107 protein-coding genes, 1 tRNA gene and 4 pseudogenes (1 of these 112 running past the window's edge) are annotated in these 110,939 nt (G+C 60.7%); 50 read left to right on the top strand and 62 right to left on the bottom strand.

Annotated elements, in window-relative coordinates; translation table 11 throughout:
- From KQ661_RS19615 to KQ661_RS19590, 6 genes are all read right to left on the bottom strand, one after another.
- Positions 1-343: the 5' portion of a hypothetical protein gene (locus tag KQ661_RS19615; RefSeq protein ID WP_216690123.1), read on the bottom strand. 257 nt of this gene lie to the left of the window's left edge; only the first 343 of its 600 coding nucleotides appear in the window; it begins with the start codon at positions 341-343; its stop codon lies off the left edge, out of view.
- Positions 344-565: 222 nt separating this feature from the next.
- Positions 566-1,252: a spondin domain-containing protein gene (locus tag KQ661_RS19610; protein ID WP_216727817.1), complete on the bottom strand. Its 687-nt coding sequence runs from the start codon at positions 1,250-1,252 to the stop codon at positions 566-568.
- Positions 1,253-1,283: 31 nt separating this feature from the next.
- Entirely contained in the window at positions 1,284-1,889 is a 606-nt protein-coding gene (locus KQ661_RS19605) for a peroxiredoxin-like family protein (protein WP_216690121.1), read from the bottom strand.
- A gap of 256 nt (positions 1,890-2,145) precedes the next feature.
- Positions 2,146-2,796: an NAD-dependent epimerase/dehydratase family protein gene (locus tag KQ661_RS19600; RefSeq protein WP_216690120.1), complete on the bottom strand. Its 651-nt coding sequence runs from the start codon at positions 2,794-2,796 to the stop codon at positions 2,146-2,148.
- A 94-nt stretch (positions 2,797-2,890) separates the two neighbouring features.
- Entirely contained in the window at positions 2,891-3,355 is a 465-nt protein-coding gene (locus tag KQ661_RS19595) for a transposase (protein WP_216727816.1), read from the bottom strand.
- 111 nt (positions 3,356-3,466) lie between these two features.
- On the bottom strand, positions 3,467-4,303 hold the full coding sequence (locus KQ661_RS19590; protein WP_216690117.1) for a CvfB family protein: 837 nt from the start codon (positions 4,301-4,303) through the stop codon (positions 3,467-3,469).
- Between the two features lie 950 nt (positions 4,304-5,253).
- Between KQ661_RS19590 and KQ661_RS22930 the strand changes: the two genes are divergently transcribed.
- On the top strand, positions 5,254-6,051 hold the full coding sequence (locus KQ661_RS22930) for an OmpA family protein (RefSeq protein WP_216727815.1): 798 nt from the start codon (positions 5,254-5,256) through the stop codon (positions 6,049-6,051).
- 298 nt (positions 6,052-6,349) lie between these two features.
- Here the strand turns inward: KQ661_RS22930 and KQ661_RS19580 are convergent, their stop codons facing one another.
- Genes KQ661_RS19580 through KQ661_RS19565 form a run of 4 tightly spaced genes read right to left on the bottom strand, consistent with a single transcriptional unit; the run spans position 6,350 to position 8,551 of the window.
- Positions 6,350-7,060 carry an MIP/aquaporin family protein gene (locus KQ661_RS19580; RefSeq protein WP_216690115.1) on the bottom strand — a complete coding sequence of 237 codons (711 nt, stop codon included), beginning with the start codon at positions 7,058-7,060 and terminating at the stop codon, positions 6,350-6,352.
- Positions 7,060-7,569 carry a GNAT family N-acetyltransferase gene (locus KQ661_RS19575; protein ID WP_216727814.1) on the bottom strand — a complete coding sequence of 170 codons (510 nt, stop codon included), beginning with the start codon at positions 7,567-7,569 and terminating at the stop codon, positions 7,060-7,062. The genes KQ661_RS19580 and KQ661_RS19575 overlap by 1 nt, the downstream gene beginning before the upstream one ends.
- Positions 7,570-7,617: 48 nt before the next feature.
- Positions 7,618-8,046 (bottom strand): arsenate reductase ArsC, encoded by a 429-nt coding sequence (locus KQ661_RS19570; protein ID WP_216690113.1) that lies wholly within the window; start codon positions 8,044-8,046, stop codon positions 7,618-7,620.
- Between the two features lie 43 nt (positions 8,047-8,089).
- Positions 8,090-8,551 (bottom strand): DUF6428 family protein, encoded by a 462-nt coding sequence (locus KQ661_RS19565; RefSeq protein WP_216690112.1) that lies wholly within the window; start codon positions 8,549-8,551, stop codon positions 8,090-8,092.
- Between the two features lie 110 nt (positions 8,552-8,661).
- On the opposite strand from KQ661_RS19565, the gene KQ661_RS19560 reads away from it, so the two are divergent.
- Complete coding sequence (locus KQ661_RS19560) at positions 8,662-9,492, top strand: IS5 family transposase (RefSeq protein WP_216678791.1); 831 nt, start codon at positions 8,662-8,664, stop codon at positions 9,490-9,492.
- A 38-nt stretch (positions 9,493-9,530) separates the two neighbouring features.
- Here KQ661_RS19560 and KQ661_RS19555 read toward each other — a convergent pair whose 3' ends face one another.
- On the bottom strand, positions 9,531-9,881 hold the full coding sequence (locus KQ661_RS19555; protein ID WP_216727813.1) for an ArsR/SmtB family transcription factor: 351 nt from the start codon (positions 9,879-9,881) through the stop codon (positions 9,531-9,533).
- Positions 9,882-10,247: 366 nt separating this feature from the next.
- On the opposite strand from KQ661_RS19555, the gene KQ661_RS19550 reads away from it, so the two are divergent.
- Positions 10,248-10,700, top strand: coding sequence for an energy transducer TonB (locus KQ661_RS19550; protein ID WP_216690110.1), 453 nt, complete (start codon positions 10,248-10,250; stop codon positions 10,698-10,700).
- A 53-nt stretch (positions 10,701-10,753) separates the two neighbouring features.
- On the opposite strand, the gene KQ661_RS19545 is transcribed toward KQ661_RS19550, so the two are convergent.
- Entirely contained in the window at positions 10,754-12,685 is a 1,932-nt protein-coding gene (locus KQ661_RS19545; protein WP_216727812.1) for a BamA/TamA family outer membrane protein, read from the bottom strand.
- Positions 12,686-13,126: 441 nt separating this feature from the next.
- Between KQ661_RS19545 and KQ661_RS19540 the strand changes: the two genes are divergently transcribed.
- From KQ661_RS19540 to rfbD, 5 genes are all read left to right on the top strand, one after another.
- Positions 13,127-14,395: a putative DNA modification/repair radical SAM protein gene (locus tag KQ661_RS19540; protein ID WP_216727811.1), complete on the top strand. Its 1,269-nt coding sequence runs from the start codon at positions 13,127-13,129 to the stop codon at positions 14,393-14,395.
- Between the two features lie 7 nt (positions 14,396-14,402).
- Positions 14,403-14,678, top strand: coding sequence for a hypothetical protein (locus KQ661_RS19535; RefSeq protein WP_216690107.1), 276 nt, complete (start codon positions 14,403-14,405; stop codon positions 14,676-14,678).
- Between the two features lie 589 nt (positions 14,679-15,267).
- Positions 15,268-16,614 (top strand): Ig-like domain-containing protein, encoded by a 1,347-nt coding sequence (locus KQ661_RS19530; RefSeq protein WP_216727810.1) that lies wholly within the window; start codon positions 15,268-15,270, stop codon positions 16,612-16,614.
- A 106-nt stretch (positions 16,615-16,720) separates the two neighbouring features.
- Positions 16,721-17,653: a TIGR03915 family putative DNA repair protein gene (locus tag KQ661_RS19525; protein WP_216727809.1), complete on the top strand. Its 933-nt coding sequence runs from the start codon at positions 16,721-16,723 to the stop codon at positions 17,651-17,653.
- A gap of 120 nt (positions 17,654-17,773) precedes the next feature.
- Positions 17,774-18,640 carry a dTDP-4-dehydrorhamnose reductase gene (gene rfbD, locus KQ661_RS19520; protein WP_216727808.1) on the top strand — a complete coding sequence of 289 codons (867 nt, stop codon included), beginning with the start codon at positions 17,774-17,776 and terminating at the stop codon, positions 18,638-18,640.
- On the opposite strand, the gene KQ661_RS19515 is transcribed toward rfbD, so the two are convergent.
- Positions 18,637-19,890 carry an MFS transporter gene (locus KQ661_RS19515; protein ID WP_216690103.1) on the bottom strand — a complete coding sequence of 418 codons (1,254 nt, stop codon included), beginning with the start codon at positions 19,888-19,890 and terminating at the stop codon, positions 18,637-18,639. The genes rfbD and KQ661_RS19515 overlap by 4 nt on opposite strands.
- Positions 19,891-20,011: 121 nt before the next feature.
- Here KQ661_RS19515 and KQ661_RS19510 point away from each other — a divergent pair, with 121 nt between their 5' ends.
- Positions 20,012-20,527, top strand: coding sequence for a GreA/GreB family elongation factor (locus KQ661_RS19510; protein WP_216690102.1), 516 nt, complete (start codon positions 20,012-20,014; stop codon positions 20,525-20,527).
- Between the two features lie 41 nt (positions 20,528-20,568).
- Complete coding sequence (locus KQ661_RS19505; protein ID WP_216727807.1) at positions 20,569-21,495, top strand: bestrophin family protein; 927 nt, start codon at positions 20,569-20,571, stop codon at positions 21,493-21,495.
- A gap of 87 nt (positions 21,496-21,582) precedes the next feature.
- Here KQ661_RS19505 and KQ661_RS19500 read toward each other — a convergent pair whose 3' ends face one another.
- Positions 21,583-22,512: a helix-turn-helix transcriptional regulator gene (locus KQ661_RS19500; protein ID WP_216690100.1), complete on the bottom strand. Its 930-nt coding sequence runs from the start codon at positions 22,510-22,512 to the stop codon at positions 21,583-21,585.
- 164 nt (positions 22,513-22,676) lie between these two features.
- Here KQ661_RS19500 and KQ661_RS19495 point away from each other — a divergent pair, with 164 nt between their 5' ends.
- From KQ661_RS19495 to KQ661_RS19485, 3 genes are all read left to right on the top strand, one after another.
- The gene (locus tag KQ661_RS19495; RefSeq protein ID WP_216690099.1) at positions 22,677-24,206 is read left to right on the top strand and encodes an aldehyde dehydrogenase family protein; all 1,530 of its coding nucleotides are present in this window, start codon (positions 22,677-22,679) and stop codon (positions 24,204-24,206) included.
- Positions 24,207-24,581: 375 nt separating this feature from the next.
- Positions 24,582-24,764 (top strand): hypothetical protein, encoded by a 183-nt coding sequence (locus tag KQ661_RS19490; RefSeq protein WP_216690098.1) that lies wholly within the window; start codon positions 24,582-24,584, stop codon positions 24,762-24,764.
- A 65-nt stretch (positions 24,765-24,829) separates the two neighbouring features.
- The gene (locus KQ661_RS19485) at positions 24,830-25,225 is read left to right on the top strand and encodes a DUF779 domain-containing protein (RefSeq protein WP_216690097.1); all 396 of its coding nucleotides are present in this window, start codon (positions 24,830-24,832) and stop codon (positions 25,223-25,225) included.
- Positions 25,226-25,279: 54 nt separating this feature from the next.
- Here KQ661_RS19485 and KQ661_RS19480 read toward each other — a convergent pair whose 3' ends face one another.
- Together KQ661_RS19480 and KQ661_RS19475 are read right to left on the bottom strand one after the other, a co-directional pair.
- Complete coding sequence (locus tag KQ661_RS19480) at positions 25,280-27,322, bottom strand: S9 family peptidase (RefSeq protein ID WP_216727806.1); 2,043 nt, start codon at positions 27,320-27,322, stop codon at positions 25,280-25,282.
- 119 nt (positions 27,323-27,441) lie between these two features.
- Positions 27,442-27,912, bottom strand: coding sequence for a MaoC family dehydratase (locus KQ661_RS19475; RefSeq protein WP_216727805.1), 471 nt, complete (start codon positions 27,910-27,912; stop codon positions 27,442-27,444).
- 163 nt (positions 27,913-28,075) lie between these two features.
- On the opposite strand from KQ661_RS19475, the pseudogene KQ661_RS23160 reads away from it, so the two are divergent.
- Positions 28,076-28,800: pseudogene (locus tag KQ661_RS23160) on the top strand (IS5 family transposase); the annotation flags it as partial.
- A gap of 124 nt (positions 28,801-28,924) precedes the next feature.
- Here the strand turns inward: KQ661_RS23160 and KQ661_RS19465 are convergent.
- From KQ661_RS19465 to KQ661_RS19450, 4 genes are all read right to left on the bottom strand, one after another.
- On the bottom strand, positions 28,925-29,704 hold the full coding sequence (locus KQ661_RS19465) for a DUF4197 domain-containing protein (protein ID WP_216727804.1): 780 nt from the start codon (positions 29,702-29,704) through the stop codon (positions 28,925-28,927).
- A gap of 61 nt (positions 29,705-29,765) precedes the next feature.
- Positions 29,766-30,509, bottom strand: coding sequence for an SDR family NAD(P)-dependent oxidoreductase (locus KQ661_RS19460; RefSeq protein WP_216690094.1), 744 nt, complete (start codon positions 30,507-30,509; stop codon positions 29,766-29,768).
- 71 nt (positions 30,510-30,580) lie between these two features.
- Positions 30,581-31,900, bottom strand: coding sequence for a family 1 glycosylhydrolase (locus KQ661_RS19455; RefSeq protein ID WP_216727803.1), 1,320 nt, complete (start codon positions 31,898-31,900; stop codon positions 30,581-30,583).
- A 112-nt stretch (positions 31,901-32,012) separates the two neighbouring features.
- The gene (locus tag KQ661_RS19450; RefSeq protein WP_216690092.1) at positions 32,013-32,618 is read right to left on the bottom strand and encodes a 2,3-bisphosphoglycerate-dependent phosphoglycerate mutase; all 606 of its coding nucleotides are present in this window, start codon (positions 32,616-32,618) and stop codon (positions 32,013-32,015) included.
- Between the two features lie 106 nt (positions 32,619-32,724).
- Here KQ661_RS19450 and KQ661_RS19445 point away from each other — a divergent pair, with 106 nt between their 5' ends.
- From KQ661_RS19445 to KQ661_RS19430, 4 genes are all read left to right on the top strand, one after another.
- Positions 32,725-33,354 carry a bifunctional 4-hydroxy-2-oxoglutarate aldolase/2-dehydro-3-deoxy-phosphogluconate aldolase gene (locus KQ661_RS19445; RefSeq protein WP_216690091.1) on the top strand — a complete coding sequence of 210 codons (630 nt, stop codon included), beginning with the start codon at positions 32,725-32,727 and terminating at the stop codon, positions 33,352-33,354.
- 120 nt (positions 33,355-33,474) lie between these two features.
- Positions 33,475-34,623 (top strand): galactonate dehydratase, encoded by a 1,149-nt coding sequence (gene dgoD / locus KQ661_RS19440; RefSeq protein WP_216727802.1) that lies wholly within the window; start codon positions 33,475-33,477, stop codon positions 34,621-34,623.
- Positions 34,624-34,822: 199 nt separating this feature from the next.
- Entirely contained in the window at positions 34,823-35,815 is a 993-nt protein-coding gene (locus KQ661_RS19435; protein ID WP_216726785.1) for a 2-dehydro-3-deoxygalactonokinase, read from the top strand.
- A 10-nt stretch (positions 35,816-35,825) separates the two neighbouring features.
- The gene (locus tag KQ661_RS19430; protein WP_216690088.1) at positions 35,826-36,695 is read left to right on the top strand and encodes an SMP-30/gluconolactonase/LRE family protein; all 870 of its coding nucleotides are present in this window, start codon (positions 35,826-35,828) and stop codon (positions 36,693-36,695) included.
- A gap of 55 nt (positions 36,696-36,750) precedes the next feature.
- On the opposite strand, the gene KQ661_RS19425 is transcribed toward KQ661_RS19430, so the two are convergent.
- Positions 36,751-37,641 (bottom strand): penicillin-binding protein 1C, encoded by an 891-nt coding sequence (locus KQ661_RS19425; protein ID WP_216690087.1) that lies wholly within the window; start codon positions 37,639-37,641, stop codon positions 36,751-36,753.
- 77 nt (positions 37,642-37,718) lie between these two features.
- A complete protein-coding gene (locus KQ661_RS22630; protein WP_262898305.1) occupies positions 37,719-37,853 on the bottom strand; it encodes a hypothetical protein in 135 nt (44 codons plus the stop codon).
- Positions 37,854-38,021: 168 nt separating this feature from the next.
- Between KQ661_RS22630 and KQ661_RS23155 the strand changes: the two are divergent.
- A pseudogene (locus KQ661_RS23155) lies at positions 38,022-38,756 on the top strand (IS5 family transposase); the annotation flags it as partial.
- Between the two features lie 53 nt (positions 38,757-38,809).
- Here KQ661_RS23155 and KQ661_RS19415 read toward each other — a convergent pair.
- From KQ661_RS19415 to KQ661_RS19405, 4 genes and pseudogenes are all read right to left on the bottom strand, one after another.
- A pseudogene (locus KQ661_RS19415) lies at positions 38,810-39,477 on the bottom strand (IS5 family transposase); the annotation flags it as partial.
- A gap of 14 nt (positions 39,478-39,491) precedes the next feature.
- Complete coding sequence (locus tag KQ661_RS22625) at positions 39,492-40,013, bottom strand: penicillin-binding transpeptidase domain-containing protein (RefSeq protein ID WP_262898356.1); 522 nt, start codon at positions 40,011-40,013, stop codon at positions 39,492-39,494.
- Positions 40,014-40,190: 177 nt separating this feature from the next.
- A pseudogene (locus KQ661_RS22620) lies at positions 40,191-40,565 on the bottom strand (transglycosylase domain-containing protein); the annotation flags it as partial.
- A gap of 15 nt (positions 40,566-40,580) precedes the next feature.
- Positions 40,581-40,781, bottom strand: coding sequence for a hypothetical protein (locus tag KQ661_RS19405; protein ID WP_216727799.1), 201 nt, complete (start codon positions 40,779-40,781; stop codon positions 40,581-40,583).
- A gap of 445 nt (positions 40,782-41,226) precedes the next feature.
- Between KQ661_RS19405 and KQ661_RS19400 the strand changes: the two genes are divergently transcribed.
- Together KQ661_RS19400 and KQ661_RS19395 are read left to right on the top strand one after the other, a co-directional pair.
- Positions 41,227-43,959 (top strand): S8 family serine peptidase, encoded by a 2,733-nt coding sequence (locus tag KQ661_RS19400; protein WP_216726783.1) that lies wholly within the window; start codon positions 41,227-41,229, stop codon positions 43,957-43,959.
- Between the two features lie 783 nt (positions 43,960-44,742).
- On the top strand, positions 44,743-45,819 hold the full coding sequence (locus tag KQ661_RS19395; RefSeq protein ID WP_216690083.1) for a sodium:calcium antiporter: 1,077 nt from the start codon (positions 44,743-44,745) through the stop codon (positions 45,817-45,819).
- Positions 45,820-45,882: 63 nt separating this feature from the next.
- Here the strand turns inward: KQ661_RS19395 and KQ661_RS19390 are convergent, their stop codons facing one another.
- The 4 genes from KQ661_RS19390 to KQ661_RS19375 form a co-directional block, all read right to left on the bottom strand.
- Entirely contained in the window at positions 45,883-46,521 is a 639-nt protein-coding gene (locus KQ661_RS19390) for an IS630 family transposase (RefSeq protein WP_216727798.1), read from the bottom strand.
- A complete protein-coding gene (locus KQ661_RS19385) occupies positions 46,518-47,537 on the bottom strand; it encodes a helix-turn-helix domain-containing protein (RefSeq protein ID WP_216727797.1) in 1,020 nt (339 codons plus the stop codon). The genes KQ661_RS19390 and KQ661_RS19385 overlap by 4 nt, the downstream gene beginning before the upstream one ends.
- 261 nt (positions 47,538-47,798) lie before the next feature.
- A complete protein-coding gene (locus KQ661_RS19380) occupies positions 47,799-48,674 on the bottom strand; it encodes a hypothetical protein (RefSeq protein WP_216727796.1) in 876 nt (291 codons plus the stop codon).
- Positions 48,644-48,976, bottom strand: coding sequence for a hypothetical protein (locus tag KQ661_RS19375; RefSeq protein WP_216727795.1), 333 nt, complete (start codon positions 48,974-48,976; stop codon positions 48,644-48,646). The genes KQ661_RS19380 and KQ661_RS19375 overlap by 31 nt, the downstream gene beginning before the upstream one ends.
- Before the next feature lie 273 nt (positions 48,977-49,249).
- On the opposite strand from KQ661_RS19375, the gene KQ661_RS19370 reads away from it, so the two are divergent.
- Positions 49,250-50,377: a PAS domain-containing sensor histidine kinase gene (locus KQ661_RS19370; RefSeq protein WP_216690078.1), complete on the top strand. Its 1,128-nt coding sequence runs from the start codon at positions 49,250-49,252 to the stop codon at positions 50,375-50,377.
- Between the two features lie 154 nt (positions 50,378-50,531).
- On the opposite strand, the gene KQ661_RS19365 is transcribed toward KQ661_RS19370, so the two are convergent.
- Positions 50,532-51,227 carry an HAD family hydrolase gene (locus tag KQ661_RS19365; RefSeq protein WP_216727794.1) on the bottom strand — a complete coding sequence of 232 codons (696 nt, stop codon included), beginning with the start codon at positions 51,225-51,227 and terminating at the stop codon, positions 50,532-50,534.
- Between the two features lie 169 nt (positions 51,228-51,396).
- Here KQ661_RS19365 and KQ661_RS19360 point away from each other — a divergent pair, with 169 nt between their 5' ends.
- From KQ661_RS19360 to KQ661_RS19345, 4 genes are all read left to right on the top strand, one after another.
- Complete coding sequence (locus tag KQ661_RS19360) at positions 51,397-52,026, top strand: CatA-like O-acetyltransferase (protein ID WP_216727793.1); 630 nt, start codon at positions 51,397-51,399, stop codon at positions 52,024-52,026.
- A 79-nt stretch (positions 52,027-52,105) separates the two neighbouring features.
- A complete protein-coding gene (locus tag KQ661_RS19355) occupies positions 52,106-53,011 on the top strand; it encodes a LysR family transcriptional regulator (RefSeq protein ID WP_216726775.1) in 906 nt (301 codons plus the stop codon).
- Between the two features lie 63 nt (positions 53,012-53,074).
- Positions 53,075-54,277, top strand: coding sequence for a threonine synthase (locus KQ661_RS19350; RefSeq protein WP_216726774.1), 1,203 nt, complete (start codon positions 53,075-53,077; stop codon positions 54,275-54,277).
- Positions 54,278-54,445: 168 nt separating this feature from the next.
- Positions 54,446-56,332 carry a polysaccharide deacetylase family protein gene (locus tag KQ661_RS19345; protein ID WP_216726773.1) on the top strand — a complete coding sequence of 629 codons (1,887 nt, stop codon included), beginning with the start codon at positions 54,446-54,448 and terminating at the stop codon, positions 56,330-56,332.
- A gap of 26 nt (positions 56,333-56,358) precedes the next feature.
- Here the strand turns inward: KQ661_RS19345 and KQ661_RS19340 are convergent, their stop codons facing one another.
- From KQ661_RS19340 to KQ661_RS19315, 6 genes are all read right to left on the bottom strand, one after another.
- Positions 56,359-56,625 carry a DUF167 domain-containing protein gene (locus KQ661_RS19340; RefSeq protein WP_216727792.1) on the bottom strand — a complete coding sequence of 89 codons (267 nt, stop codon included), beginning with the start codon at positions 56,623-56,625 and terminating at the stop codon, positions 56,359-56,361.
- A gap of 456 nt (positions 56,626-57,081) precedes the next feature.
- Positions 57,082-57,264 (bottom strand): hypothetical protein, encoded by a 183-nt coding sequence (locus tag KQ661_RS19335; protein WP_216690071.1) that lies wholly within the window; start codon positions 57,262-57,264, stop codon positions 57,082-57,084.
- 18 nt (positions 57,265-57,282) lie between these two features.
- The gene (locus KQ661_RS19330; protein WP_216690070.1) at positions 57,283-57,561 is read right to left on the bottom strand and encodes an endonuclease III domain-containing protein; all 279 of its coding nucleotides are present in this window, start codon (positions 57,559-57,561) and stop codon (positions 57,283-57,285) included.
- A 113-nt stretch (positions 57,562-57,674) separates the two neighbouring features.
- Complete coding sequence (locus KQ661_RS19325; protein WP_216727791.1) at positions 57,675-58,655, bottom strand: hypothetical protein; 981 nt, start codon at positions 58,653-58,655, stop codon at positions 57,675-57,677.
- 193 nt (positions 58,656-58,848) lie between these two features.
- The gene (locus tag KQ661_RS19320) at positions 58,849-59,259 is read right to left on the bottom strand and encodes a response regulator (protein WP_216727790.1); all 411 of its coding nucleotides are present in this window, start codon (positions 59,257-59,259) and stop codon (positions 58,849-58,851) included.
- A gap of 119 nt (positions 59,260-59,378) precedes the next feature.
- The gene (locus KQ661_RS19315) at positions 59,379-60,881 is read right to left on the bottom strand and encodes a sensor histidine kinase (protein WP_216727789.1); all 1,503 of its coding nucleotides are present in this window, start codon (positions 60,879-60,881) and stop codon (positions 59,379-59,381) included.
- Positions 60,882-60,962: 81 nt separating this feature from the next.
- On the opposite strand from KQ661_RS19315, the gene KQ661_RS19310 reads away from it, so the two are divergent.
- Entirely contained in the window at positions 60,963-61,790 is an 828-nt protein-coding gene (locus tag KQ661_RS19310) for a TrmH family RNA methyltransferase (RefSeq protein ID WP_216690066.1), read from the top strand.
- Here KQ661_RS19310 and KQ661_RS19305 read toward each other — a convergent pair.
- From KQ661_RS19305 to typA, 5 genes are all read right to left on the bottom strand, one after another.
- Positions 61,787-62,122 (bottom strand): hypothetical protein, encoded by a 336-nt coding sequence (locus KQ661_RS19305; protein WP_216690065.1) that lies wholly within the window; start codon positions 62,120-62,122, stop codon positions 61,787-61,789. The two genes, KQ661_RS19310 and KQ661_RS19305, sit on opposite strands and share 4 nt — an antisense overlap.
- Before the next feature lie 81 nt (positions 62,123-62,203).
- Positions 62,204-64,657 (bottom strand): beta-galactosidase GalB, encoded by a 2,454-nt coding sequence (gene galB / locus KQ661_RS19300; RefSeq protein ID WP_216727788.1) that lies wholly within the window; start codon positions 64,655-64,657, stop codon positions 62,204-62,206.
- A gap of 83 nt (positions 64,658-64,740) precedes the next feature.
- Entirely contained in the window at positions 64,741-65,268 is a 528-nt protein-coding gene (locus KQ661_RS19295; protein ID WP_216727787.1) for a DUF6630 family protein, read from the bottom strand.
- 10 nt (positions 65,269-65,278) lie between these two features.
- Complete coding sequence (locus KQ661_RS19290; protein WP_216727786.1) at positions 65,279-65,806, bottom strand: hypothetical protein; 528 nt, start codon at positions 65,804-65,806, stop codon at positions 65,279-65,281.
- 148 nt (positions 65,807-65,954) lie between these two features.
- Positions 65,955-67,766: a translational GTPase TypA gene (typA, locus tag KQ661_RS19285; protein ID WP_216690061.1), complete on the bottom strand. Its 1,812-nt coding sequence runs from the start codon at positions 67,764-67,766 to the stop codon at positions 65,955-65,957.
- 229 nt (positions 67,767-67,995) lie between these two features.
- Here typA and msrB point away from each other — a divergent pair, with 229 nt between their 5' ends.
- From msrB to KQ661_RS19270, 3 genes are all read left to right on the top strand, one after another.
- On the top strand, positions 67,996-68,544 hold the full coding sequence (msrB, locus tag KQ661_RS19280) for a peptide-methionine (R)-S-oxide reductase MsrB (RefSeq protein WP_216690060.1): 549 nt from the start codon (positions 67,996-67,998) through the stop codon (positions 68,542-68,544).
- Between the two features lie 156 nt (positions 68,545-68,700).
- Positions 68,701-69,492, top strand: coding sequence for a DUF3050 domain-containing protein (locus KQ661_RS19275; RefSeq protein ID WP_216727785.1), 792 nt, complete (start codon positions 68,701-68,703; stop codon positions 69,490-69,492).
- A gap of 75 nt (positions 69,493-69,567) precedes the next feature.
- On the top strand, positions 69,568-69,939 hold the full coding sequence (locus KQ661_RS19270; RefSeq protein WP_216690058.1) for a hypothetical protein: 372 nt from the start codon (positions 69,568-69,570) through the stop codon (positions 69,937-69,939).
- A 153-nt stretch (positions 69,940-70,092) separates the two neighbouring features.
- Here KQ661_RS19270 and KQ661_RS19265 read toward each other — a convergent pair whose 3' ends face one another.
- Complete coding sequence (locus tag KQ661_RS19265; RefSeq protein WP_216690057.1) at positions 70,093-70,716, bottom strand: hypothetical protein; 624 nt, start codon at positions 70,714-70,716, stop codon at positions 70,093-70,095.
- Between the two features lie 345 nt (positions 70,717-71,061).
- Here KQ661_RS19265 and metG point away from each other — a divergent pair, with 345 nt between their 5' ends.
- A complete protein-coding gene (metG, locus tag KQ661_RS19260) occupies positions 71,062-73,104 on the top strand; it encodes a methionine--tRNA ligase (RefSeq protein ID WP_216690056.1) in 2,043 nt (680 codons plus the stop codon).
- A 64-nt stretch (positions 73,105-73,168) separates the two neighbouring features.
- Here the strand turns inward: metG and pth are convergent, their stop codons facing one another.
- From pth to KQ661_RS19235, 5 genes are all read right to left on the bottom strand, one after another.
- Entirely contained in the window at positions 73,169-73,735 is a 567-nt protein-coding gene (gene pth / locus KQ661_RS19255; protein ID WP_216690055.1) for an aminoacyl-tRNA hydrolase, read from the bottom strand.
- Positions 73,736-73,947: 212 nt separating this feature from the next.
- The gene (locus tag KQ661_RS19250) at positions 73,948-74,520 is read right to left on the bottom strand and encodes a 50S ribosomal protein L25/general stress protein Ctc (protein ID WP_216690054.1); all 573 of its coding nucleotides are present in this window, start codon (positions 74,518-74,520) and stop codon (positions 73,948-73,950) included.
- A 92-nt stretch (positions 74,521-74,612) separates the two neighbouring features.
- A complete protein-coding gene (locus KQ661_RS19245; protein ID WP_216726768.1) occupies positions 74,613-74,876 on the bottom strand; it encodes a hypothetical protein in 264 nt (87 codons plus the stop codon).
- A gap of 268 nt (positions 74,877-75,144) precedes the next feature.
- Positions 75,145-76,074, bottom strand: coding sequence for a ribose-phosphate pyrophosphokinase (locus KQ661_RS19240; RefSeq protein WP_216690052.1), 930 nt, complete (start codon positions 76,072-76,074; stop codon positions 75,145-75,147).
- A gap of 153 nt (positions 76,075-76,227) precedes the next feature.
- Positions 76,228-76,300: transfer RNA gene (locus KQ661_RS19235), tRNA-Gln, on the bottom strand.
- A gap of 275 nt (positions 76,301-76,575) precedes the next feature.
- On the opposite strand from KQ661_RS19235, the gene atpD reads away from it, so the two are divergent.
- From atpD to KQ661_RS19215, 4 genes are all read left to right on the top strand, one after another.
- Positions 76,576-78,081 (top strand): F0F1 ATP synthase subunit beta, encoded by a 1,506-nt coding sequence (atpD, locus tag KQ661_RS19230; protein ID WP_216690051.1) that lies wholly within the window; start codon positions 76,576-76,578, stop codon positions 78,079-78,081.
- A gap of 117 nt (positions 78,082-78,198) precedes the next feature.
- Positions 78,199-78,447 (top strand): ATP synthase F1 subunit epsilon, encoded by a 249-nt coding sequence (gene atpC, locus KQ661_RS19225; RefSeq protein ID WP_216690050.1) that lies wholly within the window; start codon positions 78,199-78,201, stop codon positions 78,445-78,447.
- Between the two features lie 135 nt (positions 78,448-78,582).
- Positions 78,583-79,686, top strand: coding sequence for an AI-2E family transporter (locus KQ661_RS19220; RefSeq protein ID WP_216690049.1), 1,104 nt, complete (start codon positions 78,583-78,585; stop codon positions 79,684-79,686).
- A gap of 123 nt (positions 79,687-79,809) precedes the next feature.
- Positions 79,810-80,940, top strand: a complete 1,131-nt coding sequence (locus tag KQ661_RS19215) for a trans-sulfuration enzyme family protein (protein WP_216727784.1) — start codon at positions 79,810-79,812, stop codon at positions 80,938-80,940.
- Between the two features lie 133 nt (positions 80,941-81,073).
- Here KQ661_RS19215 and KQ661_RS19210 read toward each other — a convergent pair whose 3' ends face one another.
- From KQ661_RS19210 to KQ661_RS19190, 5 genes are all read right to left on the bottom strand, one after another.
- Positions 81,074-81,667 (bottom strand): hypothetical protein, encoded by a 594-nt coding sequence (locus KQ661_RS19210; protein WP_216690047.1) that lies wholly within the window; start codon positions 81,665-81,667, stop codon positions 81,074-81,076.
- 227 nt (positions 81,668-81,894) lie between these two features.
- Positions 81,895-83,055, bottom strand: a complete 1,161-nt coding sequence (locus KQ661_RS19205; protein WP_216690046.1) for a DegT/DnrJ/EryC1/StrS family aminotransferase — start codon at positions 83,053-83,055, stop codon at positions 81,895-81,897.
- A 20-nt stretch (positions 83,056-83,075) separates the two neighbouring features.
- On the bottom strand, positions 83,076-83,432 hold the full coding sequence (locus tag KQ661_RS19200; protein WP_216727783.1) for a four helix bundle protein: 357 nt from the start codon (positions 83,430-83,432) through the stop codon (positions 83,076-83,078).
- Positions 83,433-83,437: 5 nt separating this feature from the next.
- Positions 83,438-84,121, bottom strand: a complete 684-nt coding sequence (locus KQ661_RS19195) for an acetyltransferase (protein ID WP_216690044.1) — start codon at positions 84,119-84,121, stop codon at positions 83,438-83,440.
- Between the two features lie 146 nt (positions 84,122-84,267).
- The gene (locus tag KQ661_RS19190; RefSeq protein ID WP_216727782.1) at positions 84,268-84,909 is read right to left on the bottom strand and encodes a sugar transferase; all 642 of its coding nucleotides are present in this window, start codon (positions 84,907-84,909) and stop codon (positions 84,268-84,270) included.
- A gap of 95 nt (positions 84,910-85,004) precedes the next feature.
- On the opposite strand from KQ661_RS19190, the gene ispE reads away from it, so the two are divergent.
- Positions 85,005-85,826, top strand: coding sequence for a 4-(cytidine 5'-diphospho)-2-C-methyl-D-erythritol kinase (gene ispE / locus KQ661_RS19185; protein WP_216690042.1), 822 nt, complete (start codon positions 85,005-85,007; stop codon positions 85,824-85,826).
- Positions 85,827-85,895: 69 nt separating this feature from the next.
- Here ispE and KQ661_RS19180 read toward each other — a convergent pair whose 3' ends face one another.
- The 3 genes from KQ661_RS19180 to tgt all read right to left on the bottom strand — a co-directional run bounded on the left by KQ661_RS19180 (position 85,896) and on the right by tgt (position 89,318).
- Entirely contained in the window at positions 85,896-86,843 is a 948-nt protein-coding gene (locus tag KQ661_RS19180) for a DMT family transporter (RefSeq protein ID WP_216690041.1), read from the bottom strand.
- 126 nt (positions 86,844-86,969) lie between these two features.
- Positions 86,970-88,049, bottom strand: coding sequence for an LptF/LptG family permease (locus KQ661_RS19175; protein WP_216727781.1), 1,080 nt, complete (start codon positions 88,047-88,049; stop codon positions 86,970-86,972).
- 138 nt (positions 88,050-88,187) lie between these two features.
- Positions 88,188-89,318 carry a tRNA guanosine(34) transglycosylase Tgt gene (gene tgt, locus KQ661_RS19170; RefSeq protein WP_168674780.1) on the bottom strand — a complete coding sequence of 377 codons (1,131 nt, stop codon included), beginning with the start codon at positions 89,316-89,318 and terminating at the stop codon, positions 88,188-88,190.
- Between the two features lie 270 nt (positions 89,319-89,588).
- Between tgt and KQ661_RS19165 the strand changes: the two genes are divergently transcribed.
- From KQ661_RS19165 to rsmG, 3 genes are all read left to right on the top strand, one after another.
- On the top strand, positions 89,589-90,695 hold the full coding sequence (locus KQ661_RS19165) for a glycosyltransferase (protein WP_216727780.1): 1,107 nt from the start codon (positions 89,589-89,591) through the stop codon (positions 90,693-90,695).
- A complete protein-coding gene (locus tag KQ661_RS19160; protein ID WP_216690038.1) occupies positions 90,686-91,309 on the top strand; it encodes an RNA polymerase sigma factor in 624 nt (207 codons plus the stop codon). Before KQ661_RS19165 ends, KQ661_RS19160 begins: the two co-directional genes overlap by 10 nt.
- Before the next feature lie 149 nt (positions 91,310-91,458).
- Positions 91,459-92,076 carry a 16S rRNA (guanine(527)-N(7))-methyltransferase RsmG gene (gene rsmG, locus KQ661_RS19155; RefSeq protein WP_216690037.1) on the top strand — a complete coding sequence of 206 codons (618 nt, stop codon included), beginning with the start codon at positions 91,459-91,461 and terminating at the stop codon, positions 92,074-92,076.
- A gap of 215 nt (positions 92,077-92,291) precedes the next feature.
- On the opposite strand, the gene KQ661_RS19150 is transcribed toward rsmG, so the two are convergent.
- Complete coding sequence (locus KQ661_RS19150; RefSeq protein ID WP_216727779.1) at positions 92,292-93,272, bottom strand: YheT family hydrolase; 981 nt, start codon at positions 93,270-93,272, stop codon at positions 92,292-92,294.
- A 276-nt stretch (positions 93,273-93,548) separates the two neighbouring features.
- Here KQ661_RS19150 and rpsT point away from each other — a divergent pair, with 276 nt between their 5' ends.
- Positions 93,549-93,800, top strand: coding sequence for a 30S ribosomal protein S20 (gene rpsT / locus KQ661_RS19145; RefSeq protein WP_168674786.1), 252 nt, complete (start codon positions 93,549-93,551; stop codon positions 93,798-93,800).
- Between the two features lie 558 nt (positions 93,801-94,358).
- Positions 94,359-95,558, top strand: coding sequence for a T9SS type A sorting domain-containing protein (locus KQ661_RS22925; protein ID WP_216727778.1), 1,200 nt, complete (start codon positions 94,359-94,361; stop codon positions 95,556-95,558).
- A gap of 81 nt (positions 95,559-95,639) precedes the next feature.
- Here KQ661_RS22925 and pyk read toward each other — a convergent pair whose 3' ends face one another.
- Positions 95,640-97,079 carry a pyruvate kinase gene (gene pyk, locus KQ661_RS19135; protein ID WP_216690032.1) on the bottom strand — a complete coding sequence of 480 codons (1,440 nt, stop codon included), beginning with the start codon at positions 97,077-97,079 and terminating at the stop codon, positions 95,640-95,642.
- A gap of 267 nt (positions 97,080-97,346) precedes the next feature.
- Positions 97,347-97,775 (bottom strand): IPExxxVDY family protein, encoded by a 429-nt coding sequence (locus tag KQ661_RS19130; protein ID WP_216727777.1) that lies wholly within the window; start codon positions 97,773-97,775, stop codon positions 97,347-97,349.
- Between the two features lie 162 nt (positions 97,776-97,937).
- Here KQ661_RS19130 and KQ661_RS19125 point away from each other — a divergent pair, with 162 nt between their 5' ends.
- The 7 genes from KQ661_RS19125 to lgt all read left to right on the top strand — a co-directional run bounded on the left by KQ661_RS19125 (position 97,938) and on the right by lgt (position 104,830).
- Positions 97,938-98,174, top strand: coding sequence for an acyl carrier protein (locus KQ661_RS19125; protein WP_019948606.1), 237 nt, complete (start codon positions 97,938-97,940; stop codon positions 98,172-98,174).
- A 167-nt stretch (positions 98,175-98,341) separates the two neighbouring features.
- On the top strand, positions 98,342-99,592 hold the full coding sequence (gene fabF, locus KQ661_RS19120) for a beta-ketoacyl-ACP synthase II (RefSeq protein WP_216690030.1): 1,251 nt from the start codon (positions 98,342-98,344) through the stop codon (positions 99,590-99,592).
- Positions 99,593-99,778: 186 nt separating this feature from the next.
- Complete coding sequence (rnc, locus tag KQ661_RS19115; protein WP_235727021.1) at positions 99,779-100,483, top strand: ribonuclease III; 705 nt, start codon at positions 99,779-99,781, stop codon at positions 100,481-100,483.
- 171 nt (positions 100,484-100,654) lie between these two features.
- Entirely contained in the window at positions 100,655-102,577 is a 1,923-nt protein-coding gene (gene nadE, locus KQ661_RS19110; protein ID WP_216690029.1) for an NAD(+) synthase, read from the top strand.
- A gap of 260 nt (positions 102,578-102,837) precedes the next feature.
- Positions 102,838-103,425, top strand: coding sequence for an RNA polymerase sigma factor (locus tag KQ661_RS19105; protein WP_235727020.1), 588 nt, complete (start codon positions 102,838-102,840; stop codon positions 103,423-103,425).
- Positions 103,418-103,720 (top strand): hypothetical protein, encoded by a 303-nt coding sequence (locus KQ661_RS19100; RefSeq protein ID WP_216690027.1) that lies wholly within the window; start codon positions 103,418-103,420, stop codon positions 103,718-103,720. The genes KQ661_RS19105 and KQ661_RS19100 overlap by 8 nt, the downstream gene beginning before the upstream one ends.
- A 99-nt stretch (positions 103,721-103,819) precedes the next feature.
- A complete protein-coding gene (gene lgt, locus KQ661_RS19095; RefSeq protein ID WP_216690026.1) occupies positions 103,820-104,830 on the top strand; it encodes a prolipoprotein diacylglyceryl transferase in 1,011 nt (336 codons plus the stop codon).
- A 94-nt stretch (positions 104,831-104,924) separates the two neighbouring features.
- On the opposite strand, the gene KQ661_RS19090 is transcribed toward lgt, so the two are convergent.
- Genes KQ661_RS19090 through KQ661_RS19080 form a run of 3 tightly spaced genes read right to left on the bottom strand, consistent with a single transcriptional unit; the run spans position 104,925 to position 106,857 of the window.
- A complete protein-coding gene (locus KQ661_RS19090; RefSeq protein WP_216726756.1) occupies positions 104,925-105,830 on the bottom strand; it encodes an SdiA-regulated/phytase-like domain-containing protein in 906 nt (301 codons plus the stop codon).
- A gap of 45 nt (positions 105,831-105,875) precedes the next feature.
- The gene (gene yidD, locus KQ661_RS19085) at positions 105,876-106,100 is read right to left on the bottom strand and encodes a membrane protein insertion efficiency factor YidD (protein WP_216727775.1); all 225 of its coding nucleotides are present in this window, start codon (positions 106,098-106,100) and stop codon (positions 105,876-105,878) included.
- A gap of 22 nt (positions 106,101-106,122) precedes the next feature.
- Positions 106,123-106,857 (bottom strand): M48 family metallopeptidase, encoded by a 735-nt coding sequence (locus KQ661_RS19080; protein WP_216726755.1) that lies wholly within the window; start codon positions 106,855-106,857, stop codon positions 106,123-106,125.
- A 106-nt stretch (positions 106,858-106,963) separates the two neighbouring features.
- On the opposite strand from KQ661_RS19080, the gene KQ661_RS19075 reads away from it, so the two are divergent.
- Positions 106,964-107,908 (top strand): PorV/PorQ family protein, encoded by a 945-nt coding sequence (locus KQ661_RS19075; RefSeq protein ID WP_216690022.1) that lies wholly within the window; start codon positions 106,964-106,966, stop codon positions 107,906-107,908.
- A gap of 213 nt (positions 107,909-108,121) precedes the next feature.
- Positions 108,122-110,179: a helix-hairpin-helix domain-containing protein gene (locus KQ661_RS19070; protein ID WP_317196136.1), complete on the top strand. Its 2,058-nt coding sequence runs from the start codon at positions 108,122-108,124 to the stop codon at positions 110,177-110,179.
- The last annotated feature ends 760 nt before the right edge of the window (positions 110,180-110,939 follow it).

The following is a 110,939-nucleotide window of genomic DNA, read 5'->3' as shown; positions in this document are numbered from 1 at the left end:
AGCGGCCCTGGTAGGCCCCGGCGTGGAAGCCCGCGCCGTAGTAGAACTGCAGGCCCTTGGCGTCGGGCACACCAATGTGCTTTTCGCCCAGAATGGTGAGGCGGCCACCGCGTGCTTTGTACTCCGTCGTGAGCAGAGCCTCGATGGCCACGCCCTTGCCGCTGCCCAAAAAGTGCTTCAGCGTGAGTCCCGACGACCAGCCGCCACCGCGCAGGCCAATGCCCGTGCTATAGCCCGAACCGCTGCCACTGCCGCCGCCGCTACTTTTTTTCTTCGATTGGGCGTTAGCGGCCAGGCCGGGTAACAGGAGAAGCAGGAACCCGGTAAGACGTAAATAATTCATGAAAAAACACTGTTTGGTAATGTTAAAAGTTGGACAAAAGTAAGCGGTAAGGCGCGAAGTACGCCATAACCCGCAGGTAGCAGTTCAAAGTCGGGTGGTGCGATGAACTGCCCAGCGGGCTTGTTCGGCCTGACACGGAGCGGTGCGACGACCAACAAGTCGTTGCACCACTCCGTGTCAGGCCTCCGCCAGGCTGCTGCCGGCACTCCGGTTGGCTTTGGGTTATTTGATGCGCTCCAGGAGCCAGGTGCCCAGCGGCGGGCCGTCGGGCGCGGGGCCGGTGGCGGGCGGCAGCCGTAGCGGGGCTACCACGCCGGCCGGCAGGGTGGCCTGGTCGGGGGCGGTAAAGCTGGGGCCGCTGTCGGTGCCGGCGTCGTAGGCACGGGCGGGCACCCGGCGCTGGGCCACCCATTGGCCGTTGGCATCGAGCAGGTTTTCGTCTTCCAGCACCGCAAACCAGTCCGGGCTCGGCGCAATCATCGTCACCAGGCTCAGGCGGGGGTGGGCGGCGTTGAGGCGAATGGTGTCGGCCACCATCCCCGGCGAGTTGATAACGCGCCCCTCCAACATTCGGAAAGCCGCGCCACTGCTTGCCAAGGTCGTTATTTCGGTCCGCAACGCGGTATTGTTGCCGCGCTCCGCCATGTCCCTGATGCCGGTACTGGCCAGCTGGCCGGGCCGAAACAGCAGCCCATCGGCCCGGTGTGAAGCCCCGATAACTGCCGAAAAATGCGCCCCGGCCGGGAAGTTGGCGTGCGTGTCGGCGCTCCAGGTGGCTTCGAACGTGACGCGGTACAGGGCCGGCCCAATAGTTGGGGCGGGGGGCTGCCCGGCCGGGCTGGTGTTGGTGCAGGCTGCCAGCCCAAGCATGGCGGGCCACAGGCCCAGGCGATGGAGTGAACAAGGCATGGCGCGAAAAAACGGGATTAGACGAGCGGGATTACAGCGCCTGGGCCACCTGCCGCACGCTGGTGCGGTGGCGGTAGTCGGTGTTGAAGTAGGCAAACTTGATTTTGCCATCCTGACCGATGACGTAGGTGGCGGGCACGGGCAGAATGTTCTGGTCGAGCCCATTGGCCTTTTTCAGGTCGACGCCGAAGCCCATGTACTTTTTCGCCGTGGCATCGTCCACCACAAAAGCCGTTTTGTAGGCCTTCATAATGGTCAGGTTCTGGTCATGTACGATGGGGAACGACGCCTTGGTTTTGGCCACCGTCTGGTCGATGTTGGCCGGCGTTTCGGGAGTTATCACCACCACTTGCGCGCCCTTGGCCGTGAGCACCTGCAGCGAATCCTGCAGCTGGCTCAGCTCCTTGTTGCAATACGGGCACCACTGTCCACGGTAGAAATACAGCACTACGGGGCCCTTTTTCAAGAGCTGGCGCAACTCTACTGGCCGGCCGGCGGCATCCTGGCCTTTAAAAGCCGGAGCCATGCTACCCACCGCCAGGGCCGAGGCCGTGAGTGATGGAGCGGGGGCTTGCTGGGCCAGCGCCGGAGCGGCCAGCAGTGCCAGTGCGCCGGTAAGATTCAAAAAGGACTTCATGAGCTTGGGGAAATAACGAACAGTTGCGGGGCCAGACGTCCACCCGCTACCACCCTTACACCCGGGTTTACTTTTTGTTCAGAGCCCTCTCCACTGTATCGGTCAGGAAAAAACCAGCGGCCACTTCGGCCAGAGCAGCCCGCGCCGAAGTGGCCGCCAATGCAGCGGATAGCAACAGCGCCCCCCGCTGGTAGCTGGCAGTGCGCGGTTGCGGCAGGTAGTAGCCTACGCCAGTTCCTTGGGGCTGTCCCAGTTGTTAGTCCCGGGCCAGTTCGTCGGAAAGATGCACGCGCACACCCCCGCCGTCATCCTCGGCGGCGTGGAGCATGGCGGCGGCTACTGTGGCCCCGGCCACGGGGCGGTACTTCAGCAGCGGGCCGCGCAGCAGCGGGCTCACCAGCCGTAGCACTATGGCCCCCAGGCGTTCGCCCAGGCGGGGCTGCGCCCGCTCGCCCAGCAGCAGCGAGGGCCGGAAAATATGAATGGCCCGGAAAGGCGTCTGGCGCACGGCGGCTTCCATTTCGCCCTTCACCCGGCTGTAGTAGATGGAGCTTTCGGCATCGGCCCCCATGCTGGATACCACCATGAACTGCGCGGCAAAGTTGCTGGCCGCCAGCGCTGCCAGCTGCACCACGTACAGGAAATCGACTTTGAAAAATGCCTCCTTCGAGCCCGCCTGCTTCATGGTGGTGCCCAGGCAGCAGTACACGTCGTCGGCGATGAGCTTTAGGCGCGCCTCATCCAGCTTGTCCAGCTCCGTGACCACCTGCACCAGCTTGGGATGGATAGTGGGCACAGCCTTGCGGCCCACCACAATCACCTTGGTGTAGCGGTCCGAAGCCAGCAGCAGCGGCAGTAGTTGTGAACCAATGAGGCCGGTAGCACCGGCGAGGAGGGCGGTTTTCATAAGTAGGGTGCGGGGCTTGCCCCCGCCCGTCGTTGAGCAGAGTCTACGCCATCCTGAAAATTCTGTTCGACGACAGGCAGGGGCAAGCCCCGTACTACCACCGATTAGGGTTGTCTATAATATAGCGTCGGTAGCTTTCCAGCTCGCTGGCGTCGCGAATAATCCGCTCGTAGTAATCACGCTGCCAGCACGAAGCCGGTGCCGGCTGATTTGCGGCTAATAATTGCTTACGCCATTGGGTAAAGCAACGTGACTTGAAACTGCCCACGACCGCATTTATGGCTACTACCTGATTGCGTGTCAGCACCAAAATGCAATGCAGATGATTTGGCATTAATATCCAGGCATCTAGTTTTACTGTGGGGAAATGTTCTGGTACAGCAGCTAATTCAAGTAGTGTGACTTCACCCAAGGAAGAATGTTGTAATGATTCTCCCGTTGCCAAACTGCCGAAAATATGGGCTTTGTTGTGTGCACAGATAGTCAGAGCATAATAGCCAGCCATGCTATAGTCATACCCATTGTATCGAATGCTACGGCGTTGCGGAGGTAATTCCATGAAGTGGTTTGCGGAGCTTGCTTTACTGTCGTTGAACGGTAGTAGTTGGCTCTAATTTAGAGCCGTATTTAAGGTTACCGTTCAACGACGGGCGGGGGCAAGCCCCGCACCCTACTTCAACTGGGTTGCTTCCGGCTCCAGTAGCACTAGTCCCTGCCGGAATAGTGCCCCCAGGGCCTTCTTAAATACTTTTTTGCTCATGCCCACGCGGCGGTACACGTCCTCGGCTAGGCTCTTGTCGCCCAGCGGCAGGCGGCCGCCCGGCGCGGCCTGAATGGCTTTGAGCAGCGTATCCGTCGCCGATTCCACCTCGCCGTAGCCTTCTTTTTGCAGGCGCACGTCGAGCTTGCCATCGGCTCGCACTTGGCGCAGGAAGCCGGATAGCTGCTCGCCCAGGCGCAGGGGGCGGAATACTTCGTTGTGGAACAGCAGCCCCTGGTGCGTGCCGTTCACAATGATGGGGTAGCCCAGCTCGGTTTCGTCGGCTACCATGATGCGCACCGCGTCGCCGGGCTCGCCCTGGAAAGGCTCGTTGCTGATGAACTGCTTCCACTTGGTGGAAGCCACGAGGCGGTCGCTTTCCTCGTCGAGGTACACGTACACAAACACCCGCTCGCCGGTGCGCAGGTCGCGCCGCTGGTTGCGGAAGGGCAGGAGCAGGTCTTTTTCCAGGCCCCACTCCAGGAAGGCGCCGGCCGGGCCGTGGTCCTTCACCGTGAGGCCGGCGTAGGAGTTCACCAGCGCCAGGGGCCGCAGGTTGGTGGCAATGAGGCGGTCTTCCGAGTCGCGGTACACGAACACGCGCACGATGTCGCCCACGCGGGTGCCGGCCTCCACGTACTTTTCGGGCAGCAGCAGGTCGCCGTCGTCGGAGGTGAGGTAGAGGCCGATGCTGGTTTCGCGGGCTACTTCGAGGTCGTTGTAATCGCCGAGGAGGAGGCTGGCCATAGGGGGGAGTCTTAAGAAGTGAAGGGGCAAAGGTCGGGAGGAAATGAATTTGAGGCGGCTGTAGCCATTGTTGCGCTGCTGATTACGCCCCCCGCGCCCCCAGCCGCCCGCCGCAACTTCAAAAAAACGCTGATAATACCGTTTCATTCTCAGGCGGGTGGGCCAATTTGAGCCGCTGGAGGCAATTAATCTATAGCCTTATAGAATTTGTAGGGTATAGCAGGAAGCTGCGCGTGTGGCCCGGCGTGCTGATTTTTCGCTCTCTCGGGGCCTTTCTCTATCCTAAAACCCTCCCATATGAGACACCTTTTAACAACTCTTCAAGCCGTTGCCATTGTGGGGCTGGTCGCTTCGCACGGCCACGCCCAAACGGCCGACCGCAAAATGGCCGTCAGCCTGTTCGGCAGCGCCTACCAGTACAAATGCAGCCTGGGCGAAGACTTCTGGAAGTGGGACCGCAACGCCTATGGCCCCGGCATCGGCATCAACCGCTACCTCACCCCGGGCCTCGACCTGAGCCTCCAGGGCAGCTACGTGGTGCTGAAAGGTGCCCAGAGTGCCGCCACCTACTTCAGCACCAATGTGGTGAATGCCAATCTGGTCCTCAAGCTGAAGCTGAACAACGGCTGGGCCCTGAAGGAAGACGCCCGCGTGCAGCCCTACCTGCTGGCCGCCCCCGGCTACGTGTACATGAGCCGCGAAGGCAAGGTGCGCGGCCTGAACGTGAACGAAAACAAGTCGTACTTCGACCTGTTTGGTGCCGCTGGTATCAACTTCCGGCTTTCTGATGCGGTGGGCGTGTTCGTCCAGACCGGCCAGCACATTCCCCTCAATGCCAACATTGACGGCGAGCCCATCCGCGACAGCGACAAGTTCGATGACCGGTACCTGCAGTACACCGTGGGCCTCACCATCGCCTTCGGCAAAGCCAAGGATACCGACACGACGGCGTGCCCGACCGCAAGGACAAGTGCCCCGAAACGCCCGCCGGCGTGGCCGTGGACCCCAACGGCTGCCCCCTCGACCGCGACGCCGATGGCGTGCCCGACTACCAGGACAAGTGCCCCGATGAGAAAGGCCTCGCCACCCTCGAAGGCTGCCCCGACCGCGACGGCGATGGCGTGCGCGACAGCGAAGATGCCTGCCCCGATACCCCTGGCAAGGCCGAGCTGAAAGGCTGCCCCGACGCCGACAACGACGGCGTGAGCGACCCCAACGATAAGTGCCCCGACACCCCCGCCGGCACCCGGGTAGATGCCAACGGCTGCCCGCTGGTGCTCGACCAGGACCGCGACGGTGTGCTCGACAACGTGGACAAATGCCCCGACACCCCCGCCGGTGCCCGCGTCGACTCAGTGGGCTGCCCGCTGGCCATCGACCCCAGTTTGCTGAAACTGCAGGTGCCCATCCGGTTCCGCACCAACAGCACGGTTATCGAGCGCAGCTCGTATCCCACGGCCAACCGCATTTCGCAAGCCATGAAGACCCACGCGGACTACCAGTTGCGCATCATTGGCCACGCCGACAGCCGCGGTACCGATGAGTACAACCAGGGCCTTTCCGTGCGCCGTGCCGAAGCTGTGAAACGCTACTTCACCAACAAGGGGGTCGAGTCCAGCCGCATCATCACCGAAGGCCGGGGTGAGAGCGAGCCAGCGGCACCCAACACCACACCCGCCGGCATGACGAAAAACCGCCGGGTCGAATTCCGATTTGAGTTCGTTCCCGTTCCCGCGCCCGTGCTCTAAGCATTGGCTCGGAAACGACAAAAAGAGCCCCATCGTATTGGTGGGGCTCTTTTTTGTGTTATCGGAATGGCGTTTCAGGGGCTTTTTCGCAAGTAGCCAGCACGGCGTAGCGACGCAGCTTTGCGATTTCTATTATTCAGGGCAGAGGTAAACGTATGCTCCGGTCCGACTGGTTGTCGTTAAACCGAAATCGTTGGTGCCTCAACCGGTCCGACCCGAATACGGTTACTTCTGCGCCAGTACTTACAACGGCTTCATTCTGTGGCCGTGCTGAAGGAAGTGTGTTGAATTTAAAACGTCACGCCTCGCCTTCAGCCACCGCTGCTACTGCAGAAGTGCTCAGGGCTGAAACAGCGGGGCGCAGCTGCAGCCTGGCATCTACGGCCACGGCCAGCAGCGCGCCGGCCACCGGCCCTACCACATACACCCACCAGTCCGTCCAGATACCGCTGAGCAGGGCCGGGGCCAGCGAGCGGGCCGGGTTCATGCTCGCGCCCGTGAGGGGCCCGGCCACCAGCGCCTCCAGCGCCACCGTAACGCTGATGGCCAGCCCCGCCAGCATGCCCACTTCCTTGGAGCCCGAGGTAACCCGGAAAATCACCAGCATGAGCCAGAAGGTGAGGAAGGTTTCGATGCCCAGCGCCTGCAGGGTGTCGTGGGCCGGCAGCGTTGCGCCCAGGTCCGAGCCCGGGGTGGCAATCAGCTTCACCAGCCCGCTGCCAATGGCCGCGCCGGCCAGCTGCGCCAGCACGTAGGGCAGCACCCGCCGCCCCTCAAACCGGCCCATGGCCCAGAAGGCCACCGTCACGGCCGGGTTCACGTGCGCGCCGCTGGTTTCGCCCAGGCTCTGGATGATGATGAACACCACCAGCCCAAAGGCCGCCGCCACGCCGCCGTGCCCCAGCGCGTGGGTCTGGGCATCGACTACGGCCGCGCCGGTCCCAAAAATCAGTAGAATGGCCGTGCCCAGCATTTCGGCCAGCAGGCAGGTTCGTAGGGTTGGCTGCATTAGTTTTCCGTCGGGTTCGTAGTGTCCACCACGGCGCTGCGGCGCTCCAGTAGCAGGGTGTCGTGCCACATACCGCGCAACTGGCCGATGCGCTCGCGCCGCCCCACCTGCCGGAAACCCACGGCCTCGTGCAGCCGCACGCTGGCCGTGTTTTCGGGAAAAATGCCGGCCTGCAAAGTCCACAGGCCGTTTTGTTTCGATTCGGCCACCAGTGCTTTCATCAGGGCCGGCCCCATGCCACGTCCCCGGGCCGCAGCGGCCACATATACGCTCACCTCGGCCACGCCCGCATACACGCAGCGCCCCGAAACCGGCGAAAGGGCCACCCAGCCCAGCACGGTGCCCGTTTCATCGGTAGCTACGAGGCGGCAGGTGGGCAAGTGGCCGGTATCCCAGGCCTGCCAGGTGGGCAGTTCGGTGGTGAAAGTGGCCATGCCGGTGGCCATGCCCTCGGCGTAGATGGTGCGCACCGCCGGCCAGTGCTCAGCCATGAGGGGAAGAATGGTCATGGAGAGGAAGAGGAGAGGTGATAAGGATTGCGATGTTAAGCAAGAACGTCACCCCGAAAATTCGGCCTGCACAAAATCCCGGGCATAGGCCTTCACCTGGTCGCGCACGCTCCGGAACTGGCCCATTATTTCCGCCTCGCTGCCGGTGGCTTTGGCCGGGTCGGGGAAATTGTGGTGCAGCTTTTTGGCCGTTGAGGGAAACACCGGGCATACCCCGTTGGCATGGTCGCACACGGTGATGACGTAGTCGAAGGGCACGGCGGCGTACTCGTCCACATGGTTGCTGGTGTGGGCCGAAATGTCCACGCCGTCCTCGGCCATCACGCGCACGGCGCGGGGATTGAGGCCGTGCACTTCCACGCCCGCGCTGTACACGGCTGCCCGCTCGCCCAGCTCCTGCGCCAGGTAGCCGTGCAGCAGCTGGCTGCGGCAGGAGTTGCCGGTGCACAGCACCAGAATGTTCTTTTTGTCAGGCATAAGCTTGCTAAAAATCAATGCGAATGAAAGAGTTTAGCGGTTTCTAGCAGCACCCGCCGCCCGGCGTGCAGGCCGCCACCTGCAACTGGGGCAGGGCAAATTGCTGGTCGGCCGGAATGCCGCAGGCATCCTGCGCCAGGCAAGCCGTTTGCTTGGCCGTGAGCCGGAAATCAGTCCCATCAAACACGAGCCCGAACTTACCGATGGTGGCCTGCTGGTATTCTACTTCGATATCCAAGTCCTCGCGGCCCAGGATTTTTTCCGACAGCTTCAGGATGTTCAGGAGTTTCTGCGGGGCCAGCCGGTGGTCGTAGTCGCCGGCCTCCCAGAGCTGGAAGTTGGCCATCGTTTCGCGCCGCTCCACACCGCCGCAGTCGATAAAATGCTTGCTCACCAGCCCCACCTCCGTCACGTGGAAATGGGCGGGCAGGGAAGTGCCGTCCGGCAGCCGGAAGCTCACGGCACTCAGGCCGTTCAGGGCCTCTTTCATCTCAGATATTTTCATGATAGTATGATTGATTGGGTGAAAAACGGATATTGAAGCTGTTTAGAAAGTCAAAGGACTCCCAAAAAAGCGCGAAATTTGAGGTGTAACACTCCTTTTTTCGCATTTTAATGGAAGTCCTGTCCAAAGATATGATTCGCCAATGGATTCTGCCCGCGCTCACCTTCTCCGCCCATGGCCGCCCCTCGGTCGTGGAGCCGGCCGAGTTGGTGGAAGCCATTCTCTACAAACTCAAAAGCGGCTGTCAATGGCGATTATTGCCTGTTAAACAGTTTTTTACGGGCGCATCGCTGACCTGGCAGGGCGTGTACGCCCGCTTTAATGCGTGGCGCAAGGACGGGTCCTGGCAAGGGGTATGGCTCCGCTTGTTGCGCGAAAACGGGGCCCATCTGGACTGTTCCAGCGTCCAACTCGACGGCAGCCACACGCCCGCCAAGAACGGCGGGGAGGCCGTCGGCTATCAGGGCCGCAAGAAAGCCCGTACCACCACAGCCCTCTTCTTGGCCGATAACCGGGGACAGCCGCTGGCCTGCGCCAGCCCGCAGGCGGGCAACCACCACGACACCCACCAGCTCAACGCCTTGTTCGGGGAAATCTGCGCCTCGCTCGAAGCGGCCAATATTCCCGTCGCCGGGCTGTTTCTGAACGCCGACAAAGCCTTTGACACCCAAGGCTTTCGTCAGGAATGCGCCCGGCGCGACATCGAGGCCAACATTCCCCGCAACCGCCGCGCCGCCGACTGGCAGACCGACGACGACACCTTTTTCGACCCCGAACTCTACCGCCGCCGCGTCGTGGTCGAACACGCCAACGCTTGGCTCGACGGCTTTAAAACGTTGCTCGTGCGCTACGAAACCAGCGTCGGCAATTGGCTGGCCTGGCACTGGCTCGCCTTTGTCGTCATCTTTTTGCGAAAAATCAACCAAAAGCCGACTTTCTAAACAGCTTCATTGAAAAAAGACGCGGGGCATCCGGTTGCTCAGCAGCAGCTGGGAGTGGTAGTGGAAGCGGGGGCCACAACCGGCATCTCCGCCAGCAAATCGCCGAGCAGCTGCCGGGCCACGGCCCAGCCGGCCGCATCCAGGCAGTAGCACACGCGCGGCCCGTCTACCTCGCCCTGCACCAGCCCGGCCGCTTTCAACTCCTTCAGGTGTTGCGATACGGTGCTTTGCGACAGGGGCAGCTCCAGCACCAGCTCGCCGCACACGCAGGCTTGGCGCTGGGCCAGCAGCCGCACAATGGCCACCCGCGCCGGGTGCCCCAGAGCCTTGGCAATGGCCGCCAGCCGCTGCTCGGCCGCCGTGAACTCGGCTCGCTTATGTATGGCCATGAGGGAAGTAATTTGCTTATCGTCGATTTACGATTATAAAGGTACGAGGTTTGCTTTGTTCTGTTTTCATCGTCCCGGTATTTCTTGAAATAATTAAATTAATTAATTGCTAACAATAATCAGCTTGTTATTTTTAAAATGCAAGTGAGTGATAATTTTGTGGCGCAGTAATTGCCTCTTGGTGATTCTCAGGCGTATTTTCTGCTTGTGAGCTTTGCCGGGAATGCCTTTTTTAAGTTTTTAATTATGCCTGCCAGCGCATTTATTTTATTTACAAAAGCCAATTCCGGTAAAACTTTCGTAGATTAGTTTGTTGCTAGCCTTTCTGGCCTGGCGTTTATCCTCTACTCTTTATTCCCTCGCAACATGCTGAATTCTTTACGCTTTCTATCGGGTGTTGGCCTGCTGGGCTTGCTGGCCACCGGCCAGAGCCTGGCGCAAACCGGCCCCAACCCGGCTGCCAATACCAGCCCCTTGGCCCCGGCGGCCATCAAGCCCGATTCGGTGTTCATCAACCCGGAGGTGCGTCCGCAGTTTGTGGGCGGTGATAAGGCCTTTGGGGCCTACCTCAGCAAAAATATTCACTACCCGCAGCAGGCGTTGCAACGGCGGGTATCGGGACGCGTAATGGTCAACTTCATCCTCAGTGCCCAGGGCCGGGTGCAGGATGCCCACGTGGTGAGTGGCCCCGGCAGCGGCCTCAACGACGAAGCTCTGCGCCTGGTGTGGCTGATGCCGGCCTGGGAGCCCGCCCGCTCCAACGGCCAGCCCGTGCGCGTGGCCTGCACCGTGCCCATCTCCTTCAACACAGAGCGATAGGTAATTGGTAAATGAGTAACTGAGTAAATTTTTAAACTTACTTGTTTATCAATTTACTGATAGGGTGCCGTGCCGGGCGGCCCGAGGCCGAAATCGTTGAACGTAACCGTTTCGCGGGTCGACTCAAACATTTTGATGCCGTTGGGCGTGGCCAGGCCGCGCGGGTAATAGCCGATGAGCAGCTGAAACGTGCGCAGGGCCGTGAACTCGTTGCGAAAGCGCAGGCCCAGGCCAAAGGCCGTGTAGGGCGAATTGTTGAAGGGCGTGCCGCCCCGGGGCTGGTCGCCCACCCAGGCCGCGTCGGCGAAGGCAATGCCGGCCAGCCGAAAGCCCAGGAGCGAAAGCGGCGTGAAAAGCGTGGTTTCGTAGTTCACCACGAAGCGGCTGGTGGCAATGATGGGCTGCCCCGGCGAAAACCCGCGCAGGCCCCGGTCGTTGGTGATGCCCTTAAGCAGGTCGCCGGGGTTGCGGTTCAGCCCGATGGTGCCCCGGCTGCTGAGGAAGTGCCGGTACTGCCAGTTGCCTATGTGGTAGAGCCTGGTGAAGGCCGTGAGTTCGGTGCCCAGCAGGCCCTGCTGCCACACGCGGGGCTGGTTCACGGTCTGAAACGACCCAAAGTCGACGGCTCCATAGAGGTAGCTGCCGCTGGCGCTGAAGCTGGCGGCCGCAATGCGCGCGTTGAAGTAGCGGCGCGGCAGCACACTGTTCACATCGTAGCCCGCCGTGAAGCTTAGCAGCGTGCCTGTGGGCACGTCCTCGGTGCGGCCAAAGCCAAATAGATACCGGGCCTTGTAATAGCGCCGCACCGAGTAGCCCACCGTGCCCAGCAGCAGCGTACCGTTGTGGTAGTCCGGCGGCGGAGCGTCGGTGGGTTGGGGGGTAACGGTGAAGTTGGTGTTGATGACGCGGGCCGCCACGATGATGCGCCCCGGGTTTTCGTAGCCCAGGTCGTAGGAGCGCAGGCGTAGGGCGCGGCCTATCCAGGCATCCTGCACATAATTACGTAGGGGGTATAGTACGTATTGCTGCCCAGCGGGCGGGGCCTGCAGGCCCACGTTCTGGTCGTAGGCATTGAAGCTGAGCGCTCCGGCGTAGCGCGTGCTGAGCGAATAAAAGTCGCGGGTGAGCGACACCCCGCCCGAGCGGTAGTTGTTTTCGTTGCGGTAGCGGGCCTGCGCGAAGAAAAAGTGCCGGAACGGGGCCGTGTAGCTGCCTTGGTAGGCCCAGGTCTGGGGGAGGTTGCGGCCGTAGCTATAGGAGTTGGCCAGCTGGTGGCCCTGGCCCAGGAAGTTGTCGTCGCCAGCCGTGATGACGCCCGACGTGGCCGTGCCCACCTCCACGCCGGCCGTGATGCTGAATACGTCCTTAGTAAACACCTCAATATCAACACTATCCTGGGTAGTGGTGCGCTCGTTTACCAGCACGCGGGCATCCAGGATTTCGGGCGTCTGGCGCAGCAGGCGCTCCGATTCGGCTAGGGCCTGGGGCTCCAGCGCCTGGCCCGACCGAAACAGCAGCACCTGCCGGATGCGCGAACGGGACGTTTTGATGTGCAGCGCATTGCCGGCCTTCTCAACCACGGTGCGCGGCACCCGGGCCGAGTCCGAAAGGTTGTAGCCAAAGGCATCGAGCGTGCGGATGTTGATGCGCCGCACGATTTTGAAGTTGTGGCGGTCGAACTGCCGGTCCAGCAGCACGGCATCGAGGCCGGCCTGCTCCTCCTGGCGCCGCGTGAAGTTGAACAGGGCCGACGCCGCCCGGCCCGCAATGGTTTTGCGGCGCGAATAGGCCTGTAAGCGGTTCAGCAGCCGCTGCTCATCGAAGCGCTGGCGCAGGGAGTCGGGCCGTTGGGGCAGGATTTCCAGCTTCGCCTTCAATGAGTCGGGTGGCACGGCCGAGCGCGGGTCAAACGTCTGCGCGCGCGCCGGCCCGGCCAGTAGGCCCAGCAGTAAAAACACAAGCAGGACAGGACTGCGGAAATTCATGTAGGAACGCAACGCCGCAAATTACGAAAAGGAGACGGGCGCGGCCGTCTACGGGATTGGCCGGTGGTTGGGTGCTAAATCCGGCTGGCCGCAGTTTAGCGCGTAGCGCGTAACTGCTGGCCGATGGGTAATGCGAGTTTGCAACTCGCCATTAAAGCCGACGAAGGATTTGCCGCTTCGCGGCAGCGAGTTGCAAACTCGCTTCACGGTGTGGCACGCAGTTACGCGCTGCGCGCTAAACTGCGGCCAGCGCGCACGGCCAAACTGCGGCCAGCGTGTGCGCCACGCCAAACGGCGGTTGAGGTTTACTAAAAATCACGACTCAGCGACCACGTATATTTTGCCAGGAAAAGAAAATATTTCCAATAAAATTAGCTTAAATCGTAGTGTCTATTTGGGCGCTGATTCGTAATTTTAAGGCCGAAAGCAATATCCCGCCGCATGAACGAGCGCATTCAGGAGAAACTAAGCATATTAGCCGACGCGGCCAAGTACGATGCCTCGTGCAGCAGCAGCGGCGGCAAGCGTAAAAACGAGGGCAAAGGCCTCGGTAATGCCGAGGGCATGGGCATCTGCCACAGCTACACCGAGGACGGCCGTTGCGTGAGCCTGCTCAAGATTCTGCTCACCAATCACTGCATTTTCGATTGCGCCTACTGCGTGTCGCGCCGCTCGAACGACGTGAAACGCGCCGCCTTCACCGTGGATGAAGTGGTGGACCTCACCATTAACTTCTATCGCCGCAACTACATCGAGGGCCTGTTCTTGAGCTCCGGCATTTTCTCCAGCCCCGACTACACCATGGAGCGCCTCGTGCGCATCGTGAAAAAGCTGCGCACGGAGCACAAGTTCAACGGCTACATCCACGTCAAAACCATTCCCGGCGCCTCGCCTGAGCTCATTGCCGAAGCCGGCCTCTACGCCGACCGCCTCAGCGTGAACATCGAGCTGCCCTCGGAGTTGGCGCTGACCACGCTGGCCCCGGAAAAGAATTATGCCGAAATCCTGACCCCGATGGGCCAGATTCGGGACGGCATCATCCAGAACAAGGAGGAAAAAGCGCTGTTCAGGAAAGTGCCCACCTTCGCCACTGCCGGCCAAAGCACGCAGCTCATTGTGGGGGCCAGTCCCGAGACGGACTTGCAGATTATCAAGCTGACCGACAGCCTGTATAAGGGCTACGGCTTGAAGCGGGTGTACTATTCCGGCTATATCCCGGTCACGGACGATGCCCGCCTGCCGCAGGTCACGCAGCCGCCCGTTATCCGGGAGCACCGCCTGTACCAGACCGACTGGTTGATGCGCTTCTACGGCTTCCAGGCCGATGAAATTCTCGACCCCGCCCACCCGCACCTCGACCTCGAAATTGACCCCAAGCTGGCCTGGGCCCTGCGCAACCGCCACGTATTTCCCGTCGATGTGAACGTGGCCGACTATGAGATGATACTGCGCATTCCCGGCGTGGGCGCGCGCTCGGCCAAGCGCATCATCGCGGCCCGCCGCTTCGCCACGCTCGATATGGAAACCCTGCGCCAGCTGGGCGTGGTGCTGAAGCGCGCCAAGTATTTCCTCACCTGCCGGGGCGAGCACCAGCCCGTCATCGGCGAGCTGACCGAGCAGCAGGTGCGCCGCCAGATTCTGTTCGGGGCCGGCTCGGTGCGCTCGGCCCTCGTGACGCAGCAGCTCGACTTATTCGCCCAAGCCTCCTGATTCCGTCATGCAAGCTGACTTCAACGCTGAATCTTCCACCGCGCTGCTGCACCCCGGCCACCTGGGCGGCGTGCAGCACGACATTCTCTTTTCTGTCATGAAAGTCATTCATCGTCAAGCCCAGCCGCGGCCCGCCGTGCTGCCGCAATCCGACAAAGTAGACCGCCTCTCGTGCTGCTGCCGCCTCAGCGAGCTGATGCCGCTGGTGCGCCAGCTGCACGATGAGGCCCGCGCCCGCCACGAAGCCCGCCGTCAGGGCGAGCAGCGCCAGCAGGCGGCGTAAGGCCGGCGCACCCAGGGGGGGGGCGCTTGCTGCGTGGCCTTGTGGCTGCGCCGGGCGTTTGGGCGCTGCTGAACTTACGTAGTTTGGCGACGGCCCAGCGGCCGCAGCTTGTATGCAGAATTGAAGGGAGCCGGGGCGTCCGGCAGTGGTTTGCTCATCCGGTAGCAAGTCGTTGCCGGGCGGCCCGGCTTTGTGGTGATGGGGTAGCAAATCGAGCGAGTCCACCCAGGTTGCCTTGGGCAAAAGGGCGCTGGGTTCGGCAGCATAAGAGACTTTTGCCTACCTTAATACAGCAGTTGATAGGGCAAAAACGCAGTTTTCGACTGTGCCTATACGCTTATTGCACACGGGCGGCGCTTGCCATTAATGCGGTTGAGTGCGGCAGGGAGCAACTATACGCAGCCGCTAAAGGCGGCTGCTCGCAGGCAGTTGCTTACGCCGCACGCACAAGATTATCTGCAGGACTGATACCCGATGCAGGCGGCTGAAACCCCCACCTGACCTGCTCCATTGCCCTAACGCATGCCCGGGGCCGTCCTTTTTTTGGCTTCCAACAATTATTTCTCTTACCACTTTTCCCAAAATCCCCATGAAAAAAGACAACTACTCTATCTTGGATTTGCCGATTTGCCGCCTGCTTTTGCTGCTGTGGCTGGCGCTGTTGAGCACACTGGGAGGAACGGCTTCGGCTCTGGCCCGGCCCGCAGACGTGCTGGTTGATTACTGCTTCACCACGCCCGACTACGCTGTGCTGGCCGAAACGGTGGGGCCGAATGTGAACTTTACGTTTCACCCCTTGGGAGCCACGGCGGGCGGCAATCTGGCCATTATCTACCTCCGCGAGGGCCCTGCGGGGGCTTACCCGGGCTACACGATGACGAAAAATGCGGCCGGCGACTTCACCTTCAGCAAAGCCGTTGCGGGGGGCGTGGTTACGAGCCTGTACTTCACCTACGAGGTGGGGCCCGGCGGCCCACAGCGCAATACTGCCGCCACGCCGCACAGTTACACCGTAGGCACGGTGTGCGCCGTATCGTCGAGCAACGTGCCGCCCACGGTTAGCCTCACCGCACCCGCGGCTTCGGCGGTTTTTGCCGCACCGGCCACCATCACCCTCACCGCCAATGCCACCGATTCGGATGGTACCATTGCGAAAGTAGAATTCTATCAGGGCACTACGCTGCTGGGGCAGGCCCTGACGGCTCCCTATACCTACACCTGGACGGGCGTGCCCGGCGATGCCTACTCACTTACGGCCAAAGCCACCGACAACGGCAATGCCAGCACGACTTCGGCCCCGGTAGCCATTCTGGTGCAAAGCCCGGACGGCTACTGCTCCACCCGGCCCGATTATTCCTACTCAGCCGTGACGACCGGCGGCAACGTGACTTTCACGTTCCATCCGCGCGGAGCCACGGCGGGCGGCAACCTGGCCATTGTGTTCATCCGCGAAGGCTCGATAGGGGCATACCCTGGCTATACCATGGTTAAGAACGCAGCCGGCGACTTCACCTTTAGCAAAGCCATTGCCAGCGGCACCGTTACGAGCGTGTATTTCACTTACGAAATCGGCCCGGGGGGCGCCCAGCAAACCTCCCTTGCCGACCCGCATATCTACACCGTAGGCACCAGCTGCCGTACGGCCACGGCCACCGCCACTCAGCCCGCGTCCCTCACAACGGCTCTGAGCATCTCGCCTAATCCGGCTTCGGGCCACGCCGTGCTCACCTCTGCGCCGGGGCCGGCCTCCGCCTTCGTGGCAACGCTTTACGACCTGCGCGGGGCACGGGTGAAAACCATCGGAGTGGGTACTGCCGAGGCTGGCAAGGCGTTAGCGCTGCCGCTCAGCACTGAAGACCTGGCTGATGGCATTTACCTGGTGAAGCTGCAAACCAGCTACGGCGTTGCCACGGCGCGCCTGGTGGTGAGCCGCTAAGGTTGGTCGGGGTGCTGACCATGGCGCTAGCCGTCCCGGTCAGCACCCCGAACCAGCGGGGCTGGCGTGCGTAACCGGTACTTATTCGCCACGTTGATTTGCTTGTATGAAACCGATTCGTCGCCCGGCGTCGTTGGTGGGAGCCGCCGCCCGCCGCCGCTCGGCCCCCACGCTCACCACCCCGCCGCTGGACTACACCTACGACGGCACCTTCGAGGGCCTGCTCACGGTGCTGTTCAGCATCTACGAAAGCAAGTCGCCGCCCAACAGCATTCAGCCCGAAGCCACGGCCCAGAGTGGCCTGTTTGCGCAGCCTGCCCACCGCGAAACCGACGAAACCCGCGCCGCCCGCGTGTGGGAAGGATTGCTGAAAACGATGAGTGCCGAGGCCCGCGCCCGCCTCTACCACGTGTTTTTGAGCGAAGATGCGGAGCGGGAGCTGCTGATTTTCAGGTATGTGGATTTGGCCCTGAGCTCGCCGGTTGATGTGGCCGAGAACTACGCCAACGCCGACGTGCGCCGCGTGCAGCGCCTGGCCCAGATGATGTTTCGCGAGAAGCATCGCATGGAGGCCTTCGTGCGCTTCGAGAAAACCAGCGACGAGCTGTTCCACGCCACCATTGAGCCCGATATGGACGTGCTGCCGCTCATCGCCGCGCACTTCACCAAGCGCTACGCCGACCAGCGCTGGCTGATTTATGACCGCCGCCGCCACTACGGGCTGTACTATGACCTCACGCGCACCGACATTGTGCAGTTTGAAAATCCCACGGGGCAGAAATCAACCGACATCTCCGCTACTGTGCTTGATGAGCGAGAGCCGTTATTCAAGCACCTTTGGCAGACGTATTTCGACCACGTTAATATCCCCGAACGTAAAAACCTGAAGCTGCACCGCCGCCACATGCCGCTGCGCTACTGGAAATACCTCAGTGAAAAGCAGCCCCGTGAGCAGCGCTTCGAGCCCATTAAAAACAAGCAGGTGATTGTGGGCAAGGAGGTGTCGGCGGGTCAGAAGCTACTGCCGCCAGCGGGGTAAGGTCTTGTAGCACATGCGTTAGCTTATGCATTGTGCCGAATATCGTTCAGCGCCGCATAAGCGAAAGCATGTGCTACAAGGTGGCTGGGCCTAACTTGCGGGCTAATCCGAGTATTAGCCATGAGTACGACACTGGTTTTTGGAGCCTCCGGGCAATTGGGGCAGTGCCTGGCGCACGTAGCCCGCGAGCGTGGCACAACGGGCCTGCTGTTTTTGGCCGAGGCGCAGGCCAACATCCTCAACCCCGAGGGCCTGGCCACGCTATTTGCCGAGCAACGCCCGGCCTACGTCATCAACTGCGCCGCCTACACGGCCGTGGACAAGGCCGAGGATGAGGTAGACCTGGCCCGCCGCATCAACCGCGACGGCGTGGAAAACCTGGCTCGTCTCTGCGCGGAGCACGGCACCGTGCTCATTCAGATTTCCACTGATTTCGTGTTTGCCGGCGCGGGCAACGAGCCCCTGCTCGAAACCGATGAAACCGCGCCGCTGGGCATCTACGGCCTCACCAAGCTCGAGGGCGAGCAGGTGATTCCGACCCTCACCGAGCAATACTTCACGCTGCGCACCAGCTGGCTGTACTCGGAATTTGCCGGCAATTTCGTGAAAACCATGCAGAAGCTGGGCCGCGAGCGCGACGAGCTACGCGTGATTTGGGACCAGGTGGGCACGCCCACCTACGCCATCGACCTGGCCGGTGTCATCCTCGGCCTCATCGAGAGCCGCAGCAAGGCCTACGGACTCTACCACTACAGCAACGAGGGCCTGACTTCGTGGTACGATTTCGCCACGGCCATTTTTGAGCTCAGTGCAATTGAGGTGAAAACTACGCCCATCCGCACCGCCGAATACCCTACCAAGGCCACCCGTCCGCCGTTTTCGGTGATGGACAAGACTAAGATTAAGACCCAACTGGGCGTAGCCATCCCGCACTGGCGCGAGAGCCTGAAAACCTGCGTGGAGCGGCTTGCGGCAGCGGGATTTTAAGCTATAGTTTGCTGAGCGTCAGTTACCGAAGTAGCGGCTGAGTCGCGCCCGTAGTAGCGGCTGGCCAAATAGGCTGCGCAGGTAAATGCCCCACCCAGCACACACACGCCGGCCCAGCCGCCGTGCATCCAGGCCAGCCCGCCGGCCACCGAGCCGAGCGAGCCGCCCGTGAAGTAGCCGGTCATGTACACCGTGTTGAGGCGGCTGCGCGCCTCGGGCACCAGGGAGAACACCTTGGTCTGGTTGGAGATGTGGACCGATTGCACGCCCACATCCAGCAGAATGACGCCGAGCACCAGCCCGGCCAGGTGAAAGCCGGTGAGGCCCATCAGCACGTAGGCGGCCAGTGCCAGCAGAATACCCACGCCGATGGTGAAGTCCGGCCCGCGCGTGTCGGCTACTTTGCCGGCCAGCGGCGCGGCTAAGGCCCCCATTGCCCCAATCAGCCCAAAAAAGCCGACTACATCGCTGCCGTACTGGTAGGCCGGGCCTTCCAGAAAAAACGTGAGTGTGGTCCAGAATACGCTGAAGGCCGCAAACAGCAGCCCGCCCACCAGCGCCGAGCGGCGCAGGGCCGGCAGGGTACTCGTCAGGGTCAGCAGCGACTTCATCAGCGAGCCGTAGGAGCCCGCGAAATTTGGCTGGTCGCGGGGCAGCCGCCAGGCCAGCAGGCCCAGCAGGGCCAGCATCAGCCCGGCCGCTATCTCAAACATGGCCCGCCAGCCCAGGTGCGCGCCCACGTAGCCACTGAGCGTGCGCGAGGCCAGAATGCCAATCAGCAGCCCGCTCATGATGCGGCCCACGATGCGGCCCCGGTCGGCCTCGGGGGCCAGGTGGGCGGCCATGGGCAGCAGCAGCTGCGGCACCGCCGAGCAGATGCCCAACAGGATGCTGGCCCCCGCCAGCAGCGCAAAGCTGGGCGCAAACGCTGCCAGTCCCAGGCAGGCTGCCGCGCCCAGCAGCATAATCATTATCAGACGCTTGCGCTCCAGCATGTCGCCCAGCGGCACCACAAACAGCATGCCCAGCGTGTAGCCCACCTGCGTGGCCGTGGCCACCAGGCTGGCGCTGCTGTCGGAGAGGTGAAAGGTGCGGCCGATGGCGGCCAGTAGCGGTTGGTTGTAGTAAATATTGGCCACCACCAGCCCGCAGGTGATGGCCATGAGCCAGACGAGGGCCCCGTCGAGCCGGCGGAGGGGTAGGGGAGGCGAAACTGCCGCAGGGGCGGGTTCGATAAGCAATTCTGACATTTAAATAGCGCGAACGAATCGGGATAGGATGGCGGCGAAATAGCGTTGGGTAACTGCCAACCGGCCCCGATAGTTGCACCGCACCCGCGCAACCTGCCCGCCGCTCCTGCGTTTGCCCAGCATGAGCCGAGGATTTACCAAGGAAGACGACGCGCAGACGCCGCCCATTATTCCGCCCCGGGCGGCCCTGCCGCCGGGCACGCCCAACTACGTTACGCCCGCCGGCTTGGCGCTGCTCCGCAGTGAGCTGGCTATCCTGGAAGCCGAGCGCACCCAGGCCGAAGCCAACCACGACAACGATACCGACCGCACCCATCGCCTCTCCCTCTACAACGGCCGGCTGGCCCTGCTGCTGGAGCGCATCGGCAGCGCTCGGGTGGTGGAACCCGCCGGCCAGCCGCCCAAAGAGGTGCGCTTCGGAGCCACGGTCACGCTGCGCACCAGCGGAACCGGAGCGGAGCGCACGCTGGCCATCGTGGGGGTGGACGAAGCCGAGATTGCCAGCGGCAAAGTGGCGTTTGTGGCTCCTATTGCCCGGGCCTTGCAGGGCGCAAGGCTGGGCCAGACCGTGTCCTTTAAGCTGGGACCCAAGGAGGAATTAGTGGAGGTGGCGGACATCCGCTATGCTGATTCGTAATTTTAACTCGTCCGGCCATGTGGCCGGTCTCTAACAGCCTTATGATTATATATAAATCGACCGACTGGTTGGATGCGCTGCGGCATCTGAGCGCTTCTGATGTAATTCGCCAACTGCTGAAACGGGTGTTCTTCGTGGGTATCTATGCCACCGTAATAACGGCTGGTGCCGCCGAATTTGAGCGCCTGAATACGGTTATCGACAAAGAGTTTTTTACCTTCCTGGGCATCATGCTCAGCTTGCTGATGGTCTTCCGGACCAACACGGCGTACGACCGATTTTATGAGGGCCGCCGCGTGTGGGGCGAGCTCGTGAACAACTGCCGCAACTTGGCCGTGCTCGTCAATGCCCGCCTGCCGGCCGATGACATGGCTACCCGTACCTACTTTGCCCGCCTGCTCTCCAATTTCCCCATTGCCCTCGATGGTCACCTGCGCAGAGGCGTGCGCTTCGAGAAGCTGGAAGATGCAACCCCGGGCCACGTCGACCAGCTGCGTGCCATCGACCACGTCCCCAGTCGCATTGCCGCCCTTATTCAGGAGTTTTTCGAGCACCTGCTGCGCCAGGGCGTCATCCTGCCCGAGCACCTTATCACCTTCCAGCGCCACCACGAAACCCTGCTCGACGTGGCCGGCGTCTGCGAGCGCATCAAGGGCACGCCCATTCCGTTCTCCTACAGCTTCTTTATCAAGGGCTTCATTACGGTATTCATCCTGATAATGCCCTTCAACCTGCTGGATACCTACCAGTGGCTCACGGTGCCTATCACCATGTTCGGAGCTTACGCGCTGCTAGGTGTAGAGATGATTGGCGACGAGATTGAAGACCCCTTTGGCAAGGACAGCAACGACTTGCCGCTCACCCAGATTTCCAACCGCATCCGGGCCAACGTGCACGAAATCATGCGGGTAGAGTTGGATAAAGAAGTGCGCGAGCTAGCCGACCTGCCATATAGCGTGGTGTTTTAACTGTACCGTGGACTCTGCGAGTCCGCGCGTGTGGGAGGCGATAGGCCGTTCAACCGCGCGGACTCGCAGAGTCCACGGTACGTTCAGCTATGCTACCAGCTGCTTCTTATACGCCCCCGGCGTCATGCCCTCGTACTTCTTAAACAGCGACTGGAAGTACGACAGATTATTGAAACCCGCCCGCAGGCACACCTCCGCCACGCTGGCCAGTGGGTGGCGCAGCAGCCGCTTGGCTTCGCCCAGCCGCTCCCGAATAATGTACTCAACCGGCGTAATGCCGAACTCGCGCTTGAAGACCCGGAAGAAGGTGGCCTTGCTCATGCAGGCCAGTGCGCTGAGCTTATCGATGGTCAGGCTCTCCGAAAGATGGTCTTTAATGTAGCCCACCACGGCGGCAAAGCGGTGCGTATTAAGGTGCCGGGCATAGTCGTGGAAAATGAGCTGGCGGGCCTGCGTCTGCATCAGGCGCACCAGCAATTCCTGGAGCGTGAAGCCGGCTAGCACGTCTTTATTTACATCAGAAGTGCGCGACACGGCTACCAGGCGGCCCAGCGTGTCGGTCAGTTCGGGGGTGTTGGTGAGGTGGGCGTACTCGGGGCCTTCTATGGCCCAGGGCTGGTGAGATTCGGCCTTGGGATATCGCTCGTTCAGCAAATCGACGGTGTGGCGGATGGTATCGGGCGCGATGGCCACGGCCAGGCATTGGGTGGGCTTGCACAGGCAGGCATCGGGGAAGTCGATTTCCATCAGCTCGTCTTTGTCCACTACCACCGACTCGCCGGGCAGGTAGTCGAAGGCGGCGCGGCCGGGCAGGTGCATTACTTTCCGGCCGCGCAGCATGGTGGTCAGGGCTAGGCCATCGAGGCGCAGGGGCACGCGGTAGGCGGCACGGTGCGTTTCGAACACATTGAGCTCGAACCCTTCCAGGCTATATACTGTCCGGTTTTCGACTAAGTAATGCAGCTGCTCCAGCGCGAGCGGGGCAACGGCGGCAGGCAAATGAACGCGGGCTGGCATAGCGGAAATGGCTGTGGTGAGGGAGTACACACTCCTAATACGGAGATGGCAGAGCAAGTTGCGACAATTTCGGCACTCTTTGCGATAATACCACAACCCGGCCGCTGGTTAAAAGCAGACCTTTACAACATCTCCCGTTCAACTCATTCCCATCCAACAACGTCATGGCTGAAACCTTAGAAGAAACCACCACCTTGGTGGAACGCCCCAAGTTCAAATCGCACTACGACAACTTCATCGGTGGCAAATGGGTGGCTCCGGTGAAAGGCCAGTACTTCGAAAATTCCTCGCCCATCGACGGCAAAGTCTTCACCAAAGTGGCCCGCAGTACCAAGGAAGACATTGACTTAGCCCTCGATGCCGCGCACGAAGCCTTCAAAACCTGGGGCAAAACCTCGGCCACCGAGCGCAGCAACATCCTCAACAAAATTGCCAACCGCATCGAGGAGAACCTGGCCATGCTCGCCGCCGTGGAATGCGTCGAGAATGGCAAGGCCATTCGCGAAACCACCTATGCCGACATGCCGCTGGTCATCGACCACTTCCGGTACTTCGCCAGTGTGATTCGGGCCGAGGAAGGCAGCGCCACCGAGCTGAACAGCACCACGCTGTCGCTCAATATTCAAGAGCCGCTGGGCGTTATTGGTCAGATTATTCCCTGGAACTTCCCGCTGCTGATGGCTACCTGGAAGCTGGCCCCCGCCATTGCCGCCGGCTGCACCGTGGTGATGAAGCCCGCCGAGCAAACCCCCGCCAGCATCATGGTGCTCATGGAACTGATTCAGGACCTGGTGCCTCCGGGCGTGATTAACGTGGTGAACGGCTTCGGCTTGGAAGCCGGCAAGCCGCTGGCCTCGTCGCCGCGCATCAACAAGGCCAGCTTCACGGGCGAGACGACCACCGGCCGCCTCATCATGCAGTATGCCGCCGAAAACCTCATTCCGGTGACGATGGAGCTGGGCGGCAAGTCGCCCAACGTATTCTTCAAGAGCGTGATGGACCACGACGACGACTTCCTCGATAAAGCCATCGAAGGGGCTGTGATGTTTGCCCTGAATCAGGGCGAAATCTGCACCTGCCCATCGCGGATACTTGTGCAGGAGGACATCTACGACGACTTTATTGCCCGCGTAATCGAGCGCGTGAAGGCCATCAAGCTGGGCAACCCGATGGACATGACCACGATGATGGGCGCGCAGGCCTCGAACGACCAGTTCGAGAAAATCCTGAGCTACCTCGAAATCGGCAAGGCCGAAGGTGCCGAAGTGCTGGTGGGCGGCGAGGCCTACTCGCAGGCCGACGGCGCGCTGGGCGAGGGCTACTACATTCAGCCCACCATGTTTCGGGGCCACAACAAGATGCGTATTTTCCAGGAGGAAATCTTCGGCCCGGTGGTGTCCGTCACCACCTTCAAAACGGTGGAAGAAGCCATCGAAATTGCCAACGATACGCTCTACGGCCTCGGGGCCGGCGTGTGGACTCGTGATGCGCATGAGCTGTACGAGGTGCCCCGCGCCATCCAGGCCGGCCGCGTGTGGGTGAACTGCTACCACGACTACCCCGCCGGTGCGCCCTTCGGCGGCTACAAAGCCTCCGGTTTCGGCCGCGAAAACCACAAGATGATGCTGGCCCACTACCGCCAGAACAAGAACATGCTCATCAGCTACAGCGAGAAGGCGCTGGGCTTTTTCTAGCGCAGTGCGGTAAGCGTTAGCTGGCACCGCAGGGCCGTAAAATGAAAAACAGAACGTCATGCTGAGCTTGCCGAAGCATCTCTACCGCGCCCCCGGGGCCGGTAAAGCTGCGGAAAGAAGCCCGGCATGACGTTCTATTTTAAGCAGCCACCCGTGTCGCTACGCATCTTTTGCCTTGGAACTGCGTCTTCATTAGCAGCAATAAGCACCACGACCATGAAAAGCCTTTTGCTAAGTTCTGTCCTGCTGTGCGGTTTCTCATCTCAGGCACAGATACTACCGGTTCCGGGAGCCAAAAATCCGGACTGGAAGCTGTAAAAAACAGAATCCCGGCCCAACGTTGAGCCATCGGATATCCAACCCGGTATTGACCGCATGCCCAATGCTGCCCAGCGCAGCATTGCCCGCGCCGACAACCGCCACCAATGGTGGGATGGTACCCGCCAGCTCGCTTACGAGTGGCTGAGCCGCCCCGGCTCCTGCACCATAGCTCCTGATAAGTCAGTCGCGGTGCGTGAGGAGCGGACCGGCAATACGTACATTTTTCGCCGTCGCTAGAGCAGTTCCGGCAATCATTTTTGGCTGGCCTGATTATACGGCAAGCTAAAGCTTACCTCACAACTATGCCCACCCCCCGCGTCCTCGTCACCGCCGCCGCCGAAGCCACCATCGACCTGCTCCGCGACGAGCACGGCCCGCTCATGTTCCACCAGAGCGGCGGGTGCTGCGACGGCTCCTCGCCCATGTGCTTTGCCAAGGGCGAGTTTCGGGTGGGCGGCAACGATACCTGGCTGGGCCGCATCTACGGCTGCGACTTTTTTATGAGCGCCAGCCAGTTCGAGTATTGGAAACACACCCAGCTCACGGTGGATGTAGTGAAGGGCCGGGGCGCCAGCTTCTCGCTGGAAATCCCGCTGGGCGTGCGGTTTCTGATTCGCTCGCGGCTATTTACCGAGGACGAGGAAAAGGATATGGCCCCGGTATTTGCCGGTGATGAATACCCGGAAATGGCGGTGTAAACGAGTAGCGGCTGTCATGCTGAACGCAGTGAAGCATGACAGCCGCTACTCGTTCTACTTCACGTTCGTCTTCGTCACCAACTGCACCGTTTTGGGGTCAACCGTGATTTCCTCCAGGCGCTTGGCCACGGCGGGGCTCATACTTTCCTGGTAGCGGCCGTGCAAGTGGCCGGCCAGAAACTTCTCGGAGGCTGCAAACATGGCCATGTTGTTCACGGGGCGGGCGAAGCCGTGGCCTTCGTCGGGGGCCAGCAGGTACTGCACGGGGTAGTTGCGGTCGCGCAGGGCTACCACAATCTGGTCGGCCTCGGCCTTGTTCACGCGGGGGTCGTTGGCGCCCTGCACCACCATGAGCGGGGTTTTGATTTTATTGGCCGAGCCCAGCGGCGACATGCGGTCGAGAGCCGCCCGGCCTTCGGCAGTGCCGGGGTCGGCCATGCGGGCGTACATCTGCTTGCGGCCGGCCTCCCAGTAGGGCGGAATGGCGTTGAGCAGCGTGGTGAGGTTGGATGGGGCCACGATGGCCACGGCGGCGCTGTACAAATCGGGGGTGAAGGCCACGCCGGCCAGCGTGGCATAGCCGCCATACGAGCCGCCCATGATGCCCACGCGCTTGGGGTCGGCAATGCCCTGTGCCACCAGGTACTTCACGCCCCAGGTCAGGTCGTCCTGCATTTTGCGGCCCCACTCGCCATTGCCGGCGTTCAGAAATTGCTTGCCGTAGCCGGTGCTGGCCCGGAAGTTGGGTGAGAGCACGGCGTAGCCCCGGTTGGCCAGAAACTGGGCCATGGTGTTGAAGCCGTAGACATCGCGCCCCCAGGGCCCGCCGTGGGGCAGAATGATGACGGGCAGGTTTTGGGCCGCCACGCCCTTGGGCAGGGTCAGGTAAGCCGGAATTTCGAGGCCGTCCGACGACTTGTAGCGCACCACTTTCATGTCGGCCAGGTCGGCGGGGTGCAGCTTGGGACGGGTTTCGTACTGCTTGCTGAGCTGCTTGGTCTGGCGGTCAAATAAGTAGGACACGCTGGGCTGGGTGGCCGAGCTGGCCGCGAGCAGCCACAGCCGCTCGTCGGTGGTGTGCGATATGGGCTGCACATCCAGGCCCGGCAGCCGCCGGCTTACGGCGGCAAAATCCTGCTCAAAGCTCTTGTCCTTCCATACGCGGCGCATCCGGTCGTCCTCGAAGCTTACGTACACTGGCTCATGCGTTTTTTCCGAGATAGTGAGGCCGCCCACGTCCACGCGTTTCAGCGGGTCGGTCTGGTAGGGCTGTTCCTGGCCGGTAGCGGGGTCGAGGAGCACGATTTCGGCCAGGTTACGCGAGCCTTTATTGGTGGCCAGGTATACGTGCTGGTTGTCTTTGGCGAAGCCTTCCACGGCGCTCTGTTCGTCAATCGTGGTCTTGTAGAAGGGCGTCATTTGCTCGCCTTCCACGCGCAGCCACTCGGTGCTGCCGTCGGGGTTCGAGCGGGCCGCCAGGCGCAGCTGGTCGTTCCAGTCGAACACCCAGTCGCCGATGCGGTCGTTGTTCTGGCGCATCAGGGTTTTCTCGCCGGTGGTCAGGTTCAGCTTGTAGAGGTCGTGCCAGGCCTTGTCGCGGTCATTCAGGCCGATATACAAGGTATTGGGGTCGGTGAGGGGTGCGTTGACAATCTGCACCCGCACGCCCTTCAGGCCGGTGAGGTCGCGGGCGGTGGGCACGGCCTGGCCAGCGGGCAGGGCCTCCGCCGGGTTCACAGCGTAGATGTTGAAATTCTCGTCGCCGGCTTTGTCCTGGCTGTAAAGCAGGTACTTGCCGTTGCGGCTCCAGAAGTAGCTGCGCACCGGGCGAGCCTGGTCGTTGGTCATGGGTCGGGCCTTGTCGAAGGGCTCGTTCAGGCCCTTCACCCAGATGTTGCGGGTGCCGTTGTAGGGCCGGATGAAGGACAGAAACTTGCCGTCGGGCGAGAGTTGCGCCCCCGAAATTTCGGGGTCACCGAACAGCAGCTCGCGGTCGATGAGCGGGGGCTGGCTGCCCGTTTTGGCGGTTTGGGCCACGCTGGCTTGCGGAGTGGCCAAAGCCAGCAGCAGGCCCAAACCCAAAAGGAGATGTTTCATAAGCATTCGCAGAAAAAAGATGAATATTTCGACCAATTTAACCAAAAAAATGACCGGACAGCGTGAGCTGCCCGGTCATTCCTGCCTGTCGCCTAAATAAGCGCAGGTATTCTATATTTCTATTGCTCCTGAAAGTGGTATAGGAACGTAATTACGCCGGTATACGCCTGCTTTTTCACGCCCTCAATTTCCAGCGAAACTTCGATGCGGGTTTTGGCAATGCCGCGCAGGTTGGCCACCGACAGCAGCTTGGCGTGCAGGCGCACGGTGCTGTTCACGGTCACGGCCTGGTTGAAGCGCAGGCTTTCAATTTCGTAATTCACCTGCATTTTCAGGTTCTCGATGGTCACAATTTGCTGCCACAAGTAGGGCAGCAGCGCTACCGTGAGATAGCCGTGGGCAATGGTGGCCTTAAAGGGCGACTCTACCGCAGCGCGCTCGGCATCGGTATGAATCCACTGAAAATCGAGTGTGGCGGCGGCAAACTGGTCGATTTGGGCCTGCGTGATGGTGTGGTATTCGGACACGCCCAGCTCCTGGCTGGTATGCGCTTCGAGTTCGGCAAGACTGCCAATGGTAAGGATGGACATAAAAGAAAAGTGGCGAATGATTACGGATAAAGGGCCGTAAACATACGCCACTGGTTTGGTTCCCCGGTCTGACCGCCCTAGAGCGTGAGGACAATTACCTTTGCTTTGGCAATCGTTTATAACGAAGAAATTATTTATGCGAAGACATGAGATTAGCGATGCTCAATGGCTGGCGGTGAGCCCCCTTTTGTCGGGCAAAGCCACTGATTGCGGGGTAACGGGCAAAGACAACCGCTTGTTTTTCAACGCGGTCGTGTGGATAATGCGCACCGGCTGCCCGTGGGCCGACCTACCCGAACGCTTCGGCAAATTCAACACCGTGTGCAAGCGCTTCCGGCGTATGGCGACCAAAGGGGTTTGGGAGCGGGCCTTCCAGGCCCTGCAAGCCCCCGAACTGGACTGGGTCATGCTCGATTCGACCGTCGTGCGGGCGCACCAGCATTCAGCAGGCCAAAAAAAAGTACCGCCGCCACCGAGTGCCTCGGACGCAGCCGCGGGGGCATCGGCACCAAAATTCACGCCTGCGTGGAGTCGCTGGGCAACGCCGTGCGGCTGATTGCGACCGAAGGCCAGGCGGGCGACAGCCCGCAGGCGCTGCCCTTGCTGGCGGACCTGCAGCCGGGCAAAGTGCTGGCCGACACGGCTTACGACAGCGACGCGACCCGCGCCTATTGCACCGAAAAGGGCATCGAAGCCGTCATTCCCAGCCATCCTAACCGGGTAGAACCCTTGGCAATGGACGAAGAAACCTACCGCGACCGCAACAAAGTCGAGCGCTTTTTTGGCCGCCTCAAGCAATACCGCCGCCTAGCCACCCGCTACGAAAAAACCGCCGTTTCCTTCCTCGCCTTTTGGCATATTGGTGCTACGCTAGATTGGCTTAGGTAAATAGATAAATCTTTGATTGTCCTCACGCTCTAGGCGGTCTGACCGGTTGAAGAGGGAACGAAATCGTGTTACAACAACCGGTCTGACCGCCTAGGGCGGTCAGACCGGGGCGTACCAGCCTCGTCTAGCTGCGGCTGCCAAACACGCGGCGCAGGAGCTCAGTAGTGCGGGCCACGGGATTTTCGCGGATGTTGGCTTCTTCCTGGGCGATGAGCGTGAACAGGCCATCCACGGCTTTGCCGGTGGCGTACTGGTTCAAATCGGGCTCCACTTTCTGCACCAGGGGCAGCTGGTTGTAGCTGCCGGCCAGCTGGGTGTAGTAGCGCGTGGCTCCCACCTGGTCGAGGCTTTTCTGCATGATGGGCGAGAAGGCCGAAACCAGCTGCGTCGAGGTAGTGCGCTTCAGGAACTGCGTGGCGGCGTCCTTCTGGCCGGTCAGGATATTCCAGACGTCGGAAAACGTGAGGCTTTTGATGGCCGAGATGAAAATGGGCTTGGCGCTTTTGGCCGCGTCCTCCGCGCCCCGGTTCAGGCTCAGCTCGAACTTATCGACCTGGCTGCCCAGGCCAATGCTGCGCAGCGTGGTGGCCACGCGCTGGGCATCGGGTGGGAAAGGAATACGGATGAGGCGGTTGAGGTAGAAGCCATCGGTCTGGGAGGCTTGGTCGGCCCCTTTGCTGATGCCTTGCAGCAGCGCCTCCTTGAGGCCATTGGCCGCGTCGGCGTTGCTGAGGCCGGCAATGCTGCTGCTGCCCGTGGAGCTGGTGGTGCCCGAGGTGCTGCCCGGCAGTTTGATGCCCCCGGGCAGCTTGATGCCGCCCAGATTGGGCAGGCGGAACTGGGCCGAAGCATTGAGAGAACTAACCGAAAGCAGCAGCAGGGCCGCGAGAGTGAAGGTTTTCATAGGAGGAGCGCCACGGCGGAACAGCCCGGCAATGGGCGCAGTACAAGGGCCGTGCCGGATGCTAAAGCCGGTTGAGCCGGCCGCCGTCTACGCGCACTTCGGCTCCCTGCACAAAGACGGCATCATCCGAAGCGAGGTAGGCGATGATGGCGGCCACGTCTTCGGGCTTGCCCACGTCGGTTTTGTCAATGATTTCGACGCCGGATTTTACGTTCGGATTCTCCCAGAGCATGGGCGTGTCGATGGCGCCGGGCAGCACGACGTTGGTGCGGATGCCCTTCGGCTTGCCTTCGAGAGCCGACGAGCGGGTGAGCGACAGCATGGCCGCCTTCGCCGCCGCATAAGGGGCCACCAGCGGACTGGTTTCGATGGCGTGAATGCTGGACACGTTCACAATGCTGCCGCCGGGCTTCATGTGCAGAAAAGCCTGCTTGGTGAAGTAGAACGCGCCCAGCAAGTCCACGTTCAGAATGCGCAGCCAATCGTCGCCGGTCAGCTCCTCCAGGGCTTTGAACTGCATGAGGCCGGCGTTGTTCACCACCGCATCGAGGCGGCCGAACCGGGCCAACGTAGCGGCCACGGTGGCTTCTACCTGGGCCTCCACGGCCACGTTGCAGAGGCTGGCCAGCACCTCGGGCGCGCCGGCGGCCTGCACCTCGGGCACGGCGGCATCGAGGTTGGCCTGGTTGTAATCGGCGAGTACCACGCGGGCCCCTTCGGAGGCGAAACGCCGGGCCGTTGCCAGGCCGATGCCGCTGGCACCGCCGGTAATGAGAACGACTTTATCCTGGAAGCGAAGGGGCATGGGAGAGGGGGGAAGGAGGAGATTTAGGAAAGAAGAACGTCATGCTTCGCTACGCTCTGCATGACAGTATTTTACGCGGCATCAGTAGTAGTGGGATTGGCCGGTTTGGTGGAGTTATCGGCGGTGTCGGCTTTCGCGTTGGCTTTTTGCTCCCGGGCCCAGGCGGCGTTGCTGGCCTGGGGCATCACGATGGGCACTTGCAGGCACACGCTTTGGGCAGGCAGCACCTGGCGCCAGTCGGCGATGAGGTGCTTGTAGGCCGTGCCCACGGGCCGGATGTTGCGGTCGAGGTCGTAGAGACCCACGGGGTTCAGGCGGCCGTTGTTTTCGCGCAGGGCGGTGTCCCAGTCCACCTGGTCGGTGAGGGAGTACCAGGTGAAGCCCACCATGGGCACGCCGTCGTTGCGCACGCGCAGCACGTTGGCCCACTCTTTCCAGAGCCAGTTCACGGCCTCGTCGCCGTTGGGACCCTGCCAGATGTTGGTTTCGGTGTGCATCACGGGCAGGCGGTAGCGGTCGTGGTACTGTGTGGTGATGACGTGGTAGCCAAAAATCTCGCCCGAGGCGCGGGTGCTGCCATCGGCCGCCACGCGGTGCTCGTTGGTGTGGTAGTAGTCGTTGCCCATTATGCAATGGTGCTTCATCTTGTTTTTCAGGAAGAAGTGATACTCTTCGCGGGTCATGCCGTTGTCCGTCAGGAATTCGTACATGCTCGAATTCACGCGGCGGCCGTAGTTCAAATCCAGCGACAGAAACCGCTCGGAGTTCATGGTTTCGGCCGGGCCGATGGCGGCCGGATTTTCGGCGTGGAAATATTCCGACGACTCGCTCTGGATGAAAATAGCATCGGGTCGCGCTTCTAATATGGCGCTCATAGCCAGTACGTTGGCCTTCACGATGTATTTAAGGGCCGTCACGAAGGACTTATCGCCGGTCAGCTGCTCGTTCCACCAGCCGTAGCGGGCCGAAAACACGGCGCAGATGTACATCTCGTTCACCGGCGTGTAGAGCTGCACCCACGGAAACCGCTGGGCAAACGCTTTGGCATACTGCGCAAACAGCACCGGAAAATCGGGGTTCTGGAAGTTGCCAATCCAGTCGGGCACGCCGAAATGGCACAGGTCCACGATGGGCGAGATGTTGCGCCGCAACAGGTCCTGAAACGTCACATCGGCAAAGCTCCAGTCGTACTTGCCCGGCCCCAGAAACGTGGTGTGAATGGGCGGCCCATAGCGCAGGAACTTGATGCCCAGCTCATCGACGAGGTCGAAATCCTTCTGCCAGAGCTTGTAGTGGTTGCATTTTTCCAGCTCATCCACGCGGTGCCGGCCGTTCTGGATGGTGGGGTTGCTGTTTTCGATGCCGGTGGCGAAAAGGAACTGAGGAACCATGAGCGAAGGAAAGGTGATGGCTGGCCGCCGAGGTGGGCAACCCGGTCTGTATCCACCGGTTTACTCCTTTCGCCGGTTCACGTTACGTTCAGGGGCACTGCGGCCGGCGCGGCTACAGTAGCCGCCGCTCCACAATCTTCAGCTGCGCATCGAACGCATACACGCAGATGCCGCCCGTCACAATTTCCAGCGATTCAACTTCCTCCGGCGTGAGGTGCTCTAGGTACATGCGCAGCCCGCGCAAGGTGTTGCCGTGCGACACCACCAGAATATCCTGGCCGGCGCGCAGCTTCGGGGCAATCTCGGCCTCAAAGTATTTCACGGCCCGGGCCTGGGTTTGCTGCAGGCTTTCGCCGCCGGGCGGGGGCACGGCGTAGCTGCGCCGCCAGCTATCAATTTGGGCCTGGCCGTATTTCAGGGCTGTTTCGGCTTTGTTGAGGCCCTGCAAATCGCCGTACATGCGTTCCCGCAGGGCCCCGGCGTGGTGCACCGGAATGGTGGCCCAGGCCGGCCGCGCCACAATGATGTCGAGCGTGCGCTCGGCCCGAATCAGGTCGGAGCTGTAGGCCGCGTCGAAGTGGTAGCCGCGCAGCTTGTCGGCCACGGTGTGGGCCTCGGCCTCGCCGGTGGGGCTGAGGGGCACGTCGAGCCAGCCGGTGAAGACATTGGCCAGGTTGGAAGTCGATTCGCCGTGCCGGACGAGCACCAGGTTGGCCATGGGGGAGGGGGAAAAGGACGAGCCGCCGGCCGCCGGGCCTAACCTGCGTTCGTGGTTCTACGTTGCCAGGAAGGCGCAATGATGCGCGCCCCGTTCTGAAGTCTGCATGAACCCACTGGCCCACATTCTCGAACACAAGGTAATCGCCATTGTGCGCGGAGCCGACCCCCGGAGCCTGCTGCGCATTGCCCGGGCCCTGCACGCCGGTGGCGTGCGCCTGATGGAAGTGACGCTGAACTCGCCCGGCGCGCTGGCTTCGATTGAGGAAGTTGCCGGGGCGATGGAAGGCAAGGTGCTGGTGGGTGCCGGTACCGTGCTCGACCCCGAAACGGCCCGCGCCGCCCTGCTGGCCGGGGCGAAATACATCATCTCGCCCACCCTCAACAAAAAAACCATTCGCCTGACCAAGCGCTACGGGGCCGTGAGCATCCCCGGGGCCTACACCGCCACCGAGATTCTGAAGGCCTACGAATACGGCGGCGACATCATCAAAGTGTTTCCAGCCTCGGCCAGCGGCGCGGGCTATTTTAAAGATATTGCCGGGCCGCTGCCCTTCATTCCGCTCATGCCCACGGGCGGCGTTTCGCTGGATAATATCAAAGGATTTAAAGAAGCCGGGGCAGTAGCCTTCGGCCTGGGCAGCGCGCTGGTTGATACCCGGCAGGCCGTGACGGAGGAGTACCTGACGCAGCTCACGGAGCGGGCGCGGCAGTTTGTGGCGGCGGTGGCGGGGTAGAGCGATGAGGACGCTCGTCATGCAGAGCGCAGCGAACCGAAGGTCGGCGTAGCCAAGCATCGGTTCGCTGCGCTCTGCATGACGACCTTTCCCCGTTCAAATATTCCTATCCGACACCCCATGAAAATCACCCGCTTCGAACTCTTTCAGGTGCCGCCGCGCTGGCTGTTCCTCAAAATTGAAACCGATACCGGCTTCGTGGGCTGGGGCGAGCCCGTGATTGAGGGCAAGGCGGCCACCGTGGCCGCTGCCGTAACCGAGCTGATGTCAACCCTAATCGGCAAAGACCCGCTTCACATCGAAGACCATTGGCAGGTGATGTACCGGGGCGGCTTCTACCGGGGCGGGCCCATTCTGATGTCGGCCATCGCGGGTATCGACCAGGCGCTGTGGGACATCAAGGGCAAGTACCACGATGCGCCGATTTACCAATTGCTGGGCGGCCCGGTGCGCGACAAAATGCGCGTTTACTCTTGGATTGGCGGCGACCGGCCCGAGCACGTAGGCGCGGCGGCCGTCGACATGGTGGCCAAGGGATTCACCGCCATTAAGATGAACGCCACCGACGAAATGGCCTACGTCGATTCCTACGTGAAGATTGACGCCGTGCTGGCCCGCGTGGCGGCCGTGCGGGCGGCGGGCGGGCCGGGGCTGGGCATCGGCATCGATTTCCACGGTCGGGTGCACAAAACCATGGCCAAGGTGCTGGCCCACGAGCTGGAAATCTATCGGCCCATGTTCATCGAGGAGCCCGTGCTGCCGCAGAACAACGAGGCTCTGCGCGAGATTGCCCGGCATACCAGCATTCCCATCGCCACCGGCGAGCGCATGTTTTCGCGCTGGGATTTCAAGCAGTTGCTCATCGATGGCTACGTCGATATCATTCAGCCCGATGTATCGCACGCCGGCGGTATCACCGAGTGCAAAAAAATCATCGGCATGGCCGAAGCCTTCGATGTGGCCGCCGCGCCGCACTGCCCGTTGGGGCCGATTGCGCTGGCCGCCTGCCTGCAAGTGGATGCCTCGTGCCACAATGCTTTCATTCAGGAGCAGAGCCTGGGCATTCACTACAACAAGGATAATGATTTGCTTGATTACCTGGTTGATAAGTCAGTATTTGACTACGAGGCCGGGCATTGCCGCATTCCCGGTGGGCCGGGGCTCGGCATTGAAATCAACGAGGAATACGTGCGCCGCCGCGCCGCCATTGGCCACAACTGGCACAATCCCATCTGGCGAAATGAGGATGGGAGCGTGGCAGAATGGTAGCACATCACTCCCCTCCTCAGCTGAGGAGGGGACGCTGCCGCGAAGCGGCAGCTGGGGTGGTTGACCTCGTTGAACGACCCCCAAACGACCCCCGCACGATGCGGTCGCGAGCCGTTCAACGAAGCAACCACCCCCGTTTCAGCTTCGCTGAAACATCCCCTCCTCGGCTGAGGAGGGGAGTACTGTTCAATCCTCAGCTATGAACCCCACTACCACCTTCCTCAGCTGCGACTGGGGCACTACTTCCTTCCGCCTGCGGCTGGTGGAGCGCGAAACCCGGAAAATTCTGGCCGGAGCAAGCTCGAAGGAGGGCAACGCGGCCACGGCCGGGCGCTGGCAACAGGCCGGGCAGCCGCCGGAGCAGCGCGTGGCGTTTTACCTGACCATCGTGCGGCGGTACATTCAGCAGATGGCAGCGGCGGCCCAAACCACGCTGGCGGGCGTGCCCGTGGTGATTTCGGGCATGGCTTCGTCCACCATCGGCATGGCGGAGCTGCCGTACAAGCCGCTGCCCTTCGCGGTGGATGGCTCGGATTTGCTCACCCAAACCATTGCTCCGACGGTCGATTTCCCGCATCCCGTTTTGTTGATTTCGGGCGTGCGGAGCGCCGATGATGTAATGCGCGGCGAGGAGGTGCAGTTGGTGGGCTGCGGGTTTGAAAATACGCCCGAGGAGCAGCTTTTCCTGCATCCCGGCACCCACGCCAAGCACGTAACGGTGCAACACGGCCAGGCCACCGCCCTGAAAACCTACATGACCGGGGAGCTTTTCGCGCTGCTTGCTACCCAAAGCATCCTGGCGGCCTCGGTGGAAGCAGAGGGAATGCTCGCCGAAGGCCGGCATCAGCAGTGGTTTGCCCGGGGCGTGCTGGAAGGCCAGCAGGTCAACCTGCTGCACAACGCTTTTATGGTGCGTACCAACGACTTATTCAGCCAGAATAGCAAGTCTGAAAACTACTTCTACCTGAGCGGCCTGCTCATTGGCAGCGAGTGCCACGAGCTGCTGGCCCACCGCCCGGCCCGCATCGTGCTGGCCGGCGAGCCCGTGCTGGTGGACCTCTATGGCGCGGCCCTGCGCGTGCTGGGTATTGCCCACAAGTGCCCGGTAACCACCAAAACTGCCGAAGAAGTGACCCTGAACGGCCAGCTGGCCGTGTTGAAGCAGCACCTTGCCACCTTGCCTACCGCGTAAATAACCCGTTATGCAGGCCGAATCCATTCTTCATGCGCAGGCAGCTTTGGGCGAAGGAGCCATCTGGAATCCGGAAACGGCCGAGTTGTATTGGGTTGATATCGAGGGTCGGGCGCTGCACGTTTTCGACCCCGCCACGGGCCACGACCGGCCTTACCCCGTGGGCAGGCGCATTGGCACGGTGGTGCCCCGGTGCAGTGGCCGCGCCCTGGTGGCCCTGCAAACCGGCATTCACGAAATCGACCTGGCCACCGGCCTGCTCACCCGCCTCGCCCACCCCCTGACGGACGAGCATCTACGCTTCAATGATGGCAAGTGCGACCCGGCGGGCCGCCTCTGGGTGGGCACGTTCGATATGCTGCTGCGCCCGCACGCCGGCACCCTCTACCGCTTCGACCCCGATGGCAGCACGCACGTCATGCTGCCCCGCATCACCAACTCCAACGGCATCGCGTGGTCATCGGACCGCACCACAATGTACTACATCGACACGCCCACGCTCGCCGTGCAGGCGTTCGACTACGACAATGCCACCGGCAGCATTGCCAACTCGCGCGTCGTCGTCCGTTTCGCCGAGGCCGAGGGCTGGCCCGATGGCATGACCATCGACGCGGAAGGTAAGCTCTGGGTGGCGCTGTGGGGCGGCGGGCGCGTGCAGCGCTACGACCCTGGCACGGGGGCATTGCTGCAGGTAGTGGCGGTGCCCGCGCCGTTCACTTCGTCGTGCGCTTTCGGCGGGTCGGGGCTGGAAACGCTGTTCATCACCTCGGCGCGGGGCGGCCTCACACCGCAGCAAGCGGCGACGTTTCCGCTCAGTGGCGACGTTTTTGCGGTGCGGCCCGGCGTGGCGGGCGTGCCGGCCTGCTTTTTTGGAGAGTAGCGCGGACTTTTAGTCCGCGAGTGATTTGCTTGAATCCGCGGACTAAAAGTCCGCGCTACAACTCCTGCACTTCCAACTTGATGTCGACATTGCGGCCGTGGTCGTCGGCGCAGGAGATTTTGACGGTCCCGCTGGGCGGACGGAAAAAGACCCGCTCGGTGGCCGACGCGGCCCGCAGAAACTGGTCGTTCACGTACCAGAAAACCTGGCGCACCTCGCTGCCCGCTGCACAGCTGAGCAGCATTTGCTGCTGCTCGTGGCGGTCGAGCACGTACTCGGCATGGTCGAGCGGGGAGGTGATGACCAGGGCCGCGCCCGCGCCGCCGTCGGTGTTGTGCACGAGGCGGCAGGCGGGGTTGTGCGGCGGCAGGCGGCTGGCGGGCAACCCCTGCGCCTCCCGGAACGCCAATACTTCGGGCAGCGGGTTTAGGAATAACTGCCGCCGGAAACCGGCCGCCGGCACGCAGGCCCGGCAGTAGGCAATCGTGCCATCGGCCGATACCAAGGCTTTTTTCTGGTGCTCGCAGCGCCGGGCCGACGAGGTGCCGGGCAGGTAGTAGTCGATGAGCTGGTTGGGGCAATGCTCGCCCGGTACGAGGCCCGTTTCGGCGCAGACGAGGCGACAATCGAGGGTGGCGGGCGGCACGGCCCAGTTGTTGGGCGAGTTGTAGGCGAGCGTGTTGAAGAGGTCAAAGAGCAGGGGCGAGGCCACATCGGCTCCGGTGAGGGCCGGGCTGCCCTGCCCGCTGAAGTTGCCCACCCACACGCCGATGGTGTAGTCCTGATTGTAGCCAATGCTCCAGGTATCGCGGCGGCCGTAGCTGGTGCCGGTTTTCCAGGCGATTTTGGGCAGGTGGCGGCTGTTCTGGTAGCCCATCGGGAGGTCGGGTCGGGTGCGCTGGGCCAGAATGTCGGTGATGAGGAAGGCGGCGGCGGGGCTTATCAATGAAGAATTAGGAATGAAGAATGAGAAATTTCGGGCGTGAGGCCGCGTGCCTGACGTAGAGGAAAGTCGCTTCGGCGTCAATTCCTCATTCTTAATTCTTCATTAAGCACCAGCTTCAGTGGTGCATACCGCCCGCCATCGGCCAGCGCCGCGTACAGCCCGGTAAGCTCTTCCAGCGTGGCCCCGCAGCCGCCCAGAATGGTGCTCAACACTAGAGCGTGAGGACAATCAAAGATTTATCTATTTACCTAAGCCAATCTAGCGTAGCACCAATATGCCAAAAGGCGAGGAAGGAAACGGCGGTTTTTTCGTAGCGGGTGGCTAGAGCGTGAGGACAATTACCTTTGCTTTGGCAATCGTTTATAACGAAGAAATTATTTATGCGAAGACATGAGATTAGCGATGCTCAATGGCTGGCGGTGAGCCCCCTTTTGTCGGGCAAAGCCACTGATTGCGGGGTAACGGGCAAAGACAACCGCTTGTTTTTCAACGCGGTCGTGTGGATAATGCGCACCGGCTGCTCGTGGGCCGACCTACCCGAACGCTTCGGCAAATTCAACACCGTGTGCAAGCGCTTCCGGCGTATGGCGACCAAAGGGGTTTGGGAGCGGGCCTTCCAGGCCCTGCAAGCCCCCGAACTGGACTGGGTCATGCTCGATTCGACCGTCGTGCGGGCGCACCAGCATTCAGCAGGCCAAAAAAAAGTACCGCCGCCACCGAGTGCCTCGGACGCAGCCGCGGGGGCATCGGCACCAAAATTCACGCCTGCGTGGAGTCGCTGGGCAACGCCGTGCGGCTGATTGCGACCGAAGGCCAGGCGGGCGACAGCCCGCAGGCGCTGCCCTTGCTGGCGGACCTGCAGCCGGGCAAAGTGCTGGCCGACACGGCTTACGACAGCGACGCGACCCGCGCCTATTGCACCGAAAAGGGCATCGAAGCCGTCATTCCCAGCCATCCTAACCGGGTAGAACCCTTGGCAATGGACGAAGAAACCTACCGCGACCGCAACAAAGTCGAGCGCTTTTTTGGCCGCCTCAAGCAATACCGCCGCCTAGCCACCCGCTACGAAAAAACCGCCGTTTCCTTCCTCGCCTTTTGGCATATTGGTGCTACGCTAGATTGGCTTAGGTAAATAGATAAATCTTTGATTGTCCTCACGCTCTAGGCGGCGGTATTGCTTGAGGCGGCCAAAAAAGCGCTCGACTTTGTTGCGGTCGCGGTAGGTTTCTTCGTCCATTGCCAAGGGTTCTACCCGGTTAGGATGGCTGGGAATGACGGCTTCGATGCCCTTTTCGGTGCAATAGGCGCGGGTTGCGTCGCTGTCGTAAGCCGTGTCGGCCAGCACTTTGCCCGGCTGCAGGTCCGCCAGCAAGGGCAGCGCCTGCAGGCTGTCGCCCGCCTGGCCTTCGGTCGCAATCAGCCGCACGGCGTTGCCCAGCGACTCCACGCAGGCGTGAATTTTGGTGCCGATGCCCCCGCGGCTGCGTCCGAGGCACTCGGTGGCGGCGGTGCTTTTTTTTGGCCTGCTGAATGCTGGTGCGCCCGCACGACGGTCGAATCGAGCATGACCCAGTCCAGTTCGGGGGCTTGTAGGGCCTGGAAGGCCCGCTCCCAAACCCCTTTGGTCGCCATACGCCGGAAGCGCTTGCACACGGTGTTGAATTTGCCGAAGCGTTCGGGTAGGTCGGCCCACGGGCAGCCGGTGCGCATTATCCACACGACTGCGTTGAAAAACAAGCGGTTGTCTTTGCCCGTTACCCCGCAATCCGTGGCTTTGCCCGACAAAAGTGGGCTCACCGCCAGCCATTGAGCATCGCTAATCTCATGTCTTCGCATAAATAATTTCTTCGTTATAAACGATTGCCAAAGCAAAGGTAATTGTCCTCACGCTCTAGTTGCGGGGCCGCTCTTGCCACACTTTTGAACCCGGCCGCCCGCAGCTTATCCATGAAAACGGGCACGCCGACTTCGAATAGCACGCGCACGGCCGGGATGTTGAGCGAGTAGGTGAGGGCCCGCTCCACAGTCACTTCGCCGGCGTAGCTCTTGTCGAAGTTCTCGGGGCGGAAGCCGCTGAAGTTGGTGGGCACGTCGGGCAGCTTCAGTTTCGGTGTCACGATGCCCCTATCCAGCGCCAGCGCATACAAAAAGGGCTTCAGCGTGCTGCCCGGCGAGCGGATGGCCCGCACGCCATCGACCTGCCCGCTGCTGGCGGCATCGGCAAAGTCGGCCGAGCCCACGTAGGCTTCCACGGCGCGGGTGCGGTTGCTCACCACCACCACGGCGGCCTGCGAAATGCCCAGCTCGCGCAGGCGGCGCACGTAGTTTTTGGTCAGGTCCTCGGCTTTGGCCTGGGGGTTGCGCCGCAGCATGGAGTGGATGATGGGCCGGCCGGGAAACTGCGTCACCAGCCGCCGCGCCAGGTGCGGGGTCAGCGTGGGCGCGGTGCGGCGCTGCGCATCCAGCGGTTCGTTGATGGCATCCTCAATATCCTGATTCGGAAACAGATGCTGCTGCCGTAACTGTCGTGGCCAGCGGTTACGGTCGGCCAGAATCCGGTCGTTGTTCTTGCCCAGCACCAGCACGCGGGGCTGATTCGGGATAATGGCCAGCGTCACGGTTTGGGCCAGGGAGAGGTAATCGGGTGGCTGTTGGAAGTAGAGCAGCGCGGCCGATTTCACGTCTTCAATATTGCCACCGTAGGGCACCAGGTTGAGGTAGAGCTGTAGGATTTCAGCCTTGCTGTAATGGGCTTCCAGCTGCGTGGCGCGTAGCATTTTTAGTAGCTTATTGCCGAAGGTGCGCTCCTTGGGTTCCAGCAGTCGGGCCACCTGCGTGGTGATGGTGCTGGCTCCGGTGGTGCGGCCGGCTTTGAAAATATTGCGCCCGGCCGCCTGCAGTATCGCCACGGGATTCACGCCGAAATGGTAGCGGAAATATCAGTCTTCCTTGTTGATAATGGCCTGCTGCAATGTCGGCGTTATCTCCGCTAATTCGGTTTTTATCCGCCACTTCTGGGTGGGGTTCAGGTAGGCGTGGAGGACGCTGCCATCGGCCGCCAGCACAATCGGAGAGTAGCGCGGCGCGGGCGGCGCGGGCGGCGCGGGGAAAAGGCGGTCAATGGCGAAGAGCAGGAGCAACGCCCCCGCAAGCCCCCAAAGTAGTCGTATGCTCTGCCGCCGAATCATGACGAAAGATAGCGGAAACCCTAAGCAAACCCAGGATACTACTCCGGTTGCCATAAGCGGGATGCCTTGCCCGGGCCGTTTCGCCAAACGCCGTACTTTAGGTTGCTCGCAATCGTAATGGCGAAAATGTAATTTTCAATTAAAATGGTGTTATTATACGGTACTGGCAACTATTTATTGATTACTAAAAAGTATTTTCAATAAAATGAATAAAAGTTAAAAAAATAATCATTCAGGGTAAATCCGCCGGAAATAGTGTCTCGTAAGTATTGTAGTAGCAGTCAGGAATACTAGCAACGCCCTTGCGCTGGGCCCGGCGCAACAATTGGGTTGCTGCATATCCTTGCCCGACTGCCGCAATACTTCACCAACCTACTCGCTATTTCCACACGTTTACATGAAAAACAAAATTCTCCTTACCCTGCTCGTGGCAGGGATTAATGGCGCAGCGTTTGGCCAGGCCATCGTCGACCCGGAGCTGCGGACGGCCTTTGCTACCAGCCCGATTGCCCAGGTAGTCGTGACCTTCAATGGAAGCGGGGCACCCCAGGCTTCGCAGCTGCTGGCCCTGCAGCAGTTGGGCATCACGCGCGGCATTACCATGCAGGCGCTGCCTATTGCCGGGATTGTGGCTACGGCCGCGCAGGTCGATGCCCTGGCCGCCAACCCGGCCGTGCGCTCGCTGTTCATCAATAAGCAGCTTGACTACGAAAACTACGACGATACCAACCTGACCGGCGTGAAGCGCCTGCGCCTCGACCAGCAAATCACGGCCCGCAACAACGGGACGCCGGTTTCGGGTCGCGGCATTGGGGTGCTCATCAACGACAGCGGCGTAGATGGCACGCACGATGACATCAAGCTCGGCACTCACTTGGTGCAGAATACGCTGGGCTCTACCAACCTCAACTCGGTGAATGCCATGCTACCCGTGACTTACGTGGAAGGCGTGCCGAACACTGACAACAACTCAGGCCACGGCACGCACTGTGCGGGCACGGTAGGCGGCAACGGCTCGCGGTCGGGTGGCAAATACGAGGGCGTGGCCCCCGGGGCTTCGCTGCTTGGCTACGGCTCGGGCGGTGCGCTGCTCGTGCTCGATGCCATTGGCGGCTTCGACTATGCCCTGACGCACCAGTTTCAGTACAATATCCGGGTTATCAGCAACTCCTTTGGCTCGTCGGGCACCTTTAACCCCAGCGACCCACTGAACGTGGCCACCAAGCGCTGCTACGACCGCAACATGGTGGTGGTGTTTGCCGCCGGCAACTCCGGTCCCGGTGCCGATACGCACAACCCCTACGCCATTGCGCCCTGGACCATTTCGGTGGCCGCCGGCGACAAGAATGGCTTGCTCGCCAGCTTTTCCTCGCGTGGGGTGAAGGGCCAGAGCGGCACGTTTCAGGTAGATGGCCAGACCTGGACCTATAAGAACGAGCCCGTGATTACGGCCCCCGGCGTTGATGTGGTGTCGACCCGCACGCAGGGCCCGATACCACTGCTGGGTGCCCAGACGGATGCCGCCGTGCTCACGCCGGCCGAGCTGCCTTTCTACACGGTGCTGAGCGGCACTTCGATGGCCACGCCCCACACGGCTGGTGTCATTGCCCTTATTCTGGAAGCTAAGCCGTCAATGTCCCCCGCCCAGGTGAAGGAGCTGCTGCAGAAAACCGCCACCAATATGCCCGGCCGCGAGTCGTGGGAAGTAGGCGCGGGCTATGTGAATGCCTATGCTGCGGTGGACCGCGCTTTCCGGGGTACCAACTTCGGCGCTACCGTCAACAGCACCCGCACTTTCAGCAGCAGCGTGAACTCGCTGGCCGCAGTGAGCAACTTCACCGTAAAGTATAACCCCGCTACCACGGCCTCGAACCAGTTCACCTTCAGCGTGCCCAGCGGTGTAAACAGCCTGGAGGCCAGCATCAATACCTACGGAGTAATGGGCCAGACTGGCAATACGGTCAACCTGATTGTGCTCGACCCCACCGGCAAGCAGTACCGCTCGGGCATTCCCGTAGAGTTTACCCTCACGCCTGGCCGGAGCGTAGCCGTGGCCTCGCCCATGGCCGGCACCTGGACACTGAAAGTAGATGGCTTGGACGGCGTGGCGGCTCCCGAGGACATCGATGGGAAGATTACCATGCAAACCCCCGCTGGCACCACCAACCTGAGCGACATCGCCGGTAACCCCGCCGAAGCTTCCATCATCATGGCCGTGACCAACCGCCTCGTTGATGGCCTCTCGAACGGCTTCAAGCCCAGCCAGCCCCTCACCCGTCTGCAGCTGGCCGACTATCTGCTGATGGGCCAGGGCGTGCGCCAGTACCAGCCCACCGATGGCTCGCGCACGTTCAGCGATGTATCGTCGGACACTGACATTCTCCTGACTGAGTCGGTAGCCGCCCGTGGCGCTGCCATCCGCGACCGGTACCAGCAGTTCAACGGCGTGATGGTGCCCACCGCCAACGGTTCGTTTGCTCCCAATGGCCAGGTGAGCCGCGCTTCGCTGGCCTACTCGCTGGTGCAGGCCCTGGGCTTCCAGACGCAGGCCCTGGCCCGCAATGGCAAGGCTGTAACGGTGAACTACAACGGTGCTAAGGTGGCCGTTGATGATGCCGCCAACATTCCCGCCGGCCTGGAAGGCTACGTGAGCATTGCCTTGGAGCTCAACCTCATCAATGCCTACTTCTCGGTAACGCAGGGCCCTTACGACCTGCAGCCGGTGGTGCACGCTACCTTCAATCCCACGCAGTCGGTAACGCGGGGTGAGTTTGCGGTTATCGTCACCCGCACGTTCCCGCAGTATAATGCTGTTACCCAGCCTGCTGCTGCCGCTCGCGGTACTTCGGGCACCAGCACCAGCATGGCCGTTCTGACCCCCGAAACTGCTGCTTACCCCAATCCCTTCACTGGAACTACCACCATCAGCTACTACTTGGCCCAGCAAGGCCCGGTGAGCGTGGATGTGTATAACACGTTGGGTGCCAAAGTGAAAATACTGGTAGTTGATACCCAGGATGTCGGCTACCACGAAGTGAAATTTGATGGCCGCGACATGGCCCGCGGTACCTACCTGTTCAAGGTAAAAACCAGCGAGTCGGTTTCGATCAAGCGCTTGGTGCTGCAATAAGCAGCAACATGGCTAACCGCTAAAAAAGGCGGCCTGTTCTCCGGAGCAGGCCACCTTTTTTGTGTTCTGGCGGGCACAACTGGCTAGCACTGGCGCGAGTTTAGCGCAGCGTAACTCGTGCCGGCCATGCGGGCGAGGCTGCGCCTCGCATCAGAACAAGTTGCCTAAACGGTACCGTTGGCGCAGTGCCGCATTGCCGCTGGCGCGGCACGGGAGGCACAGCCTCCCGGCCATGACTGGCGCGAGTTACGCTGTGCTAAACTCGCGCCAGTGCTAGCACAAAACCTCCGACCCGGGCGCGCACCTGCGTAATTTTCCTGGCCAGCACCTTGTTTGACAGAGCGATACCTATGCAGAAGGCCAAGTGACAGCTTTAACGTTCGTTTTCGCTACTCCCGCTCGATAGCCTTGAGAAGCGAGAAAGACTATTCTTTTTCGGGGCTCTTACGGCCCATTAGCACCTTATGGGGTAGCACAAGAGTTGGAACAGAAAGTATCGGTACGGGAAACCTGAACGGGTGGGCGTCGCAAAAAACGGACGTCTTAAGGGGCTCCAAGCGGTTTTGTGCCATGACTAGCCTTTGACTTTCCGACTCGTTTCTTTTGCTCATCTCGTGCCTCAATGCCTCTTTTTGCACTCCTATACCGGCTTCAATAAGACCAGAAGGCCCCTTTTCAGAAGTTCAAGGGGCCTACCGATACTTTCTGTTCCAACTCTTGTTACCCCTACAGTAGAAGCACTGGCCCGCCGAGCTGGCGCGGGCGCTCACTAATCTCTCAACTATGTTCGCGCATTTATCCCTGCCCTTGTTGCTGCTGGCTTTCGTAGCGGCGGGCGTGGCCGTCTGGATAGCGGGTATTTACCTTTCCAATACGACCGACGTGCTTTCGTCACGCTTTGGTCTGGGGCAGGCGCTGGGCGGCTTGCTGCTGCTGGCTATCGTCACCAATTTGCCCGAGCTGGCCATTACTGTGAGCGCCGCGCTGGGCGGCCATTTGGACATCGCCACCGGCAATATTCTCGGCGGCATCGCCATCCAGACGGTGGTGCTGGTGTTGCTCGACGTATTTGGGCTGGGCCGGCAGGACGCGCTCACGTACCGGGCCGCCTCGCTGGTGCTTGTGCTCGAAGGCCTGCTCGTGCTAGCAGTGCTGGCCGTGGCCGTGCTCGGCAGCCAGCTGCCCGATACGGCTATCGTGGCACGGGTGCCACCCGCGGCCCTGCTCATTTTCGGGCTGTGGGTAGCGGGCTTGTGGCTGGTTGGCAAAGCGCGGAAAGACTTGCCCTGGCAAGCCCTGGGCACTGCCCCGCCCGGCGGCCGGCCGGAACCGAAAGGGACTGCGAAGCCTAAAAAAGATGAAAAGGCCCAGCAGAAACCGGGGAGTACCACCCAGACCATCCTGGTTTTTGTGGCGGCCGCCGGGGTGACGCTGGTTGCGGGGGTCGTGTTGGAGAGCAGCGGCGACGCCATCGCCGGGCACCTGGGCATGAGCGGCGTGCTGTTTGGCTCGACCGTGCTGGCCGCGGCCACTTCGCTGCCGGAGGTGTCTACCGGGCTGGCCTCCATCAGGCTCGGCGACTACCAGCTAGCCGTCAGCGACATCTTTGGCGGCAATGCCTTTCTGCCGGTGCTGTTTCTGCTGGCCAGCGTGATTTCGGGCCAGGCAGTGTTGCCCCACGCCGGCAAAACAGACCTCTATCTGACCGGTTTAGGCATGCTGCTCACTTGCGTGTACCTCTTTGGCTTACTCTTCCGCCCGCGCCGGCAGGTGGCAGGCATGGGCCTTGATTCGCTGCTGGTACTCGTGTTCTACGCGCTCGGCGTAGTGGGGCTGATTGTTATCAGTGGCCACCACTAAGCAGCGGCAGTACGTTTACCAAGACTGGCCTTGGTTAAAAGTTTGGTCTAAAAGTTATACTCGTCACGAATTACTTTGCGAATCCAGGACGTGAAATTTGAGCCGCATGCAGGACGCGAGTTCGGGGCCAAACTCGTCGAGTCGGTCAAAGAAATCGAGGACGGCGGTTTTAAACTGGCCCTTGGTGCGGTAAAAGGCGGTGTTGATGATTTTCTGGCGCAGAAACTTCCAGAGGCGTTCAATCAGGTTCAGGTTGGGCGAATACGGCGGCAAGAAGACCTGCACGAGGCGCTTATCGGTCAGCCAGGCGTTGAGGGCCTTATTTTGGTAGTAGCGGGCGTTGGCGCAGATAACGTGTACCGGGCCTTGCGGGTGGGCGGCGAGCCGTTTCTCGTAGAGCCGCTGGGTGCTTTGGGCATTGACGCAGTCGGTTTCGTCGAGGTGGACCTGGGTGGGGCAGTGGGCGTTGCGGGCGGCGTTGAGGTTGACCCGCTCGCGGCCGCTGACGGTGAGCAAGGGGCGCTCCTTGCCGGTTTCGGTCCAGACGTGGGTGGCGCGCGTGTTGTGGGTGGGGTGGGCCGCGTCAGCGAAATAGACCACCGCGTCCCCGGCGGCGGCCGCTTCCAGCAGCGGGGCCAGCGTGTCGGTGAGGAAGGCCGTTTGGGCCGCCGCGTCGGCTTGGTAGGGCACGGCCGTGGTCAATTTATAGGAAAATGCGACAAAGCATTTGGGCCCAGCCGGTGCAGCACGTCCGTCAGGCCCGAAACCGAGTAACGGACCCCGTAAGTAGCGGCCAACCAGTCGGCAATGGCCCGGCAGTCGGTGTACAACTGCTGGCCCAGTTCCCGGCACAAGCCCGCCAGTTGGGCGCTGGTGAGCAAGCCCCAATAGCCCGGCTGCTCGGCCCGCAGGTAGCCCGCCAGGCCGTGCAACTGGTAGGTCTGAGCGTAGCGGTACACGCTGCTCACGTCCACCCCTAGCGCCTGGGCCACCCTCGCCGCGGCGTGCCCTTGGTCGAGCATGAGCAGCACCGTAACCGGGACGTAGCCCGCCTGGCCCCGGCAGGCACGCTGCGCCTGCTGTAATAAGACGCGCTCCGAATCAGGTAAGGTCAATTCCACGAGGTAATGCGAACCCTTTTTTCTCTCTTTTAACTTCGCGACGAGTATAGCTGTGGTGAACAGGTTAATCCGGTCGTCGCGCACGTCCAGATAATCGGGCGTGGCAGCATCCTTCGCCCAGCTTAGCTCGCGCAGGGGGCCGATGCGCGGGTTCTCGATTTCTAGGCCGGCCGGGAGCAAGTCGTTGATGGCGAAGTTCTTGACCTGGCCGGCTGATTCGGCGGCTTCGAGGGTGATTTTTACGACCACCAAATCGTTCTGGCGGAAGACGGGGGCGCCCAGCGGCACGCCGTCGCGGTTCAGGAACTGGCGGCGGACTTTGAGGTAGCTGTCTTCCTCGTGTACCTGGCCGCTGGCGGAGATGCCTTCAGTTTCCCAGTAGTAGTAGAGGCTGCCGCGGCCGGCGGTGCGGATGCTGACGTTGCGGTTGGCCACGTTGCGCAGGGTGAGGTCTTTGCCATCGAAATTCCCTGCCGGTTTACCGTCAATAAACAGGCTGGCGGTGGTGGTGCTGCGGGCGTTTTGGCGGGCTATTTTGCCGAGGGCCAGCAGGGCAAAGGCGCGCTCCTGGGTGCTGAGCCAGCCGGCCGCTTTCATCTGGCGGCTGAGCTGGCGGGCGATGCCGGGGATTTGCGGGTTGTTGGGGTCGGTGCTGACGAGGGCGTTGAGGACCAGGCCCTCGTCGCGGATGGGCGAGTAGAACGAGCCATCGAGGGCGCGGTGGGTGGGGCGCTGCGGGCCGAACTGCTGGGGCAGCAGCTCGCGGAAGGCGCGCTGGTTGCCGAGGATGCTTTGGGTGCAGGCGAGGAGGAACTTGGAGTCTTCGGCCAGCAGGGGGGCGGTTGGCGCGGTAGTAGCTCAGGGCCACGGGGTCTTGGCGGCCGGCCAGGGCGAGGACGTAGAGCGAGTAGGCGATTTCCTTGCTGGCGATGGTGCGCTCGCGGGCAATGTTGTTGGCGTCGAAGTACTGGTAGGGCTCAGTTTCGCGCTTTTGAGGCGGAACTGCAGGTATTTCAGGGTTTTGTCGAGCACCGATTTATTCACCGCGAAGCCGGCCTGCTGGGCTTCCTGCAGGAAATGGGCGGCGTAGGCGGTGGCCCACCAGTTGTCGTAGTCGCCGCCCGGCCAGTAGCTTAGGCTGCCGTTGTAGAGCTGCATGCTCTCGATTTTGCGGATGGCTTCCTGGACGTGGTAGTTCGGGTTGTAGCGCTGGGCCTTGGCCGCCGCGCCGGTTTTCTGCTGCAAGGTGGCCGCCAAATCGGCGTAGTAGAGCTGCGGGAAGGCGGCCGACACGGTTTGCTCCAGGCAGCCGTAGGGGTATTGCAGCAGGTAGCGCAAATCCTTGCTGAACTCATTCTGGTCGGGCACTTCGGCCTGGGCCGTGAGGGTGGTGGTGGTGGCCACGGTGCCGGTGGCGGGCCGCAAGCCGGGCGCAATGTCAATGCGCAGCGGCGTGCCCACCTTCACGTCCTGCTTGAAGCTGATGCCGAGCGTGGCATCCGGCTCGGCCGTGCTGATTTCGATGGCCACGGGCTTGCCGTCCTGGCTCACGCGCAGGCGGGAGCGCAGGTCGGCGGGCCGCACGGGGTAGTTGAACACGAGGTTGGCGGCCAGCTCGGCCGTGCCCGCCGCTCGCTTCGAGCTGCCATAAAACACCTGCGGCGCCGCCATTTTCAGGTAGGGCGTGTGAAATTTCGGCCGGTTCAGGGCCAGCTCCTGCTTCCCGCTGGGCAAGGTCGAAGGCCGCAATCGGCCTTGAACACCGTGCTGGGCTGAAACGGCGTCATCGGCGAAAACGTGAGCTCGCGGGCGCTGGTCCACTTAAACTTGCCCGGCACGGCCGGCGAGAACTTCACGAACTGGGTGGTGTCCCAGCGGTTTATCTGGCCGGCATCCACCACCGCGTCATCGAAGGTGAAGACGAGGTTGGCGTAGGGGTCGATTTCGTCGCCGTCGGCGGTGGTTTGGGCTGCCTGTTCTTTGGCCGATTTTTTGGAGCACGAGGAAGCCGCCAGCAGCACAAGTAGCAGGGGCAAAAAGCGGTAACGAGCCAGTATGGGGGGGTGGGGGAAAGGAATTGTGGCCGGAAGCTAATAATAATTGTCGCCTATATGGCGGCGCTTATTTTTTTCGCCGACCCCTGCCGGAAGTGCCCCGGCCGGGCGAAGTCGGAACCGGGCCGGGCCGGGGCGCATGCGCGGCCCGGCAGCGTAATCGACCTCGGCGGGTGCCCATAATTATGGCGCACTCGTATGAAGCAATCCAGCGAAACTAATGCTTGCACTGCTTTGATAATCAATAATTTTCATATGTCTGACTTCGCCAGCTTCTTTCTTGACCAGGCGGAAGCCAGTCCCCACGTGCAGTTTGTGTACGACCTCGCGGCCCGCCGCATCGTGTTCGTCAACGCCGCCTACCAAACTGTATTGCACGGCAGCCTGAAAGGGGTAAATGCCGAGCTGCCGGCCCTGCTCCAGCGCCTGCACCCCGACGACTTGGCCTACGTTGCCCATTACTGGGCCCGATGGGTGCAAAATGAGGTGACCGACGAAGTAGAAGTACGCCTCCAGACGCCCGGCAAGCCCAACCAGTGGTTCTGCCTTACGCCCTCGTATCAGGAAGTCGATGGCCGCGTGCTGCTGGGCGGCACCCTGCGCGACGTGAGCGTGATGAAGCACTACCAGGGAAACGCCGACCTGTTCAACAGCCGCAAAAACGCCACGCTGGAGATTCTCTCGCACGATTTGAGCGGCGCTTTCATCATGGTGCAGCAAGTTGCGGGGTTCCTGCACGAGGAAGTGGTGGCGCCGGAAAACAGCCGCATTCCCGAAATGCTACAAGTGCTCGAAGCCACCAGCCGCGACAGCGTGAAGATGATTCGCGAGCTCATCAACATCGAATTTCTGACCTCGACCAACTCTGACCTCAAGGTAAACCGGGTCGATATCGGGGCCATTCTGCGCGTGCCGCTCGACCAGCTCCAGCTTGGGCAGCGGCTGCTGGGCCATCACTTCGCCTACACCCTGCCCGACGAGCCGATATACGTGAACCTGGACGTCAACAAGTTTACGCAGGTGCTTATCAACCTGGTGGGCAACGCCTTCAAGTTCACGCCCGATGCCGGCCACGTTGCGGTGCACATTGCGCCCGGTCCCGGCAGCGTGCTCATTCACGTGGTCGATGACGGAGTTGGGATTCCGCTGGCCATGCAGCCCTACCTGTTCGAGCGGTTCACCAAAGCCCGGCGGCCGGGCCTGCGCGGCGAATCCACCACCGGCCTGGGCCTGGCGCTGTGCAAAACCATTGTGGAGTGGCACCACGGTACCATTTCCGTCGATAGCACCGAAGGCATCGGCAGCACCTTCACCGTAGAAGTTCCGCGCTCGGAAGCCGTCGGCAGCCTCGTCCCGGCCGAGCTGGTCGAGCTCGACGCGTAAGGAGTTTGTGGGAATGGGTCGGTTTTAAGTAGTGGTGCAAAAGTAGAACGTCATGCAGAGCGCAGCGAAGCATGACGTTCTTCTGCCCGCTTACTTATGCTTTGACAAGCTCAGCATGACGTGCCAGCGAATTGCTGAGAAGCTTCTCACGCCGCTACCCCACCAGCCCCAGCACCTCCCGCAGCCGCCCCACCGCCCGGAACTCCACTTCCGCCAGCCGCTCGGCGGGCACGTGCTCGTGAATCCAGTTGGCGTGGTAGGGCACGTGGATGGCCGAAAATCCCAGCTGCACCACCGGCAGAATGTCGGATTTCAGCGAGTTACCAATCATCACGAAGTTGTCGGGCGTGATGTTGAGGCGGGCGAAGAGGCGGCGGTAGGTAGGCTCGTCCTTCTCGCTCACGACTTCGACGTGGTCGAAGAAGTCGCCCAGGCCGGAGCGGGCTATTTTGCTTTCCTGGTCGAACAGGTCGCCTTTGGTGAGCAGCAGCAGCCGGTGGCCGCGCTCTTTCAGCTCCGTGAGCACCGCCACCACATCGGGCAGCGGCTCGATGGGGAAGCGCAGCAGGTCCTTGCCCAAATCCAGAATCCGCTGGATTTCGTGGCCGTGTACCGCCCCGCCGGAGAGTTGAATCGAGGTTTCAATCATCGAGAGCATGAACGCCTTGGCCCCGTAGCCGAATAGCTGCATGTTGGCCCGCTGCACGTCGTAGAGCCGTGTGTTGATGGTGGCATGGTCAGCATACGGGGCCAGAATCTGGAGCAGCTGGGCCTCCACGTGGTCGAAATGCGGCTGGTTGGGCCAGAGCGTATCGTCGGCGTCGAAGGCGATAAAGGTTTGAGTGGGCATGGGAAGCAGGTTGATTTAAAACGTCATGCCGAGCGCAGCCGAGGCATCTCGCATGCAGCCACTAATCCTTTTCTGGCGATGGAGTTACCGCCACATGCGAGATGCTTCGCTACGCTCTGCATGACAAAACCGGCAAACGAGCCCGCAAAGCTACCGACCTTTGCCCCCCATGAAACACCTGATTGACCTCGAAACCTGGCCGCGTCGCGAGCATTTCGCCTTTTTCTCATCTTTCGAAGAGCCCTTTTTCGGCCTCACGGCCAACGTGGACTGCACAGCCGCCCAGGCCGCCGCCAAGCGGCTGGGCGGCTCGTTTTTCCTATACTACCTCTACCACGCCCTCGAAGCGGCCAACGAAGTCGAAGCCTTCCGCTACCGTATCGAAAACGGCCAGGTATACCGCTACGACCGCATTCACGCCTCGGCTACTCTCGGCCGGCCCGACCACACGTTTGCCTTTTCCTTCATCGAGCAGCACGACACGCTGGCCGGCTTCATCGTCGCCGCCGAAGCTGAAATTGCCGCCGTGCAGGCCAGCACCGGCCTGCGCCTCTCCGACGCCACCGCCCGGCCCGACGTGGTGCATTGCTCGGCCCTGCCGTGGGTGCGCTTCACCGGGCTTTCGCACGCCCGTAGCTTCTCGCACCCCGACAGCTGTCCCAAAATCTCCTTCGGCCAGGTTTTTCAGGAACGCGATACGCTGCAAATGCCCGTGTCAGTCAATTTACACCACGGGCTGGGCGATGGCTACCACGCTGGGCTGTTTCTGGCGGCGTTTCAGCGGCGGCTGAGCTTGTAGCACATGTTTTAGCTTGTGCCGGCCCTGCTCACTATTCCCCGTTCTCTGCACAAGCTGAAGCATGTGCTACATTCACATCATGCTCTCCCATTCCCATGAAGTCTTCTTCGAAGTAGCCCAGCGGTTGAGCTTCACCAAAGCCAGCCAAGCGTTGTTCACTAGCCAGTCGGCCGTGAGCAAGCAGGTAAAAGCGTTGGAAGAACGCTACAAAACCGGGCTGTTCGAGCGCCTGGGCAGCAGCATTCAGCTCACCCCGGCCGGCCGCAAGCTCTACGAAAAACTGCTGCAAGCTAAGCAGCTGCAACAGGAGCTGCACCAGGAAATGAGCGCGCTCAGCCCGGATTTCGCGCCTACGCAGCACCTCGTCATCGGGGCCAGTACCACTATTTCGCTCTATGTGCTGCCGCCGGTAGTATCGGCCTACCTGCGCCTGCATCCCAACCGCCAGCTCAGCCTCAAAAACCGCAATTCCGATAATATTCTGCGCGCTTTGCTCGACCACGAAATCGAGCTGGGCATCATCGAGGGTATCCACAAAGTGAGCAACGTGACCTATACCCCGCTGCTCACCGACGACGTGGTGGCCGTGTGCGCCGCCAATAACCCACTCGAGCAGCGCTCCCTCGAAGTGCACGACCTGCTCACCACGCCCCTGGCGCTGCGCGAGGATGGCTCCGGCACCCTGGCCGTGCTGGAGGAAGCCTTGGCCCGGCACCGCATCAAGCTGGCCGCCCTGCCGGTGCGCGTGCGTATGGGCGGCACCGAGGCCCTCAAAAATTTCGTGCGCGTCGATACCTGTCTGGCCTTTCTGCCCCGGCAGGCGGTGATAAAAGAGCTGACTTCCGGCGAGTTAGTGGAAGTAAAAATTAATAATTTCCTGTTGAAGCGGGAGTTCAACTTCATTCAGCGCAAGGGCACCGAGAACAACGCACCCTATAAGGATTTTCTCCAGTTCACGCGGCGCTACTATTCTGGTAAGGCATAGGCTATTCCAAAAGTCCATCCCAATTGGGCATACCTAGGGCAAGGCAGTTCCGTACTTTGCCCCATGAAACTGGTCGCCTCCGAATCCCTGTCCCGCCTCGCCGCACTGCATTGCTCCGCCTGCGGCACCGAATACTCTGCCTTCGATTTGCAGCGCGTGTCAGCCTGCTGCAATGTGCCGCTGGTGGCCGATTACGACCTACACCAGCCCCTCAGCCGCGCCGTCATCGACCAGGCCGATACCTCGATGTGGCGCTACGGCGCGCTGCTGCCGCTATTGCACGAAGAAAATAAGGTGACCCTCGGCGAAGGCCTCACGCCGCTGCTGCGCCTGCCGCGCCTGGCCGCCCGCCACGAGCTGGCCCACCTCCTGCTGAAAGACGAAGGCCAGAACCCCACCGGCTCCTTTAAGGCGCGCGGCTTGAGCATGGCCGTGTCCAAAGCCAAGGAGATGGGCGTGGAAGGCTGCATTATTCCCACGGCCGGCAACGCGGGCGTGGCCCTGGCCGCCTATTGCGCCCGCGCCGGCCTGCGCGCCGTGGTGGTGATGCCGCGCCACACCCCGGAGGCGTTCAAGGAGGAATGCTACTGGTACGGGGCCGAGGTGGAGCTGGTCGACGGCCTCATCAGCGATTGCGGAGCCCGCGTGCGCCAGCGCAACGCCGACGGCGCACTCCTCGACATCTCGACCTTGAAAGAGCCTTACCGCCTCGAAGGCAAGAAAACCATGGGCTACGAAATCGCCGAGCAGCTTGGCTGGACGCTGCCCGACGTGCTGCTCTACCCCGCCGGCGGCGGCACCGGCCTCATCGGCATCTGGAAAGCGTTTCAGGAAATGAAGCAGCTTGGCTGGCTCGCCCCCCATGTGAAATTACCGCGCATGGTGGCCGTGCAAGCCGAAAACTGCTGCCCGCTCCTCGAAACTTACGAGGGCCGCCAGCCCAACTGCCACAACTACCACGGCCACGCCACGCTGGCCAACGGCTTGGCCGTGCCCCACCCGCTGGGCGAAAACATGATGCTCCGCGTGCTCCGCGAGTCGCATGGCACGGTGGTGAGCGTGAGCGAAGAAGGCATGCTGGACGGCATGCGCGACCTCGGCCACCAGGAAGGCCTGTTCGTAGCCCCCGAAGGCGGCGCGGTGTGGACGGCCGCCCGCCAGCTGCTGGCCACCGGCGCCATTCATCCCGACGAGAAAATCCTGCTCCTGAACACTGGCAACGGCCAGAAATACATGGACAACGTGGCCGGCCGGGCCTGGGGGTAGCCGTCTGTGAGTAGCTAGAACGTCATGCTGAGCGCAGCCGAAGCATCGCTGCCTCATTACTAACGCAATCGAAAGAATTAGTTGCGTAGTAGAGATGCTTCGGCTGCGCTCAGCATGACGTTCTCTTTTCGTTATGCAGCCCCCCGCTTCCGGCAATACCTTTGCCCCATGCGCATTCTCCACGTTCTTTCGGCTGAGTTTTTTGCGGGCTCCGTGGCCTATGCCGTGCAACTGGCCGAAGCCCACCGCGCCCAGGGCCACCAGGTATGGGTAGTGGCCGATGCCGATAAGCTGCCCACCGGGGCCACCCTGGTGTGGGCCGGCATCAGCAACCGCAGCTACCGGCAGCGGCTGCGCAACGCCCGCATCATCCGCCAGCTTGTCAAAAAAGAACGGATAGATGTAGTGCACTGCCACTCGCGGGCAGCCAGCTGGGTGAGCTATTTCGCCCTGCGCGGCCTGGCGGTGCCGCTGGTGAGCACCGTGCACGGCCGCCAGCACCTGCACACTTCCACGTCGCTGCTCGATGTGTACGGCGACAAAGTCATTGCCATTTGTGCCAATCTGCGCGAGCACCTCATCACGGAAGTGAAGATGGACGCCGCCAAAATCGAGGCCATTCCCAACGGGGTTTCCTTCGCTCTGCTCAGTGCAGCGTCAAGCGCGAAGAATGAAGAATTGGGGAGTGGTGAGGGTAATTCCTCATTCCCCATTCCTCCTGCTTCATTGAGGGTATCATTCATCGGGCGCTTCAATGGGGGCAAGGGCGAGCGGGCGGCGGCCCTGCTGGTGCAGGTGTTTCCGACCTTGCTGCGCGAGTTTCCGGCGTTGCGAGTGGCCCTCATCGGCGGCGAGCTGCAACACTTGCCGGCAGCGGGTAAAACGGCCCTGGCGCAGCTACAGGCCGATTTTGGTGAGCGCATTGAGGTGGTGGGCTTTAGTGATGACGTGCCCGGCTGGCTGGCCCGCACCACGCTGGTCGTTGGGGCGGGGCGGGTGGCAATTGAGGCGCTGGGCGCAGGCCGGCCCGTGCTGGCGCTGGGCGAAGCCAGCTACGAGGGTCTCGTTACGGAAGCGACTTTTGCCCCGGCGGCAGCGTCCAACTTCGGCGATATTGCGGCCCGGCTAAGCGCCTCAGAAGTCGATTTTGCCGCTCTGCTGGCCGATGCGCAAGGGTTTTTGCGGCAGCCGCAGGCGGTGCCGGCCGCGCTCCGGCAGCAGGTACAAGCACACTATAGCCTGGCCACCATCGCGGCGCGGGTACTGGAGGTGTACCAGGCCGCCCGAATGCAGAAAGCCGTTCCTGGCTTCATTCCGGTGCTGATGTACCACAAAATCCCCGATGCGCCGCTGGCCACCAAGCACCAGATTTACGTCACAAAGGATAATTTTGAAAAGCACCTGGCTTATTTCAAAAAGCAAAATCTAACGCCCATAACGTTTGCTGATTATCTGAAATATGCGAACGGTGAACGGTCGTTGGCTGATTTTCCAGCGCGCCCCATCATCCTCACGTTCGACGACGGCTACCTCGATAACTACACCAACCTGCTGCCCCTGATGCAGCACTACGGCTACCGGGGCGTGCTGTATTTGTTGGGCGATGCCGACGTGCGCCACAATCAATGGGACCTGGCCGCTGACCCCACCGAGCCCCGCTCCGACATCATGGACCTGACCCAAAAACGGGCTTTCGTGGCTGCCGGCTGGGAAATCGGCGCGCACACCATGTCGCACCCGCGCCTCACCACGTTGCCGCTGCACGAAGCCGCCGCCGAAATCCAGCGCAGCAAAGCCGCGCTGGAAGCCGCCTTGCAAACCGAAATAGTGACCTTCGCCTACCCCTACGGCGACCTGAGCGAAGCCGTGAAAGCCACCGTGCGCGAAGCCGGTTTCGCCTTCGGCATAGCCACCGACACCGGCGGCCTCACTATTGAGGCCGACCGCATGCACGTGTTCCGGGTGAACATGTTTCCGAACGAATCCACCAGCAGCCTGTTCAAAAAAACCTCACCCTGGTACCGCAAATACTACCGCTGGAAGCGCGGAAAGTAAGTCCGCCGCCGGTGAAACAGCCGATTTTACGAAATCAATTCGGCCAGCACCCGCTGCCCTTTTTCTTCGCTCACGCCCTCAATCTCCAGCTTTTTGAATGGGGCGGTGTGCCCGCTCAGCAGCAGCACGCGGCTTTTGGGTACGGCAAAAACGGTGGCCAGAAAAGCCAGCAGCACGGCATTGGCCTGGCCTTCCTGGGGCGGCGCTTTCAGGCGCACGGTCAGGGTGCCGTCGGCGGCGCGCAGCAGCTGGTTTTGGCGGGCATTGGGCTTGGCCCGCAGGTGCAGAATCATGCTTTTATTTGGTGTTGGTGGCAATAAGCAGGTAGTCAGTAATAGGAGTTGTTTAGAAAGTCACAAAAGGTACTCAAACGGTCATGCAGCGCGCAGCGCAGCATCTTGCTCGCATCGTTGAACGGGCCTGACGATGCGAGCAAGATGCTGCGCTGCGCGCTGCATGACCGTTCGGGGACTTTCTAAACAGCTTCATAAGTAGTCAGATTTCATCTGTCTAAAAATTAGTCTATTAATTTCTATCTGACTACCGATTACTGATGACTGACTACTTAAAGAACATCATGCTGAGCGAAGTCGAAGCATGATGTTCTTTAAGTATCCGGCAGCCTTGCCGCCAAGCCGCGCCTGCCCAAACGGGCACTGGTCGAGCACCACGCAGCGCCCGCAGGCCGGCAATGAGAAGTAGCAGTACTTCTGGCCGTGGAACATGAGCGCCTCGTCGTGGTCGCACACCTACTGGGCATCCCAGGCGGGCGGGAGCAGGGCCTCGAGCAGCTTGTGGGCCGGCCCTTCGCCCACCTTCGGTCCGATGAGGCCCAGGCGCTGGGCCACGCGGTGGTGGTGGCTATCCACGGGCATAGCCGGAATGCGCAGCGTGCTGAACAGGAGCGTAGCGGCGCTGATTTTTGGCCCCACGCCGCTGATGCTTTCCAGCTAGGCGCGGGCTTCGGGAATGGGCATTTTGGCCAGGAAATCCACGGCGCACGGCACATCGGTGCCGCAGCGCTCGCTGATTTCTCGCAGCACGGTCTGAATGCGCGGGGCCTTTTGCTCGGGCCAGGTGCAGGCCCGAATGGCGTGCTGCACGGCCTCGGTGGGCGCGTCGCGCACGGCCTCCCAGGTGGGAAACGTGGCCCGCAATTCCTGGTAGGCCCGGTGCGAATCGGCGTTTTTGGTGCGGTGCGAGAGCAGGGCACTCACCAGCTCGCTCAACGGGTCTTTGGTGCTGAAAAATGGAAAAGGAGCCCCATACTCGGCGCACAGCCGCGCGTGTACCGATTACTTATGACTGACTACTTAAACGCAGAATGCTCCGAATGACAATCTCACCGCGTCGAGTTATAAAGCGCAATGGCCTGGCGCTGGTTATTAGACTGCTTGCTTTGCAGCACGATGGGCACGATGAGCACCGGAATAGCCGCGTAAACCAGCGGCGAAATGCCGGCTTGGCCATCGCCGGGGCGGAGCGACTGAAACAGCCCGGCCACCAGCAGCCCGCCGCCCACCACGTAGCTGCCCAGCGTGAGGCGCTGGTAGCGGCGCGAAGCCAGCAGCAGCTCCTGCGACCCGGCATTGTCGCGGGTGGCTAGCATCAGGTTGTTGTTGGTTAGGTTTTGAATAGGGCCATTGTCTTTGGAAAAGTATTCGGTTTTCACGGTGCGGTAGCCGCCGTAGGGGTATCCGCCAAACCCGCCGTAGCCCATGCCATAGCCACCGTAGCCATAGCCCGGGTAGCCCCCAAACCCGCCCGGCCCCGAGCTGTACTGCGAAGAGGTGATGGAGTACAGGCTGATGCGCCCGGTTTTCTCGCGGCGCAGCGTGGTTTCCCGCGAGGAGTTGGGCAGCGTGGTGCGCACGTAATGGCCGGTTTCATCCTCGTAAAACCCGATTTCCGCCAGCTCAAACTTCTGCCGCCCATCCACCAGCAGATAGGAGCGGCCGAAAAGCGGATTCTTCGTTTCCACGTCATTGGCCGAGTATATCATCCCGTTTTTCAGGCCCACCTGGAAGCGGGGCGCGCGGGTATTATTGCCCGGCAGCTGGCCGGCCGCCGTGGGGGCGTACACGGGAGCCGGCGCGGCCATGGGGCCGGGCAGCGGCGCCGTTACCGCAGTGCGGCGCGAAGAGTCGGGCGGGGCCATGGGTACGGCTTCCAGCTGGCGCGGGGCCGGGGCCGGACGGGGCCGCACGAGCGTGGGCATGGCCGGCGGCGCACCCAGCTGGCGGGGGCCATCGTCCTGGGCCTGCGCCGCGCGCCCACCCAGCAAAACCAGCAGTAGGGCCGGATATAAAACGGGAATTTTCATACGGAAGGACAGCAATTAGGACCAACAGGCCGAACAAGGTACCCATGTCCCGCCAATAATACCGAACCACGCGCCGCCGCGTCGCAATCGGGCCAGCTAACCGCGAAAATCGAACGTTGGGAAACGCCTGTAAATTCCGCACTTTTATCGTGAAGCGCAGGTGAACCCGCAAGCGTGCCGGCCCCGTCCGGCGCTACTTTAGCAGCTTCTCCAGCAGGCTCAGACTGTCCGACAGGTCGTTGCCGGTTTCAAAGTCCAGCGGCTTCAGAATATAGCCGCTCACGCCCAGGGTAGTGGCGTCGGCGCGGTCCTCCTCCATGTTGGAAGTGGTGGTGATGAACACCGGAATATGGTGGAATTCGGGGTTGCCGCGCAGCTCGGTCAGAAATTCGATGCCGTTCATGCGGGGCATGTTCAGGTCGAGCAGAATGACTTCGGGCAGGGGGCGCAGCGCCTCCGCGCCGTTGCGGCCTAGGAGCAGGTCCAGAGCCTCCTCGCCGTTGAAGGCGGTGTGCAGCTGGTGCGGCACGTTGAATCTGGCGAAGGATTTTTCCGCCGTCATCGTATCAAAAATATCGTCCTCAACTAGTAAAACAGAGCGCATGTATAGGGTAATGAGTAGTGGGTAGCTATAAGCAGAACCGTCATTTTTATCCGTCATCCTTCGCAAGCTCAGGATGACGGATAAAAATGACGGTTCTGCTCGCCGTTATTCAAATTGCCTTATTTCGGCCACGTAAAGATAAAACCAGCCCCCTGCCCCACAGCCGATTCGACGCGAATAGTGCCCTGCTGCTCGTTAATAATTTTTTGCACGATGCTCAGCCCGATGCCCGTGCTTTCGGCCGTGTGGCGGTCGCGCAGGGTTTGAAAGAGCAGGAAAATCTTCTGGTGGTATTCCGGGGCGATGCCCGGGCCGTCGTCCTGCACCCGGAACTCATAGCACCGGCCAATGTCCTGGCATTTCACTTCCAGCTGGCCGGCCCCGCGCTGGTGGTATTTCACAGCGTTCGAGAGCAGGTTGGTGAAGACTTGTTGCAGGCTCAGCCGGTCGGTTTCGAAGGTAGGCATATCTGGACCGATGCGCAGCGTGAAATCGGGCGGCACCACCAAGTCGGCCACGGCGGTCAGAAGCTGCTGCACGTTCACGGCCTCGCGCGACTGCGCGGTGCGGCCCACGCGGGCGTAGGCCAGCAGCCCGTTTATCAGGTCTTCGAGGCGCGCCAGGCGGCCCTTCATCTGGTCGAGGTAGGTGCGGAGCTGGGGCGAGAGCTCGGCGGCCAGCTCGTCCTCAATCCACTTCACGATGGTGGTCACGCCGCGCAACGGCGCTTTCAGGTCGTGCGAAGCCACGTAGGCAAACTGGTCGAGCTCGCGGTTGCGCTTTTCCAGGGCGCTGAAGCTGCCTTCCAGCGTCTGGGTCATGTGGTTGAGCGACGCGGCCAGGCCACCGAGGTTGTCCTCGGCATCATCCGTGATTTTAACCGTGTAGTCGCCTTGTACCACCTGCTCGGCCAGCTTCCGAATCTGGGCAATGCGGCGGCTCACCTGCGCGTTCACTTCGGCCAGCTCGCTTTGCAGGCGGCGGTTGTCTTCCAGCTCCTTCACCACCTTTATCACCAGCCACACTACAATCAGCACGGCCAGCACCGCCGAAACCAGCACCACGATGGGCGTGGCTTTTTCAAAAACATCCTGCAACGCACTGCGCTGGGCCAGCAGGGCCAGCTCGCTGGTTTTGATGCGGGCGTACAGCAGCCGCACCTGCCGCAGGGTCTGGCGGTCGGTGTCGAGCAGCGTTTGCATGGCCGACTGGCTCATGGCTTTTTTTATCTCCGTGAGGGGCCGCAGAATGCGGAATTCCTGCTCCACCAGTCCGCGTAGCGAATCGAGGCGGGCGCGCTGGTCGGGGTTGTCCACCGTCAGGGCCTGCACGCGTTCCAGGGCGGCGGGCAGCTGGCCGGTGGCCATGCTGTAGGGCCGCAGGTACACCGTGTCGCCGGTGAGCAGGTAGCCGCGCGTGCCTGCCTGGGCATCTTTGAGCACCGCCGTAATGGTTTCGGCCTCCTGCAGCACCTGGTAGGTGTGCTCCACGTTTCGGGTTTGCACGCTCAGGCCCCGGATGCTCCAGAACGAAGCCGCTGCCGTGAGCAGCAGCACGCCCACGGCCAGGGCAAAGCCCACAATAATTTTGGTGTTCGATTTGGTGTTCGATTTGATGTTCATCGGCAGCGAAGGTAGTGGCCGGCCCTACGCGACTCACCGCCGCCGGGTTGGCTCCGGCCGCTGGCCCGGTATCTTTGCCCCATGTCTTTTGCTCCCCTCGACCGCCTCAGCAGCCCCCAGAACCCCCGCATTAAGCAGCTCCTGAAGCTCCAGCAGAAATCGGCCGAGCGCCGTGCCCTTGGCCTCACCCTGGTCGAGGGCCTGCGCGAGCTCACCATTGCCGTGGAGGCCGGCGTGCCGGTAGCCACCATTTATTCCTGTCCCGAGCTGGCCGGCGAAAACGGTATGGCTGAGTTACAAAGTCTGTTTTCCGGCAAAAAAGACGCGCCCGAGTGGTTTGAAGTCACGCGCCCCGTCTTCGAGAAAGTGGCCTACCGTGAAGGCTCCGATGGCCTGCTGGCCGTGCTCCGCACCCCCGCCCGCACCTTGGCCGACCTCCGCCTGCCCGCCAACCCGCTGCTCCTCGTGCTCGAAGCCGTGGAAAAGCCCGGCAACCTCGGCGCTATCCTCCGCACCGCCGACGCCGCCCCCGTCGATGCCGTGCTCATCGGCGATGCGCGCACCGACCTCTACAATCCCAATACCATCCGGTCCAGCATCGGCTGTGTGTTCTCGGTGCCCGTCATTGCCGCGCCGATGGCTGAAATCACGGCCTTCCTGCGTGAAAAGCACATTCGTAGCTACGCTGCCGCCCTCACGCCCACGGCCCATTCCTATCTCGACTGCGACTTCCGTCAGCCCACGGCCCTCGTGCTCGGCACCGAAGCCGACGGCCTCACGCCGGCCGCCCTCGCCGCCTGCGACGAAACCATCATCATCCCCATGATGGGCCGCATCGACTCGCTCAACGTGAGTGTGGCCGGGGCCGTGCTGGCGTTTGAGGCCGTGCGCCAACGCACGGCTAGTTAGGCGGCGTCGGGATTCTCCAGCTTGGTCACGCGGGTATCCAGTTGCTTAATTTGCTGGTCGGAACTGTTGTAACGGTCATTGCCCCGGTTCATCGCATCCAAAATGGCGTTGGTCATGCTATTAAATGTTTGCGCAAGGTTATCCAAACCGGTTTGGAGGTCCTGGAGCAAGCCGACAACGTCCCCGCGCAAGCCGCCAACTTCTTCGCGCAAGCCGCCAATCTGTTCTCCCATTTCCCGGCGTAGGGCTGCAATGTCCTCACGCATGGCGTGTTGCTCAATCAGAATCTCGGCTACTACTTCTGGTAAATCGCGCTCATCTCGGGGTTCCATAAAATCGGGTTGGGAAACGGTAAGACTTGGAATAAGATAAGGCGAAACCGAACTTCGCCCACTTGCAAATAGCTGCCGTAACTACTGCGTCCGTTGGGTCGAAAGTTCCAATGAGCCGCTTTGCAATCCCTGGCTCGTGGCCTTCACCTGCACCGTGCCGGCTTTTTGGCCAGCCTGCACAATGGCCACCAGCTGTCCCTGAAACACCCGCATTTGCGGCTGCTGAAACGGCTCCAGGCAAGTCGCGTCGCCGTTGCCGATGGCCCGGAAGCTACCCGCGCCGCTCACCGTGAAGCTGAGCGACTGTGCCGCGTCGGGGCAGCGGTTGCCTTGGGCATCCTCTACGCGGGCCGTGATGAAGGCCAGGTCTTTGCCATCGGCGGCCAGGGCGGTGCGGTCGGCTACCAGTCGGATGTGGTGCGGCGCGCCCGCCGTGCGTACTTCTTCGGTGGCCGCGGCTTTGCCCTGGGCATCGTAGGCCACTATTTTGAGGGTGCCGGGCGTGTATTTTACATCGTTCCACATCAGGCGGTAGCGGGTCTGGGGCTGGTCCGATGAGGCTTTGGTCTGGCGGCCCTGGCTCTGGCCGTTCACAAACAGCTCGGCCGAGGGGTAGCTCGTGTAGGCAAAAACCGGCGTGGTTTGGCCTTCGCGGCCGGGCCAGGTCCAGTGCGGCAGCAGGTGCAGCGTTGGGCTGGCCGTGTTCCAACGGGCGCGGTAGAGGTAGTACCGGTCCTTGGGCATGCCCGCCAAATCCAGAATACCGAAGTAGGAGCTGTGCGAGGGCCATTTTTCGTCATAAGGCGTGGGCTCGCCGAGGTAGTCGAAGCCCGTCCACACAAACTCGCCCATCACGTTCGGCAGGTCGTCCTGCGCGGCAAATTCCTCGTCCGGCGTCTGCGACCACACGCAGGCCTCCAGGTCGTACGACGACGACTGATTATCCGGGTACTGCTTTTGCTTGGCCTTCTCGACTGGGAATTTATACACCCCGCGCGAGCTCACCGTCGAAGCCGTTTCCGCGCCCAGCAGGAAGCCCTGCGGCAGCTTGGCCAGCGCTTCGGCGTAGCGGTGGGGCTTGTAGTTGAAGCCGGGAATGTCGAGCACGGCTGCGATGCCGTACTTGAAATCGTCGTCGAAGCGGTCCAGGCCCATGGTCACGGGGCGGGTAGGGTCTTCGCGGTGCACGATGTCCTGCAAGCGCCGGGCAATAATGGGACCGTTGGCATTGCTCTGGTCGGGCACCTCGTTGCCGATGCTCCACATGATTACCGACGGACTATTACGGTAGTGGTGCACCATGCTCACCAGGTCCTTCTCCGCCCACGCATCGAAATACTGGCTGTAGCCATTTTTTACCTTGGGCGATTTCCACTCGTCGAACGACTCCACCATCAGCATCAGGCCCATTTCGTCGCACAGCGCTACCAGCTCCGGTGCGGGCATGTTGTGCGAAGTCCGAATGGCATCGCAGCCCAAATCTTTCAGCAGCGTCAGTTGCCGGCGCAATGCCGCCGTGTTCACCGCCGCGCCCAGCGGCCCCAAATCATGGTGGTTGCACACGCCCTTGAACTTGCGCGGCTGCCCGTTCAGCGAAAAGCCCACACCCTTCTCGAACTTGAAGGAGCGAATGCCAAACGTAGTTTTATAAGCGTCTTTCAACGCCTTGCCCGCATACAGCTTCGACGAAGCCGTATAGAGCACCGGCGTTTCCGGCGACCACAGTCGGGGCTGCGGCACCGTCAGGCGCTGTTCAAACGTGAGCCCGTTGGTTAGCGCCGTGCTGGTCGTGGCCACTACCTTGCCCGCCGCGTCGCGAATTTCGGTATCGAGCCGCAACGGCTGGAGCTTGCCGCCCGGCGTTTCCACCGTGGTTTTCAGCACTACCTGGGCCTGCGCGGCCGTGATTTCAGGCGTGGTCAGGTAAGTGCCCCACACCGGAATGTGCACGGCATCCGTCATCACCAGGTGCACGTTGCGGTAGAGGCCCGCGCCGGGGTACCAGCGCGAAGCCTCGGGCTGATTTTCCAGGCGCACGGCCAGCACGTTGCCGTCGCCCGGCTTTAAAAAGGAAGTAATGTCCAGCGAAAACGAGTTGTAGCCATACGGCCAGAATCCGGCTTCCTTACCGTTCACAAAAACGTGCGCGTTGCTCATTGCCCCATCAAAGAGCAGCACCGCCCGCTGCCCCGGCCCAAAGCCCGGCACTGCCAGCCGCCGCCGGTACCAGCCCGTGCCGATAAACGGCAACCCGCCCGTGCGCCCCGATTTCTGCGTGGCCTTCTGCTCTTGGTTCTGCTCGATTTTAACGACCTGTAAGTCATTGTTCCCACTAAACGGCCCCACAATGGCCCAGTCGTGCGGCACACTCACCGTCTGCCATTTGGCATCGGCAAAGTCGGTTCTGGCTGCATTCGGCACATCGCCCTTCGAGAATTTCCAGTTCGAATCGAGTAAATACTCGTGACGGTTCTGAGCGTCGGCAGCGGTATTGGCCAGCAGCAGGGCAGCGGCCAACAGATTTTTTAGCAGCATAAGCGAGTAGGATAGGAGTGTAGTCGGAGCCGCAAGGTACGTGCCCCCAATTTTACACAATCGATTATCCTGCTCCGTTGGCGTTAGTACACCGTCAATCCAAAGCCCAGTTCCAGTGCCAGCTGCCGGGCTTCCTCGGCCTGTGCATCGACCACCACGCTCAAGGCATACGAGTCGCTGTCCAAGGTAAACAGCACCACTGCCAGGCCCATCGGCTCCGCCAGGTCCTGCACAATGTCAAGCGCTTCGGGGCCGGCCACTGTGGCGCGCCCACTGGCGGGCGCATGCAGCCGTATTGATTTCTTCTGCTGCGTCAGCGTTTCGTTAATGCCGTAAACCAGGTCGGCCGCCGGGTCCTTCCAGTCGCTTTCCCACAGCAGCTCTTCAGCCAGCAGCGCATCAATCAGGGCCAAATCGCGCAGCTCCTGCGCCGGCAGAACAGCCACGACGCCGCGCTCTTCCAACTCCTCGGCAAACTGCTCCTGATAGGCAGCCGGGTCGTGCAGCACCAGCGCCAGCCGCTCGGTTACGCGCTGGGTAGCTTCGGTATTATTCAGCGTAAAAAGCTGCACGAAGCGGCTCAGATTTTCGAGGGATTTCAAATTCGTCATAAATTAAAATTTAGCGGGGCTGGACGCCCTCCTGCTGCACTTCCAGCAGATAAGGAACCAGTGCGGCCGGGCGTATCGACAGCGGCAGCCGCCGCGTGGCATCGTACTGCCGGATGGTCTGATACAGTTGGTCGCGGCCGTTGTTAATGGCCCGCACCATTCCAAACACCGATACGCCCAACAAGCTAAAAGCCATGGGTGCAACCCACGAATCGTAGTAATAAGCGTTGTAGTTGGGCGTGACACCATACGTAGCCGGATTCGGCTCGTAGTGTCGCCCAACAACGGTTACCACCGGCACCGGAATCGCGGCAAAGCGCATAATGTTGCGGCCGGTATTCCACTTGGCGTAGTACATGCGGATGATGGCGCGCGCTGTGTCATTAAATGCATAAGCGTCCTCAAAACCCGCGCGGGAGAGCTTGTATTCAGATTTGTCCGGGTGTTCGGTCATCGTTGCAGCTGGCGACTGGGCTCGTCCCGGCCGGGCCATGATGAGCAGGGCCAGCAACGGTAGCAGGGTAGATTTTTTAAGCATACGGGGAAGCGTGGCAGGAAAGAAAACCAATTGTTCAGCGAACAATCAGTAAAAATAACGCACCGTTCGCATTCGCAGCTACTCATAAGCAAAACGCCCAGCCTCGGAGTTCGAAGCTGGGCGTTTTGCTTATAAAATCAGGCGGCAATTAGTCAGCCTGCTTGGCGTAGCGCAGACGCTCATTCTCGTCGAGCAGAATCTTGCGCATCCGAATCGACTTCGGCGTCACCTCCAGGTACTCATCCTTCTGGATGTATTCCATGGCTTCTTCCAGCGAAAACTGGCGCTTGGGGGTGATTTTGGCGTTGTCGTCGGTGCCCGAAGCACGCATGTTGGTCAGCTTCTTGCCCTTCTGGATGTTCACCGTCAGGTCATTGGGGCGGGTGTGCTCGCCGATAACCTGGCCGCCGTACACTTCCTCGCCCGGGTCCACGAAGAACGAACCACGGTCCTGCAGCTTGTCAATCGTGTAAGCCGTGCCGGCGCCGGTTTCCAGCGAAATCAGCGAACCAGCAATACGGCCGGGAATCGGACCCTTATGCTCCTCATAATCCACGAAGCGGTGGTTCATGATTGCCTCGCCGCCGGTGGCAGTCAGCACGTTGTTACGCAAGCCAATCAGACCACGCGACGGGATGGTGAACTCCAGGTGCTGCAAGTCGCCCTTGGGCTCCATGATGGTCATTTCGCCTTTGCGCATGCTCACCAGCTCGATTACCTTGCCGGCCGATTCCTCGGGCACGTCCACTACCAGCAATTCGATTGGCTCGGTACGCTTGCCGTTATCATCTTCCTTGAACAACACTTGGGGCTGGCCCACCTGCAGCTCGTAGCCTTCGCGACGCATGGTCTCGATGAGTACGGACAAGTGAAGAATGCCGCGGCCGAACACGAGGAACGTATCCTCTTTATCGGTGGCCTCCACGCGCAGGGCGAGGTTTTTCTCGGTTTCTTTGAACAAACGGTCACGCAGGTGACGCGAGGTCACGAACTTGCCTTCCTTGCCGAAGAACGGCGAGTTGTTGATGGTGAACAGCATGTTCATCGTCGGTTCGTCGATGCTGATGCGCTCCAATTGCTCGGGGTTATCAGCGTCGGCCAGCGTGTCACCAATGTCGAAGCCTTCGATGCCCGACACAGCGCAGATTTCACCGCTGCTCACGGAGTCCACCTTCACACGGCCAAGGCCTTCAAATATGTGCAGCTCGCGGATTTTTACTTTTTTGATGCTGCCGTCAGCCTTCATCAGGCTCATGTTTGAGCCTTCTTTCAGCGTGCCGCGGTGCACGCGGCCGATGGCGATACGACCCACGAACGACGAGTAGTCGAGCGAGGTAATCTGCATCTGGGGCGTGCCTTCCAAGGTCGGCGCGGGCGGAATCGACGAGATAACCGCGTCGAGCAACGGAATCAGGTTGTCGGTCTTCACTTTCCAGTCGGTGCTCATCCAGCCCTGCTTCGAGGAACCGTACAAAGTCACGAAATCAAGCTGGTCTTCCGAAGCGCCAAGGTTGAACATGAGGTCAAAAACCTGCTCGTGCACCTCGTCGGGACGGCAGTTTTCCTTGTCTACTTTGTTCACCACCACAATGGGCTTCAGGCCCAGGGCAATGGCTTTGCTGAGCACGAAGCGGGTCTGCGGCATGGCGCCTTCGAAGGCATCCACGAGCAGCAGCACGCCGTCGGCCAGCTTCAACACACGCTCTACCTCGCCGCCGAAGTCGGCGTGACCAGGGGTGTCGATGATGTTGATTTTGGTGCCGTTGTAGCGTACCGATACGTTTTTGGAAACGATGGTAATACCACGCTCGCGCTCCAGGGGGTTGTCGTCGAGAATCAGGTCGTCGAAGTGCTGGTGCGCATCGAAAATCTTGGATGCGTGGATAATCTTATCCACCAGAGTAGTCTTGCCGTGGTCAACGTGAGCGATGATGGCAATGTTACGAATATTGTTGGCCATATGGGTTGGTTTTGCGGGTGCAAAGGTACAGATAAAAACGCGCAAAGCCTTGTGATACTCAACTCTTAACTCAAGCCCCGCTGCCGCACCCTGCCGCACAGCCAAGCCTGTCGCCCTAAATCGATTAGCTGGGGCGTAAGGTTCCCGGCGTTATTTCGTCTGACCTCACGACCAAACCGGACGCTGCCGCCGTATGTTGGTCAGTTGTCATTAAAACCCCATCCCAACCATGCGCTTTTCCCTGCTGATATTATTTGTTTCGGTGCTCTCGCTCAACTCGGCCTGCTCGCAAAAGCGCGACGTAGTCGCCAATACGGCCTCCCCAGCCCGCACCGTGGGCGGCAAAACTTACTTCCAGGCGCAGCCCCTCACCGGCAAGCCCGACGAATTTGCGGTGCGTCACACCGATGCCGAGTGGAAAAAACTCCTCACGCCCGACCAGTACTACATTCTGCGTGAGCAAGGCACCGAGCGTCCCTTCACCGGCAAATACCACGATAATCACGCCGTCGGCACCTATTATTGCGCCGCCGACCACAACCTGCTCTTCACTTCCGATACCAAGTTTGAGTCGGGCACCGGCTGGCCCAGTTTCTTTGCCCCGGCCGCCGCAACCAGTGTCAAGGTGGCTGCAGACAACAGCTTTGGCATGAGCCGCGACGAGATTGTGTGCGCCAAATGCGGCGGCCACCTCGGCCACGTCTTCAACGACGGCCCCAAGCCCACCGGCCAACGCTACTGCATGGACGGCAATGCGCTGGTTTTTGAGAAGAAATAAAAGAAAGCCTAGTGCTTTCCTGGGAAAATTAACAAACGAAAAACCCTTTGGCAATCCAAGCCAAGGGGTTTTTCGTTTGTATAAACCATTTTGAGGGCTTATTGTTATACGTAGTAGCGAATTAGTCGTGTTCAAATAGTTATAAAAAGATGTCATATGGAAGATGTTCTGGACCCCATCGAATATTTGCAGCAGGAGGTGGCCAATACCCGCCAGTTATTGCTGAATAACGGGCTGTATTACCGCCTCCAGACCATGGCCGACCTGCGTCAGTTCATGGAGCACCATGTTTTTGCCGTGTGGGATTTTATGTCGCTGCTCAAAGCCCTGCAACGCGATTTGACCTGCGTCGATGTGCCGTGGGTGCCCACAGTCAACCCGGCCACGCGCCGCCTCATCAACGAGATTGTGCTGGAAGAGGAAACCGACCTCGACCCGCAGGGCCAACCCACCAGCCATTTCGAGCTTTACATGCGGGCCATGGAAGAATGTGGGGCCAACACCCAGCCCATTCGCCGGCTGGTAGCGGCAGTAGGGGCCGGCCGCCCGGTTTCCCAGGCCCTCACCGATGCGCAAGCTCCCGAGTCGGTGCGCCAGTTCGTCGAAACCACGTTTCGAATTATTGAATCCGGCAAGGCGCACGCGGTGGCGTCCGCCTTCACTTTTGGGCGTGAAGATTTGATTCCGGCTATGTTCCGCCAGTTGGTAGGCGAGCTGCGCGACCGATTCCCCGGCCAGCTCGACACGTTCACGTACTACCTCGACCGCCACATTCAGCTCGACGAGGAAGTGCACGCCCCGCTGGCCCAGCAAATGGTGCGCGAGCTGTGCGCCGACGACCCCCAGCGCTGGCAGGATGCCCAGCAAGTCACTATCGAGTGCCTGGAAGCCCGTATGGCCCTCTGGGACGGCATCAGGCCCACCCAGCCCAGCCCCATGCTGGCGTAGTCCGCCAACCACCAGGTCTTACCCGCCGTTTGAAGGAGGCAGCCGCCTGGCTGCCTCCTTTTTACTTATCCGGCCATGCTGACTTTTCAATTATTCACTGCCCGCCCCTGGCTGATGCTCGGGGCCGCTGCCTTGCTCTCGGCCTGTTCGGTATCGGAGAAAAACTCGGAAACCGCCGCGCCCACCAGCACGCCCACCGAGGTTCGCACCGATGCCGACCGCCGCGCCATCTATAACAGCAACGGCGCGGGCACCAGCAATGGCTACGCCGTGCCCGATGCCACGCCCAACCGCGTGCGCCTCGGCGAGCAGGCGGCCAGCATCAACAGCCAGAAGCGCATCGAAAGCGTGAATACCAACGACCCCAACAACACCACGCCCGAAACCCGTCTGAAACGCCTCAATACCGATATTCCCGTGCCATTGAATACCACCCCCCGGCCCTGATGTGCCGCCCGCAGCATCAAAGCTGCGTGGCAGGCCCGCCAGAATATCGGGCTGCATAATTCTCAGCACTTCCTGAACGGGTGCAACAAAAAAGCCCGCCCCGATTATTCGGAGCGGGCTTCCTGCCACTAGCAGCACTGTGGCTGAAGCAGGCTATTCGCTTGCCTCGCCCGTACCAGGGCTATCGGCCGAACTCATAACGCCGGTTGCTGCGGGCTCGGGGGCGGGTGCCGCCTGAGCGCGGGGCTTGGGGCCCCGCTTGGCACCCGTGCCGGCCGAGGCGGCAGCAGCGGCTGGCTTGGGACCACGCTTAGCGCCGGTGGCTTTGCTTTTGGTAGCCGTGGTGCTGGGCTTGCGTCCCCGGCCGCTGGCAGCCGTTGCGGTCGTTTCCTCATCGGCATCGCGGAGGGCGCGGGCCTTGCGGGGCGTGCCATCTTTGTTCAGCGTGGGGCTTTTTTTGCCGCCTGCCGTGGGCTTGCCGGTAGCTGCGGCCGGAGCAGGGGCTTCGCTCGGGCTATTGTCGGTAGCGGCCGCGCCGGATACCGAGTCATAATGCCGCACAATCGTGTGCAGGGCCTGCTCAAACATGCGCTCCGTGTCGCCATCGAGGCGGCGCGTAGCTTCTTTCACCACTTCCTTCAGCTTGGCCTTCGTTTCTTTGCGGATGCGTGCCACTACTTCATTCATGCGGCCGTTCAGCTCCTTTTGCAATTGCTTGGCGGCCGACTTGAGGGATTTCTTCTGGCTGGCTTTTTTGCTGGCGCGTTCGTCGTTCAAGTCAGCGGAGGCGCGGCCTGCACTTTTGGCCGATTTACGGGCTGCTTTATCTTCCGGTGTGCGTTTCGCACGTTTTTCCGTTTTAAGCGGAGAAGCAGGTTTTTTCATCTGAAAAAAATTGATTAGTGAAGGGTGAAATAGGCGAAAGGAAGTCGATTGAGTGGCGCTACATTTTAATTAAGCACGCTCAAATATAAAATCATTTAAGCGTCAAACGGTTTGCTCGGTTTTTTTGTTGATTTAATACTGTACTTTTTTTAATCGTTTCTTTGCAACGGGGAATAATTGCCCTGATTTTCTGCGAAAATTAATCCTCGCATCCCCGCCTTTTTATTTTTGATTTTTATGGCACTTCTTCCTAAGCGATACACCGTTACCGCTGCTTTGCCTTATGCCAACGGGCCGGTGCACATCGGGCATTTGGCCGGGGTTTATTTGCCCGCCGACATTTATGTGCGCTACCTGCGCTCGGCCGGCCGCGATGTAAAATTTATTTGCGGTTCCGATGAGCACGGCGTTCCCATTACCATTCGGGCCCAGAAAGAAGGTGTTACGCCCCAGCAGGTGGTCGATAAATACCACGCCCTGATTCGGGATTCGTTCAAAGATTTCAACGTTTCGTTCGATGTGTATTCGCGCACGTCGTCGGCTACGCACGCCGAGGTTTCCAGTAGTTTTTTTACCAAGCTGAATAACGAAGGCAAGTTCATCGAGCAAACTACCCAGCAGTATTTCGACGAAAAAGCGCAGCAATTTCTGGCCGACCGCTACATTGTGGGCACCTGCCCCAATTGTGGCAACGAAAATGCCTACGGCGACCAATGCGAGCGTTGCGGTACTTCGCTCAGCCCGACCGAATTAATTAATCCGCGCTCCATGCTCAGCGGCGCGCAGCCCATTTTGCGCGATACCAAGCACTGGTTTCTGCCCCTCGACCAATACGAGCCCTGGCTGCGCGAATGGATAATTGAGGGCCACAAAAACGACTGGAAAACCAACGTGTATGGCCAGTGCAAATCCTGGATTGACCAGGGCCTGCACCCCCGCGCCGTCACGCGCGACCTCGACTGGGGCGTGCCCGTGCCGGTGCCCGGTGCCGAAGGCAAAGTGCTCTACGTGTGGTTTGACGCGCCAATCGGCTACATATCAGCCACCAAAGAAGCCTTCCCCGACGAGTGGGAATTATACTGGAAAGATGCCGGCTCGAAGCTGGTGCATTTTATCGGCAAGGATAACATCGTTTTCCACTGCATTATTTTCCCAGTGATGCTGAAGGCGCACGGCGAATTTATTCTGCCGGATAATGTGCCTGCTAATGAATTTTTGAACCTTGAAGGCGATAAAATCAGCACTTCGCGCAACTGGGCGGTGTGGCTGCACGAATATTTGCAGGATTTCCCTGGTCAGGCCGATGTGTTGCGCTACGTGCTGTGCGCCAATGCCCCCGAAACCAAGGATAACGATTTCACCTGGAAAGATTTTCAGGCGCGCAACAACAACGAATTGGTGGCCACACTCGGCAATTTCGTGAACCGTGCCACCGTACTCACGCACAAATTCTTCGAAGGCAAAGTACCGGCAGTAAGTGAATTGCAGGATATTGACCGGCTTACGTTGGCCCAGGCTTCCGAATTTCCGGCGAAAATTGGCGAGCTGATTGAAAATTACCGCTTCCGCGATGCTCTAGCTGAGGTAATGAATCTGGCGCGCCTTGGCAATAAATACCTGGCCGAAACCCAGCCTTGGCACCTCATCAAAACCGATGCCGTCCGCACCGGCACCGTGCTGAATGTGTCGTTGCAGATTGCCGCTGGTCTGGCCCCGCTGCTGGAGCCTTTCCTGCCCGAATCGGCCCAGAAACTGGCCACCATGCTCAATCTGGAGCTGGGAAACTGGTCCAGTGCCGGCCGCCCCGACGCCCTTCCGGCTGGCCACCAGCTGCGCGAAGCCGCGCTGCTCTTCGGTAAAATTGAAGATGCCGTGGTGGAAACCCAGGTGCAGAAATTGCTCGACACCAAAAAGGAAAATCAGTTGGCCAACACCCCCGTCACGCCGGCCAAAGACGATATCTCGTTCGATGATTTTGGCCAGATGGATTTGCGCATCGGCACCATTACGGCCGCCGAGAAAGTAGCCAAAACCAAAAAGCTCCTCAAGCTCACCGTCGACCTGGGCCTGGAAGAGCGCACCATCGTGAGCGGCATCGCCGAGCATTTCATCCCCGAGGCCCTGATTGGCCAACAGGTGCAGGTGTTGCTAAACCTCGCGCCCCGCGAAATCAAAGGCATCAAAAGCCAGGGCATGCTGCTCATGGCCGAGAATGCCGATGGTAGCCTCGCGCTCATGCAGCCCGGTAAGCCCGTGCGCAACGGCAGCAGCGTGGCGTAAGTCAGAAAGAACGTCATGCCTCGGCTGCGCTCGGCATGACGTTCTTTTTATGTCGTCCAGCCGCTTACTTCACGTTCACCACATTCATCGCCCGTTCCAGCCCCATCGCGCCGAATGCCAAAACCGCCTCGCCGGCTTTTTCAATGCGCGTGGGCAATTCAATTAATTCATCTTTCGAAAACGGGTCCAGTACATAATCCACCTGCCGGCCTTTGGGGAAATTGGCATCTACTCCGAAGCGCAGGCGGGCATACACATCGTTGCCCAGCGTGGCCTGAATATCCTTCAGGCCATTGTGCCCGCCGGCCGAGCCCTGGCCTTTCAACCGCAACTTACCGAAGGGCAGGGCCAGGTCATCGGTCACGACGACCATGTTTTCGGCCGTGATTTTGAGCGTGGCCAGCCAGTGGGCGGCGGCTTTGCCGCTGAGGTTCATGTAGGTAGTAGGTTTCACCAGCACGTAGGTGTGGCCTTTGTGTTTGAACTCGGTGGTGAAGGCGTGGCGGCCAATTTCGAAGCGCGGCGCGTCGAATTTGGCGGCCAGATAATCGGCTACCATGAAGCCGATGTTGTGGCGGGTATCGGCGTATTCGGGGCCAATATTGCCCAGGCAGAGAACCAAAAATTTCATCTGAACCGCAGATTTAACGGATTTAACGGATTGCACAGATTCTGGCGTCAATTCTCAGAAGCTGCTGCCACTCGATAATGGCAAAGCGCGACCTTTTCGCAGCGCAAATAAAAAGCCGCCCCAAAGTTGGAGCGGCTTTTCGGTTGAAGCGTAGTTTAATGGATGAAAGAATCGGGAGAGTCTGTCTATTCCGTTAAAGCTGCGGTTCAGGATTACTTGCCAGCGGCCAGCTCGCCTTTCAGGGCACGCGGGATGGTGATGGTGGCGATAGGCGCCTCGGCGCTGGTGAGGATGGTGTAGCCCTTCGGCTCCACGGCACCCACTTTGATGGATTTGCCCAACTCCATGGTGCCGATGTTCACTTCCACGTAGTCGGGGAGGTTGTCCATCGTAGCACGCACGCGCACTTTGCGCAGCTTGCTCACCAGTTTGCCACCGGCCAGTACGCCCGGCGAAACGCCGATGTACTTCACGGGGATGTCCATTTTTACCTCTTTGCCTTCTTCCAGCTCCAGGAAGTCAACGTGGAGGAGCATTTCGTTTACGGGGTGGAACTGGGCGTCCTGCACAATTGCCTTGTACAGCGTGCCTTCCACGTTCAGGTCCACAATGTGCGCCTCCGGCGTGTACAACAGTTCGCGGAACAGGATAGCGGGCACGGAGAAGTGCACGGTATCGGTGCCGCCATACAATACGCACGGTACTTGAGCGTCGAGGCGCAATGCCTTGGCGTCCGTTTTACCGAGATTCGCTCTTTTAAACCCTACAATCTCGAGGCTTTTCATAAAAGTGGTTTTTGGGGGATGATAAATGGCCCGTTCGCCTCCAATGTTGGAGGCAAACGGGCCGCAAAGGTACGGGTTAGTGCTATAAAAACCTACGGCTTAATGGGATTGAACTCGATGGTGGTGAAGAAATGGCGGGTATCTTCGGCCGCCCCCGGTTCCTGCGGCACCGAATACGAACACCGGAATACATAAAGCGCCCGGCCCACCACGTTCAGGCACTCGTCGGCCCCGGCGCGGTCCACGCCAATGCCTTCGCCGGTGAAAGCGCCTTCCAGCGCATCGAAGAATTTATCGCGCCGCGACTTCGGAATAATGCGGTTGGCCGTGGCCACACTTTGCAGGTTGGCTGGCATAGGCATCGCCGCCGGGGCCAGCGCCCGAATGTGAACCGAGGACGCGCAGGCACTCAGCAGCAGCGCGACTTAAAGGGTGAAGGTGGAAGTGTAAAGCTTGTTCATCACGTTTGCAGAAAAAAGTTCCAGTCGGGAAGTCTTTCTACAAAATTGTGCCAATCTTATCAGATACGGTAGGGCATCGGGGATAAAAAGAGCACGTCGTGCTAAACGCGGCCGAAGCAGCGCTCAGCACGACGTGCCGGGGTAAAGTCAATCAGGCCAGTGTCTACACGAATAGCGAGCTGATGCTCTCGTGCGTCACCACGTTGCGGATGGCGGCAGCGAACAGCGGAGCCAGCGAAATCACCCGGATTTTATCGTTCACCTCGCGCTGCGGAATGGTATCGGTGGTAATCAGCTCGGTGAGGGCCGAGGCGCGGATACGGGCGTGGGCCGGGCCGCTCAGCAGGGGGTGCGTGATGACGGCGCGCACCGAGTTGGCCCCGCGCTCCATCACCAGGTCGGCGGCTTTGCAAATGGTGCCAGCGGTGTCCACCATGTCGTCCACAAACACCACATCCATGCCCTTCACGTCGCCGATAATCTGCATGGAGGCAATCTCATTGGCCCGCACACGCATTTTATCGCAGACCACGATTTCGGCTCCAAATTTCTTGGCGAAGGCGCGGGTCCGCACCACGCCGCCCACGTCGGGCGAGGCGAAAATCAGGTTTTTCAGGTTCAGTGACTGGATGTAGGGAGCCGTGACAGTGGCCCCGTCGAGGTGGTCGACCGGAATGTCGAAGAAGCCCTGAATCTGGCCGGCGTGCAGGTCGCAGGTCATCAGGCGGTCGGTGCCCACGCTCTGGATGATGTTGGCCACGACCTTTGCCCCGATGCTCACGCGGGGCTTGTCTTTGCGGTCCTGCCGGGCGTAGCCCATGTAGGGCATCACGATGGTCACCTTGTGGGCCGAGGCGCGCTTGCAGGCATCCACCATCAGCATGAGCTCCATGAGGTGCTCGGAGGGCGGAAAAGTGCTTTGGATAAGAAACACCTCGCAGCCGCGCACGCTTTCGTCGAAGCTGGGGCTGAGCTCGTCGTCGGCGAAGCGCTGAAGGGTGAGGTCGCCCAGGGGCTGGCCAAAAGCGGCGGCAATTTTGTGGCCCAGCTCCTGTGAGGCGCTGCCGGCGAATAGTTTAGCGTGCGGGTCCATAAAGGGAAGGATAAAGCAAAACCGCCTGTTAATCCGGGTTTAAGCAGAGCAACAGGCGGCAGCGTGATGAGGAATAAATAGCGAAAGGCACTAACTTACTCCCGGGGAGGGAGAAGCCAGCGCCTTTGCTAAAGTTGTCGAGCGGTGTCGAAGTTGTCCGACCAGGGCTCGAACCTGGACTTTCTTGAATCAAAATCAAGCGTGTTGCCAGTTACACCATCGGACAATTTTCCAGTTGGCTACATGCCGTTTGGGAGTGCAAATGTACTACCGGAAAAATTCGGTGCAAGGATTTTTTGAAAAAAAATTGAAGAAAAAATCGTCGGTATCACCCCCGAAAGCGGCTTTCATCTCATTGATGCCTGATTTTCACGGGGTAGGGGCTGGGTAGAATATTTATAGTTGGGCCGGGTGCCGCAAACGTTATGGTTGGAAAAGCCACGCTTCTACCGTAATTTTGCGGCCTGAAAAGAGCATCAACTTCATCATAAATACAACCAAATGGCCAATACCGGCAAAATCACCCAGGTCATCGGACCCGTCGTGGACGTGAGCTTCGCGGGTGAAAACACGAAGCTGCCCAACATTCTCGACGCCCTCCAAGTAACCAAAGAGAACGGCCAAGTGGTAGTGCTGGAATGCCAGCAGCACCTGGGCGAGGACCGGGTTCGGACCATTGCCATGGACTCGACCGAGGGCCTGGCCCGTGGCGCGGAAGTACGCGACCTGGGTGCTCCCATCTCGATGCCCACCGGCGACGGCGTGAAAGGCCGCCTGTTCAACGTGATTGGCGAAGCCATTGACGGCATCCCGCAGCCCAAGAGCGGGCCGCGCTTGTCCATTCACCGCAACGCCCCGGCGTTTGAGGAGCTGGCTACTTCTTCGGAAGTATTCTTCACCGGTATCAAGGTTATCGACTTGCTCGCGCCTTATGTGAAGGGTGGCAAGATTGGTTTGTTCGGGGGTGCCGGCGTAGGCAAAACCGTACTGATTCAGGAGCTTATCAACAACGTGGCCAAGGCCTACGAAGGTCTGTCGGTTTTTGCCGGCGTGGGTGAGCGTACCCGTGAGGGCAACGACCTGCTGCGTGAATTCATTGAGTCCAACATCATTCTGTACGGCGATGCCTTCAAGCATTCGATGGAAGAAGGTGGCTGGGACCTGAGCAAGGTGGACATGGCGGCGATGGAAAAATCGCAGGCTACCCTCGTGTTCGGCCAGATGAACGAGCCCCCCGGAGCCCGTGCCCGCGTGGCCCTGTCGGGGCTGACCATTGCCGAGAGCTTCCGCGATGGCGACGGCACCGGTGCCGGCCGCGACATCCTGTTCTTTATCGACAACATTTTCCGCTTCACGCAGGCAGGTTCGGAAGTATCGGCTCTCTTGGGTCGTATGCCTTCGGCCGTGGGTTACCAGCCTACGCTGGCCACCGAAATGGGTGCCATGCAGGAGCGTATCACCTCCACCAAGCGCGGTTCTATCACGTCGGTACAGGCCGTTTACGTGCCGGCTGATGACTTGACTGACCCGGCCCCGGCCAACACCTTTGCCCACTTGGACGCCACGACGGTACTGAGCCGCAAAATCGCTGAGCTGGGCATCTACCCGGCCGTTGACCCGCTGGACTCGACCTCGCGCATCCTGTCGGCCGACATCCTCGGCGACGAGCACTACAACACCGCCCAGCGCGTGAAAGAGCTGCTCCAGCGCTACAAGGAATTGCAGGACATCATCGCCATTCTGGGTATGGACGAGCTGAGCGAAGAGGATAAGCAGGTTGTGAACCGCGCCCGTCGCGTGCAGCGTTTCCTGTCGCAGCCCTTCTTCGTGGCTGAGCAGTTCACCGGCCTCAAAGGCGTACTGGTTGATATCAAAGACACCATCAAAGGCTTCAACGAAATCATCGACGGCAAGTACGACCACCTCCCCGAGGCGGCGTTCAACCTCGTTGGTAACATCGAGGATGCCGTGGCCAAAGGCGAGCGCCTGATTGCAGAAGCCAAGTAATTTTTTAAATGTGGAGAATGTGGGAATGTGGGTGATGTGAAAATTGATTGTCAACAAATCAATACACTAGCCACATTTCCACATTTTCACATCATCACATTCCCCACATTTAAAGAAATGCATTTAGAAATCATCACCCCCGACCGCAAGGTATTCGAAGGCGAAGTGACGGCGGCCCAGTTTCCGGGGGCCAATGGCGCGTTTGAAGTGCTGAATAATCACGCTCCGCTCATTGCCGCGCTGAAAGCCGGCGACGTGACGCTGACCGGCGGTGCCGGTGGCCGCGAGGTTATCCGCATCGAAGGCGGCGTGGTGGAAGTGCTGCGTAACAACGTGATAGTGCTGGCCGAAGGCGCAGTGGCGTAACGCCGCAGCAACCGTTAGCATCTGGCCGAAAGTCGCTCCTGCCTGGCAGGAGCGGCTTTTTTGTGGTATGAGCCGGCCAAGTGAAGAGAATACCGTATAGCATACTGCGCGCAAAACCATTTGCCTTTGCTGTTTATGAGATCTTCGGACCCATTTGTTGCCGTTGAAAATATTTATACTCCCCGGCAGCGCTATGTGCTGCTGGTAGCCTCGTTGATTGGACTGGGGGCCCTGATGGTGTTTGGGCTGGCGCAGTACCTCACGGCGTTTCTGGCGGCGGGCATCCTGTTCGTGGTGTTTCGGCCGTGGTGGCTGGCGCTGGTATACCAGCGGCGCTGGAACCGGCAGATGGTGGTGGTGGGTATTCTGCTGGTGACGGTGGTGGTACTCGTGATTCCGTTCTACGCCCTGACTTCGCTGCTGCTCGACCGTCTAATTGCCTTCGCTCAGAACCCCAACCGGCTGCTGGAGGTGATTCACAAGCTGGAAAAAGCCACCGGCTTCCAGCTGACTGAACAGTTGAACGTGCGCCAGCTGCTGCTGCAGGGTGCGGCCAAAGTCACGAGCTGGCTGCCCACGCTGGCCAGCAGCGCCCTCAACTTCCTGGTGATTGTGGGCCTGATGCTGTTCACGATGTACTACATGTTTATGCAGGAAACGTTCTTTCTGCTGGGACTGCACCGCTACCTGCCGTTCCGCAACGAGACGCTGCAGGAACTGGGTGAGTCGCTGCAAAACAATGTGAATGCCAACGTGCTGGGCCAGGTGCTGGTGTCGGTGGTGCAGGGCGTGCTCACGGGGGCCACGCTGCTGATTTTTGGGGTGCCCGACGCGGTTTTTTGGGGTGTGGTGGCCTTTTTTGCGGCGTTTCTGCCGGTGCTGGGCACGCCGCTGGTGTGGGGGCCGGCCGCGCTCTATCAGTTTTCGCAGGGGAATAAGGGGCAGGCCATCGGGATTTTGCTGGTGGGTTTCATCCTGATTATGAACATCGATAACGTGCTGCGCATCGTGTTGGCCAAGCGCATGGGCAATATTCACCCGCTGATAACGCTGGTGGGCATTGTGCTGGGCGTGGAGATATTCGGCATCATCGGGCTGGTGGTGGGGCCGCTGCTGGTGTCGTATTTTATGGTATTGATGGAAGTGTTTCGGCGCGAAAACCGCCAGCACATGAAGCTGGTGGTGAATAGCCCGCCCGAACACAAACCGGTTATTCCGACCCCGGAGAAAACGGAGTGAAATCGTACGACGCTTTTCCCGGAATTTTCCCCGGCGGAGGAATAATAGTTTTTCGGCCCGTTGCATACCCGTCGAAGCCGGCCGCGTGCCGACCTTTGCGCCTCACGCTCCGCTTTCGCGCTCATGGACCAACCCAATATTCAGCCTAAAATCACGCCCATCTACCAAACGTCGGTTTTCAAGTTTGAAGACCTTGACGCGGTGCAGCAATACTTCGACGAGCCGGGCAGCCGCTACCTGTACTCGCGCAACGGCAACCCCAACTCCGATGAGCTGGCCACCGCCGTGGCCCACTGGGAAGGTGGCGCGGGCGCGGTAGCCACGGGCTCGGGCATGGCAGCCATTTTCGCGGCGCTGCTAACCTACTGCCAGGCCGGCGACCACGTGCTGTGCGCGGCCGATATCTACGGCGGCTCGGCGGCGCTGCTGAACCTGGAGCTGGCGCGGCTGGGCATTGCGGTGACGTACGTGCCGTTTGATAGCCTGTACAACCTGGCGGCCTACGTGCAGCCCACTTCCCGGCTGCTGCTTTGTGAAACGATGAGCAACCCGCTGCTGCGCGTGGTAGACCTGCGCGCCGCCGCCGACGAATGCCACCGCCACGGCCTGAAACTGGTGGTCGATAACACGTTTTCGACGCCCGTGCTCACCCGGCCGCTGGCCTACGGGGCCGACCTCGTGCTGCACAGCGTGACCAAATACCTGGCCGGCCACTCCGACGTGACGGCCGGGGCCGTGGTGGCCCGCACCCTGGAAGATGTGGCCCGCCTGCGCCAGATTGGCATCGTGTTCGGCCTCACGCTGAGCCCTATGGAAAGCTGGCTGGCCGTGCGCGGTATGAAAACCATGCGCCTGCGCGTGGCCGCCCACAGCGAAAACGCGCTGGTAGTAGCCGAGTTTCTGAACGAGCATCCGGCCGTGCAGGCCGTGTATTATCCGGGCTTGCCCGGACACCCGCAGCACGCGCTGGCCACATTGCAGGGCGCAGGGCGCTTCGGTGGCATGCTCTCGTTCCGGCTGCCGGATGATGCGGCCATGGTTAACCGCTTCATGCAGCGCAGCCAGCGGTTTCCGTTTGCGCCCTCGCTGGCGGGGGTCGATTCGTCGTGCTCGCACCCGCTCTATACCTCGCACCGCGCCCTGACCGATGCGCAGCGGGCCGAATTGGGCATCACCGTGGGGCTGGTGCGGCTGAGTGTAGGCATTGAACCGGTGGAGGAGCTACTGGCCGATTTGGCCCACGCGCTGGACTAGGGGCGCTTGGGTGAATGCGAAAATTCGAGGCAGCGCGCTGATTTAGCAACGATTTGCGGCTGATTATTCGCGGCTGGAGGCTATCTTCATCATACCAAATGAAGCTCCTTTAGCTGTTTTCCTGGTTGAGAAGCTACAGCTTGTCCGATACCTGGGTGGAAATTTGCTTGGCGGTGCGCAGGGCCTGAAACTCGCCCTGCTGTGAACGGATGGTCAGCTTATCATCGAGCGAAAAGCTGCCGCGCAGCTGCTGGTACCGGTCGTTGAGGCTGCTCATGATGTTGGTGGCGGTGGCCCAGTCGGCGGGTTTCCAATTCTGGCGGTCGTTGCGCACGCGCTCGGTGAACAGGTCGTAGGCCGCGAGCAGGCCGGTGGTGGTGAGCGTGGAAACGGTGGTTTTCTTGCGCAGAAAGGTGGACACCTGGGCATCGGTGGCGGCCGTGGCGGGGGCATCCATCGTGCTGCTGCTGCTGCTGCCGGCGGTGGAAGCAGGGCTGGTGGTGGTGCCCACCGGCACATTGATGGTACGCGTGGTGCGGCGAATAACCTTGCCGGTTTCGGGGTCCAGGTCTTCGGTTACTTCGATTTGCTGCTGGGTGCCGGCCGGGGCGGTGGTGGTGGTGGTCGAGCTGGGTTTGGTCGTCGTCGTTGTGGTGGATTTAGTCTGGGCGAGGGCGGCAAAAGGCGAGGCCAGCAACAACAGCGCGAGAAGACAGGGGTTTTTCATGGGAAATAAAGAAGTGAGGTTATCCTTTAACGGCAAAGTCCGGGCCACGGTGTAGAAGCGGGCCAATTCCGCAAGACTTTCGCATCAAATGTTGCATGGCTCTGACTCGAGCTGTCTCACGCGTGGCCTCTGTCACGCGGTGCAACTCGCCGTCGCCCATGGCGCTATACTGCTGCCATTCATAGCAAGTACGTTCCGCTAAACAACGACTACCGGTCGGGCTGGCGTTAGCCCAGCGCCACCGTCAGGGCCTCTTTCACGCGGCGCAGCTCGCCGTCGCCCATCGCGGTGCCGCTGGGCAGGCACAGGCCCCGGGCAAATAGGTCTTCGCACACCGCGCCGCCGTACATGGGGGCGGCGGCAAACAGGGGCTGCAGGTGCAGCGGCTTCCACAGCGGCCGGCTCTCGATGTTGCGGGTTTCGAGGTGCAGCCGCACGGCCTCGGGCGTAGGGGCGGGGGCGTGGTTTTCCGGGTCGGGCGAGGCCACGAGGATGGTGGTGAGCCAGCGGTTGGCGCGGCTGCCGGCCGGCTCCGGGGCCAGCGCCACCGTGAGGCCGGGCACGGCGGCGAGGTGCTCGCGGTACCAGTCGAAAATCTGGCGGCGGCGCTTCACGCGCTCGGGCAGCAGCTCCATCTGGCCCCGCCCGATGCCGGCCAGGATGTTGCTCAGGCGGTAGTTGTAGCCGGTTTCGGAGTGCTGGTAGTAGGGGGCGTCGTCTTTGGCCTGGGTGGCCAGGAAGCGGGCTTTGTCGGCCAGGGCCTTGTCGTGGGTCACGAGCGCGCCGCCGCCGCTGGTGGTCAGAATCTTGTTGCCATTGAAGGAGAACACGCCCACCCGTCCAAAGCTGCCCAGCGGCTGCTGCTCCCACTCCGAGCCTAGGGCTTCGGCCGCGTCTTCGAGGATGGGAATGTCGAATTCTGTTGCCAGGGCCAGGATTTCGGGCAACCTGGCGGGCATTCCGTAGAGGTGTACCAGGATTAGGGCTTTGGGCTTGCGGCCCTTGGCGATGCGGTCCACGATGGCCTCGCGCAGGCGCTCGGGGCAGATGTTCCAGGTTTCGGCCTCGCTGTCCACAAACACCGGCGTGGCCCCGAGGTACACAATGGGGTTGGCTGTGGCTACGAAGGTGAAGGAAGGACACAGCACCTCATCGCCCGGCTCTACGCCCAACAAAATCAGCCCCAAGTGAATGGCCGCCGTGCCCGAGTTCAGCGCTACTGCATATGGCACGCCCACCGCCGCGCAAATGTCGGCCTCGAAGCCCGTGATATTTGGTCCGGCCGGAGCCACCCAATTGTCCTCAATGGCCTTGTGCACGTAGTTCATTTCGTGTCGGCCGAGGTGGGGAGGGGAGAGGTAGAGACGGTCGTAATCCTGGCTGCGCATTATCAGTTATCAGTTAAGAGTTAGGAGTTTTCGCGGGTGGAGCAAACGATGGCGCTCAGCATGCGGCGTAACTCTTCGGCATCAGTCAATAATGATTCGGCCAGGCGAAAATCCAGGCATTCGGTTTCGCTGAGCAGGCGCAGCCAATAATGGGTTTCGCGGGCTTCTTTGTAGGCGATGCCGCATTTAGCGGCAAAGTCGCGGCGGGAAAAGCCGCCTGTCGCCTCCTCCATATTAGCGCATATTGAAGTGCCGCTACGAAGCAGCTGGTCGGCCAAAGCTCGGGGTTGTCCCTGCGCCAATAAGTGCTTATAGAGCTTTGCAATGCGTTTTGCAAACACAAAGCTCTTATGCAATACCGTTCCTTCCAATTCCATAACCCTTAACTCTTAACTGGCTTCGCCGGTACGCCTACCGCCGTCACATTCGCCGGCAAATCGCGCACGGCCACCGCGCCGGCTCCGAGGATGGTGTTTTCGCCGATTTGTACGCCCTGGATAACGGTGGCATTCGTGCCAAGGTACACGCCCTGCTCTAGCCGGGCCGCGCCGCTCACGTTGGCGTGCGGCATCAGGGAGCAGAAATCGGCCAGCGTGGCATCGTGCCCCACCGTGCAGCCCAGGTTGAGTAGCACGAACCGGCCCAGCGTAATATCACAGGTCAGGAGGCAGCCCTGCTGAATGATGCAGCCCGCGCCCAGCGCAATGCGCTGCATCGGCCCCAGCGCCACGGCCGGATGCACAATGCTCGGAAAGCTGAGCTGCTCCGACGTAAGCCGTGCCATCACGGCCGCCCGGCTGGCCGAACTGCCCACGGCCACGGCCACGGCCAGCGGCTCGGCGGTGGCGTTGAGGTCGGCGCTGGTGCCGAGGTAGGGGAGGCCGCCCACGGTGGGCGTGGTAGGGGCGTGGTCGTCGTAGAAGCCGCGCACCTGCCAGCTCGGCTGCGCCTCGTTGAGCTGCCGGAGTAGCAGCAGAACCTCGCGCCCCAGGCCGCCCGCCCCGAATATGACGAGCGGCGGCAGCTCCTCCGCTACCTCGTAATCAGAAAAGAAGAGTTGTGTCATGACAATAACTGATGTTACGCAAGTAGCTCCTGAGTCAGATGTTTCAACTGGTTTCTCGTGCTAAAAAACGGCTCAACAGCATTAAACGAGCAACCAGCCACAAAAACAGACGCCGCAGAAAGCACTGCGTAGCAATAGATGATAATTTACGAAGAAGGCGGTGGTGGCGGACTGCCCCGAAAGGCCGTAGTAGTGGCCTGCCCGGGCGTATTGATGCCGCGCGCGCCCAGCACCCGCCCGGCGGTGCGCCACAGAATAAGCAGGTCGACCCGCAGCGAAAGGTGGTCGACGTACCAGACATCAAACACGAATTTTTCCTCCCAGCTGATGGCATTGCGGCCGTTTACCTGCGCCCAACCAGTAAGGCCGGGGCGCACGGCGTGGCGGCGGGCCTGCGCCGGCGAGTACAGCGGCAGGTACTCGGGCAGCAGCGGGCGCGGGCCTACCAGACTCAAATCGCCGCGCACAATGTTCCAGAGCTGGGGCAATTCATCGAGGGAGGTAGCGCGCAGCCAGCGGCCCAGCGGGGGCAGGCGCGCGACATCGGGCAGCGGCTGGCCGGCAGCGTCGCGGGCGTCGGTCATGGTTTGCAGCTTGTAGAGCGTGAAAAGCCGCCCGTGCCAGCCCGGCCGCAGCTGCCGAAACAGCCAGCGGCCCCGGTTCTGGCCGGCCGCCAGCGCCGCCGCACCCGCCAGCAGCGGCAGCGCGAGCAGCAGCAGCGGCCCGGCCAGCGCGAGGTCGAGCAGGCGCTTGCCGTGGCGGGCGTAAAGGGAAGCAGGGGTGGACACTGAGTTAATTAAACGAGCAGGCAAAGAACGTCATGCTTCGCTGCGCTCTGCATGACGTTCTTTTGTTTCCTCATTCCTAATTAAGCGTAGCACCCATGCTCGTCTTCCCCAACGCCAAGCTCAACCTCGGCCTCTACGTTACCCAGCGCCGGCCCGATGGGTTCCACACCCTCGAATCAGTCTTCGTACCCCTGCCCTGGACCGATGCTTTTGAGATGCTGCCCGCCGCCCCCGGCCATCCTACTAGCCTCACCCTCACCGGCCGCCCCATTCCCGGCGACCCGGCCACCAATCTCTGCGTGCGGGCCTACGAGCTGTTGCAGGCCGATTTTCCCGAGCTGCCGCCGGCGCAGCTGTACCTGCATAAAATAGTGCCCATCGGGGCGGGCCTGGGCGGGGGCTCGGCCGATGCCGCCTTCGCCCTGCGGGCTGCCAACGACCTGTTCCGTCTCAATCTTTCGGCGGAAACCCTGGAAGGCTACGCCCGCCGCCTGGGCTCTGACTGCGCCTTCTTCATCCAAAACAAGCCGGTGCTGGCCGTAGAAAAAGGCGACGTATTCGAAGAAATCAGCCTGCGCCTGACTGGTATGGCCTGCGTGGTGGTGTATCCCAACCTCCACATCAGTACCGCCGAGGCGTATGCCTGCATCAGCCCGCAGCCGCCGCAGCACTCGTTGCGCGAGGCGCTGGCGCAACCCATGAGCACCTGGCGCGCCACCGTAAGCAACGACTTCGAAACGGCCCTCACGCCCAGCCACCCGGTGCTGGCCGAGATTAAGCAGCAGTTGTACAACGCCGGCGCTACTTACGCGAGCCTGTCGGGCTCTGGCTCGGCCGTGTATGGCTTGTGGGAAAGCGGGGAGCCAGTGGCCATGACGTGGCCGACAGCGTACGCAGTGTGGCAGGGCTTATTGTGAAGAGTTGAGAGTTAGGAGTGAAGAGTCGACTGACTCCTAACTCTTCACTACTAACCCTCAACTCTCAACTCAAACCGGCATGGCTGGCTCCAGGTCCGGCTGCTTGTCCTTCATCAGGCGCGCCACCAATGGGTGAATCAGCACGCTGAGCACGATGAGCAGGGTGCCAATGTAGAAGCCCGTACTCATGCGCTCGCCGTTGAACTGCGGCGCGTGCAGCAGTCCTTTGGTGTGCAGCCAATAAATGGCCGCTGCCATCGAAATGCCATATACCGGCTCCAGATTAATGGTCAGATTCACCGCAAAAGGCGAAATTCGCTTCATCAATTCTACCGATGTGGAGAAGGCATATACTGTGCACACGCCCGCCAGCAGGCCCAGCCAGAGCCAGTCGTAGCCGTGCCACGCCAGCTGCAAGCCCCGTCCCTGCGTGAAATAATGGCTGTAAATAGGGAAGAACAGCACGATGCTCAAACAAGCCCCCGCCATCTCGTAAAAGGTGAGTCGTAGCGGCGGATGCGTCTTAATCAGCTTCGAGTTCAGCACGCTGAACAGCGCCGACAGGCCCGCCGAGAGCACCGCTACGCCCAAGCCCAGCAGCTGGTCGAGTTCGGCCTGGCTCACCAGGTACAGCCCCACCATGGTAATCAAGCCTAGCCCCACCTCGTAGCCGCGCACCCGCCGCCACAGCAGCAGCGGCTCCAGCAGCGAGGTCCAGAGCGCCAGCGTGGCCAGCCCCGCCAGGCACACGCTAACGGACGACAGCCGCGCCGCCAGAAAGAAGGTAATCCAGTGCGCCGCTACCAGCGCGCCCACCGCCAGCAACCGCACCGCCTGCCCCGCCGATACGCGCCAGGCCTGCCGCCGCCCTGCCAGCAGTACCGTCAGACCGGCCGCCGCCAGCAGCGTGCGCCAGAACACCAGCTCCACCGGTGGCACCGTCAGCAGCTTGCCTAATATGGCCGTGAAGCCCCACAGGAGCACAATGAAATGAAGCTTGAGGTAGTCGCGGAGCACGTAGTTGAATATGAGAAATGGGAAGATGTGAAAATTAAAAGGCAGGCGTGTGCCGGTGTGCCGCACTTTCTCCCCTAGCTATCGGCCACACATTTTCACATCTCCACATTCTGCACATTGATAAAATTATTTCGGCACAAACCGGTACAGCGCCAGCCCGATTACCGAGAATACGGTGCTGGGCACCCACGCCGCCACCAGTGGCGACATGCTGCCCACCTGCGCCAAGTTGCGGCTCAGCATCACGAAAATGATGAACACGAAGGCCAGCACGAACCCCAGCGCAATTTGCCCACCAACCCCGGCCCGCGACTTGCGGGCGCTGAGCGTCACCCCAATCAGGGTCAGAATAACGATGGAAAACGGGTATGCGTACCGCTCGTATTTCTCGCTCAGGTAGAGCTGGGTGTCGTCGGCCCCGCGCTCTATTTTAGTTTTAATGTAGGCGTTCAGCTCCGGCAGGGTCAGGGTTTCGGCCAGCTTGTAGGTGCTGGCAAAGTCCTTCGGAAAGAGGTTCAGGGTGGTGTCGCGGGCGGGCACGGTTTGCAGGGTTTCGTCCTGCGCGCCTCTGAAGGTGCGTACCAGCTGCGGCGAGAGGTGCCAGACCTGCTTAGTCGAATCCCAGTTGATGGCATCGGCCGTGAGGCGGCGCTTAAGGATGGTACTGTCCACGGTTTCGAGCGCAAAATGGAAGCCGATGTTGCTCAGGTTGTCGTAGCTCTCCATGTACACGTAGCTGCGCGGCCCGATTTTGATGTGCACGTTACGCCCCTGAAACCGGTAGGGCAGTTTGATGTACGCCCGCTCAAACGCCACCCGCGACTTATTGCCGATGGGCAGCACCCAGCCAATCAACCCGAATATCAGCAGTCCCACCACCGCACCACCCATGGCGTAGGGCAGCATCAGCCGCCGGAAGCTCACGCCACTGGCCAGAATAGCCACAATTTCCGTCCGCGCCGCCAGTTGCGCCGTCACAAACACGACGGCAATAAAAATGGTAATCGGCGACAGCAGGTTGGCGAAATAGGGAAACAGATAAATATAATAGCCGAAAATAATTTTCGACATCGGCAGATTATGCTGAATAAAGTCGTCGTTTTTCTCCGTGAAATCAATCACGCAAATCACCGTCACGAGAATTACCACCGAGAAGAAAAACGCGGCGAGAAATTTCTTAATGATGTATTTGTCGAGGATATTCATTGGGGTGAGTAATGGAATAATTAGAACGTCATGCTGAGCGCCGCCGAAGCATCTCGCGTGTGGTAGTTACTCAATCGTGAGAGCGCCATTATTTAGTGGTGGCAAGCGAGATGCTTCGGCGGCGCTCAGCATGACGTTCTACAACCGCGTCATCAATTGCTTCACCATGCGCTCTTTCCACGGCCCAAACGTGCCGGCGATGATTTCCTTGCGGGCTTCCTTCACCAGCCACAGGTAAAATGTGAGGTTGTGGGCCGAGGCGATTTGCGGCCCCAACATCTCCTGGCACTGAAAGAGGTGGCGCACGTAGGCCCGGGTGTAGAAGTTGCTGGCCGCGCCCTCCAGCACCGGGTCGATGGGCGTGAAATCGGTGGCGAATTTCAGGTTCGTCACGTTCATAATACCCTGCGTGGTGAACAGCATGCCGTTGCGGGCGTTGCGGGTCGGCATCACGCAGTCGAACATATCCACGCCCAACGCAATGTTTTCTAATATGTTGGCTGGGGTGCCCACGCCCATCAGGTAGCGCGGCTTGTCCTTGGGCAGGATGTCGCACACCAGCTCGGTCATCTCGTACATCAGCTCGGCGGGCTCGCCCACGCTCAGGCCGCCGATGGCGTTGCCGGCCCGGCCCTGCTCGGCAATGAACTCGGCCGATTTGATGCGTAAGTCCTTGAACGTGCTGCCCTGCACAATCGGAAATAGCGCCTGCTCGTAGCCATAGAGGCCCTCGGTGCTGTCGAAGCGTGCAATGCAGCGCTTCAGCCACCGGTGCGTCATATCGAGGGAGCGGGCGGCGTAGTCGTACTCGCAGGGCCAGGGCGTGCACTCATCAAAAGCCATGATAATATCGGCCCCAATCACGCGCTGAATGTCCATCACGCCCTCCGGGGAGAACAAATGCTGGCTGCCATCAATGTGCGAGCGAAATTTCACGCCCTCTTCCTTAATCTTCCGGGTATTGCTGAGCGAGTACACCTGGTAGCCGCCCGAATCCGTGAGAATGGGCCGGTCCCAGCCATTAAACTTGTGCAGGCCGCCGGCCGCCCGCAGCACATCGAGGCCCGGGCGCAGGTAGAGGTGGTAGGTGTTGCCAAGGATAATTTGGGCCTGCACATCGTCCTTCAGCGTGGCTTGGCTCACGGCCTTCACGGTGCCGGCCGTGCCCACGGGCATAAAAATGGGCGTTTCTATGGTGCCGTGGGCCGTTTCGAGGCGGCCGGCGCGGGCCTTGGTGGCGGGGTCTTGGGCGAGGAGGTCGAAGGTCATGCGGGGGAAGGCGAGGTCGCAGCAGAGCGCAAAAAGAACGTCATGCTGAGCGTAGCCGAAGCATCTCGCGTGCAGCAGTAATTAGAATCGCCTTCACGATTGAGTTACTGCTGCACGCGAGATGCTTCGGCTACGCTCAGCATGACGGGCTACGGCCCTTGCTTTCCGCAAAGGTAACCCGCCCGTTTCGCGCCCCGTACTTTTGCGGGCTCATTCGTACCCGCCGCTTTGTTGCTTCCACCCGTACCCACGTCCCCATTTTTCTGGCTTTTGTTGGCGTGCGTGCTGGTGCAGCTGTTCTACGCGGTATATTTCTTCTGGCCCTTTGCCCGCCGCGCCCCCGAAGCCTCGGCCGCCGCGCCCGGTCCGGATGCCGAGCCGGTGTCCATTGTCGTTTGCGCCCGCAACGAGCTCGACAACCTGCGCCGCCTGCTGCCGCTGCTGCTCCAGCAGGACTATCCGGCGGCTTTCGAAATCGTGCTCATCGACGACCGCAGCCACGACGACACGTATTTATACGCCCAGCAGCTGGTCCAGTATTACCCTGAAAAAATTCGCCTCGTCACCATCAGCCGCACCCCCGACAGCTTCGCGCCCAAGAAATACGCCCTCACCCTCGGCATCAAAGCCACCCGCTACGCCTGCCTCCTCTTCACCGATGCCGACTGCATTCCGGCCACCAACCAGTGGCTGCGCCTCATGCAGCGCGGCTTTGCCAAAAAAGACGGGGCCGACCTCGTCCTGGGCTTTTCCGCCTACGCCGAAGCGCCCGGCTTCCTCAATCAGCTCATCCGCTACGAAACGCTGCTCACTGCTGCTCAGTACCTCAGCTTTGCCTGGCGCGGCTGGCCCTACATGGGCGTGGGCCGCAACCTGGCCTACACCCGCGCCTGCTTCACGGCCACCAAGGGCTTTGCCTCGCACATCCGCCAGCTCTCCGGCGACGACGACCTGCTGGTGCAGGACGCCGTGCGCCAGCGCCAACGCGTGGCCGTAGTAGCCGACCCCTCAGCCCACACCCTGAGCGCGCCCGCCGAAACCTGGGCCGCCTGGTGGCGCCAAAAGCGCCGGCACTTATCAGCCGGGCGGGCCTACCGGCTCCCCGACCGTTTGCGGGTGGGCACCTTCGTGCTGGCCAATATGTTGTTCTATCTGACTACCGTTGTGCTAGTTTTTTCGCCAAACAATTGGGTATCTTTGATAGTCGTATGGGTTCTGCGAACTTTGTTCGTAAGCGTCGTGTATGCGCGTCTGAGCCAGCGGCTCGGCCAGCCCGTAATCGTCGGGCTCTTGCCGGTGCTCGATGCGGTTTATTTTTTTCAATACCTGGCTCTGGGAATCTCGCTGTTCCTTAACCGCACCCTTCGATGGAAGTAAACAACCAAGATAGTCAAAAGCAGTTTTCAGCTAAAGCCAAACACGACTTTAAGCTGATTCGCGCCGCCGTGGACCACGGCGATGAGAAGGCCTATGCCGAGCTGATGCACATCTACAAAAAGCCCGTGTACCACGTGGTGCTCAAGATGGTGCGCAACCAGGACGATGCCGAAGACCTCACCATTGAGGCCTTCGCCAAGGCTTTTCGCAACCTGCACAAGTTCAACCCCGAGTATGCGTTCAGCACTTGGCTGTTCCGCATTGCCACCAACAACTGCATCGATTTTATCCGCAAGAATAAAATCAAAACCATGTCGATTGATTCGGCCATTAAGGTTGACAACGGCGACGAAATCACCATCGATTTCCGCGACAACGACTTGAATCCGGCCGAGCACGCTGTGCGCAACCAGAAAATCGAAATCATGCGCCACATCGTGTCGCGCTTGCCCGATAAGTACCAGCGCCTCGTGTCGTTGCGCTATTTCGACGAGCTCAGCTACGAAGAAATCGCCACCGAGCTCAAAGCCCCTCTCGGCACCGTGAAAGCCCAGCTGCACCGCGCTCGCGAGCTGCTCTATGACATGGTGAAGCACACCAAGCAGATTATTTAAGCCCCGCTGCGTTTCGTTTTTGTCATTCTGAAAGCAGCGCAGCGAAATGAAGAATCTCTACCATGGAAGTAATTAATTACTCTCGCGGTAGAGATTCTTCATTTCGCTACGCTGCTTTCAGAATGACCGTTTTCAAATAGCTCGCACCCATGAACCTCCTCCAGCACCACTTCCCCCAACTCACCCCGCAGCAGCTTGAGCTTTTTCAGCAGTTCGAAGCCGAGTTCCGCGCCACCAACGAAGCCATCAACCTGGTGTCGCGCCCCGACATGGAGAATTTCACGGAGCGCCACGTGCTGCACTCGCTGGGCATTGCCAAAGTGGTGCAGTTTCCTAAAGGCAGCGCCGTGCTCGACGTGGGCACCGGCGGCGGCCTGCCCGGCCTGCCGCTGGCCATTCTATTCCCCGAAGTGCACTTCCACTTGGTAGATAGCATTGGCAAGAAAATCCGCGCCGTGCAGTTCATGGCCGCCGCGCTGGGCCTGAACAACGTGACCGCCGAGCAAACCCGCGCCGAGCAGGTGCGCGCCAAATACGACTTCGTGGTGAGCCGCGCCGTGGCCCGCCTCGCCACCTTCCATCCCTGGATTGCCCACCGCTTCAAGCCCCAGGGCGCGCCCGGTGCCGGCCTGTACTACCTCAAAGGGGGCGACCTGACGGAGGAAATCGCCGAGTCGGGTCTGAAAGCCCGGGTAACGAACTTGAGCGACGTCTATCCGGAAGAGTTTTTCGAGACGAAAAAAGTGGTGTTTATACCAGCCAAGTAATCGGTTGTCATTGCGAGTTTAGCCGGCTCTGGCGCGACTTTAGCGTAGCGTAACTCGTGCCGGCTATGCAGGAGGCTGTGCCTCCTGTGCCGCGCCAGCGGCAATTCGGCTTTGCATAGGCCGCGCCGTTCTGATGCGAGGCACATCCTCGCCCAGATAGTGGGCACGAGTTACACTGCGCTAAACTCGCGCCAGTCACAAACAAGCGTTTTCGCCTACGCTGGCACCGCCGCCGTTAGAAACGCCACCGCCCGCCGCTCTGAATAATACTCGCCGCTGCTCTCGGCAAAGCCGACGTGCCCGCCCTCAGGCGGCGTTTCGAGGAACACAAAGGGTGAGCTGACCGCCACCTCCCGCGGATAGCAGGAAGCCGGCAAAAACGGGTCGTTCTGCGCGTTAACCAGCAGCGTAGGCACCCGAATGCCGCTGAGGTAGCGGCCCGAGCTTGCATACTGGTAGTAGGCATCAGCCGAATCGAACCCGTGCATGGGCGCAGTGTATTTGTCATCGAACTGCTGGAAATCGCGCAATTCCTCAATCCCCTCCAGGTCGACCTGGCCGGGCAGCAGCTCGGCCTTGGCCCGCACCTTCTCGCGCAGCGATTTCAGAAATCGCCGCAGGTACACCTGGTTTTGCAGCCGCCCGATATGCACCGAGCTGGCCTGCAAATCCGTCGGCACGGAGAATACCGCCGCCCGCTGCACCTCGGCCGGTACGCGGGCCGCATCCTCACCCAGGTACTTCAGCGTCACGTTGCCACCCGCACTGAAACCCAGCAGGTAGGCCCGCTGGTAGCGGCCGGTGGCCAGCGCGTGGCGTAGCACCAAGTCCAGGTCCTCGGTGTCGCCGAGGTGGTAGGAGCGGAGCAGGCGGTTCATCTCGCCGCCGCAGCTGCGGTAGTTCCAGGCCAAGGCATCGAGGCCCGCGCGGTTGAGGGCCCGCACCATGCCCCGCACGTAGGGCCGCGAGGCGTCGCCTTCGAGGCCGTGCGATACGATGGCGAGGTCGTTGGTGGGGTGGTGTTCGGGCAGGCGGCTCCAATCCAGGTTCAGGAAATCGCCGTCGGGCAGCTCCAGGCGCTCGCGCTGGTAGGCCACGTCGGGCACGGTGCGCCACAGGCTGGGCACAATGGTCTGCAAATGACCATTGAACAGGTAAAAAGGCGACTGATAATGGGTTTCGGCAACGAGCGGCATGGCACGGAGGGGCTGGGAGTGGCTGGGCGCGCTGGGTGGGAGGGGGAGGTTTGGTAAAGTTCGCACCTAATCGGCATGCACACTAATTTAGCTGCCTGAAAGTGAATTTGGAATGAGTATTGGCCGTTTTGAGAGGGACTCTGATTTCCTCAACGGAATATAATAAGCATTGGCTCAAGATTTTTGGCGGTAGGGTTTGAATTTGTCAGACGGATTCGTACCTTTGCCCTCCCAAACACAGAACTCAAGCATAACGCTCCTATATATTTCCTGCTCATGGCAAACCATAAGTCGGCCCTCAAGCGCATCCGCAGCAACGAAGCCAAGCGCGTGTTGAACCGTTACCAGCACAAATCCACCCGCACGGCTATCAAAAAGCTCCGTACGACGACCGACAAAACGGCTGCCCAAGAGCTGCTGAAGAAGGTGACTTCGATGCTGGACCGTCTGGCCAAGAAGAACATCATCCACAAGAACAAAGCTGCTAACAACAAAAGCAAGCTGACAAAGCTCGTCAACGCGCTTTAGTGCGAGACGAGCCTAGCGAGGCCAGACTGCGCCGCCCCAAGGTCTGGTCTCGCGCTCCTTACAAAAAGCCCTGCTCAGTTTTGAGCAGGGCTTTTTGCGTGTAAATAGGTTTTTGGGCGGGGTGATATAGCGTTATTCGGGAGTAGTTGGGCGGGTTGCTTACCTTACGGGCAGTATTCCACATCAACTACCCCCAACCCATGAAACACGCCTACCCTTGGGCGCAGCCTTTGCTGGCCGCGCTGATTTCGTTTACGGCTTTGAGCGCCAGTGCGCAACAGGCATGGCGGCCGTTTCGGCCGGGGCTGATTTATTCGTTTTCTCCCACTTCGTCTTCTGCTTCTAATGGGACCGCCAACGTGTTTTTGTTGCGTCTTGACTCAACATATCGCACTGCGGGAGGTGATTCCGTGTGGGCCTTTAACCGGCTAGCGGCCGTTTGATGGCAGTGCGTTGGGGGGAATGTTTGCTTTTACGACTGCCCGTAAAAGCCGTAACAACCTATTCGGGGCGCGGTTGGTATGGCAGCCGGGTACGGCCGAATTCATTTTGGAAAACGTGGCTGAAGGAAGCCAGCAAGCGGCCCTATCGTTGCGGCTACGACCCCGGGCGGCTGTGGGCAGCTCCTGGGTAGCCAGTACCTCGCCCGCGCTCACGGCCACCCTCACGAGCCGTAGCTGGGACCGGGTAGGCAGCCAGCCGGGCAGCCCCTTCGATTCGGTGGCTGTTGTCACCCTCAGCTCGGGAGCAGTGGTGCGGCTGAGCCGGCAATACGGGCTACTGGCTGGCCCACGCTGGCTTACATTGACGAGCACGGCTCCGCAATATGTTATCCGCGAACTGCCGGTGGCGTTGGCCGGCTCCCCGCTATCGCCGGACCGTCTTTTCGATTTGCATCCTGGCGACCTGTTGGGTTACGAAACGACGCCACAATCGGTGGGCGGGCCGCCCTGCACCAGTACGTATACGCTACGCGCTATGCTGACGCGGCAGGTGGTCGGCGACTCGCTGATTTTCACCTACCGCCAACAAAGCAAGGTCGTAAATCACCGTATTTCTGGCTGCTTCGGCACGCCGCCTGGAACGGTACTGGGGCCGGTGCAAACGGGCCGGTTGGCGTTTTCGCTGCGCACGGGCCAGTCGCAACAGTATGAGGCGCTGCCGCTGCTGTCCGGAGAGTACCGGGAGCTGTCCCGTTTCGCTGGCAGTGTAGTGCTGGTGGGGTTGGGCCTGTCGCAGCCAACCTTTCCTACCTGCCAGAGTGGTAACACTATTCTGGGCTACGAATATTTGCACCGTAGTGGAATGGCCAGCAATAATACACTGTCGTACGGGACAATAACGGACGGTAACTGGTTTCAGCATTTTGCCGCAGAAACCGGATTGGGCGACATTCGAACCGATGAAAAAACGCTACAATATTCCGTGAAAAGCGGATTCACTGGCCCCATTATCTGCGGCTCGAATACAAACTATGCTACCCTGCTGCCTACTCGTGCCGCCCAGGTGGCCGCCATTGCCACGCTGCACCCCAACCCCGCCGCCGAAGCTGCCACGCTCACGCTGGTCCAGCCCGCCCGCGCCGGGGCCTCGCTGCGTCTGACCGATGCGCTGGGCCGCGCCGTGTGGCGCGCGCCCGTGGCTGCTGGGCAGACGGCCGTATCCGTACCGTTGGTCGGGCAGCCCGCCGGCCTCTACCTGCTCCACCTTACCAGCCCCGATGGCGCTACCGCGACGTGGAAGCTGACCCACGAATAGGCCGGGTATCACCACAAAAAAGAGCCCGCTACTTTCGTAGCGGGCTCTTTTCGTATTCGGCCAGCGGGCCGGGATTGTGAGTTAGGCGATGCTCACCCGCACCATGTTGGCTTTGCCTTTGTCCTGGATGGGCATCGAGCCGGTGGTGATGTACACGTCGCCGGCTTCGAGGTGGCCGGTGGTGGTGAGGACGTAGCGGATGTCGGCCACGGTGCTGTCGGTGCTCACGAGGCGGTCGTAGTAGAAGCCGCGCACGCCCCACACCAGGCTCAGGGCCGTGAGCAGAGGCCGGTTATCGGTGAAGATGAAGATATTGGCTTTGGGGCGGTACTTGGCCAGCTGGAAGGCCGTGTAGCCCCGGTGCGTCATGCCGGTAATGGCTTTGGCCTCGGTGTTTTTGGCCAGGTGGCAGGAGGCCGACAAAATACTGTCGGCCATGAAGTTGGTGCCGCTGGAGTCGATGGGCCACCACTTATGAAACAGCTGCGGGCTGCGGCTTTCCACGCTCAGGATGGTGCCCACCATCGAGCGAATCACCTCGGCGGGGTAAGCGCCCACGGCGGTTTCGGCGGAGAGCATCACGGCATCGGCCCCGTCGAGCACGGCGTTGGCCACGTCGCTGGTTTCGGCGCGGGTAGGGCGGGGGGCCGTAATCATCGACTCCATCATCTGGGTGGCCACGATAACGGGCTTGCCGGCCGCGTTGCACTTGGCAATAATCATCTTCTGCGCCATCGGCACCTCTTCCATCTTCACCTCCACGCCGAGGTCGCCACGGGCCACCATCACAGCATCGGCGATGGCGATGATTTCGTCGATATTGCGCAGGCCGTCGGGCGTCTCAATCTTGGCCACCACGCGGGTATTTTTGCCGGCGTCGGCAATCAGCTTTTTGATGAAGCGAATGTCGTCGGCCTTGCGGGCAAAGCTCAGGGCCACCCAGTCCACGTCGTGCTCCAGGCCGAATTTCAGGTCTTCAATGTCCTTTTCGGTCATGCTCGGGGCCGATACTTCGGAGTCGGGTAGATTGATGCCTTTGCGGGGCTTCACCAGGCCGCCGTACACCACTTCCACGTCTACTTCCTTGTCGCGGTCGGTGGCCAGCACCTTCAGTTCAATTTTGCCATCGTCAATCAGAATCTGGTCGCCGGCCTTCACGTCGCGGGCCAGGCCCAGGTAAATGGTGCTCAGCCGCGTGGCCGTGCTGATTTCCTTCTCGCCGCACACCAGCTTGATTTTGTCGCCGGCTTTGATTTCCACACCGCCGCCTTCTACCTCACCCAACCGGATTTTCGGTCCTTGCAAGTCCTGCAACAGGCCCACCGAAGTCCGCATGTCCTTGTTCAGCCGCCGCACCGTGTTGATAACCGACAGGTGCTCCTCGTGCGCGCCGTGCGAAAAGTTGAGCCGGAATACGTCCACGCCTTCGCGCATGAGCGTGCCGAGGCGCTCATACGTGTTGGAGGCGGGGCCCACGGTGGCCACAATTTTGGTTTTGTTAAAAGAGTTGGGGGTTTCCATGCGTTGGGATGAAATGTCGGAACAAAAAAACTCCCCTCCTTAGGCAGAAGGGGACGCTGGCGCAGCGCGCAAGCTGGGGCGATAGCAGAATAAAAATGCCACCCATAGTCGCAAAAGTCGTTTAATTTAACCGAAAACCCTACCGTTTGCCGCGGTACTTGCCCGGGGTTTTTCCAGGCAAACGTTTGTTTATGGCCCTATTGGGCACCTGAGCGCGTTGGTTTATTTCCGTTGGGGCAAGGCCATGTGCCTCGCCCGCCCCGGCAATCACATAATCAGGTTTTCCTTGTATTTAAGCGAATTCGGGTCGAACTGGCAGGCATACTGCACGGCATCGAGGGCGGTGAGGCACTGAAGGATTTCGTCATCGGCCAGATGGCCGCTGCCGTTGCTCACGGCCAGCAGGTAGTCGTATTCCTTAATATCCGGGGCCAGGTAGGGCTTTTTGAGGCTGGAAGGGGAAATGGAGCGGTTGCGCAGCAGCCGCAGCGTGAGGCTCTCGGTAGCGTGCAGGTAGTGCGTAAACACCAGCCGGCCATGGCTGAGGAGGTTGAGCAGCAGTTCGGGCTGCTTTACGAAGCGCAGGCGCAGGGCGCGGTTCAGCGTCCAGGCCAGCGTGTAGTCGTGGGTACTACTCACCAGCCCGAAAAGGGCGAAGTCGCACTCGTACTCAACATCAAGGGTGAAAGTTTTCATAGCGGCCACAAAAGGGGCACCCGCAGGCGGGAAGCGGCAAAGCTACGGACCGCGACGGGCCATCGCCATAATCTTGTACCCGCATTTTGGAAGCGCAGCCGTGGGTTAGTTGGAAAATCTCTCGTTACTTTGCACTGTAGTTTTCCCTAAACCCCCACGGAAATGTCTGAAATCGCAGAAAAAGTAAAGGCCATTATTATTGATAAACTGGGCGTTGAAGCCTCCGAGGTTACCCCCGAGGCAAGCTTCACCAACGACCTGGGTGCTGACTCGCTGGATACCGTCGAGCTGATTATGGAGTTCGAAAAGGAATTCAACGTGAGCATCCCCGACGACCAGGCCGAGAACATCGGCACCGTGGGCCAAGCCATCAGCTACCTCGAAGAGCACGCTAAGTAGTCTTCCTCATCCTGAGCACAACGAGCAATTTGCGTAAATAATCTTTACTCAACTTCCGCGTTTTGCCTGGAATGAATCCCTAAGTTCTGCGCATACCGGCCGGCTAGCCGCCGGCCGGTTTTGCTGTTTTATCCTGCCTCATCTTTCGCGCTTCTGGCGCCTGACTTATGTCGTCCATCCGACGGGTTGTCGTTACCGGCCTTGGAGCCATCACCCCCCTGGGCAATACCGCCCCGGCTTACTGGGAAGGTCTGCGCACGGGCGCCAGCGGCGCGGCCACCATCACGCGCTTCGACCCCACCAAGTTCAAAACCCGCTTTGCCTGCGAAGTGAAAGGCTACGAAGCCGATAACTACTTCGACCGCAAGGAGCATCGCAAAATGGACCTGTTCACGCAGTTTGCCGTGGTAGCGGCCGATGAGGCCATCGCCGACTCGGGCCTGCTGGAAAGCGGCGTTGATAAGGACCGGGTGGGCGTGATTTGGGGCTCCGGCATCGGCGGCCTGAAATCGTTGCAGGAAGAATGCTTCGCCTTTGAGAAAGGCGACGGCACTCCCCGCTACTCGCCTTTCTTCATTCCGCGCATGATTGCCGACTCCTCGTCGGGCAACATCAGCATCAAAAACGGTTTTCGCGGGCCGAATTTCGTGACGACGTCGGCCTGCGCCTCGTCGAATGATGCCATTATTGCGGCCTTCAACAACATTCGCCTCGGCCTGGCCGATGCGGTGGTGACGGGCGGTTCCGAAGCGGCCATTACCGAATCGGGCGTGGGCGGCTTCAACGCCCTCAAGGCCATGAGCGAGCGCAACGACGACCCGGCTTCGGCCTCGCGGCCTTATGACAGGGACCGCGACGGCTTTGTGCTGGGCGAAGGGGCCGGTGCGCTGGTGCTCGAAGAGTACGAACACGCCAAGGCGCGCGGCGCCAAAATGTACGCCGAGCTGATTGGCGGCGGTATGTCGTCGGACGCCTACCACATCACCGCGCCCGACCCCAGCGGCAGCGGCGTGGTGCTGGTGATGAAAAATGCCCTGCGCGACGCCGGCATTGCCACCACCGACGTGGACTACATTAATACCCACGGCACGAGCACGCCGTTGGGCGACGGGGCCGAAATCAAGGCTATCGAAAAAGTGTTCGGTGAGCACGCCGAGAAGCTGAACATTTCCTCGACCAAAAGCATGACCGGCCACCTGCTGGGCGGCGCTGGCGGCATTGAGGCCGTGGCCTGCCTGCTGGCCATGCAGAACAGCCTGGTGCCCCCCACCATCAACCTGCACACGCCCGACCCGGAAATCAACCAGGCGCTGAACTTCACGCCGAACGTGGCGCAGCCCCGCGAGGTGCGCGTGGCCATGAGCAACACGTTTGGTTTCGGTGGCCACAACACGTCGGTGATTTTCCGTAAGCTGTAGGCGGCAGTCGCTGCAATAGAAAAAGTCCGTCATGCAGAGCGCAGCGCAGTTTCTTTACCGCCGTAAGTAATTCAATCGACAGGATTACTGGTGGCGGGCAAGAAACTGCGCTGCGCTCTGCATGACGGGCTTTTATAGTCACTCCACTTTATTACCATCTTCCCTTTGCTCGGTTTTGTATCCCGTTTGTTTGCTTCTGATAAAGCGTTTCGGCAGGCGGTAGCCACCGTGACGGGCCAGACGCCTAAGAATGCCCGCCTCTACCGGCTGGCCTTCACGCACTCGTCGGCGGTGCGGCAGCAGCCGGCTATTGGTAAGCACCAGACCAATGAGCGGCTGGAATTTCTCGGCGATGCCGTGCTGGGCACGGTGGTGGCCGAATACCTGTTCAAAAAGTACCCCTACGAGCAGGAGGGCTTCCTGACCGAGGTGCGCTCGCGCATCGTGAACCGCGAAAGCCTGAACGGCATCGCCCTCAAGCTGGGCCTCGATGGGCTGGTGCAGCTGGATGCCGCGCAGGGCCGCGCCGCCCGCTCGCGCTCCGTGAACGGCAACGCGCTGGAGGCCCTGGTAGGAGCCGTGTACCTGGATTTGGGCTACAAATCGGCCCGTAACTTCATCCTCACGCGCCTCGTGAATGGCTTTGTGGACGTGCACACTATCACGACTACCACGGCCAACTTCAAGAGTAAGCTGGTGGAATGGGCGCAACGTGAGGGCAGGGTCCTGCGCTACGATATCACGGGTGAGGCCCGGCCGGGCGGTATGATGGAGTTTACGGCCAACGTGCTGCTGGATGAGGAAGTCATCGCCACCGGCATGGGGCTGAGCAAGAAACAGGCGGAGCAGCTGGCGGCCGAGCGGGCGCTGACGGAGCTGGGAGTCAGCTGAAGGGTTGATTTTTAAGGGTTGAGTGTTGAGTGAGTAGGATAGGAATTTCTTTTTAACAGAGCGGAAATAACCTTTTGCGGAAAACCAGGTGACTTAGCGGTAGTTGCTATTAGCGATGAAGAGTGTGACCAACCGCATTCAACCCTCAACCCTCAAAATTCAACCCTTCCAATGCGCATCGCCGGAGCCGCCCTCAACCAGATTCCCATTGACTGGGAAAACAACCTGCGGAATATCCAGACCGCCATCGAGCAGGCTAAAAGTGCGGGCGTGGAGCTGCTATGCCTGCCCGAGCTGTGCCTGACTGGCTACGGCTGCGAGGACCTTTTTCTGAGCGACTGGATGCCCGAGGCGGCGCTGGCCCACCTGCAAAAGGTGCGCGAATGGACGCAGGGCATTTGCGTAGTGGTGGGCTTGCCGGTGCGCCTGCCGGGCCGCACCTACAACACGGCCGCCGTGCTGCGCGACGGGCAGATTCTGGGTTTTGCGGCCAAGCAGTTTTTGGCCAACGACGGCGTGCATTACGAAACGCGCTTCTTTGCGCCCTGGGTGGCGGGCGAAACCACAACGGTAACCTGGGAAGGGGAGACGTGGCCGCTGGGCGACCTTATTTTTGAGCACGAGGGCGTGCGCTTCGGCTTCGAGATTTGCGAGGATGCCTGGCGGGCCGACAACGTGCGGCCCGCCTGCCGGCTCATGGGCAAGGTGGATTTGATTGTAAATCCCTCGGCCAGCCACTTTGCGATGAGCAAAACCGACGTGCGCTATCAGCTGGTAATGAAGGCGTCGCGCACGTTCGACTGCACTTATCTCTACGCCAACCTGCTGGGCAATGAGGCCGGCCGCATCATCTTCGACGGGGAAATTCTGGTGGCCCGCAACGGCCATCTGCTGAAGCGCAACCAACTACTGAGCTTCAAGGAAGTGGATTTGGAGTGGGTGGACGTGGATTTCGCCACCCCGCAGGAGCCGGCGGCCGAAATTGTGCCGTTGCCCGCGCCCGATGAGTACAAGGAGCTGAACCAGGCCATGAGCCTGGCCCTGTTTGACTACCTGCGCAAGGCCCGCAGCCGGGGCTTCGTGCTGAGCCTGAGCGGCGGGGCCGACTCCAGCTTCTGCGCCGTGGGCGTGGCCGAAATGGTGCGCCTGGGCGTGGAGGAATTGGGCCTGCAGGAGTTTAAGCGCCGCAGCGGCTGCTTCGAGGAAACGAGAAAAGACGTGGTGCAAACCGGTGCCGGCGGCGCGGCTGAACAGGTTGTGCAGGACGAAAAACCAAGCACTAAGCACCAAGTACTAAGCACCAATCAGGCACTGGTAAATCAGCTGCTGACCTGCGCCTACCAGGGTACGGTAAATTCTTCGGATGACACCTTCACTTCAGCCAAAGAGTTGGCGGAGAGCATTGGCGCGCGGTTTTTCAATTGGGAGATTGATGCTGAAGTGGCCGGCTACGTGCGTAAGATTGAGGGTGCACTGGGCAGGGAGCTGACCTGGCAAACCGACGATTTGGCCCTGCAAAATATTCAGGCACGGGTGCGGGCCCCCGGCATCTGGATGATGGCTAACGTGCTGAACTGCTTGCTCATCACCACTTCTAACCGCTCGGAGGCCAGCGTGGGCTACTGCACCATGGACGGCGACACGGCTGGCAGCATCTCGCCCATCGCGGGCGTCGACAAGGACTTCGTGAAAAAGTGGCTGCGCTGGGCCGAAACCGAGCTGGGCTATGCGGCCCTGCGCCACGTAAATGCGCTGCAACCCACCGCCGAGCTCCGCCCGCTGGCCGACAAGCAGACTGACGAGCGCGACCTCATGCCCTACGTGCTGCTCAACCGCATTGAGCGGCTGGCCTTCTACGACCGCCTCAGCCCCAGCCAGGTGCTGGCCGCGCTGGACGGTGAGGCCACCGGCTTCGACCACGAACAGCTCCGCGCCTTTGTACGCCGCTTCTACAGCCTCTGGAGCCGCAACCAGTGGAAGCGCGAGCGGTATGCGCCCTCGTTCCACCTCGACGACTACAACGTGGACCCGCGCTCCTGGCTGCGGTTTCCGATTCTCAGCGGGAGCTTTTCGGAGGAGCTGGCAGCCTTGTAGCACAGGCTTCAGCTTGTGCCGAGCGGGTGTGTAAGTACGAATATGCACGAAATATGCCCTGTTAATCAGGGTTTTGGAAGAAACGATTAATCTTGGGCGCAAGTTTTAGGCGGTAATGGGTACTAACCCTACGCAACCTTGGTACGCGCAGCAGTAGGCTGATGCAGCCGCAGCGTGGCGTAATTCTGAAATTTAGTCCGGCCCCTGTGACCTGCGTGCTTCCGCTATTTCTGGCTCATGAACCGCTTCCCGGCGACCGGTTGGCTACTCCGGCGCCTGTCGCCGATGCGGAGCTGATAGCGCAGCTGCAAGCCGGGAGCGAAGCCGCGTTTCGCACCTTGGTAGCGCGCTACCAGAACCGGATTTATCGCACGATATTTTCCCTGCTGCGCAATGAGGAAGAAGCGGAGGATGTGGCCCAGGAAGTTTTCGTGGAGGTTTACCAAACCATCGGCCAGTTTCGGGGTGAGGCGTCGCTGAGCACCTGGCTCTACCGCCTGGCCACGTCGCGGGCCCTGAAAAACCGCCGCAAGGTCCAGGCCAAAAAGCGCTTTGCCTACTTCACCAGCCTGTTGAGCGGCAATAACGACGTGCTGCATGAGCCACCCGACCACGCCCACCCGCTGGCGCTGCTGGAGGGCCAGCAGCAGCTCCAGCTCCTGTTGGCCCACATCGCCCGCCTGCCCGACCAGCAGCAGGTGGCCTTCACGCTTCGCCACGAGCAGGAGCTGAGCTATGAGCAAATCGCGGCCGTGCTCGGTACCACCGTGGCCGCCGTCGAATCCCTGCTGTTCCGCGCCCGGCAAACCCTCCGCAAACACGTTCAAGCTCATCTTCGCCATGTCTGATATCATCAATCGCCCCGGTTCCGACGAAGAATGGGAGGACCTGATGCGCCAGCTGCGCCACCAGCCCGTAGCCCAGCCCCGGCCGTTCTTTTATGCCCGGGTGCAGGCTCGGCTCGTTGCCAATGCGGGGGCACCCCGGCAATGGCTGCCCGCCTGGCTACGCCAGCCCGCCTACGCGGTGCTGCTGGGGGCGCTGGTGCTAGCCCTGAGCGGCGACGGCCCAGCCCTTACTTCAGCCGCTGTGCGGTACCACGCCAGTCCACCGAGCGGACTAAAACCGTTGCCTCCGCGCTGATTTCAGCCACTGCTACCAACTTATCATTGCCCCGCCGCCGTAAAGTCGCAACCTCGGAGGACATAGTACCTTTGACGCCTTATAACCTCTTCGCCCCGCATGCATCCTTTTCTCGACGCTATTCTCTGGAACGTTAATCCCATCATCGCCCACCTCGGGCCGGTCACGCTGCGCTGGTACGGGCTGTTTTTCATGCTGCCCTTCGTGGTGGGCACATTCGTGCTCACGCACATCTACCGTTCCGAGCGGGTTTCGCCGCAGTGGGTCGATGTGATTACGATATACATGCTCATCGGCACCATTGTGGGTGCGCGGTTGGGCCACATGCTGTTTTATGATTTTGAGGCGCTGAAAGCCGACCCCATGGTGGTGTTCAAAATATGGCAGGGCGGACTGGCCAGCCACGGCGCTACCATTGGCATCCTGCTGGCCTGCTGGCTGTTTGCGCGTAATAATAAATTCGATTACCTGTGGGTGCTTGACCGCATTGTGATTGTGGTAGCGCTGGGCGGCGCCTGCATCCGCACCGGCAACTTGATGAACTCTGAGATTGTGGGCAAGCCCAGCAGCGCCCCGTGGGCCTTCACCTTCCCGCGCGATGTGGACCACCTGCTGCCCGTAACGCGCCCGCTGCCGGCCGGAGCCGTGCAGGTGGCCGCCCGCCCCGTGCAGTATCAGGATGGCACCAGTACCTACCAGCTGCAGCCCGAAGGCACGCCCGTAGCGCCCGATGCGCCCATGGCCGTGCCGCGCCACCCCACCCAGATTTACGAGGCGCTGTTCTGCGTTTTTCTGCTCGTCCTGCTCTATTTCATGTGGAACCGCACCAAAGAGCGCACGCCGCGCGGGCAGCTGTTTGGCCTGTTTGTGGTGCTGCTTTTCACCCAGCGCTTCCTGGGCGAGTACCTAAAGGAGAACCAGGTGGCTTTCGAAGACGGCCATCTTTTCAACCAGGGCCAGCTGCTGAGTATCCCGCTGATTTTTATCGGTATCTGGGTGCTGTGGCGGGCCGGCAAAGACCCCGAAAACCCCTACGGCTACGCCCCGCGCGACTTGGGCAAAGAAGGCGACCCGCAGCCCACGCCCGGCTTGGAGCAACCTCGGGTATAGGTCTTAGTTTTAAGTAACGCAAAAAGCGGTTTCGCAGGATTGGACACGACGTCCAACCTTGCGAAACCGCTTTTTAGTTGACAAACCTGTGCGCTTACGGCAGTTTGTACTCGTACAAATCGCCTTTCTCAGTGCTGATGAGCAGCGTGTTATCGTCTTTGAAAACAGCCCCTTCGGTTTGGCCGGCTCCAGCTAGGGAAATCTGGCGGGGCGTGGCTTTCAGGATATCGGCCCAGGAATTACCGTCGAGAATGAACAGCTCGCCGCGGCCCAGCAGCACCAAGCGGTGGCCATCGGCGCGCAGGGCGGCATCGGTTACCTGGCCGGGAATGGCCAGGCCGGTGATTTTTTTGGCGGTGTAGGTGCCGGGCTGGTCGGGCACGGTATACACGTTGCTGGTGCGGTCCTGGCCCCGGTCTTTGGTGAAAAGCCACACCTGGCCATCGTGCCAGAGGTTGGCTTCGCAGTCGAAATTGCGCTGCTTTTTCTTGGGTGGGAAATCGTGCTGGTCGGGGTAAGTAAAAGCAATGGTGCCGACGGCCTTGGGGCTGTCGGGCCGAAACTTGAAGATTTTGAGGTCTTGGCGTTGGCTTTCGTTGTTGCCGCAGTCGCCGATGTAGTAGTTACCGCTGCCGTCGCGGCTCAGGCTTTCCCAGTCGGTGTTGGTGGCCGGCACCTCCAGGGTGCGCACCAGCTGGCCCGCGCCGCTGACTTCGTAGAGCGTGGGCGAGTTGCCGTCGTCGCCGAAGCTGAAGTAGTGCTGGCCGTCGGGGGCCGGGGCCAGGCCCGAGCTTTCGGGCACTACCCCTTTAACAGAGCCCACTTTGCTGAGGCCGGCAATTTCAGAAGCCGCGTTTTTATCCTTGCGGCGGTCGCCGCCCTTGGGCATGTCCACTCCCGCGTTCAGCGGCGAGTCGGTGGTTTTATCAGATTGAGCCTGGGAGCAGGCCGCCGTGAGCAACAGGACCAACGCGGCCGGCACGAGGGGAATAAAGCGCATTAACGTAAAGCATGAAAGTGAGCCTGTCTATACGCAAGCTGCTGTTCAGGGTACGGGGTCGAAGCCGTGGCCGCCCCAGGGGTGGCAGCTGGCAATGCGCCGCAGCGCCAGGCGGCCGCCCCGCCACGGCCCATGTTTGGTGATGGCCTGCACCGCATACACCGAACACGTAGGCGCGTAGCGGCAGCTCGGTGCGGTGAGCGGCGAAATGAAGCGCTGGTAAAACCAGACAAGGCTAAGGAAGAGGGCGCGAAAAAGACGGGAAATCATAGCGGGAAATAAAACGGGTTCTTTACTTGGGCAGCGCGTTCAGCTCTGCTTTCCACCGTTCCCAGTCGGGCAGCAGCCGGGTTTGCAGGTCGTAGAATGCCTTGGAATGGTCGCCCACCAGCAGGTGGCAGCACTCGTGCAGCAGCACGTAGTCAAGGCACTCGGGGCGGGCGTGCACCAGCTCCGGCGAGAGGCGAATGCGGGCCGCGCTCGGCGTGCAACTGCCCCAGCGCGTCCGCATCTGGCGCACCGACAGGATAGGGCGGGTCAGGTTAAACTCGGCGAAGCGCGGCCACACCCGCAGCAATGATTCGGCGAACAGCGGCCCGGCCTGGCGGGCGTACCAGGCGTGGAGCAGGGCTTCGGCCTGGGCCGGCGTGAGCGGTGCGGGCGTGGCCATTAGTAGCTCATCGCCTGCCAGCGTCACGGTGGGCCGGCGGGCTTCCGCGAAGCGCAATTGGTAGGCCCGGCCCTGGTAGTAATGCGTGCTGCCGGCCTCGAAATGGCGGGTAGGAGTGGGGGCCGGCCGGCTGGCAAAGGTTTCCTGGTGCTTAAGAATCCAGTCGGCTTTTTTCAATACCTGCTGGGCCACCCACTCGGGCGAGGTGCCGGCCGGGGCGCTGATGTGCACGCTGCCATCGGGCCGCACGGCAAAGCCGATGGTGCGCCGCGACCGGAATACGAGCGTGTAGCTGAGGGACTGATTTTGGTAAGCAAGGGTTTCGCGGCGGGGCGCGGCAGAGAAGGAGCGGGGCATGGGACGGCAAGTTCGGCAGTGGTGCCGGAATGGATAACCGCGCGGGCCGGCAAAATAATTTCGGGCCGAGTTCAGGCAATCCCATCCGAGTTACTACCTTACCCTTATGAAACACTGTTTACCTCAATATATTTCTACTTTTTGCTTTTTTGTCATCGTCTCGGGTGTGCTGCCGGGGGCGGGAGTGCGGGCGCAGGGTAATGGCCCCGGCGTGCGCGGAGCCCGCGCCGCCGCGCTCGGCAACGCCTCGGTGGCGCTGGCCGGCGAGGTGTGGAGTATGGGCAACAACGTGGCCGGCATCAGCGAAATTCAGCGGCCCAGCGTGGGCTTCTACGCCGAAAACCGCTACTTCAGCTCGGCCCTGAACGTGGGCGCGCTCACGGTGGCGCTGCCCCTGGGCCGTACCACGGCTCCCGACGCGGGCGGCGTGATGCAAGGCACCGAAGGCGCGGCCCCGTCGTTGAGCCCCGCGCCCGCCCCCACCTGGGCGCGCAATGGCGTGGTAGCCTTCGAGGCGCAGCGCTTCGGCGGCGTGCTTTATAATGAAACCCGCGTGGGCGTGGGCTACGCCTACCGTTTTGGCCAGATAAGCTTGGGCGCGCGGGCCGATATGCTCCAGATAAGCATTGAGGGCCTGGGCAGCCGTCGCATGGTGCTGGGCACACTGGGCGGCCAGATTGAAATCGTGCCCCGGCGGCTCAGCTTTGGCGCGTCGCTCTACAACCTCAACCAGGCCAAACTGGCCAGCTACCAGGACGAGCGGGTGCCTACCATCCTCAAAGCCGGCCTGGCCTACCGCCCCGGCAGCCAGGTGCTGCTGCTGGTAGAAACCGAGAAGGACGTGGAGCGCGCCGCCAATTTCAAGGTGGGACTGGAATACCGGCCGGTGCCGGTGCTGGCGGCCCGGCTGGGCCTGGCCTCGCTCACGGAGCAGGCCAGCGCGGGTATTGGTGTGCTGGCCGGCGCATTCCAGATTGACTACGCGGCGGCGTTTCAGCAGGCGCTGGGCTTCAGCCAGCATTTGAGCGTGAGTAAATCGTGGGGGAAGTAATTTTTAATTAATAATTAATAATTAATAATTAATAATTAAAAATTCAGGATGGAAAATATAGTTGGTAAGTGGTTGGGCTGGGGCTGCGTTGGCTTGCGGTGGGCCAGTAAGTCCTGGCTTTTCAGGGGTATTCCGAAGCGGTTGATTTGGATTGTAGCTCTAATTATTAATTCTCAATTATTAATTAATAATTACGCCAACGCCCAGGACTACGTGCGCCGCGCGCCGGACCTCGACCGCCTGACGCAGGAATTATTTGCCGAAATTCAGTCGGACGAAGTGCCCTACGAGGACCTTTACGAGACGCTGCTCCAGTACTACCAAACGCCCATCAACCTCAATGCCGCCACCCGCGAGGAGCTGCGCTCGCTGCTGCTGCTCAATGAAAATCAGATAACCACGCTGCTAAACCACCGCCAGGCCAACGGCGACCTGCTGAGCGTGTATGAGCTGCAAAGCATTGAGGGCTACGACCTGCGCACCATAAATCGCATTCTGCCCTTCGTGAGCGTGCAGATGAGTGGGGCCAATTCCAGCCGGGGCACGCTCTGGCAGCGCATTGCCCGCGAGGATAATAATGCCCTGTACCTGCGCTACGAGCGGGTGCTGCAGGAGCGCCAGGGCTACACGCCGCCCACCCTCTACCAGGGCCGGCCCACTACCCGCTACCTCGGCTCGGCCGATAAGATGCTGATTCGCTACCGCGTGAGCCATACTAAGGATTTCAGCGTGGGCTTTTCGCTGGAAAAGGACGCTGGCGAGCCCATTGTGTGGAACCCTAACAATGGGCAGTTCGGGGCCGATTACGTGTCGGCGCACCTGCTTATTCAGGAGCGGGGTAAGCTGAAGGCGTTGGCGCTGGGCGACTACCAGCTGCAATTCGGGCAGGGTCTGCTGCTGTCGTCGGGCCTGGCCGTGGGCAAGGGGGCCGAAACGATTACCACGCTGCGGCGCTCATCGGTGGGCGTGCGGGCGTATTCGTCGCTGCTCGAAAACTCGTTTTTTCGGGGCGGGGCACTCACGTATCAGGTGGCACCCACGGTGCAGGTCACGGGTTTCGTATCGCACAAGAATGTGGATGCCAACCTGCAGCAAACCCAGGATTCGCTGGCGCAGTACGACGAGTTTACCTCGGGCCTGCTCTACACCGGTTTCCACCGCACGGCCTCCGAAATTGCCAACCGCCACCGGCTGGCCGAAACCCTCGGGGGCGGCAATGCCACCTACACCAGCCGCGACGGCAACCTGGCCATCGGTGTCACCGGCTTGTTCACGTACTACGGCACACCCATCCTCAAGCGGCCCGAGCCCTACAATTACTTCGAGTTCAGCGGCCGCGAAAACCTGGCCCTGAGCCTGAACTACAGCTACGTGTACCGCAACTTCCTGCTTTTTGGCGAAACGGCGCGTAGTAGCGGCGGCGGTTTGGGCACTGTGAACGGCCTGCTGGCCAGCCTTGGCTCCAGCGTGGACGCGGCCCTGCTGGTGCGGCACTACGATTCCGATTTCCACACGCTTTACGGAAACGCTTTCAGCGAAAACACCCGCAACATCAACGAAACCGGCGTTTATATCGGCCTGAAAGTGCGGCCCGTGGCCCGCTGGGAAATTTCGGCCTACTACGACCAGTTCCGCTTTCCGTGGCTGCGCTACCGCGCCAGTGCCCCCACCGATGGCCACGATGCCTTGCTGCGCATTGCCTACACGCCCACCAAAACCAGCCTGCTCTATGTGCAGCTGCGCCAGCGCCTGAAGCCCCGCGACCTGGCCAGTACCGACCTCAACAATCTATACCCCACCCGCGCCCTGCCGCTGCCCGGCGAGCAGCTTCGCCAGAGCATTCTGATGTACTACAACACCGCCCCCACGCCGCAGCTGGAGCTGCGCACCCGCATGCAGGCCTCGCGCCTGCGCGACGACGACGGCCTGGCCTGGCGCAGCGGCTACGTGCTGGCCCAGGACGTGGGCTACCAGTTCAACCGCACCCTCAAGCTCACGGCCCGCTACGCCATTTTCGACGCCGACGACTACGACAGCCGCCAATACGTGTTCGAGCAGGATGTGCTGCTGGCCGTGTCGGTGCCGGCCCTCTACGGCCAGGGCACGCGGGTGTACGGCCTGGCCGAAATCCGCATCAACCGCTCGCTCACCCTCTGGCTGCGCTACGCCGAAACCCGCTACCGCCACCAGGACGTGGTGGGTACGGGCCTGGAGTCCATCCAGGGCTCGCTGCGCGGTGAGGTGAAGGCGCAAGTACGAATGAAGTTTTAGCGCTGGAGTTTTGGGCCGGGTCCAATGCCAGGCGGCTCCACAACTATTGTTGTGGAGCCGCCTGGCATTTAGCGCACGAGCGCTGCTCCGGGCTGTTGAGTTTGGGCTGTGCCCCGCCACATCGTCGCTAACTCAAAAAGCATCTAAACCCGCAGCCTTGGCTTCTGCCTCATTCGCTCCCCGGCACTGAAGTGCCGGGGAGCGAAAAAAAACCTAAGTCGTATTTGGAAATAATACTATTGAGCACCAATATAAAGGTGCAGCGAGCTTCCCTGCATAAATGAGAGAGATATAAAAAAACCAAACTTGAATATTGATAATTAATTGCCATATAATTATAATTTTAAAAATGTGTTCATTGATTAGTGAGGACAGTGAATAATTGAAGCTGTTTAGAAAGTCCCCGAACGGTGATACAGCGCGCAGCGAAGCATCTTGCTCGCATCGTCAGGCCCGTTCAACGATGCGAGCAAGATGCTTCGCTGCGCGCTGCATGACCGTTTGAGTGCCTCTTGTGACTTTCTAAACAACTCCATTAGTAGGACTTACGCAGTTGAAACACTAACCAACTGAAAAACAGCAATATAACAAATATACGTCTTGAATGCAAGTCGTTGATTTTCAGGTTACATAGCTTTTGAAGTGCGTAAGTCCTAATTAGATATAAAAATTGCAAAGTGCAGAAGGGTGCAGCCCAAATTGTCGCTTCCACCCTTCGGCAATGGTGCCGGATTTACGTTGTTATCGGCCCAGGCACCAA

Source organism: Hymenobacter siberiensis, from assembly GCF_018967845.1.
Classification (GTDB): domain Bacteria; phylum Bacteroidota; class Bacteroidia; order Cytophagales; family Hymenobacteraceae; genus Hymenobacter; species Hymenobacter siberiensis.
This window is presented reverse-complemented; position numbering and strand designations above follow the sequence as displayed.

What these genes read in the sequence shown, in the direction of transcription:
- KQ661_RS19610 (WP_216727817.1), bottom strand. Translation starts at nt 1,252, where the DNA reads ATGCCTTGTTCACTCCATCGCCTGGGCCTGTGGCCCGCCATGCTTGGG.
- KQ661_RS19605 (WP_216690121.1), bottom strand. Translation starts at nt 1,889, where the DNA reads ATGAAGTCCTTTTTGAATCTTACCGGCGCACTGGCACTGCTGGCCGCT.
- KQ661_RS19600 (WP_216690120.1), bottom strand. Translation starts at nt 2,796, where the DNA reads ATGAAAACCGCCCTCCTCGCCGGTGCTACCGGCCTCATTGGTTCACAA.
- KQ661_RS19595 (WP_216727816.1), bottom strand. Translation starts at nt 3,355, where the DNA reads ATGGAATTACCTCCGCAACGCCGTAGCATTCGATACAATGGGTATGAC.
- KQ661_RS19590 (WP_216690117.1), bottom strand. Translation starts at nt 4,303, where the DNA reads ATGGCCAGCCTCCTCCTCGGCGATTACAACGACCTCGAAGTAGCCCGC.
- KQ661_RS19580 (WP_216690115.1), bottom strand. Translation starts at nt 7,060, where the DNA reads ATGCAGCCAACCCTACGAACCTGCCTGCTGGCCGAAATGCTGGGCACG.
- KQ661_RS19575 (WP_216727814.1), bottom strand. Translation starts at nt 7,569, where the DNA reads ATGACCATTCTTCCCCTCATGGCTGAGCACTGGCCGGCGGTGCGCACC.
- KQ661_RS19570 (WP_216690113.1), bottom strand. Translation starts at nt 8,046, where the DNA reads ATGCCTGACAAAAAGAACATTCTGGTGCTGTGCACCGGCAACTCCTGC.
- KQ661_RS19565 (WP_216690112.1), bottom strand. Translation starts at nt 8,551, where the DNA reads ATGAAAATATCTGAGATGAAAGAGGCCCTGAACGGCCTGAGTGCCGTG.
- KQ661_RS19560 (WP_216678791.1), top strand. Translation starts at nt 8,662, where the DNA reads ATGGAAGTCCTGTCCAAAGATATGATTCGCCAATGGATTCTGCCCGCG.
- KQ661_RS19555 (WP_216727813.1), bottom strand. Translation starts at nt 9,881, where the DNA reads ATGGCCATACATAAGCGAGCCGAGTTCACGGCGGCCGAGCAGCGGCTG.
- KQ661_RS19550 (WP_216690110.1), top strand. Translation starts at nt 10,248, where the DNA reads ATGCTGAATTCTTTACGCTTTCTATCGGGTGTTGGCCTGCTGGGCTTG.
- KQ661_RS19545 (WP_216727812.1), bottom strand. Translation starts at nt 12,685, where the DNA reads ATGAATTTCCGCAGTCCTGTCCTGCTTGTGTTTTTACTGCTGGGCCTA.
- KQ661_RS19540 (WP_216727811.1), top strand. Translation starts at nt 13,127, where the DNA reads ATGAACGAGCGCATTCAGGAGAAACTAAGCATATTAGCCGACGCGGCC.
- KQ661_RS19535 (WP_216690107.1), top strand. Translation starts at nt 14,403, where the DNA reads ATGCAAGCTGACTTCAACGCTGAATCTTCCACCGCGCTGCTGCACCCC.
- KQ661_RS19530 (WP_216727810.1), top strand. Translation starts at nt 15,268, where the DNA reads ATGAAAAAAGACAACTACTCTATCTTGGATTTGCCGATTTGCCGCCTG.
- KQ661_RS19525 (WP_216727809.1), top strand. Translation starts at nt 16,721, where the DNA reads ATGAAACCGATTCGTCGCCCGGCGTCGTTGGTGGGAGCCGCCGCCCGC.
- rfbD (WP_216727808.1), top strand. Translation starts at nt 17,774, where the DNA reads ATGAGTACGACACTGGTTTTTGGAGCCTCCGGGCAATTGGGGCAGTGC.
- KQ661_RS19515 (WP_216690103.1), bottom strand. Translation starts at nt 19,890, where the DNA reads ATGTCAGAATTGCTTATCGAACCCGCCCCTGCGGCAGTTTCGCCTCCC.
- KQ661_RS19510 (WP_216690102.1), top strand. Translation starts at nt 20,012, where the DNA reads ATGAGCCGAGGATTTACCAAGGAAGACGACGCGCAGACGCCGCCCATT.
- KQ661_RS19505 (WP_216727807.1), top strand. Translation starts at nt 20,569, where the DNA reads ATGATTATATATAAATCGACCGACTGGTTGGATGCGCTGCGGCATCTG.
- KQ661_RS19500 (WP_216690100.1), bottom strand. Translation starts at nt 22,512, where the DNA reads ATGCCAGCCCGCGTTCATTTGCCTGCCGCCGTTGCCCCGCTCGCGCTG.
- KQ661_RS19495 (WP_216690099.1), top strand. Translation starts at nt 22,677, where the DNA reads ATGGCTGAAACCTTAGAAGAAACCACCACCTTGGTGGAACGCCCCAAG.
- KQ661_RS19490 (WP_216690098.1), top strand. Translation starts at nt 24,582, where the DNA reads ATGCCCAATGCTGCCCAGCGCAGCATTGCCCGCGCCGACAACCGCCAC.
- KQ661_RS19485 (WP_216690097.1), top strand. Translation starts at nt 24,830, where the DNA reads ATGCCCACCCCCCGCGTCCTCGTCACCGCCGCCGCCGAAGCCACCATC.
- KQ661_RS19480 (WP_216727806.1), bottom strand. Translation starts at nt 27,322, where the DNA reads ATGAAACATCTCCTTTTGGGTTTGGGCCTGCTGCTGGCTTTGGCCACT.
- KQ661_RS19475 (WP_216727805.1), bottom strand. Translation starts at nt 27,912, where the DNA reads ATGTCCATCCTTACCATTGGCAGTCTTGCCGAACTCGAAGCGCATACC.
- KQ661_RS19465 (WP_216727804.1), bottom strand. Translation starts at nt 29,704, where the DNA reads ATGAAAACCTTCACTCTCGCGGCCCTGCTGCTGCTTTCGGTTAGTTCT.
- KQ661_RS19460 (WP_216690094.1), bottom strand. Translation starts at nt 30,509, where the DNA reads ATGCCCCTTCGCTTCCAGGATAAAGTCGTTCTCATTACCGGCGGTGCC.
- KQ661_RS19455 (WP_216727803.1), bottom strand. Translation starts at nt 31,900, where the DNA reads ATGGTTCCTCAGTTCCTTTTCGCCACCGGCATCGAAAACAGCAACCCC.
- KQ661_RS19450 (WP_216690092.1), bottom strand. Translation starts at nt 32,618, where the DNA reads ATGGCCAACCTGGTGCTCGTCCGGCACGGCGAATCGACTTCCAACCTG.
- KQ661_RS19445 (WP_216690091.1), top strand. Translation starts at nt 32,725, where the DNA reads ATGAACCCACTGGCCCACATTCTCGAACACAAGGTAATCGCCATTGTG.
- dgoD (WP_216727802.1), top strand. Translation starts at nt 33,475, where the DNA reads ATGAAAATCACCCGCTTCGAACTCTTTCAGGTGCCGCCGCGCTGGCTG.
- KQ661_RS19435 (WP_216726785.1), top strand. Translation starts at nt 34,823, where the DNA reads ATGAACCCCACTACCACCTTCCTCAGCTGCGACTGGGGCACTACTTCC.
- KQ661_RS19430 (WP_216690088.1), top strand. Translation starts at nt 35,826, where the DNA reads ATGCAGGCCGAATCCATTCTTCATGCGCAGGCAGCTTTGGGCGAAGGA.
- KQ661_RS22625 (WP_262898356.1), bottom strand. Translation starts at nt 40,013, where the DNA reads ATGCTGCGGCGCAACCCCCAGGCCAAAGCCGAGGACCTGACCAAAAAC.
- KQ661_RS19400 (WP_216726783.1), top strand. Translation starts at nt 41,227, where the DNA reads ATGAAAAACAAAATTCTCCTTACCCTGCTCGTGGCAGGGATTAATGGC.
- KQ661_RS19395 (WP_216690083.1), top strand. Translation starts at nt 44,743, where the DNA reads ATGTTCGCGCATTTATCCCTGCCCTTGTTGCTGCTGGCTTTCGTAGCG.
- KQ661_RS19385 (WP_216727797.1), bottom strand. Translation starts at nt 47,537, where the DNA reads ATGAAAGCGGCCGGCTGGCTCAGCACCCAGGAGCGCGCCTTTGCCCTG.
- KQ661_RS19370 (WP_216690078.1), top strand. Translation starts at nt 49,250, where the DNA reads ATGTCTGACTTCGCCAGCTTCTTTCTTGACCAGGCGGAAGCCAGTCCC.
- KQ661_RS19365 (WP_216727794.1), bottom strand. Translation starts at nt 51,227, where the DNA reads ATGCCCACTCAAACCTTTATCGCCTTCGACGCCGACGATACGCTCTGG.
- KQ661_RS19360 (WP_216727793.1), top strand. Translation starts at nt 51,397, where the DNA reads ATGAAACACCTGATTGACCTCGAAACCTGGCCGCGTCGCGAGCATTTC.
- KQ661_RS19355 (WP_216726775.1), top strand. Translation starts at nt 52,106, where the DNA reads ATGCTCTCCCATTCCCATGAAGTCTTCTTCGAAGTAGCCCAGCGGTTG.
- KQ661_RS19350 (WP_216726774.1), top strand. Translation starts at nt 53,075, where the DNA reads ATGAAACTGGTCGCCTCCGAATCCCTGTCCCGCCTCGCCGCACTGCAT.
- KQ661_RS19345 (WP_216726773.1), top strand. Translation starts at nt 54,446, where the DNA reads ATGCGCATTCTCCACGTTCTTTCGGCTGAGTTTTTTGCGGGCTCCGTG.
- KQ661_RS19340 (WP_216727792.1), bottom strand. Translation starts at nt 56,625, where the DNA reads ATGATTCTGCACCTGCGGGCCAAGCCCAATGCCCGCCAAAACCAGCTG.
- KQ661_RS19325 (WP_216727791.1), bottom strand. Translation starts at nt 58,655, where the DNA reads ATGAAAATTCCCGTTTTATATCCGGCCCTACTGCTGGTTTTGCTGGGT.
- KQ661_RS19320 (WP_216727790.1), bottom strand. Translation starts at nt 59,259, where the DNA reads ATGCGCTCTGTTTTACTAGTTGAGGACGATATTTTTGATACGATGACG.
- KQ661_RS19315 (WP_216727789.1), bottom strand. Translation starts at nt 60,881, where the DNA reads ATGAACATCAAATCGAACACCAAATCGAACACCAAAATTATTGTGGGC.
- KQ661_RS19310 (WP_216690066.1), top strand. Translation starts at nt 60,963, where the DNA reads ATGTCTTTTGCTCCCCTCGACCGCCTCAGCAGCCCCCAGAACCCCCGC.
- KQ661_RS19305 (WP_216690065.1), bottom strand. Translation starts at nt 62,122, where the DNA reads ATGGAACCCCGAGATGAGCGCGATTTACCAGAAGTAGTAGCCGAGATT.
- galB (WP_216727788.1), bottom strand. Translation starts at nt 64,657, where the DNA reads ATGCTGCTAAAAAATCTGTTGGCCGCTGCCCTGCTGCTGGCCAATACC.
- KQ661_RS19295 (WP_216727787.1), bottom strand. Translation starts at nt 65,268, where the DNA reads ATGACGAATTTGAAATCCCTCGAAAATCTGAGCCGCTTCGTGCAGCTT.
- KQ661_RS19290 (WP_216727786.1), bottom strand. Translation starts at nt 65,806, where the DNA reads ATGCTTAAAAAATCTACCCTGCTACCGTTGCTGGCCCTGCTCATCATG.
- typA (WP_216690061.1), bottom strand. Translation starts at nt 67,766, where the DNA reads ATGGCCAACAATATTCGTAACATTGCCATCATCGCTCACGTTGACCAC.
- msrB (WP_216690060.1), top strand. Translation starts at nt 67,996, where the DNA reads ATGCGCTTTTCCCTGCTGATATTATTTGTTTCGGTGCTCTCGCTCAAC.
- KQ661_RS19275 (WP_216727785.1), top strand. Translation starts at nt 68,701, where the DNA reads ATGGAAGATGTTCTGGACCCCATCGAATATTTGCAGCAGGAGGTGGCC.
- KQ661_RS19270 (WP_216690058.1), top strand. Translation starts at nt 69,568, where the DNA reads ATGCTGACTTTTCAATTATTCACTGCCCGCCCCTGGCTGATGCTCGGG.
- metG (WP_216690056.1), top strand. Translation starts at nt 71,062, where the DNA reads ATGGCACTTCTTCCTAAGCGATACACCGTTACCGCTGCTTTGCCTTAT.
- pth (WP_216690055.1), bottom strand. Translation starts at nt 73,735, where the DNA reads ATGAAATTTTTGGTTCTCTGCCTGGGCAATATTGGCCCCGAATACGCC.
- KQ661_RS19250 (WP_216690054.1), bottom strand. Translation starts at nt 74,520, where the DNA reads ATGAAAAGCCTCGAGATTGTAGGGTTTAAAAGAGCGAATCTCGGTAAA.
- KQ661_RS19245 (WP_216726768.1), bottom strand. Translation starts at nt 74,876, where the DNA reads ATGCCAGCCAACCTGCAAAGTGTGGCCACGGCCAACCGCATTATTCCG.
- KQ661_RS19240 (WP_216690052.1), bottom strand. Translation starts at nt 76,074, where the DNA reads ATGGACCCGCACGCTAAACTATTCGCCGGCAGCGCCTCACAGGAGCTG.
- atpD (WP_216690051.1), top strand. Translation starts at nt 76,576, where the DNA reads ATGGCCAATACCGGCAAAATCACCCAGGTCATCGGACCCGTCGTGGAC.
- atpC (WP_216690050.1), top strand. Translation starts at nt 78,199, where the DNA reads ATGCATTTAGAAATCATCACCCCCGACCGCAAGGTATTCGAAGGCGAA.
- KQ661_RS19220 (WP_216690049.1), top strand. Translation starts at nt 78,583, where the DNA reads ATGAGATCTTCGGACCCATTTGTTGCCGTTGAAAATATTTATACTCCC.
- KQ661_RS19215 (WP_216727784.1), top strand. Translation starts at nt 79,810, where the DNA reads ATGGACCAACCCAATATTCAGCCTAAAATCACGCCCATCTACCAAACG.
- KQ661_RS19210 (WP_216690047.1), bottom strand. Translation starts at nt 81,667, where the DNA reads ATGAAAAACCCCTGTCTTCTCGCGCTGTTGTTGCTGGCCTCGCCTTTT.
- KQ661_RS19205 (WP_216690046.1), bottom strand. Translation starts at nt 83,055, where the DNA reads ATGCGCAGCCAGGATTACGACCGTCTCTACCTCTCCCCTCCCCACCTC.
- KQ661_RS19200 (WP_216727783.1), bottom strand. Translation starts at nt 83,432, where the DNA reads ATGGAATTGGAAGGAACGGTATTGCATAAGAGCTTTGTGTTTGCAAAA.
- KQ661_RS19195 (WP_216690044.1), bottom strand. Translation starts at nt 84,121, where the DNA reads ATGACACAACTCTTCTTTTCTGATTACGAGGTAGCGGAGGAGCTGCCG.
- ispE (WP_216690042.1), top strand. Translation starts at nt 85,005, where the DNA reads ATGCTCGTCTTCCCCAACGCCAAGCTCAACCTCGGCCTCTACGTTACC.
- KQ661_RS19175 (WP_216727781.1), bottom strand. Translation starts at nt 88,049, where the DNA reads ATGAATATCCTCGACAAATACATCATTAAGAAATTTCTCGCCGCGTTT.
- tgt (WP_168674780.1), bottom strand. Translation starts at nt 89,318, where the DNA reads ATGACCTTCGACCTCCTCGCCCAAGACCCCGCCACCAAGGCCCGCGCC.
- KQ661_RS19160 (WP_216690038.1), top strand. Translation starts at nt 90,686, where the DNA reads ATGGAAGTAAACAACCAAGATAGTCAAAAGCAGTTTTCAGCTAAAGCC.
- rsmG (WP_216690037.1), top strand. Translation starts at nt 91,459, where the DNA reads ATGAACCTCCTCCAGCACCACTTCCCCCAACTCACCCCGCAGCAGCTT.
- KQ661_RS19150 (WP_216727779.1), bottom strand. Translation starts at nt 93,272, where the DNA reads ATGCCGCTCGTTGCCGAAACCCATTATCAGTCGCCTTTTTACCTGTTC.
- rpsT (WP_168674786.1), top strand. Translation starts at nt 93,549, where the DNA reads ATGGCAAACCATAAGTCGGCCCTCAAGCGCATCCGCAGCAACGAAGCC.
- pyk (WP_216690032.1), bottom strand. Translation starts at nt 97,079, where the DNA reads ATGGAAACCCCCAACTCTTTTAACAAAACCAAAATTGTGGCCACCGTG.
- KQ661_RS19130 (WP_216727777.1), bottom strand. Translation starts at nt 97,775, where the DNA reads ATGAAAACTTTCACCCTTGATGTTGAGTACGAGTGCGACTTCGCCCTT.
- KQ661_RS19125 (WP_019948606.1), top strand. Translation starts at nt 97,938, where the DNA reads ATGTCTGAAATCGCAGAAAAAGTAAAGGCCATTATTATTGATAAACTG.
- fabF (WP_216690030.1), top strand. Translation starts at nt 98,342, where the DNA reads ATGTCGTCCATCCGACGGGTTGTCGTTACCGGCCTTGGAGCCATCACC.
- nadE (WP_216690029.1), top strand. Translation starts at nt 100,655, where the DNA reads ATGCGCATCGCCGGAGCCGCCCTCAACCAGATTCCCATTGACTGGGAA.
- KQ661_RS19100 (WP_216690027.1), top strand. Translation starts at nt 103,418, where the DNA reads ATGTCTGATATCATCAATCGCCCCGGTTCCGACGAAGAATGGGAGGAC.
- lgt (WP_216690026.1), top strand. Translation starts at nt 103,820, where the DNA reads ATGCATCCTTTTCTCGACGCTATTCTCTGGAACGTTAATCCCATCATC.
- KQ661_RS19090 (WP_216726756.1), bottom strand. Translation starts at nt 105,830, where the DNA reads ATGCGCTTTATTCCCCTCGTGCCGGCCGCGTTGGTCCTGTTGCTCACG.
- yidD (WP_216727775.1), bottom strand. Translation starts at nt 106,100, where the DNA reads ATGATTTCCCGTCTTTTTCGCGCCCTCTTCCTTAGCCTTGTCTGGTTT.
- KQ661_RS19080 (WP_216726755.1), bottom strand. Translation starts at nt 106,857, where the DNA reads ATGCCCCGCTCCTTCTCTGCCGCGCCCCGCCGCGAAACCCTTGCTTAC.
- KQ661_RS19075 (WP_216690022.1), top strand. Translation starts at nt 106,964, where the DNA reads ATGAAACACTGTTTACCTCAATATATTTCTACTTTTTGCTTTTTTGTC.